The organism is Pseudomonas sp. QLc11A, assembly GCF_052112305.1.
In the GTDB taxonomy this organism is placed as follows: domain Bacteria; phylum Pseudomonadota; class Gammaproteobacteria; order Pseudomonadales; family Pseudomonadaceae; genus Aquipseudomonas; species Aquipseudomonas laurylsulfatiphila.
The window spans coordinates 1-99,944 of record NZ_JAVAJJ010000024.1; the positions used below are offsets into that span (position 1 = coordinate 1).

General features: G+C 61.0%; 88 protein-coding genes and 2 pseudogenes. 58 read left to right on the plus strand and 32 right to left on the minus strand.

Annotation, left to right across the window (positions count from 1 at the left end):
* Window positions 1–195 (minus strand): annotated as a pseudogene (locus tag Q8X48_RS26805) (hypothetical protein); the annotation flags it as partial.
* 738 nt (window positions 196–933) lie between these two features.
* Between Q8X48_RS26805 and Q8X48_RS26810 the strand changes: the two are divergent.
* The 3 genes from Q8X48_RS26810 to Q8X48_RS26820 all read left to right on the plus strand — a co-directional run bounded on the left by Q8X48_RS26810 (window position 934) and on the right by Q8X48_RS26820 (window position 6,806).
* On the plus strand, window positions 934–2,727 hold the full coding sequence (locus tag Q8X48_RS26810; RefSeq protein ID WP_407802201.1) for a DUF1302 domain-containing protein: 1,794 nt from the start codon (window positions 934–936) through the stop codon (window positions 2,725–2,727).
* Between the two features lie 23 nt (window positions 2,728–2,750).
* On the plus strand, window positions 2,751–4,118 hold the full coding sequence (locus tag Q8X48_RS26815; RefSeq protein ID WP_407802202.1) for a DUF1329 domain-containing protein: 1,368 nt from the start codon (window positions 2,751–2,753) through the stop codon (window positions 4,116–4,118).
* Between the two features lie 141 nt (window positions 4,119–4,259).
* Window positions 4,260–6,806 carry a helix-turn-helix transcriptional regulator gene (locus tag Q8X48_RS26820; RefSeq protein ID WP_407802203.1) on the plus strand — a complete coding sequence of 849 codons (2,547 nt, stop codon included), beginning with the start codon at window positions 4,260–4,262 and terminating at the stop codon, window positions 6,804–6,806.
* A 69-nt stretch (window positions 6,807–6,875) separates the two neighbouring features.
* Here Q8X48_RS26820 and Q8X48_RS26825 read toward each other — a convergent pair whose 3' ends face one another.
* Complete coding sequence (locus Q8X48_RS26825) at window positions 6,876–7,676, minus strand: IclR family transcriptional regulator (protein WP_407802204.1); 801 nt, start codon at window positions 7,674–7,676, stop codon at window positions 6,876–6,878.
* Between the two features lie 165 nt (window positions 7,677–7,841).
* Here Q8X48_RS26825 and hmgA point away from each other — a divergent pair, with 165 nt between their 5' ends.
* The 3 genes from hmgA to maiA are packed head-to-tail and all read left to right on the plus strand — an operon-like array spanning window position 7,842 to window position 11,102.
* Window positions 7,842–9,146, plus strand: coding sequence for a homogentisate 1,2-dioxygenase (gene hmgA / locus Q8X48_RS26830; protein WP_407802205.1), 1,305 nt, complete (start codon window positions 7,842–7,844; stop codon window positions 9,144–9,146).
* Between the two features lie 3 nt (window positions 9,147–9,149).
* The gene (gene fahA, locus Q8X48_RS26835; RefSeq protein WP_102701458.1) at window positions 9,150–10,454 is read left to right on the plus strand and encodes a fumarylacetoacetase; all 1,305 of its coding nucleotides are present in this window, start codon (window positions 9,150–9,152) and stop codon (window positions 10,452–10,454) included.
* 12 nt (window positions 10,455–10,466) lie between these two features.
* Complete coding sequence (gene maiA, locus Q8X48_RS26840; RefSeq protein WP_407802207.1) at window positions 10,467–11,102, plus strand: maleylacetoacetate isomerase; 636 nt, start codon at window positions 10,467–10,469, stop codon at window positions 11,100–11,102.
* Between the two features lie 117 nt (window positions 11,103–11,219).
* On the opposite strand, the gene Q8X48_RS26845 is transcribed toward maiA, so the two are convergent.
* Window positions 11,220–12,023, minus strand: a complete 804-nt coding sequence (locus Q8X48_RS26845; RefSeq protein ID WP_126049341.1) for a SirB1 family protein — start codon at window positions 12,021–12,023, stop codon at window positions 11,220–11,222.
* A gap of 183 nt (window positions 12,024–12,206) precedes the next feature.
* Here Q8X48_RS26845 and Q8X48_RS26850 point away from each other — a divergent pair, with 183 nt between their 5' ends.
* Complete coding sequence (locus Q8X48_RS26850; protein WP_007970336.1) at window positions 12,207–13,226, plus strand: Glu/Leu/Phe/Val dehydrogenase family protein; 1,020 nt, start codon at window positions 12,207–12,209, stop codon at window positions 13,224–13,226.
* Window positions 13,227–13,408: 182 nt separating this feature from the next.
* On the opposite strand, the pseudogene Q8X48_RS26855 reads toward Q8X48_RS26850, so the two are convergent.
* A pseudogene (locus Q8X48_RS26855) lies at window positions 13,409–13,648 on the minus strand (YebG family protein); the annotation flags it as partial.
* Between the two features lie 276 nt (window positions 13,649–13,924).
* Here Q8X48_RS26855 and Q8X48_RS26860 point away from each other — a divergent pair.
* The gene (locus Q8X48_RS26860) at window positions 13,925–14,425 is read left to right on the plus strand and encodes a phosphate-starvation-inducible protein PsiE (RefSeq protein WP_015093539.1); all 501 of its coding nucleotides are present in this window, start codon (window positions 13,925–13,927) and stop codon (window positions 14,423–14,425) included.
* On the opposite strand, the gene Q8X48_RS26865 is transcribed toward Q8X48_RS26860, so the two are convergent.
* A complete protein-coding gene (locus Q8X48_RS26865) occupies window positions 14,422–14,739 on the minus strand; it encodes a DUF3509 domain-containing protein (protein ID WP_102674856.1) in 318 nt (105 codons plus the stop codon). The two genes, Q8X48_RS26860 and Q8X48_RS26865, sit on opposite strands and share 4 nt — an antisense overlap.
* Here Q8X48_RS26865 and Q8X48_RS26870 point away from each other — a divergent pair.
* Window positions 14,738–14,938: a hypothetical protein gene (locus Q8X48_RS26870; RefSeq protein ID WP_407802208.1), complete on the plus strand. Its 201-nt coding sequence runs from the start codon at window positions 14,738–14,740 to the stop codon at window positions 14,936–14,938. The genes Q8X48_RS26865 and Q8X48_RS26870 overlap by 2 nt on opposite strands.
* A gap of 112 nt (window positions 14,939–15,050) precedes the next feature.
* Here the strand turns inward: Q8X48_RS26870 and Q8X48_RS26875 are convergent, their stop codons facing one another.
* On the minus strand, window positions 15,051–16,427 hold the full coding sequence (locus Q8X48_RS26875) for an L-serine ammonia-lyase (RefSeq protein WP_407802209.1): 1,377 nt from the start codon (window positions 16,425–16,427) through the stop codon (window positions 15,051–15,053).
* A gap of 135 nt (window positions 16,428–16,562) precedes the next feature.
* On the opposite strand from Q8X48_RS26875, the gene Q8X48_RS26880 reads away from it, so the two are divergent.
* The 5 genes from Q8X48_RS26880 (at window position 16,563) to Q8X48_RS26900 (ending at window position 22,594) form a co-directional block, all read left to right on the plus strand.
* Window positions 16,563–17,510 carry a LysR substrate-binding domain-containing protein gene (locus Q8X48_RS26880; protein WP_007970343.1) on the plus strand — a complete coding sequence of 316 codons (948 nt, stop codon included), beginning with the start codon at window positions 16,563–16,565 and terminating at the stop codon, window positions 17,508–17,510.
* Window positions 17,511–17,724: 214 nt separating this feature from the next.
* Window positions 17,725–18,132, plus strand: a complete 408-nt coding sequence (locus Q8X48_RS26885; protein WP_007970346.1) for an HPF/RaiA family ribosome-associated protein — start codon at window positions 17,725–17,727, stop codon at window positions 18,130–18,132.
* A 234-nt stretch (window positions 18,133–18,366) separates the two neighbouring features.
* Entirely contained in the window at window positions 18,367–18,939 is a 573-nt protein-coding gene (locus Q8X48_RS26890; protein ID WP_407802210.1) for an RNA polymerase sigma factor, read from the plus strand.
* The gene (locus tag Q8X48_RS26895) at window positions 18,936–19,925 is read left to right on the plus strand and encodes a FecR family protein (protein WP_407802211.1); all 990 of its coding nucleotides are present in this window, start codon (window positions 18,936–18,938) and stop codon (window positions 19,923–19,925) included. Before Q8X48_RS26890 ends, Q8X48_RS26895 begins: the two co-directional genes overlap by 4 nt.
* Before the next feature lie 239 nt (window positions 19,926–20,164).
* Window positions 20,165–22,594 carry a TonB-dependent siderophore receptor gene (locus Q8X48_RS26900; RefSeq protein WP_407802212.1) on the plus strand — a complete coding sequence of 810 codons (2,430 nt, stop codon included), beginning with the start codon at window positions 20,165–20,167 and terminating at the stop codon, window positions 22,592–22,594.
* A gap of 156 nt (window positions 22,595–22,750) precedes the next feature.
* On the opposite strand, the gene Q8X48_RS26905 is transcribed toward Q8X48_RS26900, so the two are convergent.
* Window positions 22,751–23,626, minus strand: a complete 876-nt coding sequence (locus Q8X48_RS26905) for a helix-turn-helix domain-containing protein (protein WP_407802213.1) — start codon at window positions 23,624–23,626, stop codon at window positions 22,751–22,753.
* Between the two features lie 150 nt (window positions 23,627–23,776).
* On the opposite strand from Q8X48_RS26905, the gene Q8X48_RS26910 reads away from it, so the two are divergent.
* On the plus strand, window positions 23,777–24,679 hold the full coding sequence (locus Q8X48_RS26910; RefSeq protein WP_407802214.1) for a DMT family transporter: 903 nt from the start codon (window positions 23,777–23,779) through the stop codon (window positions 24,677–24,679).
* Here the strand turns inward: Q8X48_RS26910 and Q8X48_RS26915 are convergent.
* Window positions 24,671–25,219 (minus strand): DUF2165 domain-containing protein, encoded by a 549-nt coding sequence (locus tag Q8X48_RS26915; RefSeq protein WP_015093548.1) that lies wholly within the window; start codon window positions 25,217–25,219, stop codon window positions 24,671–24,673. The genes Q8X48_RS26910 and Q8X48_RS26915 overlap by 9 nt on opposite strands.
* 175 nt (window positions 25,220–25,394) lie before the next feature.
* Window positions 25,395–26,369, minus strand: a complete 975-nt coding sequence (locus Q8X48_RS26920; RefSeq protein WP_407802215.1) for a 2-hydroxyacid dehydrogenase — start codon at window positions 26,367–26,369, stop codon at window positions 25,395–25,397.
* Between the two features lie 213 nt (window positions 26,370–26,582).
* On the opposite strand from Q8X48_RS26920, the gene Q8X48_RS26925 reads away from it, so the two are divergent.
* A complete protein-coding gene (locus Q8X48_RS26925) occupies window positions 26,583–26,840 on the plus strand; it encodes a hypothetical protein (RefSeq protein ID WP_126049361.1) in 258 nt (85 codons plus the stop codon).
* Between the two features lie 93 nt (window positions 26,841–26,933).
* On the opposite strand, the gene Q8X48_RS26930 is transcribed toward Q8X48_RS26925, so the two are convergent.
* The 4 genes from Q8X48_RS26930 to norR form a co-directional block, all read right to left on the minus strand.
* Complete coding sequence (locus Q8X48_RS26930) at window positions 26,934–27,260, minus strand: hypothetical protein (protein ID WP_407802216.1); 327 nt, start codon at window positions 27,258–27,260, stop codon at window positions 26,934–26,936.
* 159 nt (window positions 27,261–27,419) lie between these two features.
* On the minus strand, window positions 27,420–27,878 hold the full coding sequence (locus tag Q8X48_RS26935) for a GNAT family N-acetyltransferase (protein WP_193601746.1): 459 nt from the start codon (window positions 27,876–27,878) through the stop codon (window positions 27,420–27,422).
* Between the two features lie 27 nt (window positions 27,879–27,905).
* Window positions 27,906–28,808: a chemotaxis protein CheV gene (locus Q8X48_RS26940; protein ID WP_407802217.1), complete on the minus strand. Its 903-nt coding sequence runs from the start codon at window positions 28,806–28,808 to the stop codon at window positions 27,906–27,908.
* Between the two features lie 272 nt (window positions 28,809–29,080).
* Window positions 29,081–30,631: a nitric oxide reductase transcriptional regulator NorR gene (gene norR, locus Q8X48_RS26945; RefSeq protein ID WP_407802218.1), complete on the minus strand. Its 1,551-nt coding sequence runs from the start codon at window positions 30,629–30,631 to the stop codon at window positions 29,081–29,083.
* A 156-nt stretch (window positions 30,632–30,787) separates the two neighbouring features.
* Between norR and hmpA the strand changes: the two genes are divergently transcribed.
* Window positions 30,788–31,969 carry an NO-inducible flavohemoprotein gene (hmpA, locus tag Q8X48_RS26950; protein ID WP_407802219.1) on the plus strand — a complete coding sequence of 394 codons (1,182 nt, stop codon included), beginning with the start codon at window positions 30,788–30,790 and terminating at the stop codon, window positions 31,967–31,969.
* Window positions 31,970–32,245: 276 nt separating this feature from the next.
* Window positions 32,246–32,755: a disulfide bond formation protein B gene (locus Q8X48_RS26955; RefSeq protein ID WP_007970367.1), complete on the plus strand. Its 510-nt coding sequence runs from the start codon at window positions 32,246–32,248 to the stop codon at window positions 32,753–32,755.
* Between the two features lie 550 nt (window positions 32,756–33,305).
* On the opposite strand, the gene Q8X48_RS26960 is transcribed toward Q8X48_RS26955, so the two are convergent.
* On the minus strand, window positions 33,306–33,566 hold the full coding sequence (locus Q8X48_RS26960; RefSeq protein WP_041474780.1) for a hypothetical protein: 261 nt from the start codon (window positions 33,564–33,566) through the stop codon (window positions 33,306–33,308).
* A gap of 27 nt (window positions 33,567–33,593) precedes the next feature.
* Between Q8X48_RS26960 and cyoA the strand changes: the two genes are divergently transcribed.
* From cyoA to Q8X48_RS26990, 6 genes are all read left to right on the plus strand, one after another.
* Window positions 33,594–34,538 carry a ubiquinol oxidase subunit II gene (gene cyoA / locus Q8X48_RS26965; RefSeq protein WP_015093556.1) on the plus strand — a complete coding sequence of 315 codons (945 nt, stop codon included), beginning with the start codon at window positions 33,594–33,596 and terminating at the stop codon, window positions 34,536–34,538.
* 3 nt (window positions 34,539–34,541) lie between these two features.
* Window positions 34,542–36,572: a cytochrome o ubiquinol oxidase subunit I gene (cyoB, locus tag Q8X48_RS26970; protein ID WP_015093557.1), complete on the plus strand. Its 2,031-nt coding sequence runs from the start codon at window positions 34,542–34,544 to the stop codon at window positions 36,570–36,572.
* A 3-nt stretch (window positions 36,573–36,575) separates the two neighbouring features.
* The gene (locus tag Q8X48_RS26975) at window positions 36,576–37,202 is read left to right on the plus strand and encodes a cytochrome o ubiquinol oxidase subunit III (RefSeq protein WP_015093558.1); all 627 of its coding nucleotides are present in this window, start codon (window positions 36,576–36,578) and stop codon (window positions 37,200–37,202) included.
* Window positions 37,203–37,538 (plus strand): cytochrome o ubiquinol oxidase subunit IV, encoded by a 336-nt coding sequence (gene cyoD / locus Q8X48_RS26980; RefSeq protein ID WP_015093559.1) that lies wholly within the window; start codon window positions 37,203–37,205, stop codon window positions 37,536–37,538.
* 11 nt (window positions 37,539–37,549) lie between these two features.
* On the plus strand, window positions 37,550–38,437 hold the full coding sequence (gene cyoE / locus Q8X48_RS26985) for a heme o synthase (protein WP_407802220.1): 888 nt from the start codon (window positions 37,550–37,552) through the stop codon (window positions 38,435–38,437).
* Window positions 38,438–38,597: 160 nt separating this feature from the next.
* Window positions 38,598–38,807 carry a hypothetical protein gene (locus Q8X48_RS26990; protein WP_407802221.1) on the plus strand — a complete coding sequence of 70 codons (210 nt, stop codon included), beginning with the start codon at window positions 38,598–38,600 and terminating at the stop codon, window positions 38,805–38,807.
* A gap of 329 nt (window positions 38,808–39,136) precedes the next feature.
* On the opposite strand, the gene Q8X48_RS26995 is transcribed toward Q8X48_RS26990, so the two are convergent.
* Window positions 39,137–40,555, minus strand: a complete 1,419-nt coding sequence (locus Q8X48_RS26995) for an aminotransferase-like domain-containing protein (RefSeq protein ID WP_407802222.1) — start codon at window positions 40,553–40,555, stop codon at window positions 39,137–39,139.
* Window positions 40,556–40,703: 148 nt separating this feature from the next.
* On the opposite strand from Q8X48_RS26995, the gene Q8X48_RS27000 reads away from it, so the two are divergent.
* The 10 genes from Q8X48_RS27000 (at window position 40,704) to Q8X48_RS27045 (ending at window position 50,016) form a co-directional block, all read left to right on the plus strand.
* A complete protein-coding gene (locus tag Q8X48_RS27000) occupies window positions 40,704–41,804 on the plus strand; it encodes a hypothetical protein (protein WP_407802223.1) in 1,101 nt (366 codons plus the stop codon).
* Window positions 41,805–41,846: 42 nt separating this feature from the next.
* Window positions 41,847–43,127 carry an ATP-grasp domain-containing protein gene (locus tag Q8X48_RS27005; RefSeq protein ID WP_407802224.1) on the plus strand — a complete coding sequence of 427 codons (1,281 nt, stop codon included), beginning with the start codon at window positions 41,847–41,849 and terminating at the stop codon, window positions 43,125–43,127.
* Window positions 43,128–43,175: 48 nt separating this feature from the next.
* The gene (locus Q8X48_RS27010; RefSeq protein ID WP_046040191.1) at window positions 43,176–43,670 is read left to right on the plus strand and encodes a RidA family protein; all 495 of its coding nucleotides are present in this window, start codon (window positions 43,176–43,178) and stop codon (window positions 43,668–43,670) included.
* Window positions 43,671–43,754: 84 nt separating this feature from the next.
* Window positions 43,755–44,240: a cupin domain-containing protein gene (locus Q8X48_RS27015; RefSeq protein WP_407802225.1), complete on the plus strand. Its 486-nt coding sequence runs from the start codon at window positions 43,755–43,757 to the stop codon at window positions 44,238–44,240.
* A 232-nt stretch (window positions 44,241–44,472) separates the two neighbouring features.
* Entirely contained in the window at window positions 44,473–45,117 is a 645-nt protein-coding gene (yfcF, locus tag Q8X48_RS27020) for a glutathione transferase (RefSeq protein ID WP_116581025.1), read from the plus strand.
* Between the two features lie 32 nt (window positions 45,118–45,149).
* Window positions 45,150–46,490 carry a KamA family radical SAM protein gene (locus Q8X48_RS27025; protein WP_407802227.1) on the plus strand — a complete coding sequence of 447 codons (1,341 nt, stop codon included), beginning with the start codon at window positions 45,150–45,152 and terminating at the stop codon, window positions 46,488–46,490.
* A 31-nt stretch (window positions 46,491–46,521) separates the two neighbouring features.
* Window positions 46,522–47,394 (plus strand): branched-chain amino acid aminotransferase, encoded by an 873-nt coding sequence (locus Q8X48_RS27030; protein WP_407802228.1) that lies wholly within the window; start codon window positions 46,522–46,524, stop codon window positions 47,392–47,394.
* Between the two features lie 21 nt (window positions 47,395–47,415).
* A complete protein-coding gene (locus tag Q8X48_RS27035; protein WP_407802229.1) occupies window positions 47,416–48,174 on the plus strand; it encodes a TauD/TfdA family dioxygenase in 759 nt (252 codons plus the stop codon).
* 67 nt (window positions 48,175–48,241) lie between these two features.
* A complete protein-coding gene (locus tag Q8X48_RS27040) occupies window positions 48,242–49,201 on the plus strand; it encodes a diiron oxygenase (RefSeq protein ID WP_407802230.1) in 960 nt (319 codons plus the stop codon).
* 14 nt (window positions 49,202–49,215) lie between these two features.
* Window positions 49,216–50,016 (plus strand): N-acyl homoserine lactonase family protein, encoded by an 801-nt coding sequence (locus tag Q8X48_RS27045; protein WP_407802231.1) that lies wholly within the window; start codon window positions 49,216–49,218, stop codon window positions 50,014–50,016.
* A gap of 116 nt (window positions 50,017–50,132) precedes the next feature.
* On the opposite strand, the gene Q8X48_RS27050 is transcribed toward Q8X48_RS27045, so the two are convergent.
* The 7 genes from Q8X48_RS27050 to Q8X48_RS27080 all read right to left on the minus strand — a co-directional run bounded on the left by Q8X48_RS27050 (window position 50,133) and on the right by Q8X48_RS27080 (window position 58,147).
* Window positions 50,133–51,563: an aminotransferase-like domain-containing protein gene (locus Q8X48_RS27050; protein WP_407802232.1), complete on the minus strand. Its 1,431-nt coding sequence runs from the start codon at window positions 51,561–51,563 to the stop codon at window positions 50,133–50,135.
* 362 nt (window positions 51,564–51,925) lie between these two features.
* Window positions 51,926–52,630 carry a hypothetical protein gene (locus Q8X48_RS27055; RefSeq protein ID WP_007970398.1) on the minus strand — a complete coding sequence of 235 codons (705 nt, stop codon included), beginning with the start codon at window positions 52,628–52,630 and terminating at the stop codon, window positions 51,926–51,928.
* Window positions 52,631–52,929: 299 nt separating this feature from the next.
* Window positions 52,930–53,757, minus strand: coding sequence for an ABC transporter permease (locus Q8X48_RS27060; protein WP_015093575.1), 828 nt, complete (start codon window positions 53,755–53,757; stop codon window positions 52,930–52,932).
* A 7-nt stretch (window positions 53,758–53,764) separates the two neighbouring features.
* Window positions 53,765–54,637 (minus strand): ABC transporter permease, encoded by an 873-nt coding sequence (locus Q8X48_RS27065; protein ID WP_407802233.1) that lies wholly within the window; start codon window positions 54,635–54,637, stop codon window positions 53,765–53,767.
* 10 nt (window positions 54,638–54,647) lie between these two features.
* Window positions 54,648–55,760 (minus strand): ABC transporter substrate-binding protein, encoded by a 1,113-nt coding sequence (locus Q8X48_RS27070; protein ID WP_007972055.1) that lies wholly within the window; start codon window positions 55,758–55,760, stop codon window positions 54,648–54,650.
* 89 nt (window positions 55,761–55,849) lie between these two features.
* Complete coding sequence (locus tag Q8X48_RS27075; RefSeq protein WP_095965819.1) at window positions 55,850–56,941, minus strand: ABC transporter ATP-binding protein; 1,092 nt, start codon at window positions 56,939–56,941, stop codon at window positions 55,850–55,852.
* Between the two features lie 300 nt (window positions 56,942–57,241).
* Entirely contained in the window at window positions 57,242–58,147 is a 906-nt protein-coding gene (locus tag Q8X48_RS27080; RefSeq protein ID WP_407802234.1) for a LysR substrate-binding domain-containing protein, read from the minus strand.
* A gap of 150 nt (window positions 58,148–58,297) precedes the next feature.
* Here Q8X48_RS27080 and Q8X48_RS27085 point away from each other — a divergent pair, with 150 nt between their 5' ends.
* The 4 genes from Q8X48_RS27085 to Q8X48_RS27100 all read left to right on the plus strand — a co-directional run bounded on the left by Q8X48_RS27085 (window position 58,298) and on the right by Q8X48_RS27100 (window position 63,431).
* The gene (locus Q8X48_RS27085; protein WP_407802235.1) at window positions 58,298–59,902 is read left to right on the plus strand and encodes a 5-guanidino-2-oxopentanoate decarboxylase; all 1,605 of its coding nucleotides are present in this window, start codon (window positions 58,298–58,300) and stop codon (window positions 59,900–59,902) included.
* Window positions 59,903–59,983: 81 nt separating this feature from the next.
* Window positions 59,984–61,732, plus strand: a complete 1,749-nt coding sequence (locus Q8X48_RS27090; protein ID WP_126049409.1) for an amidohydrolase — start codon at window positions 59,984–59,986, stop codon at window positions 61,730–61,732.
* Window positions 61,729–62,679 carry a CobW family GTP-binding protein gene (locus Q8X48_RS27095; RefSeq protein ID WP_407802236.1) on the plus strand — a complete coding sequence of 317 codons (951 nt, stop codon included), beginning with the start codon at window positions 61,729–61,731 and terminating at the stop codon, window positions 62,677–62,679. Before Q8X48_RS27090 ends, Q8X48_RS27095 begins: the two co-directional genes overlap by 4 nt.
* Window positions 62,676–63,431, plus strand: coding sequence for a class II aldolase/adducin family protein (locus Q8X48_RS27100; RefSeq protein WP_407802237.1), 756 nt, complete (start codon window positions 62,676–62,678; stop codon window positions 63,429–63,431). The genes Q8X48_RS27095 and Q8X48_RS27100 overlap by 4 nt, the downstream gene beginning before the upstream one ends.
* 147 nt (window positions 63,432–63,578) lie before the next feature.
* On the opposite strand, the gene Q8X48_RS27105 is transcribed toward Q8X48_RS27100, so the two are convergent.
* Window positions 63,579–65,099: a sensor histidine kinase gene (locus Q8X48_RS27105; RefSeq protein ID WP_407802238.1), complete on the minus strand. Its 1,521-nt coding sequence runs from the start codon at window positions 65,097–65,099 to the stop codon at window positions 63,579–63,581.
* Complete coding sequence (locus Q8X48_RS27110; protein ID WP_407802239.1) at window positions 65,096–65,815, minus strand: response regulator transcription factor; 720 nt, start codon at window positions 65,813–65,815, stop codon at window positions 65,096–65,098. Before Q8X48_RS27110 ends, Q8X48_RS27105 begins: the two co-directional genes overlap by 4 nt.
* A gap of 284 nt (window positions 65,816–66,099) precedes the next feature.
* Here Q8X48_RS27110 and msrB point away from each other — a divergent pair, with 284 nt between their 5' ends.
* Window positions 66,100–66,618: a peptide-methionine (R)-S-oxide reductase MsrB gene (gene msrB / locus Q8X48_RS27115; protein ID WP_407802240.1), complete on the plus strand. Its 519-nt coding sequence runs from the start codon at window positions 66,100–66,102 to the stop codon at window positions 66,616–66,618.
* 43 nt (window positions 66,619–66,661) lie between these two features.
* A complete protein-coding gene (gene msrA, locus Q8X48_RS27120) occupies window positions 66,662–67,369 on the plus strand; it encodes a peptide-methionine (S)-S-oxide reductase MsrA (protein ID WP_407802241.1) in 708 nt (235 codons plus the stop codon).
* Window positions 67,370–67,401: 32 nt separating this feature from the next.
* Here the strand turns inward: msrA and Q8X48_RS27125 are convergent, their stop codons facing one another.
* The gene (locus Q8X48_RS27125) at window positions 67,402–68,307 is read right to left on the minus strand and encodes a LysR family transcriptional regulator (RefSeq protein WP_007979198.1); all 906 of its coding nucleotides are present in this window, start codon (window positions 68,305–68,307) and stop codon (window positions 67,402–67,404) included.
* Window positions 68,308–68,409: 102 nt separating this feature from the next.
* On the opposite strand from Q8X48_RS27125, the gene Q8X48_RS27130 reads away from it, so the two are divergent.
* Window positions 68,410–69,585: an aspartate aminotransferase family protein gene (locus Q8X48_RS27130; RefSeq protein WP_407802242.1), complete on the plus strand. Its 1,176-nt coding sequence runs from the start codon at window positions 68,410–68,412 to the stop codon at window positions 69,583–69,585.
* A 156-nt stretch (window positions 69,586–69,741) separates the two neighbouring features.
* Here the strand turns inward: Q8X48_RS27130 and Q8X48_RS27135 are convergent, their stop codons facing one another.
* Both Q8X48_RS27135 and Q8X48_RS27140 read right to left on the minus strand, forming a co-directional pair.
* Window positions 69,742–70,242: an adenylate kinase gene (locus tag Q8X48_RS27135; RefSeq protein ID WP_407802243.1), complete on the minus strand. Its 501-nt coding sequence runs from the start codon at window positions 70,240–70,242 to the stop codon at window positions 69,742–69,744.
* Between the two features lie 140 nt (window positions 70,243–70,382).
* On the minus strand, window positions 70,383–72,305 hold the full coding sequence (locus tag Q8X48_RS27140; protein WP_407802244.1) for an alkaline phosphatase D family protein: 1,923 nt from the start codon (window positions 72,303–72,305) through the stop codon (window positions 70,383–70,385).
* 117 nt (window positions 72,306–72,422) lie between these two features.
* Between Q8X48_RS27140 and Q8X48_RS27145 the strand changes: the two genes are divergently transcribed.
* From Q8X48_RS27145 to Q8X48_RS27185, 9 genes are all read left to right on the plus strand, one after another.
* Window positions 72,423–72,686 (plus strand): hypothetical protein, encoded by a 264-nt coding sequence (locus Q8X48_RS27145; RefSeq protein ID WP_407802245.1) that lies wholly within the window; start codon window positions 72,423–72,425, stop codon window positions 72,684–72,686.
* A 107-nt stretch (window positions 72,687–72,793) separates the two neighbouring features.
* Entirely contained in the window at window positions 72,794–73,774 is a 981-nt protein-coding gene (locus Q8X48_RS27150) for a quinone oxidoreductase family protein (protein WP_015093595.1), read from the plus strand.
* A 13-nt stretch (window positions 73,775–73,787) separates the two neighbouring features.
* Window positions 73,788–74,636, plus strand: a complete 849-nt coding sequence (locus tag Q8X48_RS27155; RefSeq protein WP_007979208.1) for a TauD/TfdA dioxygenase family protein — start codon at window positions 73,788–73,790, stop codon at window positions 74,634–74,636.
* Between the two features lie 88 nt (window positions 74,637–74,724).
* Entirely contained in the window at window positions 74,725–75,777 is a 1,053-nt protein-coding gene (locus tag Q8X48_RS27160; protein WP_095965801.1) for a 3-keto-5-aminohexanoate cleavage protein, read from the plus strand.
* 92 nt (window positions 75,778–75,869) lie between these two features.
* Complete coding sequence (locus Q8X48_RS27165; protein WP_407802246.1) at window positions 75,870–77,201, plus strand: MFS transporter; 1,332 nt, start codon at window positions 75,870–75,872, stop codon at window positions 77,199–77,201.
* Complete coding sequence (locus Q8X48_RS27170; protein WP_407802247.1) at window positions 77,198–77,860, plus strand: DsbA family oxidoreductase; 663 nt, start codon at window positions 77,198–77,200, stop codon at window positions 77,858–77,860. The genes Q8X48_RS27165 and Q8X48_RS27170 overlap by 4 nt, the downstream gene beginning before the upstream one ends.
* On the plus strand, window positions 77,857–78,183 hold the full coding sequence (locus tag Q8X48_RS27175) for a Rieske (2Fe-2S) protein (protein ID WP_095965798.1): 327 nt from the start codon (window positions 77,857–77,859) through the stop codon (window positions 78,181–78,183). The genes Q8X48_RS27170 and Q8X48_RS27175 overlap by 4 nt, the downstream gene beginning before the upstream one ends.
* Window positions 78,180–79,190, plus strand: a complete 1,011-nt coding sequence (locus Q8X48_RS27180; RefSeq protein WP_126049435.1) for a YeiH family protein — start codon at window positions 78,180–78,182, stop codon at window positions 79,188–79,190. Before Q8X48_RS27175 ends, Q8X48_RS27180 begins: the two co-directional genes overlap by 4 nt.
* 183 nt (window positions 79,191–79,373) lie before the next feature.
* On the plus strand, window positions 79,374–79,946 hold the full coding sequence (locus tag Q8X48_RS27185) for a hypothetical protein (RefSeq protein ID WP_407802248.1): 573 nt from the start codon (window positions 79,374–79,376) through the stop codon (window positions 79,944–79,946).
* A gap of 23 nt (window positions 79,947–79,969) precedes the next feature.
* On the opposite strand, the gene Q8X48_RS27190 is transcribed toward Q8X48_RS27185, so the two are convergent.
* Complete coding sequence (locus Q8X48_RS27190) at window positions 79,970–81,004, minus strand: AraC family transcriptional regulator (protein ID WP_407802249.1); 1,035 nt, start codon at window positions 81,002–81,004, stop codon at window positions 79,970–79,972.
* A 356-nt stretch (window positions 81,005–81,360) separates the two neighbouring features.
* On the opposite strand from Q8X48_RS27190, the gene Q8X48_RS27195 reads away from it, so the two are divergent.
* From Q8X48_RS27195 to Q8X48_RS27230, 8 genes are all read left to right on the plus strand, one after another.
* The gene (locus Q8X48_RS27195; protein WP_407802250.1) at window positions 81,361–81,927 is read left to right on the plus strand and encodes an RBBP9/YdeN family alpha/beta hydrolase; all 567 of its coding nucleotides are present in this window, start codon (window positions 81,361–81,363) and stop codon (window positions 81,925–81,927) included.
* Between the two features lie 123 nt (window positions 81,928–82,050).
* A complete protein-coding gene (locus Q8X48_RS27200) occupies window positions 82,051–84,054 on the plus strand; it encodes a DUF1302 domain-containing protein (RefSeq protein ID WP_407802251.1) in 2,004 nt (667 codons plus the stop codon).
* A gap of 41 nt (window positions 84,055–84,095) precedes the next feature.
* Window positions 84,096–85,454: a DUF1329 domain-containing protein gene (locus tag Q8X48_RS27205; protein WP_015093604.1), complete on the plus strand. Its 1,359-nt coding sequence runs from the start codon at window positions 84,096–84,098 to the stop codon at window positions 85,452–85,454.
* Window positions 85,455–85,603: 149 nt separating this feature from the next.
* Window positions 85,604–86,695: a WD40/YVTN/BNR-like repeat-containing protein gene (locus Q8X48_RS27210; protein WP_407802252.1), complete on the plus strand. Its 1,092-nt coding sequence runs from the start codon at window positions 85,604–85,606 to the stop codon at window positions 86,693–86,695.
* A 16-nt stretch (window positions 86,696–86,711) separates the two neighbouring features.
* Window positions 86,712–89,231: an efflux RND transporter permease subunit gene (locus Q8X48_RS27215; RefSeq protein WP_407802253.1), complete on the plus strand. Its 2,520-nt coding sequence runs from the start codon at window positions 86,712–86,714 to the stop codon at window positions 89,229–89,231.
* A gap of 6 nt (window positions 89,232–89,237) precedes the next feature.
* Window positions 89,238–91,016: an acyl-CoA dehydrogenase C-terminal domain-containing protein gene (locus tag Q8X48_RS27220; protein ID WP_407802254.1), complete on the plus strand. Its 1,779-nt coding sequence runs from the start codon at window positions 89,238–89,240 to the stop codon at window positions 91,014–91,016.
* Window positions 91,017–91,039: 23 nt separating this feature from the next.
* Window positions 91,040–92,683 (plus strand): fatty acid--CoA ligase, encoded by a 1,644-nt coding sequence (locus Q8X48_RS27225; protein ID WP_407802255.1) that lies wholly within the window; start codon window positions 91,040–91,042, stop codon window positions 92,681–92,683.
* A 284-nt stretch (window positions 92,684–92,967) separates the two neighbouring features.
* On the plus strand, window positions 92,968–93,312 hold the full coding sequence (locus Q8X48_RS27230) for a potassium channel family protein (protein WP_126049455.1): 345 nt from the start codon (window positions 92,968–92,970) through the stop codon (window positions 93,310–93,312).
* A gap of 156 nt (window positions 93,313–93,468) precedes the next feature.
* On the opposite strand, the gene Q8X48_RS27235 is transcribed toward Q8X48_RS27230, so the two are convergent.
* Genes Q8X48_RS27235 through Q8X48_RS27250 form a run of 4 tightly spaced genes read right to left on the minus strand, consistent with a single transcriptional unit; the run spans window position 93,469 to window position 98,601 of the window.
* Complete coding sequence (locus Q8X48_RS27235) at window positions 93,469–93,690, minus strand: formate dehydrogenase subunit delta (protein ID WP_007971952.1); 222 nt, start codon at window positions 93,688–93,690, stop codon at window positions 93,469–93,471.
* Window positions 93,687–96,569, minus strand: a complete 2,883-nt coding sequence (fdhF, locus tag Q8X48_RS27240; RefSeq protein ID WP_407802256.1) for a formate dehydrogenase subunit alpha — start codon at window positions 96,567–96,569, stop codon at window positions 93,687–93,689. The genes Q8X48_RS27235 and fdhF overlap by 4 nt, the downstream gene beginning before the upstream one ends.
* Complete coding sequence (locus Q8X48_RS27245) at window positions 96,566–98,125, minus strand: formate dehydrogenase beta subunit (protein ID WP_095965787.1); 1,560 nt, start codon at window positions 98,123–98,125, stop codon at window positions 96,566–96,568. The genes fdhF and Q8X48_RS27245 overlap by 4 nt, the downstream gene beginning before the upstream one ends.
* Entirely contained in the window at window positions 98,125–98,601 is a 477-nt protein-coding gene (locus tag Q8X48_RS27250) for a formate dehydrogenase subunit gamma (protein WP_056855147.1), read from the minus strand. The genes Q8X48_RS27245 and Q8X48_RS27250 overlap by 1 nt, the downstream gene beginning before the upstream one ends.
* Between the last annotated feature and the right edge of the window lie 1,343 nt (window positions 98,602–99,944).

Sequence of the window (99,944 nt, forward strand, 5' to 3'; positions counted from 1 at the left end):
AAGTGCGCCGCGTTTATCCAGACCACATGCGTCATCGTTAACGACCATCGCCGGCAAGCCAGCTCCCACAAAGGACTGCGCCCACGCTGAAACTGTAGGAGCCAGCTTGCTGGCGATGGACTCAAGTTCGCCGCGTTTATCCAGATCACACACGTAATCGTTAACGACCATCGCTGCGATGCGGCGACCCGACAAGCCAGCTCCTGCAGGTGGCCGTGCCCACGTTGAAAATGAGCCCCATAAAAAAGGTTGTTCACGCAATTCCGGGGAACACCGATACGTGTAGGAGCGAGCTCGCGATGGAGGTCAAGGATGCTGCGGGGAGCCTGACACCCCGCGGTGCTCTCAGGTTTTTCGTCGGAACGCCGCCCGCCGCCATCCATGGCCGTACGCGGCTAACCCGGCATCCATGCCGGGTTGCCCAATGCTTAGAACCTGCGCTCGACCTCGTTGTTTGGTGGTGCACGCATTCCCCTGTAGGAGCAGCCTTCGGCAGCTCCAGATATTCTGTTATCTGTGTTCCCCCAGGATTCCGTGAAGAACCATAAAAAAGGCCGCTGCAAACGCAGCGGCCAAAGTAAGACGTTGGATCAGGAGCTACAAATCAACGTCAGTGAACACGGGGCGATGAACCGAATCCTCAACTCATCTGAAATCGTTCAGTCACGGCGCAGGCCGGTACAGGGTGCTTGCGTTGGTTTACTGTGACAGCGAGGTAAGAATAAGCCCTCGGCGCCGTAGGAAAAATACCAATTCCCGACATGCACTGTTGCAGCACGGGCAACAGTCAGGATTCGGCTGCTCGATGTCCGGGTAGTGACCCTGTGCCAGTCATCCTTTAGAGGTACACCACGAATACCTCTTTGGTGCGCTTATCGATCCCGGTGCCCCGGCAGTAGGGTGAGGCCTTCTGTCACTCACCGGGGAAGACGCATGACAAAAACAACAATGCGCGCCATCTTCACACCGCAGGCGCTGGCGGCCGCGGTCGCATTGGGCTGCTGTGCCCAGGCTCAGGCCATTTCGTTCAGCATCGGGGAAATCGAGGGGACGTTCGACTCCTCATTGTCGGTCGGCGCGAGTTGGGGCATGCGTGATGCGGATGATGCCCTGGTAGGCACCGTCAATGGCGGTTCCGGCCAGTCTTCGACTGGTGACGACGGGCGCCTGAACTTCAAGAAAGGCGAAACCTTCTCGAAGATCTTCAAGGGCATTCATGACCTCGAACTGAAGTACGGCGACACCGGCGCGTTTGTGCGTGGCAAGTACTGGTACGACTTCGAGCTGAAGGATGAAAGCCGCCCATTCAAGGACATCAGCGATCACAATCGCAAAGAAGGCGCCAAGTCTTCAGGCGGACAAATCCTCGACGCATTCGTTTATCACAACTACTCCCTCGCCGATTTGCCGGGCACGGTGCGTGCCGGCAAGCAGGTGGTCAGTTGGGGGGAGAGCACCTTCATCGGCAACTCGATCAACAGCATCAACCCGGTCGACGTGTCCGCGTTCCGTCGTCCTGGAGCCGAGATCAAGGAGGGCCTGATCCCGGTCAACATGCTCTTCGCCTCCCAGGGCCTGACGGAGAAGTTGACCGTGGAAGGCTTCTATCAACTGGAATGGGATCAGACGGTCGTCGATAACTGCGGCACCTTCTTTGGTGTCGATGTGGTGGCCGATGGCTGCAACAAGGGCTACACCGTCGCCAGCCCGGCCATTGCACCCTTGCAGCCGATTGCGGCTGCCTTTGGCCAGGGCTTCGAGGTCAGCAAAGAGGGCGTGATCGTTCCCCGTGGTGGCGACCGTGATGCCCGGGATTCCGGACAGTGGGGTACGGCGTTGCGCTGGCTGGGGGACGACACCGAGTACGGCCTGTACTTCATGAACTACCACAGCCGCGGCCCCAACGTCGGGACCACCACCGCCGGGCTCAGCACGCTGGCAAGCCTTCCGGGAATCGTAGCCGCCGCCAACCGAATCGCCCCCGGCAGCGGTTCAGGCCTGGCCCAGAGTGTGATGCTCGGTCGCGGCCAGTATTACCTCGAATATCCGGAGGACATCCGCCTCTACGGCGCCAGCTTCGCCACCACCTTATCGACCGGCACTGCGTGGAGCGGGGAAATCAGCTACCGCCCCAACCTCCCGGTACAGGTCAACACCAATGACCTGACCCTGGCCATGCTCAATCCGATTGCAGGCGGTGCGGCGTCGCCCATCGCCACGTCACCGGGGGCTGACAACACAGGTTACCGCCGCAAGGAGGTGACGCAGATCCAGAGCACCTTGACGCACTTCATCGATCAGGTCGCCGGCGCCGATCGCCTGACGCTGGTGGGTGAGGCGGCGGTGGTTCGGGTCGGTGGCCTGGAAGCACGTACGAAGTTGCGCTACGGCCGCGACTCGGTGTATGGCCAGTATGGTTTCGGCGGCGATACCGACGGCTTCGTGACCTCGACTTCATGGGGTTATCGCGCTCGGGCCATCCTCGACTACAACAACCTCATCGCCGGGATCAACGTCAGGCCCAATCTCTCGTGGTCCCACGACGTCTCCGGCTATGGCCCCAACGGCCTGTTCAACGAAGGCGCCAAGGCCATCAGCCTCGGTGTCGATGCGGACTATCGCAACACCTATACCGCAAGCCTCAGTTACACCGATTTTTTCGGCGGGGACTACAACGTCCTCACCGACCGTGACTTCGTGGCGTTGAGCTTTGGTGTGAACTTCTGACCCGGCTGATAAGGATGATTTCGATGCGCAAGATGATGTTGCAATTGGGCGTGCTGACCCTCGGGTTGCTGGCCGCCAACGTGATGGCCGCGGTGTCGCCAGAGGAAGCCAACAAGCTTGGCACCAGCCTGACCCCGCTCGGAGCCGAGAAGGCCGGCAATGCCGATGGTTCGATTCCGGCCTGGACCGGTGGCATCCCGAAAAACGCTGGCGCGGTGGACAGCAAAGGTTTCCTGGCCGACCCGTTCGCCAACGAAAAGCCATTGTTCGTGATCACCGCAGCGACCGTCGACCAGTACAAGGACAAGCTTTCCGACGGCCAGATCGCGATGTTCAAGCGCTACCCCGAGACTTACAAGATTCCGGTCTATCCCAGCCATCGCACCGTGGCGTTACCGGCAGAAATCTATGAGTCGGCCAAGCGCAGTGCACTGAACGTAACACCGATCAATGACGGTAACGGTCTGGCCAACTTCACCGGCAATCGCTACTACGCGTTCCCGATTCCGAAGAATGGCGTGGAAGTGATCTGGAACCACATCACCCGTTACCACGGCGGCAATCTGCGTCGCACCATCACCCAGGCGACGCCGCAATCCAATGGCGATTTCACGGTGATCCGCTTCAAGGACGAAGTTGCCGTGCCGTCGTTGCTCAGCGATCTGAAACCGGGCAGCGACGATAACGTGCTCAACTACTTCAAACAGGAGGTGACCGCACCGGCGCGGCTGGCGGGCAACGTGCTGCTGGTTCACGAGACGCTCGATCAGGTCAAGGAACCGCGCAAGGCCTGGATCTACAACGCCGGCCAGCGTCGGGTACGGCGTGCGCCACAGGTCGCCTATGACGGTGTCGGCACCTCATCCGATGGCCTGCGCACCACCGACAACTTCGACATGTTTTCCGGCGCGCCGGATCGCTACGACTGGAAGCTGATTGGCAAGAAGGAAATGTACATCCCCTACAACAGCTACAAGCTCGATTCGCCAGACCTCAAGTACACCGATGTGATCAAGGCCGGGCACATCAACCAGGACCTGACCCGCTATGAGTTGCACCGGGTCTGGGAAGTCGTCGCCACGGTCAAGCCGAACGAGCGGCACGTGTACGCCAAGCGCCACATGTACATCGACGAAGACAGCTGGCAAGTGGCGCTGGCCGACCACTACGACGGGCGTGGACAGCTCTGGCGCGTCGCCGAAGGGCATGCCCAGTTCTACTACGATCACCAGGTGCCGGCCTACACCGTCGAAGCGCTGTATGACCTGATTGCCGGTCGCTATATCGCACTGGGAATGAAGAACGAAGAAAAGCGCAGCTTCGAATTCAACATCGATGCAAAAGCGGGGGACTACACGCCGGCGGCCTTGCGTAGCACGGGGGTCAGGTAGGTTTCCTACAGGCCCCTACACAAAAGGGTGACTTTGCGGTCACCTTTTTTATAGGGGACGATCAGTGTGTTGAATACTTCTTCAACAAGCGCTCGGGAGAGGTCTAGGGTGGCGCCAGAATTATAAAAAAGGCGCATCACAATGACTGCAATGACGCACTGTCTGGACCGCCCAGGCCTTGTGCCCCGACTGTCGTCTCATCATCTGTCCCGCGAGCGGCTGATCGAGCCCATGCTGGTGTCGACCGCGAGGGTGAAGTTGCTTTGCGCACCGCCCGGCAGTGGCAAGAGCGCGTTGCTCAGCGAATGCCTGCTGCGGGCGCCGAAGCACTGTCGGGTCTGTTGGCTGCCGCTGGCGGGGGAGTCGTTGAGTGCTGCCGATTTTCTGTTGCGACTGACGCAAGCGCTGGATCTGCCCTCGGCGGATGAGCCTGGGCTGCTGGCGCATCTGGCCCGATTACAGACCCCGACCTGGCTGTTTCTGGATGATTACTGCCGTGCACCCAACCCGGAACTCGATCGGATGCTCGATCGCCTGCTGGCCGTCGCCAGCCCGGCGCTGACCTGGTGGCTCGGTTCCCGTCGTCGACCCTCCTGCAACTGGCCGCGGCTGCTGCTCGATGATGAGTTGTACGAGTGCGAAGGCCGGGCGCTGGCGTTTACCGAGGCCGAGGTCGGGCAGTTGCTCGGTCATGTCGAGCCGACCCTGGCGGCCCAGACCGCCAAGAGGGTGGTTGAGCGCAGCGGTGGCTGGTGCGCTGGCGTGCGGATTGCGTTGCTCAATGGTTGCCCGTGGTCGGTTGAGCAGGGGCGTTCGGCAACGTTGCTCGATTATCTGCAGCACGAGTTGTTCAACACCTTGCCACCGGAGTTGGTTGAGGTCTGGCAGGTGTTGGTTCATCTGCCACGCTTCAACGCCAGCCTGTGCGAGCATCTTTTCGGTACGGGGGAGGGCGCGCAGTGGCTGCACGCGTTGCAGGACATGGGCTGCTTCATTGAGCCTTGGGAAGACTCCGTCGAGTGGTTGCGGATCTTCGAGCCACTGGCCCGGGCAATGGCGGAAGAGCCGACCCCGGCCGGGCGATCCTGGCATCGCCGCGCGTGCCAATGGTTCAGCGCCGAAGAGGACTGGCAAGGTGCGTTCGAGCAGGCGCTGTTGGCGCAGGAGTTCGAAGTGGCGGTCAGTCTGTTGCAGCACTTCAGCCTCGAACATTTGTTCCGGCGCGAAAATGTCTGCCTGTTGTTGAAACTCCACGAGCGTCAACAGGCTGAGCTGACCCTTGTTACGCCGCAATTGGTCGGGCTGGTCAGCGCGGCGTTGTTGTTTGCCGGACGTTTCGATCCTGCCGCCGCGTGCATCGGGCAACTGGCACGATTTACCCCGCAGCCTACGCAGACGCTGCAACGGCAACTGCTGGCACGCTGGCAGGCGCAACAGGGCTGGCTCCTGCATTTGCAAGGCCGTATGGAGGCGGCTCGCGGGCACTTTCTCGAAGCGCTGGCCGAGTTGAGTGTCGATGCCTGGCCGGCGCGACTATTGTGCCTGTCAGGACTGACCCAGCAGGCGTTGCTCAACGCCGAACTCGATGTGGCGCAGACGTTCAATCGCGAGGCACTGTGCCTGGCGCGCGCCCAAGGCTCGCTATTGTTCGAAGGGCTGCTTGAACTCGATCACGCGCAGTTGCTGGAGATGCGCGGAGCGCCCCGACGCGCCGAGAGCTTGTTGGCTGATACTGTTGCGCTGTTGTCTCGAGAGGCTGATCGACCGACGCCGCTATTGGGGCGAATTGCCCTGCGCCGAGGACGGTTGGCCCTCTGTCAGGGACAAGATGAACTGGCCGCCGGTTTCTTCCAGTCCGGTCTGGAGGACTGCCTGCAAAGCCAGGACAAGCACGCGCTGTATGGCTTTCTCGGGCAAGCGCAGATGGCCGCCAACCAGCGCGATTATGCCCATGCGTTTGATCGTCTGCGCGAAGCCGAACGGTTGATGCAGCAACGACAGATCCCCGACACGGTTTATCGCAGCGTACTGCTGCAAATCAGCAGTCATTTCTGGCTGCAGCAAGGGCGCCCGGAGTTGGCCCGGGAAGCGCTGACCCGAGTCTTGCGTCATTATCGCGGGACTCATGCACGCCAGGCGCCACCGGCCACGCTGCAACTGATTGCGCGTATCGAATACCAGTTGGTGTTGGCCGAGACTCAACTTCAACTGGCGCAAAGTCCAATAGATCGTCTCAAGGCGTTACTCAAGCAGGCGCAACAACAGGCCATGCTGGCGCTGGAAACGGAGTTGCAATTGGCAATCTGTGAAGTGGCGGACCTGACGGATGAGCCGGACATGGCTCATCCAGCGCTGGAGGCCGGCCTGGCCTTGGTGAAGCGTTGTCATGGGCAGCAGACATTGCGTGATTTGAATTTGCGCCAGCCGGGACTGATCTGTCGTCTACAGGGAACGGCGTCAATGGTCGATAGGGACACCGATGTCTGTTTGCTGAGCGGGCGAGAGCTTGAAGTGCTGGACCTGATTGCCCAAGGCAACTCCAATCAGCAAATCGCCGAACAACTGTTCATTTCGTTGCATACGGTGAAAACCCATGCCCGGCGCATTCACAGCAAGTTGGGTGTGGAGCGACGCACACAGGCAGTTGCCATGGCGAAGAAGCTGGGATTGATAATGCAGGTTTGGTAAGTGTTGGTTTTTGGTTTTGGAATGAATTAAAGGCATGCCAACCCTGCCTGGTTGGCACAGCTGTGGCAGTCAGGTCGCGGATGCGGCGGGTTCATAACCCATGCGCCAGCTGACCGCACGGCTGGCGGATAACAGGCGCTTCGCCGCCGGTCCGCTTTCATCGGCATGGAACAAGGATGTCGGCCCCACCACCGTCAGCACGGCAACCACTCTGCCCATCGCGTTGAACACCGGTGCCGACAAGGCATCCACCCCAGGCAGCAGCAAACCATGTACATGGTGCAAACCGCGTGCGCGGATTTGTTCGCACTGGGTCGCGTAGGCCTGATCGTCTGCCAGCACATGGGCTGCGTGGGACTGCAATTCCTGTACACGCAGATCCTCGGTCTCGCGCTTCGGCAGGTAGGCGCCAAATACCAGTCCCGTCGAAGAGCTGAGCAGCGGCAGCACCGAGCCCAGTTGTGTCACCACTGTCACCGCACGCACTGCCGGCTCGATGTGCACCACGGTCGCGCCTTGATTCCCCCATACCGCCAGAAAGCAGGTTTCGTTCAAGTCGTCGCGCAGCTCGGCCAGGGGCAGGGCGGCGACTTTCAGCACGTCCATACTGTTGAGTGCTGCCAACCCCACGCGCAAGGCTTCACGACCCAGGCCGTAATGGTTGGTCGCTGCGTTCTGTTCGGCAAATCCGCTGGCGATCAGCGCCTGCAAATAGCGATGGACCTTGCTCGCCGGCATCTGCACGTGTTCGGCCAGGCGCGACAGCGAAGTCGAAGGCGACAACTCAGCCAGAGCCTTGAGGATGTCAGTGCCCACCTCGGCCGAGCGGACTTTCTGTTTACCGTTGTTGTCGCTGGTGGGCTTTTGCATGGAGGCAGTTTGATCCTGTTACGAATGGGCGTCTTTATAGCTTGACGGTCAATACCAATCAAATTACGTTATGCGTAATCAGATTACGATAAAAATAACCCAGGCGTGCCTCGACCTCTGCAACAGAGTGAGCGGCCACTGCCGACTCCCTGTTCAGGAGGCTCCATGAACCCCGATTCAACGATGCCAGCGCTGGCCTACCTGTCAGGCTTCGGCAACGAATTCAGCAGCGAAGCCTTGCCCGGCGCACTGCCTGTTGGCCAGAACTCCCCGCAAAAAGCCCCGTACGGTCTCTACACCGAACTGTTCTCCGGCACGGCGTTCACCATGCCGCGCAGCGAGGGGCGGCGGACGTGGATGTACCGCATTCAGCCGTCGGCCAATCACCCGGCATTCGTCAAGCTGGACCGGCAACTGGCTGGCGGCCCACTGGGTGAGGTGACCCCAAACCGCCTGCGCTGGAACCCGCTGGACATTCCCGCCGAGCCGACCGACTTCATCGACGGCCTGGTGAGCATGGCCGCCAACTCGGGCGCGGAAAAGCCGGCCGGTATCAGCATCTACAACTACCGTGCGAACCGTTCCATGGAGCGGGTGTTCTTCAACGCCGACGGCGAGATGTTGCTTGTGCCTGAACTGGGGCGCCTGCGCATTGCCACCGAACTGGGCGCGCTTGAACTGGAACCGCTGGAAATTGCCGTGCTGCCACGCGGTCTTAAATTCCGCATCGAGCTGCTCGATCCGCAGGCCCGTGGTTATGTCGCCGAAAACCATGGCGCGCCGTTGCGTCTGCCGGACCTGGGGCCGATTGGCAGCAATGGTCTGGCCAATCCGCGGGACTTCCTGACCCCGGTGGCGGCCTACGAGAACCTGCAACAACCCACCACGTTGGTACAGAAATTCCTCGGCCAGCTGTGGGCGTGCGAGCTCAATCATTCGCCGCTCAACGTGGTTGCCTGGCACGGTAATAACGTGCCATACAAATATGACCTGCGCCGTTTCAACACCATCGGCACCGTCAGTTTCGATCACCCCGATCCGTCGATCTTCACCGTGCTGACCTCGCCGACCAGCGTTCATGGCCTGGCCAACCTCGACTTCGTGATCTTCCCGCCGCGCTGGATGGTGGCCGAGAAAACCTTCCGTCCGCCGTGGTTCCACCGCAACCTGATGAACGAATTCATGGGGTTGATCCGGGGCGAATACGACGCCAAGGCCGAAGGCTTTGTGCCCGGCGGTGCGTCCTTGCACAGCTGCATGAGCGCCCATGGTCCCGACGGAGAGACTTGCACCAAAGCGATCAACGCTGACCTCAAACCGGCGAAAATCGACAACACCATGGCATTCATGTTCGAGACCAGCCAGGTATTGCGTCCGAGCCGTTTCGCCCTCGATTGCCCGCAACTGCAAAACACTTACGATGCCTGCTGGGCTACGTTGCCCGCCACTTTCGACCCGACCCGGAGATAACCCATGACGCAGACTTCCATCACTCGCAGCTGGGTTGCATCCGCCAACGACCATGCGGATTTCCCCCTGCAAAACCTGCCGCTGGGCGTGTTCAGCCTCAACGGCTCGGCACCGCGCAGTGGCGTGGCCATCGGCGAACACATCTTTGACCTGCAAGCGGCCCTTGAGGCCGGGTTGTTCGATGGCGCTGCGAAAGCCGCGGTCGAAGCGACCCTTGGCGGTCAGTTGAATGCCTTCTTCGAACTGGGGCGCGAGGCTCGCGTCGCGTTGCGCGAGCGTTTGCTGGAACTGTTCGCCGAGGGCAGCACCCTGCACGGCAAGATCGAAGCCCAGGGCGCAAAACTGCTGCCTCTGGCTGCGGATTGCGAAATGCACCTGCCGGCGAAAATCAATGATTACACCGACTTCTATGTTGGCATCGAGCACGCGCAGAACGTCGGCAAATTGTTTCGTCCCGACAACCCGTTGCTGCCGAACTACAAGTACGTGCCAATCGGCTACCACGGTCGTGCGTCGACCATTCGCCCGTCCGGTACCGACGTCCGCCGCCCGAAAGGCCAGACGTTGCCGGCCGGTCAGAGCGAACCGACGTTCGGCCCTTGTGCGCGCCTGGACTACGAACTGGAGCTGGGCATCTGGATCGGCCAGGGCAACGACATGGGCGACTCGATTGCCATCGGCGACGCCGCCGATCACATCGCCGGTTTCTGCCTGCTCAACGACTGGTCGGCACGGGACATTCAGGCCTGGGAATACCAGCCTTTGGGGCCGTTCCTGTCGAAAAGCTTCATCACCAGCATCTCGCCGTGGGTCGTCACCGCCGAAGCACTGGAGCCATTCCGCCGTGCCCAGCCTGCACGTCCGCAAGGTGATCCGCAGCCGCTGCCGTACCTGCTCGACAAGCGCGATCAGGCCGCTGGCGGGTTCGACATCGAACTGGAAGTGCTGCTGCTCACCGAGGCCATGCGCGAGCAGAACCTGCCGGCCCATCGCCTGACCCTGAGCAACACACAGCACATGTACTGGACCGTGGCGCAAATGGTGGCGCACCACAGCGTCAACGGCTGCCAATTGCAGGCCGGTGACCTGTTCGGTTCGGGCACCTTGTCGGGGCCGGAGAACGGTCAGTTCGGCAGCCTGCTGGAAATTACCGAAGGCGGTAAAAAGCCGATCGAACTGGCCTCGGGCGAGGTGCGCAAGTTCCTTGAGGACGGTGACGAAATCATCCTGCGCGGCCGTTGCCGCCGCGACGGTTTCGCGTCCATCGGTTTCGGTGAGTGCCGCGGCAAAGTGCTGCCGGCGCGCTGAGAGGAGCGGGGCATGGAACTCTATACTTACTACCGTTCGACGTCGTCGTACCGGGTGCGTATCGCGTTGGCGCTCAAGGGCCTGGATTATCAATCCCTGCCCGTCAACCTGATCGCACCCCAGGGCGGCGAGCATCGACAGCCGCCTTATCTGGGCATCAACCCACAGGGCCGCGTGCCGGCCTTGCGTACCGATGAAGGCGAGTTGCTGATCCAGTCTCCCGCGATCATCGAATACCTGGAGGAACGTTATCCACAGGTGCCGCTGCTGTCCAATGACCTCGCCACCCGCGCACATGAGCGTGGCGTGGCGGCAGTGATCGGCTGCGATGTGCACCCGCTGCACAACGTCAGCGTGCTCAACCGGCTGCGCCAGTCGGGCCACGACGAACCGCAGGTGGTGGAGTGGATCGGCCACTGGGTCGGCCAGGGGTTGGCCACGGTAGAGCAGTTGATTGGTGATGACGGTTACTGCTTCGGCCCCGAGCCGGGGCTGGCGGACGTCTACTTGATTCCGCAGCTGTACGCGGCCGAGCGCTTCAATGTTTCTCTTGAGGCTTATCCACGCATCCGGCGAGTGGCGGCATTGGCGGCGACGCACCCGGCGTTCATCCAGGCGCATCCGGCGAATCAGCCAGATACGCCATAACGGTTCACACAGACCCAATGTGGGAGCGAGCTTGCTCGCGATAGCGGTGTGTCAGTCATATTGATTTGACTGACACACCGCTATCGCGAGCAAGCTCGCTCCCACAATGATTTTTGATCAGTGAACGATGGCATTCGGCGGTAAATGCCCCAGCCGGTCCGTGAGGCGAATCCGCTGGATGGGATCGTCGCTGAGCAGCAGTGCGTGCTCCAGGTCAAAACGCTCGGCGTTCGGGCAGTCCAGCCGTTGGTACAGGCTGGCCCGGGCCAGATAGTCGGCGCTACTGGCATTGCCCAGTTCCAGGACGCGCCCGGCGTCGATCAGGGCATTGATGAAGTCGTCGTGGGAGAGGTACAACTGGCGCAGGTTGCGCGACAGCCGTTGCAGCATCTGCACCGGCTCGGCGGTGACCAGATGGTCGGCGCTGAGCTTCATGTCCGGGCCATACTGGCGGTGCAACAACTCTCGGCAATCGTTCGGATAAAGGCGACGGCCGCCGCAGGGATCGAGCAAATGATCGGAGCCCGGCACCCGCAGCAGGAAATGCCCGGGAAAGTTGACCCCGACCATGGGGATCTCCAGGCCCCTGGCCAACTCCAGCGCAATCAACCCCAGCGTCAAGGGTTGCCCTCGTCGGCGCTCCAGCACTTTGTCGAGCAGTGCCACTTGCGGGCGCAAGGGTGTGAAGTCGTCCTGGGCGAAGCCCAGGTCGTTCATGCGCCGCAATAGCGGTTGCGCCAGTTCACTGACCGGCAGCATCGGCAAGCCACCGCTGACCCGTTGCTGCAACTCCTGGAAGTGGGCCAGTACCGCCTGGGGCTTTACTTCACCGTCATGCTCGACCGCAATCCATAGCGCCGCCTCGAACAGCGCGGGCGGTGAACGTTGCAGACAGGCGAAGAACGATTGGCGCGGGGTCATCAAAATCTCCGGGCAATGCCTCGTTTTAGTCCCCTCTCCGGCATTCGTCCAGTGCTGCGCAAGAGCGAATTCCGGTTATTTCCGAAAGCCTGCATCGCAGCCGTGCTTATTCCGGTGCGCTTCTGCAATTTTCGGGCGCAAGCCTATACTGGCGTCTACAAGAAGTGATTCGGGAGCCTGACGATGTTCGCTCTCATGCAAAGTACTCGCCTTGAATCGCTGCATCTGAGCGTTGACCCGGTCACCGGGTTAAAGGCGGTCATTGCCATTCATAACAGCCGACTGGGGCCTGCCCTGGGTGGTTGTCGTTATCTTGCCTATCCCAGCGACGAATCTGCGGTCGAGGATGCGGTGCGCCTTGCCCAAGGCATGAGTTACAAGGCGGCACTGGCCGGCCTGGCCCAGGGCGGCGGCGTGGCGGTGATCATTCGCCCCGTTCATGTGGCCAACCGCGCCGCGCTGTTCGAAGCCTTCGGGCGCTGTATCAATCAGCTGGACGGGCGCTACATCACAGCCATCGACAGCGGCACCTCAGTGGCGGACATGGATTGCATCGCCCAACAGACCCAGCACGTCACCAGCACCACCTCGGCGGGTGACCCCGCGCCGCACGCGGCGATGGGCGTATTCACCGGCATTCGCGCCACTGCGATGGCGCGACTGGGCAGCGATAACCTCGAAGGTCTGCGCGTCGCCATTCAGGGCCTGGGCAACGTCGGATATGCCCTGGCAGAACAGTTGCACGCCGCCGGTGCCGAACTGCTGGTCAGCGATATCGATCACGGCAAGGTGCAACTGGCGATGGAGCAACTCGGGGCTCACCCCATCGCCAACGACGCACTGCTCAGCACACCTTGCGATATTCTTGCGCCATGCGGTCTGGGCGGGGTGCTGAACAGCCACAGCGTGACGCAACTGCGCTGCTCGGCAGTGGCCGGTTCGGCGAACAACCAGCTGACACATCTGGATGTCGCCGACCAACTGGAACGTCGCGGCATCCTGTATGCGCCGGACTACGTGATCAACGCCGGCGGTCTGATCTATGTGTCGCTCAAGCACCGCGGCGAAGAACTGTCGACCATCACCGCACACCTCTCGAAAATCAGCTCGCGCCTGACCGAGGTGTTTGCCCACGCCCAGGCGGAAAAACGTTCGCCGGCCCGGGTGGCGGACGAGTTGGCGGAAAAGGTGCTGTATCGATAAAAAGATCGGACATGAAAAAGGCCCTGACTCCATCGGACTCAGGGCCTATTCAATTCGGGTGTCGCTTATTTTGCTGTTTTCGCAGCCTTGGCTGGCTTGGCCGGGGCAACCGGCTCAGCGTTTGCCTCTTCCACAGGAGCGGGCACTGCAACCGGCTCGGCGACTTCAACAGGTGCCGCAAGCAGTTCGGACAGGGCGTCCGGCTGGCTCTTGAACGCCTTGGCGAACACATCGCGATTCTTCGCCATGTAGATCCCGGCTTCTTCCACTTGCTGCTCGGTCAGGGACGGAACGGCTTTTTGCAACACTTCAGCCAGCAATTCGGCCAGTTCGAGCATTTTGTCATGACGGTCAGCTTCGGCTTTATCCATGAACAAGCGCTCCAGATCTCGGCTGCTGCGGTATACCACTTCGACGGCCATTCACCACCTCACATGCCTTCACATTGGTTGTCGGTTTCGACTACTGTATCTATATACAGCGAAAGGATAAGCGAAACCCTGTCGTTTGGGTAGTGGCTTTTTAATGTAGACCGGTTTCGGCATTTGTCAGGCGAGGCCCTGCACAGGTGCGACCAAACGCCACGGCGCGCAATCCGGAACGCCTCGCCATCATGGGCTGGCCTTTTTTCTGCATGCAGAAAAACCGTCACGTCCAACCCGCATCATCCGGTCGAACCGACCTAAGGAAGCATCATCGTGAAAATCAACTGGGCCGAGAAACTGCGGCAGAGCGTGCATGAACTGGCCGAGTCCCTGGGCAATCTGTTCGTCGAGACCTTTCATTACCTGGCGCTGTTCGCCATCGGTGCGGTGACCGCGTGGGCGGCGGTGATGGAATTTCTCGGGATGATCGAAGAGGGGCACATCAAGATCGATGACATCCTGCTGCTGTTCATCTACCTGGAACTGGGGGCGATGGTCGGGATTTACTTCAAGACCAACCACATGCCCGTGCGCTTCCTGATCTACGTGGCGATCACCGCGCTGACACGGCTGCTGATTTCCAACGTTTCGCACCACAACCCGCCGGACCTGGGGATCATTTACCTGTGCGGCGGGATCCTGCTGTTGGCGTTTGCGATTCTGGTGGTGCGTTACGCTTCGTCGCAATTTCCCTCGGTGAAGATTGAAAATCCGCATCGCAAGACCGGCGCGGGTTCCAGTGAACATCCAGAGGTCGAGAAGGGCGAAATCTAGAGTCCGAGAGTGGGGCGCAGCCGCCCTTTGACGGCAGGGGGCGGCAAGTTCCGTCCGCTGCCGGTGGTCATGGCTTCGAGGATGGCCACGGCGCTGTGGCCCTGTTCGATGGCAATGCCGAATTGAATGCTTTGAACCAGTCGCTTGAGGCGTTGGGGGTCATTGCGTTGTTCGGCGCTGATCATGCGTTTGGCCACTACGCGCCCACTGTTGGAAAGGGTCAGCATGATGCTGCCGTCCAGGCCCTGAATGCTCAGGTTGATCTGGTAATCCGCTGCAAAGGCATCGGTAATGAGCTGGAAAGGGTTGTCCATGATGCGTCACCGCCTGATTGAACGTGCAGTTGTTGACCGGCCGATATCGGGATTAGTTCGCAATGCCAGACCATCGGCCATCTCGTCATCATTGTTCCAGCAGGGAAGTAGCAAGGCCCATGCCGGAAAAATTGTCGGACAAAAAACAGGTTCTGTAGGAGCGAGCCTGCTCGCGATGGTCGTCAACGGTAACGCGTAAACCCGGACACCCCACGGCGCCTTTTGGTTTTTCGCGAGCAAGCTCGCTCCTACAGCGGGCCGCGTTTCCTGCACGTTTCAGGGCAATAACGGCGGGCGTGCAACCAAAACGGTCAACACTCCACCCAATTCACCGCCAGTCCGCCCCGTGACGTCTCTTTGTACTTGTCGTGCATGTCGGCTCCGGTATCGCGCATGGTGCGGATCACCCGGTCCAGGGAAATGAAGTGCTTGCCGTCACCGCGCAGGGCCATTTGTGTGGCGTTGATGGCTTTCACGGCGGCGATTGCGTTGCGTTCGATGCACGGCACTTGCACCAGACCGCCAACCGGGTCGCAGGTGAGGCCGAGGTTGTGTTCCAGGCCGATTTCGGCGGCGTTTTCCAACTGTTCGGGGCTGGCGCCCAGTACCTCTGCCAGGCCAGCGGCGGCCATGGCGCAAGCAGAGCCGACTTCGCCCTGGCAGCCGACTTCGGCCCCGGAGATCGATGCGTTTTTCTTGCACAGGATACCAACGGCGGCTGCACCCAGGAAGAACGCGACCACGTCGTCGTCAGACGCATCGGCATTGAATTTCATGTAGTAATGCAGCACTGCCGGGATGATTCCCGCTGCGCCGTTGGTCGGTGCCGTGACCATGCGCCCGCCTGCAGCGTTTTCTTCGTTCACGGCAAGGGCGTACAGGTTGACCCATTCCATCGCTGACAAGGTGGAGGTGATGACATTCGGCTTGCCGATTTCCTGCAGGCTGCGATGCAGTTTTGCCGCTCGGCGTGGAACATTCAGACCGCCGGGCAGGATGCCTTCGTGACGCAAGCCCTGCTCGACGCATTCGCGCATCACCGACCAGATATGCAACAGGCCCTCGCGGATCTCGGTATCACCACGCCACGCCCGCTCGTTGGCCATCATCAGTTCACTGACCCGCAGCCCGTGCTCGTTGCACAGCTTGAGCAGTTCGGCGGCGCTGGAGAAATCGTAAGGCAGCACCACATCGCCGGCCGGTGCGATCCCGGACTCGGCTTCGGCGGCTTCGATGATGAAACCGCCGCCCACCGAGTAATAGGTTTGCTCGAACAGTTCGCCGGTTTCACCGAAAGCCGTCATGGACATGGCATTGGGGTGGTAGGGCAGGCTTTCGTCACGCAGCAGGAGATCGTGTTGCCAGTCGAAGGCAATGTCCGCAACGCCTGCCAGACGCAATTTGCCGGTTTCACGCAGGGTGTGAATGCGGCTGTCGATGGTGGTGGGGTCGATGCTGTCGGGCCATTCGCCCATCAGGCCCATGACGCAGGCGCGGTCTGTCGCGTGACCGACGCCGGTCGCCGACAGGGAACCGTAAAGGCGAATCTCCACGCGTCGCACGTCCGTCAGAAAACCCTGTTCGAGCAGTTGTTGAGCGAAGGTCGCGGCGGCGCGCATCGGACCGACGGTATGGGAACTGGACGGGCCGATGCCAACTTTGAAGAGATCGAAAACACTGATAGCCATGCTAAAGCCTGTACAAGCAATGGAAGAGGAATCGCCGCCATTTTTGTAGGACAAGCGCTATGTCGGCGATACTGCCCGCCAAGGTCCTACGTGACCAACGAAATTTCCTAAGACATCCTTTAGCAGGACTAAACGATGAGCCGTCAATTACATGCCCAGACCTATGTCTGGCTGAACGTGTTTGCCTGTGCCGCGCGGCACCTGTCGTTCACCCGTTGCGCCGAAGAACTGCACATCACACCGGGAGCCGTCAGCCAGCAGATCCGCCAGCTGGAAGAACGCCTGGGCTTTCGCCTGTTTCACCGCCGCGCCCGTGGCGTGGAGCTGAGCGCCGAGGGCCAGCGCCTGGCCATTACCGTCAACGAAGCCTTTGGTAGCATCGACGCGGAATTGCGGCGACTGGATGCGGGCATGATCAGCGGGATTCTGCGGGTGCGTTCGATTCCGTCGTTCCTGAGCAAATGGCTGACGCCGCGCCTGCCGCGTTTGCAGCAGCGTTTTCCGGACATTCAGTTGCGCCTGGTGGCCGAGGACAGCAGCGTGCCGTTGCATGAGGGTGACTTCGACCTGGCGATCGACCTGAACGACGGCAGCTACCCGGGTCTGTTATCCACAGCCTTGCTCGATGAGCAGATTTTTCCGGTGTGCGCGCCGAGCCTGTTGCGGGGGCGTCCGCCGCTGCACGGTCCGGCAGACCTGATGCACTTTCCGTTGTTGCACGACATCACCGCCTGGCGCGGCAGCTACGAATATGCGGAATGGGAGTTTTACCTCAACGCCATCGGCTTCGAAGGGGCGGATGTTCGACGCGGGCATACCTTCAATCGCAATCACCTGACCATCGAAGCGGCCATCGCCGGGATGGGCGTGGCAATTGCCCGACGAACGCTGCTCAACGATGAGCTGGAACGCGGGGCGTTGATCGTGCCGTTTGGCCTGGCGGTGCCCAATCACAAGCGCTACATGCTGCTTTACGCACCGGGCGCATTGAGCCATCCGGGTGTACGCGCGGTGCACGATTGGTTGGTGGAGGAGGCGGGGGTTTTTCGCAGTCTGCATCCGTTGGGGGAGCAGCAAATGTGAGCAATTGTTACGCAAGAGCAGGGCGACCCAACTCCCGACCTTAACAGCGCTTTTACCGGTTGTCCGGCTTTTTTTGCGATTGAAAATTTATCTTTTTTTAGGGGTTGAATTGTTCAGCGTACAGACCGATTGTGTAACCAAGAGGTCACGGTGATGACGCCCAAGGGCTTAGCTGACCGGCCTCTCGCGAGCTAGCTGAAATAAGGGATGAACTATGCAAATCCAAGTCAATAGCGATAACCATATTCAAGGCAGTAAACGACTGGAGGAGTGGGTACGTACGACCATTGAGAGCACGCTCGAACGCTACGAAGAGGACCTGACACGCGTCGAGGTTCACCTGCGGGACGAGAACGGCGACAAGCCGGGTCCCCACGACATGCGCTGCCAGCTGGAGGCGCGGCCAAAAGGCCATCAACCGGTTTCCGTTACCCATAAAGCCTCCACCATGGAGCAGGCGATCGACGGAGCAGCCACCAAACTTGAACATGCGCTGGAGCATATGTTCGGCAAACTACGCGGCAAACGAGCAAATGTGGTGCCCATCGAGAGTGGCGCCCATGCCGACCAGCTGCTGGAAGAAGAGTTTCTGGAAAACGAACAGGCGGCGCTTAACGGCTGACACCTGATTCACTTTTTACCTTCCCATGAGAACGGGCCTGCATTGCAGGCCCGTTCTCGTTTCGGTGGCTTTTGGATTCCATGGTCATTGGCATGGGCTGTGGTGAATCAACGGGCGAGATAGAGGGCTGCACCCGATCTTTTTGCGTATGAGAATATTTATCATTAATATTGCGGCCTTGCCGGCCCCCTGACGCTGTCGTGGCCCCCCGGTTTCCAGGTCGAAACATGAACGATGATGACTCTCCCACCCGACCCCCACGATATCGAGCGTGATCAACAGCGCGGCGACCGTGCACATTTTCTCCAGGTGTTTCTCTCCCAGCGTTCGCAAATGGAAGCGCTGGTGAGTCGGCGTGTCGGTTGCAAGGCGACGGCAGCGGACCTGGTTCAGGACTTGTTCCTGCGGTTCTGGCGGCGGCCGCTGGTGCAAGTCGAGGAACTCAGTACCTACCTGTTGCGCTGCGCCGGCAACATCGCCATCGATCATTTGCGCAGTGAAGGCACGCGGGTGCGGGCCAGCGAAGGCATGCTGGTGGAATCACCGGACAGCCATGGCAGCGGACCGCAAGCGGCGCTGGAGGCGGGCAACGATCTGCGTCACGTCGAAGCCGCATTGCGCGCGTTACCGCAGCGCACGCGGCAGATCTTTTTGCTCAATCGCATTCACGGCCGTAAATACGCCGAGATCGCCAAGGCCATGGGCTTGTCCCAAAGTGCCGTGGAAAAACATATGATGCGCGCCCTCGAAGCCTGCAAGGCCAGCCTTCGGGAACCCGAACCGCGTACGCCAGGGAAAGCACCGTGAACCACTTCGAACGCGTCACCCCGACGCCCGCTCAGGAACAGCAAGCGCTGGCCTGGCTGAGTCTGTTGCATGACCAGCCCGGCAGTGGTGATCAGGCGACTTTCAGTCATTGGTTGCAGGTCGATCCCGCCCATGCCGAGGCCTATGCCCGGGCGCAGGTCTTGTGGGAGCTGAGCGAAGGACCGGCGCGCATGCTCGCCAATGAAGATGCTCTTGCCTTGCAGAGGTATCTCAACGCCATGGACAAGCCTCGGCGCAGCACGGTCGGGCGTTGGTCCGGTGCGCTGGCGATGGCGGCGTGTCTGCTGTTGATGGTCAGTCTCGGTACAGGCTGGCAGCCCTCGCGCTGGATCGATGACCTGGGCGCGGACTTCGTCTCGGCACCGGGGGAAATCCGCACCGTCACCCTGGCCGATCAGTCGCAGGTGACACTGGATGCCGACAGTGCCATCGCCGTGGATTTCAGTCGCGGCGAGCGGCATGTGCAACTGCGTCGCGGCGCCGGGTTTTTCAGTGTTACTCACACCGGTGAGCCGTTTGTGGTGGACGCCGAGAAAGGCCAGGCACGGGTGCTGGGCACGCAGTTCGAAGTCCGTTTGCAACCTCGGGGGGCGCAGGTCACGGTGCTGTCCGGGCGAGTCGGGGTGACGGCGGACCAGGATGCCGAACAGCAAATCCTCACCGCCGACCAGCAAGTCGCCTACGGCGAAGGTTCGGCGCAAAATTTCCACGCGGTGGACAGCGAGGCGCAGTTGGCATGGCGCCAGGGCTGGCTCAATTACTACAAGGCGACGCTGGCCGATGTGGTGCGGGATCTGGGGCGCTATTACCCGGGACGGATCGTAATACTCAATAGTGAACTGGCGGCACGCCGGGTCAGTGGCAGCTTTCCGAGCAGGAATCCGCAGGCGGTGTTGAGTTCTTTGCAGGGAGTGTTGGGGTTTGAGCAGCATCAGGTGTTGGGGCATCTGATTATTTTGCGTTGAACCGAATGTCCTCTTCGCGAGCAAGCCCGCTCCCACAAGTTTTGAGTCGGTCACCAAATTGGGGACAACATAGAACCTTGTGGGAGCGGGCTTGCCCGCGAAGGGGCCAGTTCAAACACTGCATCACCCTGAGTAAAAATATTTTCAAATTGTGATGAGGTAAACCCGATCGCCATCCGTGTAGTGACTGAAACTGCGAGTCATTCGCATCCGTTGCGGTTCTACACAGGTCATGAGTCATGAAGTCCAGGGCAAAATCGGGTTCGGTCAAACAATGGTTGGGTGTGTCTGCGTTGAGCTTTTCGGCATTGGCGTTGTTGCCGCTTGGCCTGGCGCTGGCCGCAGAGACGGGCAGCAGTCAGCCGCGTGCGCAGTTCAGTTTCTCGCTGGCCGCCAAACCGCTGCCCCAGGCCCTGAGTGATTTCAGCCGGGTAACCGGCATCAGCGTCGTCTATACCGATGAAGCGCCGTACGGCCTCAATGCACCGGCGGTCAATGGACAGATGAGTGCCGAACAGGCCCTGCAACGTCTGCTCACCGGTTCGGGATTGACGTTCCGCCGCACCGACGGCCATACCATGGCCCTGGAGCCGCAGCCGACTGAGGGTGCGTTGACACTGGGTGCGACCACCATCACCTCGGTGATGGATGAGTCCATGAGTTACCAGCCGCCACCGACCTCTTCGGTGATGCGCTCTTCGGCCCCGATTCAGGACATCCCGCAGACCATCAATGTCGTCCCGGCCCAGGTGATCCGCGATCAGGCACCGCGCTATCTCGATGACGCGCTGGCCAACGTCAGCGGAATCACCCAGGCCAACACCCTGGGCAGCACCCAGGACTCGGTGATGGTTCGCGGTTTTGGGGACAACCGTAACGGCTCGATCATGCGCGACGGCATGCCGATCGTGCAGGGCCGCGGTCTCAACGCCAGCGTGGACCGGGTCGAAGTGCTCAAGGGCCCGGCCTCGTTGCTCTACGGCATCCAGGATCCGGGCGGCGTGGTCAACATGGTCAGCAAGAAGCCCGAACTTGAGCAGTACAACGCGCTGACTGCGCGCGGTTCGAGCTACGACGACGGCAAGAACGGCAGCGGCGGCACTTTCGACAGCACCGGTGCCCTCGGCGATTCCGGGCTGGCCTACCGCATGGTGCTGGACTACGAAGACGAAGATTACTGGCGCAACTTCGGCGTGCATCGCGAAAGCCTGATTGCGCCGTCGCTGGCCTGGTACGGTGAAAGCACCCAGCTGCTGTTCGCCTATGAGCACCGCGAATTCCTCACGCCGTTCGACCGCGGTACGCTGATCGACCCACGGACCAACCACCCGCTGGATATCTCGCGCAACGAGCGTCTCGATGAGCCGTTCAACAACATGGAAGGGCGTTCGGACCTCTATCACTTCGAGGCCGATCACGAACTCAACGACAACTGGAAAGCCCATTTCGGCTATAGCTGGAACCGCGAAACCTACGACGCCAGCCAGGTGCGAGTGACCGCCATCGACACAAAAAAGGGCACCCTGACCCGCAGCATGGACGGCACGCAGAACGCGATCAGCACCGACCGATTCACCACCGCCAGCCTCGAAGGCAATGTGAATGTGCTCGGCATGCAGCACGACCTGCTGTTCGGCATCGATGACGAGTACCGCAAGATCTACCGCGAAGACCTGATCCGCCAGAAAAGCCTGACCACGTTCAGTTACGTCAATCCGGTCTATGGTCGGGAAGTGGCGGGCACTACCGTCAGTGCGCCCGACAGCGCGCAGACCGATGAACTGCGCAGCGATTCGGCCTTCCTGCAGGACTCCATCCACCTCAACGAGCAATGGATTCTGGTGGCTGGCGCGCGCTTCCAGGTTTATGACCAGTACGCCGGCAAAGGTGTGCCGTTCCACGCCAACACCGACAGCAACGGGCAGAAATGGGTGCCGCGCGCGGGCCTTGTGTACAAGTACACCGATGCCTTGTCGTTCTACGGCAGCTACACCGAATCGTTCAAACCCAACTCGACCATCGCGCCGTTGAGCGGCAGCAGTACCGTGCTTGACGGTGGCTTCGCGCCGGAAGAAGCCAAGTCCTGGGAGTTGGGTGCCAAGCTTGATCTGCCGGGCCGCGTCACCGGCAACATCGCGCTGTTCGACATCGAGAAGCGTAATGTGCTGGTGGCCAACGCCGAAGGCCCGACCACGATCTACAGCGCCGCTGGCAAAGTGCGCTCCCGTGGCCTGGAAGTGGACTTGAGCGGTCAACTCACCGATCGCTGGAGCATGATCGGCAGCTACGCCTATACCGATGCCGAAGTCACCGAAGACCCGGTTTACAAGGGTAATCAACTGCAAAACGTGGCGAAGAACAGCGGTTCTTTGTCGGCGGTCTATGACTTCGGCAGCGTCATTGGCGCTGATCAACTGCGGGTCGGCGCCGGGGCGCGTTATGTGGGTGAGCGCGCGGGCAACGCGGTGAACGATTTCGACCTGCCGAGCTACACCGTGGCCGATGCGTTCGCCACCTACGACACCCGGCTCGACGGGCAGAAGGTCAAGTTTCAGCTCAACGTGAAGAACCTGTTCGACCGCACCTACTACACCTCGGCGGCGAGCCGGTTCTTTGTCTCCATGGGGGATTCGCGGCAGGTGACGTTGTCCAGCACCCTGGAGTTCTGACGATAGACCGTGTCATCGTTCATCGTCGGAACGCCGCCCGGAGCAAGCTCGCTCCCACAGGTTCAGAGGTTGCCTCAAAATCTGAGAGCAGCGCCAATTCCTGTGGGAGCGGGCTTGCCCGCGAAGACGGTAATTGAGGCGCCGAAAATCCCGGGACTAGCGCAAAAACGCCTGTCGATACTCGCCGGGCGTTGCGCCCAATGCCTGGCGAAAGCGGTTGGTGAAGTGGCTGGCACTGGAGAAGCCGCAAGCCAGCGCAATCTCCCCCAGTGGCTGCGCCGTCGTGCGCAGCAATTCCCGCGCCCGGTTCAGGCGCCGCGCCAGCAGGTACTGGTGGGGTGGCAAGCCGAAGCTTTCGCGGAACATCCGCGCGAAGTGGTACTCCGACAACGCGCACAACGCCGCCAACTGACCGAGGCTGATGGCCTCGTCCAGATGGCTGTCGATGTACTCCACCAGATGTCGGCGCTGATGCGCGGCCAATCCACCTTTAAGGCGCAGGCCTTGTCGGGCGTTGACCTGGCTGAGCAGGGCATGGCTGAGCAGTTCGTGGGCCAGACTGCTGGTCAGCAGGCGCTCGCCCGGCTCGTCCCAGTTCAAACTGATCAATTGCCGAAAGCGCAGCGCCTGCTGCGGGTCATCGAGAAAGGTCTGCTCGCGCAGCTGCAGTTCCCGTGGCTCGCGATCAAGCAGGGTGACGCAGCCGAGGGCAAATTGTTCGGGGCTGAAGTACAGGTGTGCCAGGCGGATGTCGCCGTTGATCACCCAGCCTGACTGGTGGTCGGCGGGCAGGATGCACAGTTTGTCCGGGCCGCCCTTGTTGCCGGGCTGGTCGCGACGGAAGGTGCCGGTGCCGCCGGCTATGTAACAGGACAACGTGTGGTGGCTGGGCGCTTCGTATTCCTGGGCGTCGTGGTGATTGCTCCACAAGGCTGCAGACAAGCCGTCACCCAGCTCGGCGCTGTGCTCCAGACGAGCATTTGGCGAGCGGTTGAGGGCTTGAAAGACCTGTAGGGTATCCAGTGCAGCCATGATCGTTGCTCTCTAACACCTGTATCCAACGCCCTGCATCCTACTCCGTAGACGTGCGCCTGCCAGCCTGTCGCCAGACAAAAGCGCAAGTTTATGCAAGTGCGTCCAGGCGTGGCGCCGGACACTGGGCACCTATCGAGGAGCCTTGTCATGAACCTTTCTTTGTACCTGCTGACCGTGCTGATCTGGGGCACCACCTGGATTGCCTTGAAATGGCAGCTGGGCGTGGTGGCGATTCCCGTGTCGATCGTCTATCGCTTCGGCCTCGCCGCGCTGGTGCTGTTCGTGATCCTGTTGCTCAGTCGGCGCCTGCAAGTGATGAACCGTCGCGGACACCTGATTTGCCTGGCTCAGGGCTTGTGCCTGTTCTGCGTCAACTTCATGTGCTTCCTCACCGCGAGCCAGTGGATCCCCAGCGGTCTGGTGGCCGTCGTGTTTTCCACCGCCACCTTGTGGAATGCCCTCAACGCGCGGGTGTTCTTCGGTCAGAGAATCGCCCGCAACGTGCTGATGGGCGGTGCGCTGGGCCTGCTTGGGCTGGGCCTTCTGTTCTGGCCGGAACTGGCCGGGCATACCGCCAGTCCGGAAACCTTGCTCGGCCTCGGTCTGGCCCTGTGCGGCACCTTGTGTTTCTCGGCGGGCAACATGCTCTCAAGCCTGCAACAGAAGGCCGGTCTCAAGCCGCTGACCACCAATGCCTGGGGCATGGCCTACGGGGCGGCGATGCTCTCGGTGTGGTGCCTGGTCAAAGGCATTCCCTTCGACCTGGAAATGAGCGCGCGTTATATCGGCTCACTGTTGTACCTGGTGATTCCCGGGTCGGTGATCGGTTTCACCGCCTACCTGACGCTGGTCGGCCGCATGGGGCCTGAGCGGGCGGCGTACTGCACAGTGTTGTTTCCGGTGGTGGCGCTCAACGTGTCGGCGTTCGCCGAGGGTTATCAGTGGACGATGCCGGCACTGTTGGGGCTGGTGTTGGTGATGTCGGGCAACGTACTGGTGTTTCGCAAACCCAAAGTGCCGTTGATGCAGGGAGCTGGCAAGTTAGCGTGATTCAGCAGAGGCGGGCGAGAGTGGCGGCTCTTCGCTCTCGATCGGCAAAACAATATAGATCAGGGATAACAGTATGAAGTCAACGGCTTGCCGACCCCAGTCCGTGTAGTTCCATTTTTTTGATTCGTCCATATTGAACCATTCGATACCAATGGCCTGAAAACAAACGTAATATATAAAAATAGCAATCACTAGTCCGACGACTGCAAATTTCTTTGCTTCGTGGAACGCTTCCTTGCTGGTGTTTATGTTTTTATAAAGATAGTAGGCTCCTATTGTGCAGAGGAGTGTAAACATGATTTCAAGTGTAATGATCAGCCAAAAGATCCGATGATGAAGCAGGGGCGATGTGATGGCTCTATTACTGTACTTGAGTTGATTCAGGGTCGTGTCCATGCTCAGTATATGGCCGAGATACTCGTAGTTTGTGGAGTAGTCGGCGAAATTGTTGTAAGTCGTCAATAACCCGAAAAAGCTGATAAATAGCAGGATCGAGGCTTTGCTGATTCTAATGATCTGGTTGGTGTTGAGTGAGTTCAAGATTTTCTCCGTTATTATTAAGGAAGGTTTCCTTTTAAGTAACGGATTTTAGCGGATGGTTCTATTGCTGGGTGATGTGCTGAATTGCAAAGTGTGTATGAGTTGAATTCAAGTTTGTTTTAATCGAACTTCTGAAGGCAAAGGGCAGGCGCTTGTAACACCTGCCCGTTTTGCGTCAGCCCTTCCAGACTTGCGGGTTTACCAGATCCTGTGGCCGTTCGCCCAGCAGGGCGCTGCGCAAGTTGGCCAAGGCACGGTTGGCCATGGCATCGCGGGTCTCATGGGTGGCCGAGCCGATGTGCGGCAAGGTTACGGCGTTGTTCAGCTGGAACAGCGGTGACTCGGCCAGTGGTTCTTTTTCGTACACGTCCAGCCCGGCACCACGAATGCGTTTGTTTTGCAGCGCTTCGATCAGCGCCGGTTCATCCACCACCGGGCCACGGGCGATGTTCACCAATATCGCGCTCGGCTTCATCAGCGCCAGTTCGCGATGACTGATCAAGTGCCTGGTTTTCTCGCTGAGCGGCACCACCAGGCAGACGAAATCAGCTTCGGCCAGCAACTGATCGAGGCTGCGAAACTGCGCGCCGAGTTCCTGCTCCAGCCGGGTCTTGCGACTGTTGCCGCTGTAGATGACCGGCATGTTGAACCCCAGGCGACCACGTCGGGCGATGGCAGCACCGATATTGCCCATGCCGACGATCCCCAGGGTCTTGCCATGCACATCGCAACCGAACAGCTGCGCACCGACAGTGGCCTGCCATTGCCCGGCTTTGGTCCAGGCATCCAGTTCGGCGACGCGGCGTGCGCTGCTCATCAACAGCGCGAACGCCAGGTCGGCGGTGCTTTCGGTGAGCACATCCGGCGTGTTGGTCAGCATGATTCCGCGTTCGTTGAAGTAGGCCAGGTCATAGTTGTCGTAGCCCACCGAGACGCTGGACACCACTTCCAGCCTGGCGGCGTTTTCCAGTTGAGCGCGGCCGAGTTTGCGCCCAACGCCGATCAGGCCGTGGGCGTGGGGCAGGGCTTCGTTGAACTGGGCGTTGATGTCGCCGTTTTTCGGATTCGGCACGATGACGTCGAAATCCTGTTGCAGGCGTTCGACCATTACCGGGGTGACGCGGCTGAAGGCCAGGACAGTCTTTTTCATGAGAGGCGGGCTCGTCGGGCGGTGAAGAATGCTTAGCAAGCTACAAGTTTCAAGCGGCAAGCTGCAAGTTTAAAAGTCGCCCCCATCGTTTTTAACTTGAAGCTTGCCGCTTGAAGCTTGTCGCTGCCGTTCCGGTATACTGCCGCACTTCTTATACTGTGGCATGCGGCTCGCTCACCGGGCCCGACATTTCATGCATCACCCGGAGCTTTCATGACTTCCCCGAATCAACCGCCGGTCGCCGACGCCCAGAGCGACGTGCAGGCCGAGCTGCCAGTCAGCGTTGACTCCAGCACCGACAGCGAAGCCAAAGCCGGGATCCCGGCATTCAAGTTCCCGTTCAAGCCGGGCGAACTGGCGGCAGCCAAAGGCTCGAACCAGCCGTGGTACAAGAACGGCGCCAAGAACGGCCACACCAAGACGCCGGGCATGGCGCCGCCGGGGACTCGTCGGTCGATGGGTAAACGCTGAAATTTCCAGTGCCTGGCCTGCCGTCTTCGCGAGCAGGCCAATACCGGTAGCACAAGTTATTGATCAAACTGCCCGTAACGAAATGTGCGCCACTCAATTGACCTTGGCGGCCGGACGGATGGAGTCCCATTCGGTAACGTACGCGGTTTTGCTCTTTTTGTTGTAGAGGCACAGCTCGGCGCCTTGTGCACCTTTCATGTGCTTTTGCGGGTACTGGCCCTGGAGCAGGAGCGCGGTATAGCCAACCCGGTCATCGAACTGCGCGGCGTTGCCCACGGGTTTGGCGTCTTTCAGGCCGCTGGCCTTGGTGCAACTGGCGAGTACGGCCTTGTCGTAGGCGGCCCAGGCGTCGGGGCTGGAGGCGTAGGTCTGAGAGGTGAGGGCGGTGAGGCAGAGAAAAGTCAGGGTGGCTGCTTTCATGGTCCAGGCGTCCTTGGGGCTGTGGCCGAAAGGTGAGTATGCCTGAAGACTTGGCGCCTTATCGCGAGCAGACTCGCTCTTAAAGTAACCGAGTGTGGCCACAGATTCTGTGTACGACGGGTAACCTGTGGGAGCGAGCCCGCTCGCGATTGCGGCGTATCAGTCTGGAACCGGCTCCCGGCGAACGGCACGCATCCCGACACTTTCATACAATCGCCGCGCCCGGTGGTTGTCTTCCAGCACCTTCAAATCCACATATCCTTCGCGCCGTTGCTGGAACACCTTGAACGCCTGCAACAACAAGGCACGTCCCAATCCTCGGCCCTGAAACCGTGGATGCACCACCAGGTTCTTGATGTAGGCGCTGGTCCAGCACTGGCACACGCCAACAATGCCTTCGGCATCCCGGGCGATAAAGCACAGCGCCGGGTCATATTCCGGGTCGCTTTCGAACTGCCATTGCCACATGTCCAGCGCTGCCACGCGACCGCCACCTTCGAGGTAACCGAACTCCATCAACCGGTGCACGGCTGCGCCGATTTCGGGATGGTATTCGCTCAGTTGCAGGCCAGCTGGCCAATCGGGTGACGGCACGACTTCAGTGAGGTCGCGCCGCATCAGCCAGCAAAAATCCTCGGCCAAGACTCAATAACCCTGTTCAGCGACAGCCTTGGCCGCAGTGATCAGGCACTGGGTCAATTCCGGCGAAGAGAACTTGGTCAGCACCGCGTTCGCCCCCGCCAGCCGTGCTTTCTCGGCGTTCATCGCACTGTCCAGCGACGTGTGCAGTAATACATAAAGATGCGCGAAGTCCGGCGTTTCCCGCAGGGTGCGGGTGAAGGCGTAGCCGTCCATCTCGGACATTTCGATGTCCGAGACGATCAGGTTGATCTGCTGCGCGGTGCCTTGCAGATCCAGCAGGCAGTCAATGGCTTCCTTGGCGCTGCGGGCGGTATGGCATTGCAGGCCAAGGTTACGCAAGGTGTGCACTGATTGCTGCAGGGCGACCTGGCTGTCGTCGACCACCAGGATGCGCGCGTTGCCGAGCAGTTCGGCGTCTTCCATGCTCAGTTCGGTCGGCGCCATTTCTATTTGTGTCGGGGCGATGCCGTGGATGACCTTTTCGATGTCCAGTACCTGCACCAGGGTGCCATCGACCGACGTCACGCCGGTGATGTAGGCGCGCAAACCACCGGAGCCGAAGGGCGGCGGGCGGATGTCGGTGGTCAGGCAATGGACGATCTTGCTCACGGCCTGAACGTGCAGGCCCTGCTTGGAGCGGCTGACATCCGTGACGATCAGGCAGCCGCCGTTCGGGTCTTCCAGCGGGCGCTCGCCAATGGCGCGGCTGAGGTCGATCACCGACAGCGATGCACCGCGCAGGGTGGCGATGCCTTTGACATGGGGGTGTGACTCCGGCAGCCGGGTCAGCGGCGGGCAGGGAATGATCTCACTGACCTTGAGCAGGTTGATCGCCATCAGCTTGCCGCTGCGCAGGGTAAACAGCAGAAGCGAAAGTGAGTCTGCGCGGGCTTTGGTGGAGGACATATGAACCTTCTCTGGAAAAGGTGACGGGCAATCCCGGGATTGCCATGACTTCGATGCCGGGTTATCGACTTGTCGGGGGCAGGCTTTAGGGCACATGCCCTCATCTCGGATCAAATGGCAGACGATTGTGGCGAGGGGGCTTGCCCCCGTTGGGTCGCGAAGCGGCCCTCAGCTTTGTATCAGTTAAACCGCGTAACAGGATTTGCGACCGCTGCGCGGCCGAACGGGGGCAAGCCCCCTCGCCACAAGATTTCACTCGACACTGAAAAACACTATTTCATCCCCAACCGCTTGGCCATCCGCCCCAGGTTCGCCCGATCCAAGCCTAGCTCACGGGCCGCGCTTGCCCAGTTGTTGTTGTGCCGTTCCAGGCAGGCACCGATCATTTGACGCTGATAACGCTCGGTGGCCTCACGCAAATCGCCGGTCGGCGCTTGGGCGACGGTGGCGACAGGTTGCTCTGCAGCGGTTTCAACGCTGGCGTTGGGCAAGTCCAGGTCGGCGGCGCTCAGGCTGAGAATCTTCGGCCGTTCCTTGCAGTTGCCCAGGGCTTTCAAGGCGCTGCGGCCGATCAAATGTTCAAGCTCGCGCACATTGCCGGGCCAGTCGTAGGCCAAAAGCGCGGTCTGGGCGTCACTGTTCAGGCGCAGGCTGTTGAGGCCCATGCGCGAGCGGTTCTGCTCGAGGAAGTAACCGCTGAGCAGCAGCACGTCGCGCCCGCGATCGCGCAGGGCCGGCACCAGCAGCGGATAAACGCTGAGGCGATGGTAGAAGTCGGCACGGTAACGACCGCTGCGCACTTCCTCGGCGAGGTCGCGGTTGGTCGCCGCGATCAGGCGCACGTCGACCTGATGCTCCTGGTCCGAACCCAGTCGCTGCAATTGACCGCTCTGCAACACGCGCAACAGCTTGGCCTGCACGGTCAGCGACAACTCACCGACTTCATCGAGAAACAGCGTGCCGCCATTGGCCAGTTCGAACTTGCCACGACGGTCGTTCATCGCCCCGGTAAAGGCGCCGCGGACATGGCCGAACAACTCGCTTTCCACCAAGGTATCGGGCAATGCGGCGCAGTTGAGGCTGATGATCGGCTTGTCGGCGCGGGGCGAGGCGGCATGGATGGCCTGGGCCACCAACTCCTTGCCGACCCCGGTTTCGCCGGTGATCAGCACGGTCAGGTCGCTGCCGCCGACCAGGTTGATTTCTTCCACCAATCTTTTATGGGTTTTGCTCTGGCCAATCATCTCGCGATTCTGCTGGCCACTGGCCTGACGGTAGACCTCGGCGCGTTGATGCTCATCTTCGACCCGGTTATTCAATCGCTCGATGCGCTCGGCGGCGTTGACCGTGGCGGCCGCGAGGCTGGCGAAGGCTTGCAGGGCATCCAGTTCGATCGGTTCGAAGCGCTCCGGATCGAGGGCGTCGAGGGTCAACAGACCCCATGGGCGCTCGTCGATGAACAAGGGGCAACCCATGCAGTCGTGGACTTCCAGATGATCATCCAGGCCATCGACCAGGCCGTCATAAGGATCAGGCAAGTCGCTGTCGGCAGCGAAACGGGTCGGGCCGGGGCTGCCGAGCAGCGCTGCGAAACGCGGGTGCTCACTGACCTTGAAACGCCGACCGAGGGTGTCGGTACTCAAGCCGTCGACGGCCAGTGGCACCAGCCATTCACCATCAAGGCGCAGCAGGGCGGCGGCATCGCACGGGAGCAAGGCGCGCATGGCTTCCAGCAGGCGGCGATAGCGCTCGCCCTCGGGCAGTTCGCGGGACAGGTCGGAGACCAGGGGCAGCAAAGCGGTGAGCAGTGGTTTTGCAGTCATAGTGACTCCGTGTAGTCGGTATGACTATAAATCAGGCAGTGTCGAAATGACTATAGCGTTATTAACTTATTGAATTTTAACGATTAAATAGTTGGCACGAAAGCTGATATGCATAGGGTAATCCGTTAGCAACCCAAGAATACCGGGAGTCACCTTATGCTGAGCGCTCAAGACCGTGCCATCGTCAAATCCACCGTACCGCTGCTCGAAAGCGGTGGTGAGGCGCTGATCACGCACTTCTACCGCATGATGCTTTCCGAATACCCGCAAGTCCGCCCGCTGTTCAACCAGGCCCACCAGGCCAGCGGTGACCAGCCGCGTGCCTTGGCCAACGGCGTATTGATGTATGCGCGCCATATCGATCAGCTCGACCAGTTGGGCGACCTGGTGGCCAAGATCATCAACAAGCACGTGGCCCTGCAGATCCTGCCTGAGCACTATCCGATTGTCGGCAGCTGCCTGCTGCGGGCCATCGCCGAAGTACTGGGCGAAGAGATCGCCACCCCTGAAGTGATCGCGGCCTGGGGCGCGGCCTACGGCCAACTGGCGGACATCCTGATCGGTGCCGAAGCCAGCGTTTACGACCAAAAAGAACAGGCCCACGGCGGCTGGCGCGGGGCGCGGGAATTCATCGTGGTGGACAAGGTCAAGGAGAGCGCCGAGATCACTTCGTTCTACTTCGAACCTGCGGACAAAGGTCCGATCCTCGCGGCAGAACCCGGCCAGTACATCGGCATGAAACTGATCCTCGACGGTGAAGAGATCCGTCGTAACTACTCGCTGTCGGCGCTGGCGAACAAAGGCCAGTACCGCATCAGCGTCAAGCGTGAAGCCGGTGGTCGCGCCTCCAACTACCTGCATGACCAGATGCATGTCGGCGACAGCGTCCAGTTGTTCCCGCCATCGGGCGAGTTCACCCTGACCGCCAGCGACAAACCATTGGTACTGATCAGCGGCGGCGTTGGCATCACCCCGACCCTGGCGATGCTCGAAGCGGCGCTGGAGACTCAGCGGCCGGTGCATTTCATCCACTGCGCGCGCAACGGCAGCGTGCATGCCTTCCGCGACTGGATCGATGGCCTGGCCGAGCGTCACCCGCAACTCAAGCGCTTCTACTGCTATTCCGAGGACGATGGCGTGAGCCCGGCGGCGCACAAGGTCGGTTTGTTGAGTCAGCAGCAGTTGAATGCATGGCTGCCGGAGCAGCGTGACCTGGATGTTTACTTCCTGGGGCCGAAAGGTTTCATGGCGTCCATCAAGCGCCATCTCAAGGCACTGGGTGTGCCGGAGAAGCAAAGCCGCTATGAGTTCTTCGGGCCGGCAGCGGCGCTGGAATAAATAGTACCGGAGACCGCGTCGCCTTCATCGCGGGCAAGCCCGCTCCCACAGGGATTTGTGTCGAACCAGAATGATGTGAACGACACAAAACCTGTGGAAGCGTGGCTTGCCCGCGATGAGGGCCACGCGGTCTTGAATGGAAAAAAGCTGAAAAGTTAATCCCTCCTTAACCGCCTTATCGTCTATTCCCTCGAATCCCCCTCACATGCTCCAGACTCTCAAAGGTCCGGGCCAGCGTGTAGACTGGCGGGCACTCGAATCTTGAAGGGAAACGCGATGAGCGATGAATCCATGCGGTTGGGGCGTGAACGGCGCTACCTGGTGTTGTTGGGCATCATTTGCCTGGCGTTGATCGGCGGCGCGCTGTACATGCAAATTGTCCTGGGCGAGGCGCCTTGCCCGCTGTGCATCCTGCAACGTTATGCGTTGCTGCTGATCGCGATCTTCGCCTTCATCGGCGCGGCCATGCGCAACCGTCGCAGCATCACGGTGTTCGAAACCCTGGTGGTGATCTGCGCGTTGGCAGGTGCAGGCGTTGCCGGGCATCACGTCTATACGCAGTTCTATCCGGCGGTCAGCTGCGGCATCGATGTGTTGCAACCGATTGTCGATGACTTGCCGCTGGCGAAGATCTTCCCGCTGGGTTTCCAGGTCGATGGTTTCTGCTCCACGCCATACCCGCCGATCCTCGGTTTGTCGCTGGCGCAGTGGGCGCTGGTGGCGTTCGTACTGATCGTGGTGCTGGTGCCGCTGCTGACGTCGCGTAACCGCAAAGCGCTGCGCTGAGGTCATCTGCCGCTACGTATTGTCGGACAAAAAGCCCCGTTCCTTGCACAGAGGAGCGGGGCTTTTTTTTTGTTGAGCAGCGCATTCCAGAGACCAGGTAAAAAGACCCTGATGTGGGGCAGCCAAGGGTGCGACACATGTGCGACATGTTGTCACAGAGTCGGTGTCGCAGGGCGTTCATGGAAGCCGGATTGGCACATGGATTCGTAACGAAATTGGGCTGTTTTGCAGGTTCCCGTTTTTTTCCGTTCCGAACCCGAACAGGCAGTTTTAACAGGGGCTTGCGAATGGCCGGAGTCCCCGTCATATCGGGCCTCTGGCAGGGTCAATGGCAGCAGGGAGGCACCCGATACTGTCTGAACTGTGGGCGGAAGACCTACTTATTTTGGTGTTTTTGTTGAGAATCAATTTCGATAAGATGCGCCACTTTTGCGAAAACGGTGAATGATTGTTGCCGGTTCGGATAAAAATTATTTCGGGATGAGACATGGTTTATAAAACGCTACATATCTACAATCGCCCGCACTGAATTCCCGACGCTGCTCAAATCTTAACCAGGTATGTGCAGGAACAGGGTGTCGAGAGGTCTGGTGGCTTCATGCGATGCCCAGGTGTCGGAGCCTCCAACTACCCGCACCAAATGGAATTGGTCTGTAACAAGGCCTTTGACCACGAATTCGAATAAGAACTCACCGCAGGCCCGGGATTTGTCGTACAGCGTCTGACGCACGACGGGCATGCCCTTATTCAATCCAAGAAAAATGCCAACCCTTGGCAGGGTGAAGTGTTGGCGATCAAAACCCAACTGCATTGCGCAAGCTGCTTTAGAGGTCGTGAGATGAGTAAAAACAGGTACCCCAGACTACTAGGCTTATTGCCGCTGATCGGCACGTTGTTGCTGTCAGGCTGCAACATGACCTTGCTCAATCCCAAGGGCCAGGTCGGTCTGGACGAGCGAAACCTGATCATCACCGCAACGCTGCTGATGCTGTTGGTCGTGGTTCCGGTCATCGTCATGACCTTCCTGTTCGCCTGGAAATACCGCGCGTCCAACACCAACGCCACCTACACCCCGAAATGGAACCACTCCACCAAGATCGAGATCGCGGTGTGGGCCGTTCCAGTGCTGATCATCATTGCCCTGGGTTACGTCACCTACAAGTCGACCCACGCTCTGGACCCGTACAAGCCACTGGAATCGGACGTGAAGCCTGTGACCATCGAAGTGGTCGCTCTGGACTGGAAGTGGCTGTTCATCTACCCGGAACAAGGCATCGCCACGGTCAACAAGATCGTGTTCCCGGCGCACACCCCGATCAACTTCCGCATTACCTCTGACGCCGTGATGAACTCGTTCTTCATCCCTGCGCTGGGTGGCCAGATCTACGCGATGGCGGGCATGCAGACCAAGCTGCACCTGATCGCCAACGAAAACGCTGAGATGGACGGTATCTCCGCCAACTACAGCGGCGCTGGTTTCACCGGCATGAAATTCAAAGCGATCGCCACTTCCCAGGAAGAATTCGACGCCTGGGTAAGTGAAGTCAAAAAGGCACCTAAACAGCTTGAACAAGCTGAATACGCCGCCCTTGCCAAGCAGAGCCAGAACAACCCAGTCGAGCTCTACTCCTCGGTGACGCCGAACCTGTTCCAGACCATCGTCGACAAGTACGAAGGCATGAAACCGGGTCCGAAAGTGAAGCACGAGAAAGAAGAGAAAGAAGTGGCCGCTACGCAAGGAATGGACATGAACGCGCATTCAGCTGCCGGGGCAGAGGAGTAAACGATGTTTGGTAAATTAAGTTGGGAAGCGGTCCCGTTCCACGAGCCGATCGTGATGGTGACCATCGCCATGATCGCGCTCGGTGGTCTGGCGCTGTTCGCTGCAATCACCTACTTCAAGAAGTGGACCTACCTGTGGACCGAGTGGCTGACGTCCGTCGACCACAAGAAAATCGGCGTGATGTACATCATCGTCGCCATGGTCATGCTGCTGCGCGGTTTTGCCGACGCCATCATGATGCGTACCCAACTGGCCATGGCCACCGAGGGTTCGCCTGGCTACCTGCCACCTGAACACTATGACCAGATCTTCACCGCCCACGGTGTGATCATGATCATCTTCATGGCGATGCCATTCTTCACCGGCCTGATGAACCTTGCAGTGCCGCTGCAGATCGGCGCGCGTGACGTTGCCTATCCGTTCCTGAACTCCCTGAGCTTCTGGCTGCTGGTTTCCGGCGTGGTGCTGATCAACCTGTCCCTGGGCGTCGGCGAGTTCGCCAAGACCGGTTGGGTTGCCTATCCGCCGCTGTCGGGCCTGCAATACAGCCCTGGCGTGGGGATGGACTACTACATCTGGGCGCTACAGCTATCGGGTCTGGGGACAACGCTGACGGGGGTCAACTTCCTGGCCACCGTGCTGAAAATGCGTACCCCTGGCATGAAGCTGATGGACATGCCGATCTTCACCTGGACCTGCACCTGGGCCAACGTCCTGATCGTGGCTTCGTTCCCGATCCTGACCGCTACCTTGGCACTGCTGACGCTTGACCGTTACATGGATTTCCACATTTTCACCAACGAACTTGGTGGCAATCCGATGATGTACGTGAACCTGTTCTGGGCATGGGGTCACCCTGAGGTGTACATCCTGATCCTGCCAGCGTTCGGTATCTTCTCCGAAGTCATCTCGACCTTCACCGGCAAGAAACTGTTCGGCCACCACTCGATGGTCTACGCATCGGGTGCGATCTCGATCCTGGGCTTCATGGTTTGGCTGCACCACTTCTTCACCATGGGTTCGGGTGCCAGCGTCAACGCTTTCTTCGGTCTGGCGACGATGCTGATTTCCATCCCGACGGGTGTGAAACTGTTCAACTGGCTGTTCACCATCTACCAGGGCCGTCTGCGTTTCACCAGCCAGGTGCTGTGGACCCTGGGCTTCATGGTGACCTTCGCCATCGGTGGCATGACCGGCGTACTGCTGGCCATCCCGGGTGCCGACTTCGTTCTGCACAACAGCCTGTTCGTGATCGCGCACTTCCACAACGTGATCATCGGCGGTGCGGTATTCGGTTACATCGCAGGTTTCGCGTTCTACTTCCCTAAAGCGTTCGGCTTCAAGCTGCACGAAGGCTGGGGCAAGGCAGCGTTCTGGTTCTGGATCTCGGGCTTCTTCGTCGCATTCATGCCGCTCTACGCTCTGGGCTTCATGGGTATGACCCGTCGCCTGAATGCCACCACCAACCCTGAGTGGGTGCCGTACCTGTACGTCGCCATGTTCGGTGCGGTGATGATCGCCGTGGGTATCGCTTGCCAGTTGATCCAGCTGTACGTCAGCGTGCGTGACCGCAACAAGCCGGAAAACATGTGCGAACACGGTGACCCGTGGAATGCCCACACCCTGGAATGGTCGACTTCGTCGCCACCACCGTTCTACAACTTCGCCGTGCTGCCGAAAGCCGACTGCATCGACCCGTTCACCGAAGCCAAGGAAAACGGCACCGCTTACAAGGCTCCGGCCAAGTACCAGCCGATCCACATGCCTAACAACACCGCCACCGGTGTGGTCATGGGTGCACTGTTGACCGTGTTCGGTTTCGCGATGATCTGGCACATCTGGTGGCTGGCAATCGCTAGCCTGGCCGGCACCGTGATCTACTTCGTGATCCACGCGGCCCGTGATGATCAAGGCTATATGGTGCCGGTCGATGTGATCGAGCGCATCGAAGCCGAGCAGCACAAGCGTCTGGTAGCGGCAGGGAAAATCCCGGCCACCGCCACCCGTGTTGAAACCTCGTTGGAACAGGCTTAAACCATGTCGAATTTAGTGACCAATGCTGGACACACCCATGTCGATGGACATGGGCATGATGACCACCACCACGACTCGGGCGAGATGACCGTATACGGTTTCTGGCTCTACCTGATGACCGACTGCATTCTGTTTGCGTCGATCTTCGCGGTGTACGCGGTACTGGTTAACAACGTAGCGGGTGGCCCGTCGGGTCACGACATCTTCGAACTGCCATACGTACTGGGCGAAACCGCTCTTCTGTTGTTCAGTTCGATCACCTACGGCTTCGCCATGCTGGCGTTGTACAAGGGTAACAAGAAGGCGGTGCTGGGCTGGCTGGGCATGACCTTCCTGTTAGGTGCAGGCTTTATCGCCATGGAGATCAATGAATTCCACATTTTGATCTCCGAAGGCTACGGCCCTAGCCGCTCAGGCTTCCTGTCTGCGTTCTTCACCCTGGTTGGTACCCACGGTCTGCACGTGACCGCCGGTCTGATCTGGATGGGCATCATGATGTACCAGGTGCAGAAAAACGGCCTGACGGCGACCAACAAGACCCGTCTGAGCTGCCTGAGCCTGTTCTGGCACTTCCTGGACGTTGTCTGGATCTGCGTATTCACCGTTGTTTATCTGATGGGGACTATGTAAATGGCTAACCCAGCTCATTCCCACCACGACGACGCCGGTCACGGCAGCTACAAGTCGTACGCCATCGGCTTCATCCTGTCGGTGATCCTGACCGTCATTCCATTCGGTCTGGTGATGTACCCGACGCTGCCTAAGTCGATCACCCTGTTGATCGTCCTGGCGTTCGCGATCGTCCAGGTGCTGGTGCACCTGGTGTACTTCCTGCACCTGGACCGTTCGGCCGCGCAGCGTAACAACGTGATTGCGTTTGTCTTCGCCGCGATCGTGATTGTCCTGCTGGTTGGCTTGTCGCTGTGGATCATGTTCAGCATCCACACGTTCATGATGGCGAAGTGAGGTAGATCCGCATGTCCCTTAAGCACTTTATCCAAATCACCAAACCGGGGATCATTTTCGGTAACGTGCTTTCTGTGGCAGGCGGATTTTTCCTGGCCTCCAAAGGGCATGTCGATCTGGCCATCTTCCTGGCCGCCATGATCGGCACGTCCCTGGTGGTTGCCTCCGGTTGCGTGTTCAACAACTGCATCGACCGCGACATCGACATCAAGATGGAGCGCACCAAGAACCGCGTGCTGGTCCAGGGCTTGATCTCCCTGAAACTGGCCCTGATCTATGCGACCGTCCTGGGTGTCGCCGGCGTTACCCTGTTGTACAAGGTGGCCAACCCGTTGGCCGCACTGTTCGCCGTCATCGGCTTCGTGATCTACGTCGGCTTCTACAGCCTGTACCTCAAGCGCAAGTCGATTCACGGCACGCTGGTGGGCAGCCTGTCGGGCGCCATGCCGCCGGTCATCGGCTACGTCGCGGTGAGCAACACCTTCGACATGGCCGCGCTGACCCTGCTGGTGATGTTCAGCCTGTGGCAGATGCCGCATTCCTACGCCATCGCGATCTTCCGCTTCAATGATTACCTGGCCGCATCGATTCCGGTGCTGCCAGTGAAGCGCGGGATCGAAGTGGCCAAGAAGCACATCCTGATCTACATCCTGGCCTTCCTCGTGGCGACCTTGATGCTGACCTTCAGTGGCTACGCCGGCATGAGCTACCTCGCCGTCGCCGCGGCCATGGGCATGTACTGGCTGTACATGGCCTGGACCGGCTACAAGGCAGTGGATGACACGGTCTGGGCACGCAAGCTGTTCGTGTTCTCGATCTTCACCATTACCGCGTTGAGCGTGATGATGTCCCTGGACTTCAAAGTGCCGAGCGAGTTGCTGCTGACGTACGCGCCTTAAGCGTCGGATGCTGTAAAAAACCGTCCTTCGAGAGAAGGGCGGTTTTTTTTGCTTTTTGGAAAAGCGATAAACATGTACCGCACTAAATTGTTTGGGTGGTCGATAGTGGAGTGGCGCATTGAGGAACAACGCGCATAACCCATAGATGCCAGGAGGCACCATGTTAAATCTCGAACAAACCAAAACCATCTTGAATGCCGCTATCGGTAAACCATACAGCGAGTCACTGCGTGAGGCATTGTCGCAGCTCACTGGGCGCCCTGTTCGCCCAATGGGTTTTGGTTTCGCCGGTACGGCGGATTTACGGACAGAACGTGTGAGTCTGAACTTCAATGAAGATTTGGTGATCCATTCGTACAATTTTGGTTAAGCAAGAATCCCGCCCTTTGAGAGAAGGGCGGGATTTTTTGTCGGGGGTAATTCAGGTGCTACCGCCAATTTTGAGTTCTACGCCCCCCCTGTAAGAGCAGCTTGCCCGCGAAGGCGGTGTGTCAGGCAACATTGATGCTGGATGTGACGGCCTCATCGCGAGCAGGCTCGCTCCCACAATGGTTAGTGGTCATCGCGGATACCGGGCACGACGCTGGTCCCCTGTGGGAGCGAGCCTGCTCGCGAAGGCGGTGGATCAGGCGACATGGATATTGGCTGTGACGGCCTTTTCGCGAGCAGGCTCGTTCCCACAACATCGGTGACTGTTAGTTATTTACTTTGTGTGTCAAGCAACCGGAAAAACCGCTCACGCACCTGCAAGCTGTCACTGTGCGCCACGTTGAAGCGCAGGAACTGACTGGCATTCGGCCCTTTGCTCAGCAAGGTGCCCGGTGCCAATACCATATTGTTCTCCAGCCCCTGGCGAGCCAGGTTCTCGGCATGCAATCCATCCGGCAATCGCACCCAGATAAACACGCCTTCGCCGGGCAGCGAGGAAAGCGAACACCCGGCCTGCGCCAACCAGCCGGCCACTCGGCTGTTGGATTCATACAGCCGGTCCACCGTGCGCCGCGCATGCTTGGCGTAGCTGCCGTCGCTGAGCATGGTGCAGGTGATCTGCTCCGCCAGTTCCGAGGTCACGCCACCGCAGGCCATTTTCAGGGCGACCATCCGCGCCGCCAGTTGCGGTGACAGTACGGTGTAGCTGACGCGGCTGTTGGCGGTCAGGGTCTTGGAGAAGCCGGACACATAACTCACATTGTCCAATCCGCTGGCCGCCAGGCGCGGGGTGCGGCGTTGCTGGATGTCGCAGTACAGATCGTCTTCGACGATGTGGAAGCCATGGCGGTGGCTCAATTCCAGCAAGCGGTAGACCTGGGCCGGGGTGAACGAGTGGCCGGTGGGGTTATGCAGTGTGCTGTTGGTCATGTACAGCACGGGTTTGTGGGCGATCAGCAGTTGCTCGAGCGCGTCGAGGTCCATGCCGTCGCAATCCCGGGCGATGGTGATGACTTTGGCGCCGTGCAGCGCCAGGTTGGCGTGCATGTTGAAGTAGCACGGATCATCGAGCAGTACGGTGTCGCCGGGTTTGACCAGCAGGCGCATCAGCAGATCGATGGCCTGCATGGTGTTGGCGGTGGTGATGATCTGGTCCACCGGCGCTTCGATGCCGAAGGTCGCCAGTTTGACCCGCAAAGCCTGGCGCAATGGCAAGTAACCCCCGGCCACGCCGTACTCGCCCATGCGCAACGATGTCGCTCGCAGCGTACTGCGCACGGCTTTCTGCAATTCTTCGGCGGGTAGCCACGAGGTCGGCAGGAAACCGCAGCCGGGGCGCAGCGCACCGTTGTCCAACAGCAGTGCGCGGCGAATTACGCTGAGGGTGTCCTGGGGTTGCAGGTCCGGGCCGGTACCACTTTTCAGCGCCGCTTCGGAGCGATGCACGTAATGCCCCGAGCCCTGGCGCGACACCACCAGCCCCTTGGCCCGCATCCGGTCCAGGGCATCGACCACCGTGGACTTGCCCACGTTCATCAAGTCGGAGAGTTCGCGAATCGGCGGCAGCTTGGCGCCGTGGGGCAGGCCTCCGGTGCTGATGGCTTGCGTCAGCTGATCGACGATCTGCTGCACCAACGGCGCGCCGGGTTGGAATTCAATGGCGGCAATGACTGCACGTTGAACCTGCATTTTACTGGTCTCTCCGGCAGTAAAGTTCGTTGGATTCTATACGAACTTGCCCTGATCAGGACAAGCCTCTCTCTCTACCATGCCCTTACAGACTTTTCTGAATGTCGGCCTTGGTTGGCGGGCGTTCATCCGGTTCCTGAGGTGCTGCATGAGTGTCGAAACAACGGTCGCGGTGGCCAAGCCGGTCATTAACCTGCGGTTATTCACGATCCGGATCATCACGGCTGTTTCGCTGTTCGCGGTGCTGGGCAAGGCCAACGTCTGGCTCGACACGGCCACCAACAGCATCCTGGCCCTTGGATATCGTGCCTTGTTGCTGTTGTTGCCCCTGACTTTACTGGTGCTTGGCCGCCGCTCCCTGAGCGTCACGCTGCTGTGTGCCGGCCTGGGCCTGGTGCTGCTGGCGCTGACCAGCAATCAAGGCATGGTGATGTTTGCCGCCGCACTTTTTGCCTATGGCATTGCCATTGCCGGTTACCTGATCAAGAGCGAAGCGGCCCAGACCAAGGAAGGCGCGGCCTACAACCGCGTGGCCATGAACATGGGTAGCCTGGTGGCCGGTTTGATCCTGCTGTCGCCGCTGCTCACCCCAACGATGTTTTTCCTCGGTGCGGCGGCCTTTGTGTTGCTGTGCCTGCCGATCGCCCTCGGCGCAACCTTCACCAGCGAGCCGGTGCTGGCCCGTCCGGCCAGTCAGGTCGGCAGCAGTTGGGGCAACAAACTGCCGTGGGTGATCGCCGGGATCATCATGGGCATCAAGCTGTTCGGGGTGTTCTCGATCCTGCCACAGGCGATCCTGCTCAAGACCGGCGAGCTGCCGGCCTGGTACGGCCTGATGCTGATCCTCAACAGCGCCGTGGTGGTGTTCGCCCAGGTGCCGGTGATGAAGCTGATCGAGCGCACCGGGCGCTTCAAGGTCGTGGCGGTGATCGGGATCATCGTCGGCGGTTTTGCCGTGCTGTCTTCGCCAGCTGTGTTCCACGTCGAAACCCTTGCCGGGGCGCTGATCTGGGTGGCGTTGCTGTCGATCGCCGAATGCGCCTTCAGCTACCTCGATTACTTCTCGGTCAAGCAAAACAACATGTTCGTCAAGGAAGTGTCCCTGGGTGTGGGGGCCGGGCTGACCGTGTTGATCATGCGAGTGGTGCCGGCGCCGTACAACGCGCTGGTCCTCGCCGCCATCGGCGCCGGCGGGATCCTGGCCTGGTACTGGCTCAACCGTCAATCCAATGCGTCGCTGCATGACTGAGTCATCGCCGTTGCGGTTTTCACTTTGCAGGTCGGGGGCATTATGAATACGACTTCATGCGTGGTAGTGGTCGGTTACAACGGCAATCGGGTTCACGACATCCAGAAATTGCGCGAGCTGTGCAAGTCGCTCTACAACGCCAGGCTCATCCTGCTGGTCGAGAAGATTCAGCCCCATGACGACCAGGTGGCCGATCACGTCTGCAGCACTTCACTGGCCGAGAAAGACGTGGCGGCGTCCCTTGAACTGGTGGTGGGGTGCCTGAATGCCGACAACTGGAAGCTGATCGGCGTACTGCCGTTCTCCGATCGCGGCGTGCTGCTCGGTGCAGCACTGGCCACTCACTTCGGCCTGCCGGGCATTACCCCGGACGAAGCACGGGCGGGCTTGGACAAGCAGATCTTTCGCCGGCTTGAAGCCACGGCCAGCCGTTCCCCCGAAGAATACCGGCCGGTGTTTTCCGTGCGGATCGAAAGCCTGCCGGAACTGCGCCAGAGCGTCGTCGAACTGGGTGGCAAGGCCTTCATCAAGCCAGCCTGCGAAGGGGCGAGCCGAGGCTGTCGCGTGATCCATCACCCTTCGGAATGCGATGACGCCTGGCTCGCACTCAAGCCCTACCGCGAAGGCGGCATCGTCCTTGAAGAACTGGTGCAGAACGCCCGCGAATACAGCTGGGACTATGTGGCCGGCAGCACCTGGGTGACTGAAAAAACCACCACCGAAGGCGCCTACCGCGCCGAGATCCAGCAAGTCGTCCCTGCACCGCTTGCGGCGCAGGTTCAGGCACGCTTGATGGCTGCCGGTCGGCATATGGCGGGTCTGGTGTCCGGGGACAACGGTGCCTGGCACAACGAAGTGTTCCTGCGCCGCGACAACCTGACCAGCGCCGTGGAAACCAACATGCGCCCTGGCGGCATGCACATCTGGGACCTGGCCAAGCACGCCTTCGTCAATTTCGATCCGTGGGAACGCTGGGTGCGCTGGGCGGTGGAAGGCAAGACCGAGCAGCATGAGCCAGTGGCTCGCGGCTACTGCGGCATTCGCCTGCTAAGAGCGCCGGCCGGCGGCATCCTGCGGGCAACACCAGACATCGAGGCCCTGGCCCGCGTACTGCGCATCGACCTGGTGGAAGGGCAGTACGCCAAGCGTATCGGCGACTCGGTCAGCGCGCTGGTCAAAGACAACTTCTCATTCATCGGCCACATCGTGTTGTTCAACGAACACTACGGGCAACTGAGCAACGATCTGTTGCGCCTGGCCGAGTCGATTGAGTCACGCATCGAGGTCACTTGCCTGGCACCGGCCACCCGCGCCGTGTGTTGAGCCTGCAAGCACCCGTTTTTTGCATTACCGATCAAGAGGGTTCGATCAATGATCCAGCACATGACCTGCGATGAACGCTTCATCGCCCTGGCCAAAGAGTTTGGCTATGACATTTACGGCGAGAACACCGCAGGCGGGCATTACGCGCCGCTGATCCGTCATCACGATGAGCTGTACATCAGCGGCCTGGTGCCACGCATGAACGGCAAGATCCATTACCCCGGCCGCGTCGGGCTGGACCTCAGCATGGCCGATGCGCAAGCGGCCGCCAGCATCAGTGCGATGCGCGGGCTGGCGTTGATCGTCGATGCCATCGGTTCGCTGGACAAGATCAAGTCATTGATCCGGGTAACGGTCTATGTGAAGTCCACGGCGGATTTTGTCGACTTGAGCGAAGTGGCCAACGGCGCCTCGGATGTGTTCAGCCACGTGTTGGGCGATGCCGGTAAACATACGCGCACTACAGTCGGTGTTTATCAATTACCCAAGAATGCCGCGATAGAAGTGGATATGATCGCCGCCTTGCGCCCATCGGTTTTGTAAATTAATTTCAGACTTTACAGCGCTGAACCCTATAACTTAAGGTTTAGCGCTAAAGTGTGGGAAATAAAAAGAAAGGACGTGCGAATGGATAACTTTCAAGGTGCGTTTTTTTCATATAAGGACTTTCGTCAGAGCCTGCATCATCGACAGCAAAGTGCCAAGGTGTGGAAAGGCACCGAACTGGCGGGTATGCGTCAGACCCTTGAGGCCAGCGACGTGGATATTGTCGCCTTAGCTCATGACAAGAGCATTGACGGTTGTGCAGTGACGCCGGGGATGGCGATCGCCATGCAATGGCTGAACCCCGGTGTGACGCTCAACGGTCACGCCCATTCCTGGTGGCATCTGTTCGTTATCCAGTGTGGCAGTGGCGTGCTGACCCTCGGCGATGCCGATGGGGTCGACGTCAGCAGCGGCGACGTGCTGCTGGTGCCGGCCTGGACCCGGCATGGCTTCGTCAACACCAGCAAACACGAGCCTCTGGCGATGCTGAACATGAGCAACATGCCACAAATGGCACTGCTCTCGAACTTTGCCGACAGCCATGGCCTGATCACCACCCAGGCGTAAATTCCCAACGCATCAACCCAGGGAGCCAACCTTCGTTGGCTCCCTTTTTTTGTTTTAGAGACCTGCCCCTGTATTTCCATTTGCAGCGCTTTTGGCTGCGTGTCTGCCGGTAGGAAACAACTTTCTGTATCGATTGAAACGGACAAATTCTGTATCTATTCAGCCTTCATTCAACTAACTACGATCACTTCCAATGCACGTTAATCCCTGCAGTCAGTCAATGGAGTGCTCTATGGAAAACAGGAAGCTAAAACTGTATGTCGGCGCCGATCATGTCAGCGCTTTTGCGATGTCGGCTTTTGTCGCGCTCAAGGAAAAGCAACTTTCATTTGAACTTGTCACGGTTGATCTGAAATCACGCGAAAACTATAGGGCGAGTTATCGCGATCTTTCGCTGACCTGCAAAATTCCAACGTTAGTTCACGACGATTTTGCCTTGTCGGAATCCTCGGCGATTGCCGAGTACCTCGATGAACTCTGCCCGGGGCATAAAAAACTCTATCCGCAAGGCCTCCAGCAGCGTGCTCGCGCCCGTCAATTGCAGGCCTGGCTGCGCAGTGACTTGCTGGTGGTGCGCAAGGAGCGCCCGTTTGACCTGGTGTACTTCGGCAAGAAAAACACCGCGCTGTCCGACGAGGCCCAAGCCGCCGTCGAACGCCTGTTGTTCGTCGCCGACCATTTGCTGGAGGAGGGCGCCGAGCATCTGTTCGGTGACTGGAGCATTGCCGACACCGACCTGGCAATCATGCTCAACCGCCTGGTTGCCAACGGCGATCCGGTGCCGGCACGGCTCCAAGCCTATGTGCGTCGCCAGTGGGACCGCGACAGCGTTCGGGCGTGGATGGACATAGAGCGCAAAGCGCCGGCCATCGCCTAACAACACTCAGGGCAACCACCAGGAGCGCGGCCATGCAAGGACTGTCGGAGCACGAACGCTACAAACCCTATAACTCACGCACCATCCGCGACACACCTTACTGGCACAAGCTGACGCCGGCGTTGCAGGAGGCCATGACCGTCGTGGCCCGGGTCATGCCGTTTCGCACCAACGACTATGTGCTGGGCACGCTGATCGACTGGGACAACATTCCGGACGATCCGGTTTTCCGCATGACCTTCCCCCACAAGGACATGTTGCTGCCAGAGGAATACGCCTCGCTCAAACAACTGATCGAGCTGGATGACAGCGCGGCGATCAAGCGCCGGATCGAGGCGATCTGGCTGCGCATGAACCCGCATCCGGCCGGACAGTTGACCCACAACGGCGTCACGCTCAACGGCAAAGTCCTACCGGGCATCCAGCACAAGTACCGCGAGACCGTGCTGTTTTTCCCCGGTGCCGGTCAGACCTGTCACGCGTACTGCACCTTCTGTTTCCGCTGGGCGCAGTTCATCGGCGAGGAAGAACTCAAGTTCAACGCTCGCGAGTCCCAGGAGCTGGTCAGTTACCTGCGGGTGCATACCGAAGTCACGGACGTGCTGATTACCGGCGGCGACCCGATGATCATGAACACCCGTTCGCTGGCCGGATACATCGAGCCGTTGCTGCAATTGCCACACCTCAAGAGCATCCGCATCGGCACCAAATCGGTGGCGTACTGGCCGCAGCGTTTTGTCAGCGACAAGGATGCTCCCGAGTTGCTGGCGCTGTTCCAGCGCATCGTCGCGGCGGGTAAAAACCTGTCGATCATGGGCCACTACAACCACCCGGTGGAGATCCGCCAGGCCATTGCCCGCCAGGCCATCGAGCGCATCCGCTCGACGGGCGCGACACTGCGCATGCAGGCGCCGGTGATCCGCCACATCAACGAAAACCCCGCCGATTGGGCCGCGCTGTGGACCGAAGGCGTGCGGCTCGGGGCCGTGCCTTATTACATGTTCGTCGAGCGTGACACCGGCCCCAGCCACTACTTCGCGATGCCGCTGGCCCGGGCCTTCGAGATCTTCCAGGCGGCGTACCGCACGGTGTCTGGGCTTGCGCGAACGGTGCGCGGGCCGTCCATGAGCACCTTCTACGGCAAGGTGTTGATCAACGGCATCGAGACCGTCGCCGGGGAAAAAGTCTTCGTCTTGCAGTTCCTCCAGGCACGCAATCCGCAATGGGTGTTGCGCACGTTCTACGCGCGCTTCGATCCGCAAGTGACCTGGTTCGACGACTTGCAACCGGCCTTCGGCGAGCGTTCGTTCTTCTTTCAGGCCGAGCTCGCCGCCGTGCCGGAATTGATACCGGTGTTGCTGGAAACGGCGTAGGAAAATTCATGAGCAATGGGGAGATATGGAAATGAGCAGTATCCCGTTTGATCAGCGCGAGGGTGTTATCTGGCTCGACGGCGAGTTCGTCGAGTGGTCCCGGGCGCAGTTGCATGTGCTGACCCATGGCCTGCATTACGCGAGCACCGTGTATGAAGGCGAGCGGGTCTACAACGGCAGGATCTTCAAGCTGCGCGAGCACAGCGAGCGGCTGTACCGCTCGGCGCACCTGATGGACTTTGCCATCCCCTATGAGCTGGCCGAACTGGAGGCAGCGAGCCATGAACTGCTGCAACGCAACAAGGTGGTCGACGGTTATCTGCGCCCGGTGGCCTGGCGCGGCAGTGAAATGATCTCCACCTCGGCGCGCTTCAACCGTGTGCACCTGGCCATCGCCTGCTGGCAGTGGCCGAGCTATTTCGACCCGGCGGCGCGCATGGTTGGCATCCGCTTGAAAACCGCGAGCTGGTGCCGCCCGCCACCCTGCAGCAGCCCGTTCGAGGCCAAGGCTTCCGGGCATTACCAGATCGCCACGCTGAGCAAGCACGACGCCGAGAACACGGGGTACCACGATGCGTTGATGCTCGACTGGCGCGGCCACGTCGCCGAAGCCACCAGCGCCAATGTGTTTTTCGTCAAGGGCCGGACGCTGCACACCCCGCTGCCGGATTGTTTTCTCAACGGCATCACCCGGCAAACCGTGATCGAACTGGCCAGGGCGTTGGATTATCAGGTGGTCGAGCGAACGATTCTGCCTACGGAACTCGGCGACTTCGATGAATGTTTTCTCACGGGCACCGCCGCCGAAATCACCCCGGTGCAGAGCATCGATGAGTGGCGCTATCGACCGGGCGGCGCCTGCCGCGACTTCATTGCCGCTTACTCCTCAACCGTAAACGCCTGATCACCTGCCAGGAAACTCACCATGTCAGATCAAGGGATTGTTGCGTCTCAACCTTACATTTCGCTCGGCCATCGCCATGAAGAACTGTCGACGCTGGGCTGGACTGTGCTGACTGCGGACGAATTTGCCGATGATGTCACCGGCACCTTGCAGGCGTTCGGTCGGATCATTCCGCAGTTCAACGGCCAGACGGCCTTTGCCATTACCCGCAAGCCAGGTTACGAAGACTTGCCCTATTCCCAAAGCATGAACGGCATTGGCCCGCACACTGAGGCGCCGGTGTACGGACCGCCGCCCCGTTACCTGGCGTTGCATTGCCATAAGCAGGCCACGTGCGGGGGCGGGCACACCGGGCTGGTGGACGGCTATGAATTTCTCCGCGCCCTCGAACGCAGCGAGCCGCAACTGCGCGCATGGCTCGATGACACGCCGGTCGAATTTGTCGCCACCGCCAAACCGGGGGAACCGGGCCAACGGCGGGTCAAGGAGTACATCCTCACGCCTACGGAGGACGGGGATATTTTCCGTTTCAGTTACAACCAGTTTCACTACGGCGATGTAAACCCGTCCAGGGAAGCTCTACAACAATCCCTGGTCGCCAACAGCACCTCGCCGCTGGCCAGGTTTGCCGCGCTCGGCGAGGCGTACTTCGTCGAGCACAACATTCCTGTGCTCATTCCCGACGGATGCCTGCTGATTTGGGACAACTGGCGAATGATTCACGCCCGCAGTCGTTACACTGATCCGGCGCGCAACCTGACCCGCTATTGGCTGGCCTGATTTTTCCGTCGCCCTTTATTCTTTTGGCGTACCCCTTGGCGGGTACGCGCCTTACAGGTATCGCGTCATGCAAACAGCAATCGAGATCGCCCAGGTCGATCATCAACTGATCGTGCGGCTCAACCAGGCCTGGACCAAGCGCGCCTCCGTTTGTGCGCCGGACAGGGCCCGGATCACTGAAGAATTCGACCCGCTGCGCCCGGATTACCCGGAGTGCATGGTGCCGTTTTTCCATCACCCAAAATTCCAGGCCTTGAGTGACGAGCTCAAAAGCAGCGTGGTGACCTGGGGCTGGATCGGCTACAACCTGCGCACCGTCACCGCCGAAGAACACATTGTCAATCCGGCCCTCAGCGTCATTGCCAATCAGTACCTGGGCAAGGACGACTGGCATTTTCGCGAGGCCATGCAACAGACCCTGATCGACGAGCACTACCACACGCTGATGCACCTGCGCGCCATCGAACGGACCAGGCTGGAGCGGGCGCTGGATCAGAATCTGGATCTGCCACCGTCCGTCACTTACCTGCGCCTGAAGGCCTTGCAGGCAGAGCTGACCGAGCAATGGCAGCGGGATCTGGCGGCGATCACTTTTGCGGTGGTGGCCGAGATCAGCGTCAACGCCTATCTGGATTTGCTGGCGGATGACCAGACCATTCAGCCGCAGAACCGCCGGGTGGCCGAGCTGCACAACCGCGACGAATACGCTCACAGCAAGGTGCTGGCTGAAGTGGCGAAGGTCATGTACGCCAATATGCAGCCGACCCAGCGGGAATTTTTCGCACGTAACCTGTCGGTGGCGCTGAGTGCCTTTATCGCTCAGGACTACTCGATGTGGGAGGCGATTCTGACGCAGCTCGGGGTCGAGGAGGCGGCACTGATCATTGCCGACACCCGCGAAAGCAACAGGAACGCGACCATCATGCGCGACTACAGCGGCCTGCATAAACTGGCACAGGACCTGGGCATCAGCGAGCAGATCGATTTCGACTTCCGTCCGACCCTCAAAACCACGGCGGCCGCCTGAGCCCGGAGGTGTCTATGTCCATGCCTGTGTACGAAGTGTTCGCCATCCGTGTCGGCGCAAACGCCCAGCGCACCGCCAGGGAGAATTTTCTCTACGACGCCTGTTGCGGTGATCCGAATGCGCCGATGCCGCTGGATTACTACTTCTGGGTCATCCGCAACGAGCAGCAGGTGATCGTGGTCGACACCTGTTTCCAACCGGCCACGGCGGACCGGCGCAATCGCCAGATGTACCGCCTGCCGGAAGAATCCCTGCGGCAACTGGACATCGATCCGGCCCGGGTCGAACACCTGATCCTGACCCATTTGCACTGGGACCATGCCGGCAACCTCGGGCTGTTCCCGAAGGCGACCGTGCATTTGCAGGAAGCGGAACTGCGTTTCTGCACCGGGCCGAAAATGGCCCATCGCACGGTGAACAAAACCTACGAAGTCGAGGACGTGATGTCGGCGCTGCCGCCGCTGTTCGAAGGGCGGATGCGTTTGCACAGCGGCACGGTCGAAGTGTTGCCAGGTGTGACCCTGCACCCCGTGGGCGGGCACACGCCGGGCAGCCAGGTGGTGCGCGTGAACACTGAGCGCGGCTGGATTGTGCTGGCCTCGGATGCCGCGCACCTGTGGGTGAACATTCGTGAGCGCAGTCCGTTCCCGATCCTCGATGACCTGGCGCAAACCCTCGAAGCCTTCACCGAGATCGACCGCCTGGCCGATGGTAAAGACCACGTCATCCCCGGTCACGACCCGCTGATCGCCGAGCGCTTTCCGCACTGGAATGACGACCCGCATATCGTTTGTCTGCACCAACCCCCGAGCTGAAACCCACCCAAAAAACCTGTGGGAGCGGGCTTGCCCGCGATGGCGGAGTGTCAGACACATCTATGCTTAATGTGCCGCCGTCATCGCGGGCAAGCCCGCTCCCACAGGGGGGAGTGTTATCCCTGAGCTTTCAGGATACGTCCCAACGTCTGCAGTGCCTCATCGATCCGTGGCGAATACGGCGCGCCGCAGCCAATGCGCACAAAGTGATTGAAGCGCTCGGTGTTGGAAAAGATATCCCCAGGGGAAATCTGGATGCCGACCTTCAGCGCTTCGTGAAAAAACGCCATGGATGAATGCCGGCGAGGCAATTCCACCCATAACAGCGTGCCGCCTTGCGGATGAGTGACGCTGGTGCCGATGGGAAAATAGCGGGCGATCGCCGTGCTCATCTGCTCGCGTTGTACGGTCAGGGTTTTCCTCAACCGTCGCAGGTAACGTTCATAAGAGGGTGTGCGCATGAATTCGCTGACCGCCAGTTGCGATAACAGCTCGCACCCCCGCGACTGCGTGTGCTTGAGCATCTCCACACGGTCGTGCCATTTGCCAGCGCTGATCCAGCCCAGGCGCATGCCCGGTGCCAGGGTTTTGTTCAGCGAGGCGCAATAGATCACGTTGTCGGTGCGGTCCCAATGTTTGAGCGTGGACAGCGGCTGCTCGGTGTCCACCAGGTCGCCGTAGGTGTCGTCCTCGATCAGCACGGTGTTGTGCTCGGCGCACAGTTTAACCAGGCGTGCCTTGTTGGCGGCGGGCATGATGCTGCCCAGCGGGTTTTGCAGGTTGGGAATGACGATCAACGCCGTGACCCGTTCAGGGCCTTGCAGCAGCAGTTCCAGGGCCGCCAGATTGAGCCCGGTGTGGGCCGAGGCCGGGACTTCCAGTACTCGCAGGCTCAGGCTTTCGAGAATTTGCAGCAGACCGTAGAAGGTCGGCGACTCCACGGCCACGGTGTCTCCGGGGCGGGTGATTGCACGCAAGGCCAGGTTGATTGCTTCGGTGGCGCCGTTGGTGATCACGATCCGCTCGGGGGCCAGGTGGGTCTTGCTGGCCAGCGCCCGCCGCGCCAGGAGGTGGCGCAATGCGCTGTTGCCGCAGGTCGAGCCCGCGGCGCCGAGCAGGCGGGTGTCGTAGCGCAGCGACTTGATCATGTTGTCTTGCAAGGTCTTCAGCGGATAAAGCTCCGGCGCGCAGTAGGCGCTGGCGAAATTGACCTTGATCGTTGCGCGCTGACTGGCCTTGAGCACCGTTGAGACCTGTTGATGAATGCCGACATAGGCGCTGGTATCCAGCGCTGGCGCCGAGGCTACCGGGGTGGGCCTGGGTGAGGCGTCGGGCAGGCGAATGTAGTTGCCGGAACGCGGTCGGGCTTCCAGGACGCCGCAATCTTCCAGTTCCCGGCACACCTGCACTGCGGTCGACAGGCTGACGGCGTGTTTTTCCATCATCAAGCGGATCGAGGGCAAACGTTCACCGGTTTTCAAGGTGCCGCTGCGGATAGCGTCCAGATAGTGATTGGCCAGTTGGCGATACAAAGGGGTCGTGTTCATGATGACCTCAGCAGTTGCACCACCAAGGTCTGGGCTGGAAAGTGAGTTGACGCTCCCCGCAGGCGGACCCGTGGTGCTCATGGGTGAAGGGAAGTGTTGTTCAGCGTCGATACTGGAAGAGTAATCGCGGTTTTGCCTGAATCACGGGCAATAAAAAGCCCTGCGCTAGGGCAGGGCTCTTATTTGAGTCAGTGAGTGACCTGTGGCGAGGGGGCTTGCCCCCGTTGGGTGGCGCAGCCACCCCAATCAAGCTATTTGAGTCTTTCAGGAAAACCGCATTCACCGAGTTTACGACGGCTTCGCCGCCGAACGGGGGCAAGCCCCCTCGCCACAGACAAGCTCGCTAGCCACAACATCAGGTATTACTGCGCAGCGATGCTATAACCGTCGAATGCGGTCTGCTGCTGCAGGGCGGTGATGATGTTCTTGCGGTTGACCGCTTGCTCGGCGCCGCTGTTGTCCAGGAACGTCTCGCTTTCCAGTTCCGCCTCATCGCCTTCGCCAACGAAGGTGAAACCGAGGAACTCCAGGGCTTCACGGTCGACGTTCAGGCGCGAGCGTGGGGTGCGCAGCGGCAGGGTGACGCTGATGCCGTCCTTGCTGATGGTGAACACTTCGACTTCTTTCTTGGCCTTGGCGGCCTTGCTCTTGCCGCCGCTCGGGTTGCTGATGGCCTGGTGCGTCTGGTTCAGCACCTTCAGGGCCAGGCCGTAGACGATTTCTTGGAACGCCGGGTCGTCCTTGAAGCTGGAGAGGATGCGGCTGATCGGGAACTTGCTGCTCAGGTCTTCCAGCGCGGCGATGTCGGCGGCTTCGGCGTCCTTGAGTTGCTTGAGCTGGCCCATCAGTTCATAGGCCTTGTCGTCGTCGAAGCTGTCGTGGGCCTGCCGAATGGCGGCGCGCAGTTCGCGGATCTGATCACTTTCGCGGGTGGACTGGAAAGCGTCCAGCACCATCTCGCTGATGGTTTTCGCCTGGGGTACGTGTTGTGAAAGATTGATGGAGTTTTCGTATTCCGCTTTGGACGACAAGGTGACTACGGATTCAGCGGTGTTGGAATCGGACATTGAAATTTCACTACTTCTTTGAACTTGAATAGGGGCGAGAAAGCCCGGGGGCTTTTTCAGGCCGCCTAATCTATTGGACCGAGACGGCGTTGTCACGGATCAACAGGCGGCTGGTCATGATTTCGCTTTCTGTAGGAGCGAGCCTGCTCGCGATGGACGTTAACGATAACGCGTTCATTCTGGATGAGCGCGGTGCCCTTGAGACCATCGCGAGCAGGCTCGCTCCTACAGGAATGGCGGCGGTTGAACGAAAAAAGCCCCGCGCTTGTATGGCAAGCGCAGGGCTTTTTTTGAAGTGCTTACGGATGCAGGAGTTTCTGCGCCCGTTTATCCGCCAGATGCTGAACCACCAGTCGTCCGATCAGCACCAGCAACGTCAGCGAGATCAGCAACACCGAAATCGCCGCGACGCTCGGATCGACGTTATCGCGCAAGCCGCTCCAGATGCGCTTGGGCAGAGTGTCGACGTTGACGCTGGTGATGAACAGCGTCACCGCCACTTCTTCCCAGGACAGGGCAAACCCCAACAGCGCGGTGGAGGCCAGACCCAGTTTCAGGTTCGGCAGGATCACCATGAACGTGGTCTGCATCAGGCTGGCACCAAGGTTGCGCGAGGCCAGTTCGATGCGCCGGTCGATCTGGCTGAGGGCCACCAGCATGGTCACCACGCCGTACGGCACCACCATGATTACGTGGGCAATCACCACGCCGGTCAGGGTGTCGTAGCCCATACCCGGCGCGAAGCGACCGAGCTTGGTCTCCATGAAGTACAGCACCAGCGCGGAAATCACCGGCGGGATCGCCATCGGCAACAGCACCAGGCCGATCAGGGCCGTGGCCCATTTGGAGCGCATGTACCAGATGCCGAGGCTGAAACTCGCGGCCAGCAGGGTGGCGATGACGCTGGTAGCGAAGGCGATGGTCAGGCTCTGGCTGATGGCGTGGAACCAGTCCGGGTTGCTCACCAGCGCTTCATAGTGGCGCAGCGACCAGTTGCCTTCGGGCATCGACAGGAAGCGCTTGCTGGTGAACGACACCGGAATGACCGTCAGCAACGGGAACAGCATGAAGGCCATGGCGACCACGGCCAACAGCCGCGTACTCAGGCTTGTGCGATGGGTATTCATAGTGATCTCAGCCTACCAGTCGGTTGACGCGGGTCATTTTCAACAGCACCCAGATCAGCGCGCTGACCAGGGCCAGCAACACCACGCTCAGTGCCGCACCCAGGCCCCAGTTGCTGGTCTGGAACATTTGCAGGAACACATACTCGGCGATCATCACCGTTTGCCCGCCACCCAACAGTACCGGGGTGATGAAGAAGCCCAGGCAGAACACGAAAACCATGATGAACGCGCCCAGAATGCCCGGCAGGGTCTGCGGCAGCAGCACTTGCCAGAAGGTGCGCAAGGCACCGGCCCCCAGGCCGCGCGAGGCCATGAGCACACGCTGGTCGAGTTGACGCATGGTCGACAGCAGCGGGAACACCGCGTACGGGATCATCACGTGGAGCATGCCGATGACCACGCCTATCTCATTGCGGCTCAGTTGCAGCGGCTGGTCGATCAACCCCATGCCCATCAGGCCGTTGTTGAGCACGCCGTTGCTGCGCAGGGCGATCAACCAGCCGAAGGCCCGCACCAGCACGGAAATCCAGAACGGAATGAAGATGCAGATCTCCACCACGCGCTGCCAGAACGGCGGGCTGAACACCCAGCAGTAGGCCAGCAGGTAACCGATCATCAAGGCCAGGCCACTGACGGTCAGGCACAGGCGCAACGTGCGCCAGAGCATTTCGTGGATCGCCGGGTCCGTGGCGATGCGCTGGTACTGCTCGATGCCCGGCGTCGGCAGCGAGAAGCTCCAGCCGACCACGCCGAGGAACGGCAGCACGTAGAAGACCAGCAGCAACACCGGCAACGGAAACAGCAGCAGGCCGCGCTCCAGGCCCGGCGAGCTGAAGCGGGGCTTGGGGGCGGTCAGGGTCGAGGTCAGGGTGTTGGTCATGGTCACAGGCTCACTTGGACAACCGCGTCAGGTACTCTTCCAGGGCTTTGGAGTAGTTGTCGGCGTACCACTGGGCGTTGAGAGCGATCTGCTTTTTCAGGTTTTCTTCGGAGGCGCAGTTGGCTTCCAGTTGCTTGGCCGACATCAGCTTTTCCGTGGCGCTGTTGGACGGCCCGTTGCCCAGCAGTTCGAACAGCTTGAGCTGGCCTTCGGGTTGCAAGGCTTGCTGGATGAACTGCATGGTCGGTTGAGTGCCGCCGGGGTTGCCGTTCAATACCGCCCAACTGCTGGAGTTGATGAAGCCGTTGTCGAAGCTCCAGCGCACGCGGTTGTCGGTGTCTTCGCTGAGCAGCTTGGCGCGGGTGTGCCAGATCGCACCCACCGACACCTCGCCGTCGACCATCAGTTGCTGGCTCTCGGCACCCGAACTCCAGAACGACAAGACGTGCGGCTTGATCTCGTCGATCTTCTTCAGGGCCCGTGGCACGTCCAGCGGGTACAACTGATCAGCTGGAACGCCGTCGGCCAGCAACGCCGCTTCGAGCATGCCGTTCATCCACTTGTACAGCGTGCGCTTGCCGGGGAATTTCTTCACATCCCAGAAATCGGCCCAGGTCTTGGGCCCGTTTTCACCGAATTTTTCGCTGTCCCAGGCCATCACGTAGCTGAACTGGTAGCTGGCGATGCCGTAATCGGAGGAGAGCGCCGGGGCCACCTGATCGCGCTTGATGGTGTTGTAGTCCAGAGGCTGCAGGATTTTTTCCCGGCCCAGCACGATGGCACTGTAGCTCTCGACGTCGACCACGTCCCAGCTCGGTTGGCCACTGGCCAGCTGCGAGCGGATGGCCCCTTCGGTCGGGCCGGCACCGTCGATGCGCACCTGGATGCCGGTGTTTTTGGTGAAGGTGTCGGTCCACGCCGAACGGAATGCGTTCAGGGCGTCGCCGCCCCAGTTGACCACCACCAGCGGCTTGTCCGCCGACCAGCTGATGCCGCTGCGCAGCGCCAGGGGCACCGCTGCCAGCAGGCCCATGGCCTGGATGAAGGTGCGACGGTTGATCTGACCGTCGCGGGCCTTGTCGATAAGCACTTCGATGCAGTCTTGTTGGTGATCCTGGCGCATGGGCAAGTCCTCAGTTGGCGGGTGTCTGCGTGGACACCGGCCTTTTTGTTGTCATTGGAAGAGAGCTTTGTGACGCAGTTTTTTGCGGTTCAGGCCTGTAGCAGGAAGCTTTGCTGCACCGGCCAGCTCAGCCACACCGGCGCACCGCCGGGCATCGACGCGCCCGGGTGATTGCCCGGTACGGACAGGTTGATCGGCAGCGTGTCGCCGCCGACCTTGAGCGCCAGATGGGTGCTGGAGCCTTGATAAACCTTGTCGGTGAGTTGCGCGGGCATCACGTTGTAGCCCTCCCGGGTCGGGCACTCGCTGTGCAGCTCCATGTGCTCTGGGCGCACGGCCAGCACGATCGGTGCCGCACTCAGTGCGTTCGGCGCCTGGGCATGCAATACGCTGGTGCCGCAGCGGCCGCTGGCGGTCTGGCCGTTGCGGGTCAGGTTGTCCAGCGGGAACAGGTTCATCTTGCCCAGGAACTCGGCGACGAAACGGCTCTCGGGGCGGTTGTAGATGTTTTCCGGGGTGTCGACCTGGGTCAGTTTGCCGTGGTTGAAGATCGCGATGCGCGAGGACAGCGCCAACGCTTCGTTCTGGTCGTGGGTGACGAAGACGAAACTGGTACCGACCTGACGGTGGATGCGTTGCAGCTCGGTTTGCAGTTGTTCGCGCAGGTTCTTGTCCAGCGCCGACAGTGGCTCGTCGAGCAGCAGCAGTTCCGGCTCGAACACCAGCGCCCGGGCAATCGCCACGCGCTGCTGCTGGCCGCCGGACATCTCGGCGGGTTTCTTGTGCATGTGTGCACCGAGGCCGACCACTTCAAGGATGTGCTTGACCCGGCGATTGCGTTCTTCAACGGGGACTTTGCGGATGCGCAGCGGGTAGGCCACGTTGTCGGCCACGCTCATGTGCGGGAACAGCGCATAACCCTGGAACACCATGCCGTAGTTCCGCTTCTCGGCGGAACGCCGGATGATATCGACGCCTTGCTCCATCAGCTTGCCCGAGGTCGGGCTGAGGAAACCGGCCAGAATCATCAGCAAGGTGGTTTTGCCCGAGCCGGACGGACCCAGCAGGGTAAGAAATTCGCCTTGGCGAACGTCGAGATCGACGTTATCCAGCGCCGCGAAACGGCCGTAATACTGGCTGATACCTTGAGCGCTGAGCTGGATCGCTGAACGGCTGGACACAATGAGGTTCCTCTTTTTATTGCCCATAAGACGTACGAGGACGGATGCGAATCCGAAATGGGCTTTGGGCTTATTATTGTTAAAAATATCGCTACATCAATGGAATTATTTTGCTCGTATTGGTTAGTTTTATTGAACAAATAAGCTGTGTATTTCGCCTCGGCCAGAGGCCCCGAAATAGAGCTTCTACCCTGTGGGAGCGAGCTTGCTCGCGATAGCGATTTATCAGGCGACATCAATGGTGACTGTGGTGGCCTCATCGCGAGCAAGCTCGCTCCCACAGGGGAATGTGATGTGCTTTTACAGGGTGTCCTGCCAGGTCTGGTGGGACGATTGCAGCTGCGTCTTGACCCAGTTGCTGAAGGCCTGGACCACGGCACGCTCGGCTTTTTGCGGGTCGGCGACCAAGTAATAGCCACGGTGCAGGTCGATGCTGATGTCGAACGGGCGCACCAGCAAACCCTTGGACAAGGCATCGCCGCTGATCAGGTTGTCGCCAATCGCAATGCCCTGGCCGGCAATGCAGGCGGACTGTGCGCAGTGCGCATCGGAAAACAGAATGCCGCTCATTGCGTTGACCCCTGAAGCACCGGCAGCAGTCAGCCACACGCGCCAGTCCGAATAGTCGGTCATGTGCAGCAGCGGGTAGGCACTGAGTTCCTGCGGGTTTTTCAACCCGCTCAATGCGTTGATCAGACGCGGGCTGCACACCGGGAAAAAGCGCAGCGCCACAATCTCTTCGACGACCATTTCCGGCCAGTCGCCGATGCCGTAGGCAATGAACAGATCGGTGTTGGGGTTGTGGGTGTCGTCCGGCGTCCGCGGCGAGATCAGCTGCAACTGCACTTGCGGGTACTGCCGCAAAAAAGCACCGATGTGGTGACACAACCAATAGGTGGCGAACCCAGGCGCGCAACTGACGCATAGCCGCCCGGAGATTTCCTGGTCGTCGACCAACTGTCCGGCGTCGAGCAGGTTCAACAGAATCCCGTGCACTTCCCGCGCATAGCGTTCGCCCTGATACGTCAGGCCGATGCCTCGGCCAATGCGCTCGGTCAGGGCGAAACCGACACACTCCTCCAGCTTGCTGATCTGGTGGCTGATGGCGCTGCGGGTCAGGTTCAGTTCACGGGCCGCGACCGACACGCTGCCCAGACGGGCAACCGCATCCAGCGCACGAAGGGCTGTCATCGAAGGAAAACGCATAAATCATCCCGTTATGGTTTAGAGCGGTAGATATGGTGACGTAAATCGAACAGTCAGGCCAAAAAAAATCGATTGTTGTATCGGTTGATTCAACAATACTAGCCCCATTCGTCGTTGGGCCGAGCTGGCCCCTTATCCAAGAGGTGCTGCATGACCCGTTGTGCCGAGGCGCTCGTTCAGTTGCTGGAAGGCTATGGTGTTGAAACCGTCTTCGGCATTCCCGGCGTGCACACCGTCGAGTTGTATCGTGGCCTGCACGGCAGTCGCCTGAAGCACATCAGCCCGCGCCACGAGCAGGGCGCCGGGTTCATGGCGGACGGTTATGCCCGTGCCAGCGGCAAGCCCGGAGTGTGCTTCATCATCACCGGACCGGGCATGACCAACATCATCACCGCCATGGGCCAGGCCTATGCCGACTCGGTGCCGATGCTGGTGATTTCCACCTGCAACCGTCGCGAACACCTGCGCCTGGGCCATGGCCACCTGCATGAAATGCCGGATCAGCGCGCGCTGGTCGCCGGGGTCTGTGCCTTCAGCCATACGCTGCAACACCCGTCGCAATTGCCGGAAGTGCTGGCACGGGCCTTTGCCTTGTTCGGCTGTACGCGGCCGCGGCCGGTGCACATCGAGATTCCGCTGGATGTGCTGGAGATGTCTGCCGACGGGCTGGACTTGCGTGCGCGTTCATTGCCTGCCGCGCCGGCCCCTGCGCCGCAAGCCATTGATGACGCCGTGGCCCTGATCAACAACGCCAAGCGTCCGTTGATTCTCGCCGGTGGCGGTGCGCGCCGGGCCAGTGAGGCCCTGACCGCACTCGCCGAACGCCTGCAGGCCCCCGTGGCGCTGACCACCAACGCCCGCGGCTTGCTGGCCCCCGAACATCCTTTATTGCTCGACGGCGTGCAGTCCTCGGCCCATGGTCGCGAGCTGTTTGCCGAGGCCGACCTGGTGCTGGCCGTCGGCACCGAACTCGGGGAGACCGACTACGACTTTTTTGGTCTTGGCCCTGTGCAGTTCAAGGCACCGCTGATTCGCCTGGACATCGATCCCATGCAAATACTCGGCGTACAAGCGGCCACGGTCGGCTTGCTGGGAGATGCCGGGCAAGGCTTGCTGTTGTTGCTCGATCGACTGCCGCAGCGCCAGTCCGATCCAGCCTGGGCGGCTGAGCGAGTGACCCAGGTCAACGCCCTCGAGCACGCCGGCTGGAGCGCCAGACAATCACGTATGCAAGCGCTGCTCGATACCCTGCGCGATCACTTGCCGCAGCCACTGATCGTCGGCGATTCGACCCAACCGGTGTACCAGGGCGCGCTCGGCTATAGGGCGCCAACCCCCAATAGCTGGTTCAACGCCGGTAGCGGCTACGGCACCCTCGGCTACGGTTTGCCCGCCGCCATCGGCGCCAAGCTGGCCCAACCTTTGCGCCCGGTGGTGGCGTTGGTCGGCGACGGGGGCTTGCAGTTTTCCAGTGCCGAACTGATCGCCGCCAAAGAGGCCGGCGTCGGCGTGATCCTGCTGCTGTGGAACAACAGCAGCTACGCCGAAATCCGCGACTACATGAACGCCAAGGCGGTGCCATTGCTGGGGGTGGACATCCTCACGCCGGACTTCGCTGCGCTGGCGCAAAGCTGCCACGTCAGCCATCACCGGGCACGTGATTTGGACGGCTTGCGCGAGCTGCTGGGGCAACTCGGCAGTAGCGATGAGCCGGTGATGATCGAGGTCGATGCCGCAACCTTTCTGGCGGACTAAAACAACAACAATTTTTTCAGGTCGCCGAAACGTAGATCGTCCGGCAGACCTTTCAATCTCCTGAACTCAAAGGTGGCTTACATGGCTGAGTCCGATAACTTTTCCTCTACCCATTCCGTGCAGGGGACCTACGCCGACCTGATCCTGGCCAACGGTCGTATCTACACCCAGGACCCGGCCAACCCGTGGGCCGAGGCCGTGGCCATCCGCGACGGCAAGTTGATCGCAGTCGCCAGCCTCGGCCAGATCGAGATGTTCAAGGGCCCGAACACCCGCGTGCACGACCTGCAAGGCGCATTCTGCATGCCGGGCCTGCACGACATGCACACACACCCCGACCTCGCGCTGGCGCCGCGCTACGCCGATGACCTCGACGTCGGCATCGAAGACCCGACCCCGGAGCAGCTGCGCGAAAGCATCCTCGCCTATGCCGACAGTCATCCCGGCGACGGCTGGATCTACGGCCAGTACTGGGTGCGCTACACCTTCCGCGAGGCCGGCCTGACCCCGGGTCGCGAGTGGCTCGACAGCGTCATGCCGGACCGCCCGGTGGCACTGCTCGACCGCATGTGGGGCACCATGATGGTCAACTCCAAGGCCCTGGAACTGGCCGGCATCGACCGCCACACGTCCGACCCGCGCAACGGTTATTTCGAGCGTGACGAGCTGAGCGGCGAACCCACCGGCCTGATGATCGACGGTGCCTACGCGATGATCCATGCCGCCATGCCACCGACGCCGGTCAGCGTGCTGCGTCGCGCCTACCGCGATGGCGTGCACTTCCAGAGCTCGCGTGGCGTCACGGCGAGCAAATACGTGCACGTCTGCGAACAGCGTTTGCAGGCCCTCAAGGAACTCGACGACAGCGGCGAACTGACGGTGCGCATCGAAGCGGCGATCAGTTGGCAGGACGACATCTTCCCGGTGCGTCGTCGCTGGGAGCTGCTGGCCGGCGAGCGTCACTACTACCGCAGCGCGCGCCTGAGCGCCAATGCGGTGAAGTTCCACTTCGACGGCACCGTGGAGCCGAAGTCTTCGTACCTGCTGACCCCGTGGCCGCAGGAATCGAGCTGGCGCGGCAAGCTCAACCTGACCCCGGAACACATCACCGACATGGTGGTGGACATGGACCGCAAGGGCATCCGCGTGATCGCCCACTGCACCGGTGACGGCGCCTCCGACGTGTTCCTCGATGCCGTGGCCGAGGCCCGTCGTCGCAACGGTTTCAGCGGTGTGCGTCACCAGTGCGCCCACAGCACCTTGCTGCACCCCGGCAACCTGCCGCGCTTCAAGGAGCTGAATGTCATCGCCGAATTTTCCCCGGCCGCCTGGTACCCGACGCCGTTCGCCAGCGGTGCGCGTTCCGGTTACGGCCAGGAACGCCTCAAGCGCATCTACGATTTCAAAGGCGTGCTCGCCGCCGGCGGCACTGCGGTGATGGGCACCGACTGGCCGGTGGCGTCCATCGACCCGTGGCTGGCGCTGGAAACCATGATCACCCGGCAGAACCCATGGAACGACGACCCGGCGTGCTTCGGCGACCCGATCAGCCTCGAACAGGCGCTGACCGTGATCACCAGCAACGGCGCCGTGGCCATGGGCCTGGAACACAGCACCGGCAGCCTGCAAGTGGGCAAGTCGGCGGACCTGATCGTCATCGACCGCGACCTGTTCGCTGCACCGGCACGCAACTACATCCACAAGACCCAGGTGCTGCTGACCTTCGTTGAAGGGCAACTGGTCTACGACCGCCACTCAACGCTGGAAACGGTCGGCCTCAAAGCCGTCTGGCAGGGCGAACCACCGGTGCTGGAGGGCAAGGCAGAATGACTTCCCCACGTATCGCCGTGACCGTGGTGTCGGGTTTTCTCGGCGCCGGTAAAACCACCTTGCTCAACCGTATGGTGCGCCGTGCCGAAGGCAGTCGGCTGGCGGTGATCGTCAACGATTTCGGCGAGCTGAACATCGATGCGGCCATCGTTTCCGAAGTCACCGACGCGGTGTACAGCCTGCAGAACGGCTGCATCTGTTGCACGGTGCAGGAAGACCTGCTGGCGCAACTCGCCAGCCTGGCGCAGCTTGAACCAAGGTTGGAGCGTATCGTCATCGAGTGCAGCGGTGTGTCCGATCCGCAGCGCATCGTGCAGACCCTGGCTTATCCACAGCTGCGCAGCCAGATGCAACTGGATATGGTGATCACGGTGGTCGACGCCACCCGCCATCTGCAACTCGACGGTGAATACGCGCGCCTGGCTCGGGCGCAGGTGGCCGCTGCCGACTTGCTGTTGCTGAACAAGACCGATCTGGTCGACGCGGCGCAGTTGCAGGCCTTGCGCGATGCACTGGGCGCCAGGACGCGTGTGCATGAAAGTGTGCAAGCCGAGTTGCCCGATGCGTTGTGGCTGGATACCGATCTGGACCTTGAGCCTCGGGCACAGAAACCGCTGACCCGGGTGTCCGATAGCGATCACGGCGAGATGTTCAGCAGCTGGTTGTGGCAGAGCAACGCGGCCCTCGATGTCGAGTGCTTGCGTGGCTGGTTGAGGGCGCTGCCCAGCGATGTATTCCGGGTCAAAGGCCTGGTGTTGCTGACGCCGGGCAGCACGGCGCACTGGCTGCAACATGTCGGCACCCGCAGTCAGTTTCTGCCGGCACTGGATGACGTTCGGGCCGATGCCACACGCCTGGTGTTCATCGCTCGCCGGGGCTTCGATGGCTGGGAGGCCTTGGGGCAAGGGCTGGAAGATTGCACTGTGAAAGAGGTAGCCGGGGTATGACATCGACAGAGCAACGTCTGCGTGAAGAGTTGGCGGCCTGCTACCGCTTGATTGCGCACTTTCGCATGACCGATTTGATCTTCACCCACATCTCGGTGCGCATTCCGGGGCCGGAGCATCACTTTCTGATCAACCCCTACGGGCTGATGTTCGACGAAATCACCGCGTCCAACCTGGTGAAGATCGACCTCGATGGCCACGCTGTGGAGCCCTCGCCGTACCCGGTCAACCCGGCGGGTTTCGTGATTCACAGTGCGATCCATGGCGCTCGAGAAGACGCGCAGTGCGTGCTGCACACCCACACCAAATCCGGGTGTGCGGTGGCGGCGTTGAAGTGCGGGTTGTTGCCGGTGAACCAGATTTCCATGGAGTTCTACGGTCGCGTCGCTTATCACGATTACGAAGGCGTAGCGCTGGACTTGAGTGAGCAACGACGGCTGGTGGCGGACATGGGCGACAAGCCGGTGATGATGCTGCGCAACCATGGCTTGCTGACGGTGGGCGAGACGGTAGGGCAGGCGTTCATGCGCATGTATTACCTGGAAAAGGCCTGTGACATCCAGTTGGCCGCGCAAGCTGCCGGTGAGCTGGTGCTGCCGTCGGCGGAGGTTTGCGCGCACACCGAGCGGCAATTCAATGATCCGGGACGGCCGTTGGATGAAGGCGAGTTCGATGACCCGGATGCCATGCAACTGGCCTGGGCGGCCTTGTTGCGGATGCTGGATCGAGTGGCGCCGGGTTATCGCGACTAGCTCTGCCCTTGTGTTGAACGGGCCGGCCCCTTCGCTGGCAAGCCAGCTCCCACAGGGTTAGTGGGTGTACGCAAAATCTGTGAGCACCCGAAAACATTGTGGGAGCTGGCTTGCCAGCGATGGGGCCCGGTCAGGCACCACAACTTTTCAAGCCTGCCGCGGCGTATTCAGGTTCATCGACCGCACCGCCAGCGCCGACGCTGTCTCTTCATCGATCGGCAACGAAAACCGAAAGGTCGCCCCCCGCCCCGGCACATCGATCAACTGAATCTCGCACCCGTGCAATTGCAGGATGCGATGCACGATCCGCAGCCCCAACCCCCCATCACGCCGTGCGCCGCCGATATTGAACGGGCGCAGAAACAAACCTTCGCGCAGTTCCGGGGCGATGCCGGGGCCTGTATCACTGACCGTGACTTCGATGTACGACCCTTGCGGGCGCAGACCTAGTTCGATGTCTCCACCTGGCGGTGTATGGCGCAGGGCATTGTCGAACAGGTTGGTCAGCACCCGCTCGATCAGCCCGAGGTCCGCGCAGGCCGCCGAGGCGTTTGGCGCGAACCTGGCCTTGAGTTCGACCTGGCGCGCTTCGGCGGTGAGTTCGAATTTCTGGAAGATGTCCTGGGCCAGGTCGGTCAGGGAAAAACGCTCCAGCACCGGTTGCACGAAGCCGTGTTCCAGCCGCACCAATTCCAGCAACGACTGCGCCAGACCACCGACCTTGCGGCTCTGGTCCAGTGCGATGCCGAGGTAGCGACGGCGGTCGGCGGGGGACAGCGTGGCGTCCTTGAGTGACAGGGTTTCCAGATAGCCGTGCAGCGAGGCCAGCGGCGTGCGCAAGTCGTGGGAGATGTTCGCCACCAGTTCGCGGCGCTCCTGGTCCTGGCGAGTCAACGAACGCCATTGCTCGCCCAGGCGGGCCTGCATCTGCCGAAACGCGGCATCGAGCACGGCGATTTCATCGTGACTGGCGGCTTTTTCCACCGCGACGGGCAGGTCCGGCGTGACCGGTACGCCATCGATGTCGAACTGGCTGACGGTTTCGGTCAAGCGGCGCAACGGCCGGGTGATCAGGGCAAACGCGGTGAGGCCGGCAATCAGGCACAGCAATGCCACCAGGCCGATGGACAGCAGCGCTGTGTTGAGCGCCGCGCTGGTCGCACCGCGTTCGGCCAGGCGGTCGTGATCCTCACCGAGCAGCACCACGTAGAGATAGCCCACCGGCTTGCCATCCACCTTCAGCGGTGCTGCGCTGAACACCTTGCGCGCATCGACGCTGCGCGGGTCGTCGCCGGGAATCGGCAGCGGATCGCCCCGCAGCAGGCGCTGGATCGGCGCGAGGTCGACCCGCTCCCGACGGATCCGGCCCTCGGGCGCGGCACTGCCGATAATCTTGCCCTCGGTGTCGAGCAGGTACACCTCGACACTGGGGTTGACCTGCATCAGCTTGCTGAACAAATCGCGCACGGCATTGGGCATCAGGCCCTGGGTGTCCATCAACACCGTGTCGCTGGCGATGTGCTGCGCCAGGTCCCGGGACAAGCCTTGCACCACTTCCTGTTCATGCATCTGGTTGGAGCGCACCTGCAACCACGCCGAGGTGCCGCAGCACACCAGCAGCAGCACGGCGAACACCAGGGACAGGCGTTGCGTCAGGGTCAGCCTCATGGCTGCGGCTCCTCCCCGGTGGCGAATTTGTAGCCGCGGCCCCACACCGTGAGGATGCGTACAGGCTGCGCCGGGTCGGTCTCGATCTTGGCGCGCAGGCGGTTGATGTGGGTGTTGACCGTGTGCTCGTAGCCTTCGTGGCTATAGCCCCACACGGCGTTGAGCAGGTCCATGCGCGAAAACACCTTGCCGGGCTGGCGGGCGAAGAAGTACAGCAAGTCGAACTCCCGGGGCGTGAGGTCCAGGCGTCGTCCGTCGAGGGCCACCTCGCGGGTGATCGGGTCGATCGCCAGGCCGTCGGTGAGCAGGCTGCCGGCGTCCATCTTCAAGTTACGCGCCATGGCATCGACCCGGCGCAGCAGCGCCTTGACCCGGGCCACCAGCTCGAGCATGGAAAAGGGCTTGGCCAGATAGTCGTCGGCGCCCAGTTCGAGGCCGAGAATCCGGTGCACTTCGCTGGAGCGCGCGCTGGTGATGATGATCGGCGTGTAGCGCGCCATGGCCCGGGCGCGGCGGCAGATTTCCAGGCCGTCGACACCGGGCAGCATCAGGTCGAGGACCAGTGCGTCCCAGTTGCCTTGCTGCAGCAGGCGCATGCCTTCATCGCCATCGGCGCAGTGCACCACCTCGAACTGCTCATCGCGAAGATGCAGGCAGATCAGGTCGGCGATGTGCTGGTCGTCCTCGACCACGAGGACGCGCTTGGTCTGTTCCATCCAGGTCAATCCTTCGGTGCAATGAGCGCATTGTGCGAAATGCAACCACTGTAGGAGCGAGCTTGCTCGCGAAAAACTTGAGGGCACCGTGGGGTATCAGGTATCCCGCGTCATCGTTGGCCTCCATCGCGAGCAAGCTCGCTCCTACAGGTGGGGCTTAGGCATTGTGCGGGTTTTTCAGCGCCCGAGTTATCACGAATTGTTTAACTTCCCGTGAGGATTTGGCGATCACCCAAAGCCTAGGCTGTGTTCCATGAAACACCCCTGGATTTTTGGAGGCGAGCATGTTTTCACGACGGCAATTTCTTCTGGCGAGCGGCGGGTTGGGCGTTGCGGCCTTGGCAATCGGCCTGTTGCCGAAGTTTTCCACAGGCTCGGCCTTGATCAGTGAGGCCAGCGCAGCGGAAACATTCGAAGTGAGCCACAGCGACAGCGAATGGCACGCGATCCTCAGTGACGAGCAGTACGACATCCTGCGCGAGGAGGGCACCGAACGGGCCTACAGCAGCCCGCTGAACAATGAGCACCGCGACGGCACCTTCGTCTGTGCCGGGTGCGATCTGCCGCTGTTTTCCTCGGCCACCAAGTTCGACAGCCGTACCGGCTGGCCGAGTTTCTGGGCACCGCTGGACAAGGCCGTGGCGACCCGTCAGGACCGTGCGTTCGGCATGGTCCGCGAAGAGGTGCACTGCCGACGCTGTGGCGGGCATCTGGGCCATGTCTTCGATGACGGCCCGAAACCCACCGGCCTGCGCTATTGCATGAACGGCCTGGCGATGAAGTTCGAGCCCCGAGCCGTCTGATTTTTGACTGCCTGCCCCCTTGGATCATTCAGGAGTTCCTTACATGAAAAACTTGCTCACCTGGCGCCGTACGCTGTTGGCACTGGCCACCGTTGGCGTTATCGGGACATGCTCGGCGTTCTCTCTCAGAGGTGCTGAAGAAGCCGTCGTTATTCCGCCGCCGGCCCTTGACGAAACCACCCAGGCTCAAAGCGCAACGGCAGTGTTCGCCGGCGGTTGTTTCTGGGGCGTGCAAGGGGTGTTTCAGCACGTCAAAGGTGTGAAAAATGCGGTTTCCGGCTACGCCGGTGGCGCGGCCAACACGGCGCAATACGAGCGTGTCAGCAACGGCAATACCGGCCATGCGGAATCTGTCGAAGTGACTTTCGATCCGAGCCAGGTCAGCTACGGCACCTTGCTGCAAATCTACTTCTCGGTGGCGCACAACCCGACCGAACTCAATCGCCAGGGACCGGACACCGGCACCCAGTATCGTTCGGCGATCTTTACCAAAAGTGCCGAGCAGCAGCGGGTCGCACAGGCCTACATCGCCCAGCTCGACGCCGCCCATGCCTTCGACAAGTCGATCGTCACCAAACTTGAAACCTTCAACGGTTTCTACCCGGCGGAGGAGGAACATCAGGATTTCCTGACCGAGCATCCGACCTATCCGTATATCGTGATCAATGATTTGCCGAAGGTTGCGCAGTTGAAGCAGCTGTACCCGAATCGTTATCAGGAACAGCCGGTGCTGGTGAAGGCGGGGAGGTAAATGGCGATCAGCGTGCATGCCTGTTCGGCCGACTAGTGCTTGCCCCACATCTGTACGGCGAATTCGACGAAGCGTCGCAGTTTCGGCAAACGGTGGCGATCCTGGGCATAGACCAGGTGCATCGGCCGGCTGGGCGGGCAGTAATCGGGCATCAAGGCCAACAGTTTTCCGTCCTTGAGGTCCTGCTCGACCAGGGCATCGGGCATCATCACGATGCCCATGCCGGTCCGCGCCGCCTGATGCAAACCGGCCGAGCTGTTGATCAGCATCGGCCCGCTGACCCCCACGCTGACTTCGCCCTCGGGACCGGCCAGGCGCCATTCCTTTTGCACCGATTGCCAGTCATCCCCGGCTGGATAGGCAAAGGACAGGCAGTCGTGGTGTCGCAGGTCTTCAGGCGTTTGCGGTGTGCCGCGACGGGCCAGATAGTCCGGTGATGCGCACATGGTCAGGGTGTAGTCGATCAGCGGGCGTGCGATCAGGTTGGAGGGCTCCAGCGCGCCGAGGCGAAAGGCTACGTCCAGTCCGTTTTCCAGCAGATCCGGGCGCCTGTTGGTCAGTACCACGTCGAGTTTCACCCGCGGGTTTTGCCGGCTGAACTCACTCAGTGCCGGCGCCAGGCGTTCGGTGCCGAAGGTCAGGGGAGCGGTGATGCGCAGCGTCCCGCTCGGTTCGTCGAGGGCCTGCTCGGCCAGACGCTCGGAATCGGCCACCAGCCCCAGCACTTCCAGGCAACGCTGGTAATACGCGACGCCGAACTCGGTCAGCCGTTGACGCCGCGTCGTGCGGTTGAGCAGGCGCACACCCAGGCGCTGCTCCAGGGCCTTGAGGTGGTTGCCGACCATGGTCGTGGACATATCGCACTGCAAAGCGGCGGCGGTCATGCTGCCGGTCTCCACCACTTTTACATAGACGCTCATTGCCTGGAACAGATCCATTATCAAGCCCAGCTTTTAAATGATTGAAGTTTTACAGCGTTTATCCAGCTCAGGTGGCTAACCATACTGCAAAACCACCGACCCTTGCTGGAGCTTGACGTCATGACCGCCGCCTGCCTGATGAGCACTTACCAACCCCTGGCCTTGAGTTTCGACAAGGGCCTGGGCACTCGCCTGTGGGATCAGTCCGGTCGCGAATACCTGGATGCAGTCGCCGGTGTGGCGGTGACCAACGTCGGCCACTCCCATCCGAAAATCGTCGCCGCCATCGTTGAACAGGCCGGGTTGCTGCTGCACACGTCGAACCTCTACAGCATCGACTGGCAACAGCGGCTGGCGCAGAAACTGACGCGGCTGGCGGGCATGGACCGGGCGTTTTTCAACAACTCCGGGGCCGAAGCCAACGAAACCGCACTGAAAATCGCCCGGCTGCATGGCTGGCACAAAGGTATCGAACAGCCGCTGGTGGTGGTCATGGAGAACGCGTTCCATGGCCGCACCCTCGGCACCTTGTCGGCCAGCGACGGCCCGGCGGTGCGCCTGGGGTTCAACCAGCTGCCGGGGGATTTCGTCAAAGTGCCGTTCGGCGACCTCGACGCACTGGACAAGGTGCAAGAGATTTACGGCTCGCGGATCGTGGCGGTGCTGATGGAGCCGATCCAGGGCGAAAGCGGCGTGCAACTGGCGCCACCGGGGTATCTCAAGGCCGTGCGCGAACTGTGCAACCGGCGCTCCTGGCTGTTGATGCTCGATGAAATCCAGACCGGCATCGGCCGCACCGGCCAGTGGTTCGCCTTCCAGCACGAAAGCATCGTTCCGGACGTCATGACCCTGGCCAAAGGCTTGGGCAACGGCGTGCCCATCGGCGCTTGCCTGGCCCGTGGCAAGGCGGCCGACCTGTTCACGCCGGGCAGCCACGGCAGCACTTTCGGCGGTAATCCATTGGCCTGCCGGGTCGGTTGCACCGTGCTGGATATCGTTGAAGAACAAGGACTGCTGGAAAACGCCCGGCGCCAGGGTGCGCGGCTGCTCGACAGATTGCGCACCGAGTTGGTGGGCAACCCGAACGTCATTGCGATCCGTGGTCTGGGGCTGATGATCGGCATCGAACTCAAGCAACCGATCCGCGACCTGAGCCTGATCGCTGCGCGGGATCATGGCTTGCTGATCAACGTCACGCGGGGGAAAACCATTCGCCTGCTACCGCCGTTGACTCTGGATGAGCGGGAGGTGGAGATGATTGTCAGGGGGGTGAGTGGTGTGGTGAAAGAGGCTTGAAACACGGCCCTACAGCGTGATGCCGATCGGATAAGGCCGTGCGCACCGCAAATCCTGTGGGAGCGAGCTTGCTCGCGATAGCGGAGTGTCTGTCAACGACGATGTTGACTGTGCAATCGCCATCGCGAGCAAGCTCGCTCCCACAGGTTTTGTGCCTTAACTGATAGGTATTGTTCCTACTTCTGAAGCGAAGTCGGTGATTTCTTTCCAATCCATCAATTGAATTTTCGAACCGGTAAAGCCTTCGAACAACCGCTGATGCGCAGCAAATCCACTTGAATCATCACGCTTGCGATAACTGCCCGCCCACTCCAGCAAGGCCACCAACCGTTCGTCATCCTGTGTTTCCCGTCGGCGAATGTTGGCCACGCAATCCTCGTCCCCGAGGCTCAACCAGATCAGCGCAGTCGCCCGTGACAGGAGTTCGCTGGCGATCCAGCCATACACGCCTTCGATCAACCAGCGCTCTTCATCGGCCGCGATCCGTGCCATTCCCAGCGCTTCATTTCGGGGGCGAGCGATGCTGTGTTCGTCGGACAGCCAGTGAATCCTGTCAAGATCGGTCCAGGGCACACGCAATTGCTCGGCCAGTCGCTGCGCCAGCCAGCTTTTGCCGGAGCCGGAGTTGCCGATGATCAGGGTGCGGGTGAGGTTCATGCCGAGTTGCCTCTACCTATGTGCCTGACGAGGATCACTGTGGGAGCGAGCTTGCTCGCGATGACGGACTCAAAGCCAACATCGATGTCGACTGATACGCCGCCATCGCGAGCAAGCTCGCTCCCACAGGGGTTATACCTTTAGTACTCACCCTCCGGCGCAACCATTCGTGTCTTTGGCGAGCCATTGGCGTTGTGTTGAAAAATGTCCTGCGGCTGACCCTTTTCATTAAAGAACACCTGCCCGATCCCCGCCGAGTTCCACAGCCGCTCTCCGGCTTCGGCGTGTTCCGGGACATGCGGCACGATGCGCATGCGTCGACGTTTGGTCAGCCAGTTCAGTGGCGAGCGTGGTGAGTACAGCCAGCGGTTGAGGCGGTCGAACCACTCGAGCAGGGTGGGGGGGAATTCGTTCTTGATGCCGCTGCTGGTGATCTGCCAGATGCGTGGCCCGGCCTTGCGGTGGCGGATCAGCACTTCATAGACGAAGGAGTAGTGCACATCGCCCGACAGCACCACGTAGTTACCCGGCGTGCGCGAGTGGCGGAAAATGTTCAGGATCACTTGGGCCGCACCGCGATGGGCCATCCAGTTTTCCGCGTCCACCAGCAGTGGATAGCCGCACCAGCTGAAGACCCGCTGCACGGTTTCAATCAGTTTGACGCCGAAGATCGGCGCCGGCGAAACGATGATCGCGCTCGGATGGTCCAGCAGTTCCTGTTGCAGTTCGCTCAGGGCTTCCCAGTCGAGCAGGCCGGAAGGCTGCTTGAGGTTCATTTCGCTGCGCCAGCGCCGGGTGCGGGTGTCGATCACGACCATGGCCGGGGTGGTCGGCAGTACGTAATGCCAGTGCTGGAATTTCAGCAGATCATTGATCAAGTCGTCCTGGACCGCGCTATCGAGGTAGCGGTCATCGCCACTGGCGCTCAACACGGCGGCCTTCTCCAGCTCGGCAGCGAAGGCATCCGGGTTGTTGCCCCAGCCCTGGCACAGCATGTACGCCAGCAGCGCGTTGCCGATGATGCGTCGGGAGAACGGATGGCCGTAGGCCGTTTCCTCCCATTGGGCGGACAGATTCCAGTCATCGGTGATGTCGTGGTCGTCGAAAATCATCAGCGTTGGCAGATGCGCCAGTGCCCGCGCGACGTTGCCAAGGCCGGCCGTGAAGGCATCGATGCGCGTCTGTTCCAGGGCGTAGCGCTTGAGCCGTTCCGGTGTCAGCGTCGGTGCCTGGGGCGCGATCAGGGTCCAGGGCACTGGGGACCAGACCAGCAAGTACATGGCCATGACTTCGGCGAAGGTCACCAGGTGATTGTCGGCACTGCTGCTGGTGAAGATCGGCTTGCGTGCGCCACCGAAGAAACGCTCGCGCAGGGTTTCATTGCTTTGCAGCGCCGGCAGCAGGTCCGCACGGTGGTAGTAACTGGCCGGATGCTCGTAGAGCCTGGCGCTGTCGCTGACCACAGCGCCTTCGAGGTGCTCGCCGAACAGGCCCAGGCGCTCGATCAAGGCGTGAATCGCCCGCAGCATCGGTCCCGCGACATCGTCGGCGTAGACCTGATCGCCGGTCATCATCAGCAGTGCCGGGCGGTCCTTGGCTGCATGTTCCTGCGCCAGCAACCGGTCGACGCAGAGCAAGCCGTCTGCCGCCGGGTGGTGAGGCTTGCGGCAAGAGCCGTGCAGCAATTGATCGACCCGTGCGCGCAGGACGAAGTTCGGACAATGGGCATCTCCGTACAGCAGGTGCGGCGCCCAGTCGGCGATGCCTTTTTCTGCACCGTCGATCAGCAGGTCGTAGTCGATCGACTCGTCGCAGGGCAAGGCGCAATCGAGTGGCACGTCGATCAAGTGCACAAAGGCATGAGCCCCTACGGCAATCACCGTGCATTGCCCGCTATCGAGGCGGATGTCACCGACGCCCTGCAGGCGCAAGGTCAGCGCCAGCGCCCTGGAACCCACCAGCCACAGCACCAGCCGCGTGGGCTCAAGGCGTCGCAGCAGCGGGCCCGCCAGGACCGGCGGCAGGGCTGGGTGATCATCGGGCAGTGGCAGTGTTTCGGACATCCGGGGTCAAGGCTCTTGGGGCATCGAGGCGGGCGATGATAGCGCAGGTGACGATGGGACAGGCTAGAGTAAGTCTGCCGCACCCTGTGCCGGCATTTCAGTGGGAGAGAGGAACGCATGTACAAAATCATCCTGCCGGCATTGGTCATTTTGCTCGTTGCCCAATCCCCGGCCCATGCCATCAACGACAAGTACCGCAAACAGCTTGAGCAGTCCGGTTGCACCCAGGTCAGCGAGTTGGAGGGCTGCGATATCCACAAGAGCAAGGCTGAAAATGCCAAGGCCGGATTCGGCAACCCGCAAGCACCGGCCGCTGGCGAAAAAACCGGGGACCAGCCGAGCGACGGCAAGGAGGGAACGGCCCTGCCTGTCATGAAATGAAAAGCCATTGTCGCCTGATGAGAAGCGTCACAACAGGCCGCGTCCTACAGTCCAATCAGCGCAATTCGATGCAACACGCCCATATTGCAGATTGGAGAATAAGAAAAATGGCCAAAGCCGTACGCTTTTATGAAACCGGTGGTCCCGAAGTTCTACGTTACGAGGACGTCGAAGTCGGCGAACCCGGTCCAGGCCAGGTTCGTCTGCGTCATGTGGCGGTTGGCTTGAACTACGCCGACACCTATTTCCGCAACGGTACCTATCCGATTCCTATGCCTAATGGCATGGGCGTCGAGGCTTCCGGCGTGGTCCAGGCCGTTGGTGAAGGGGTCACCAACGTCGAAGTCGGTGACCGCGTCACCTACACCGGTTTTCTCAATACCCTCGGTGCCTACAGCACTGAGCGCCTGATCCCGGCCGCGCCGCTGATCAAGCTGCCGGAAACCATCAGCTTCGAAACCGCTGCCGCGATGACCATGCGCGGCCTGACGTCTTCGTACCTGATGCGCCGCATCTACGACTTCAAGGCCGGCGATAGCATCCTGCTGCACGCCGCTGCCGGCGGTGTCGGCCTGATCGTTTCGCAGTGGGCCAAGTTGCTGGGCCTGAACGTGATCGGCACGGTGTCGACCGAACAAAAGGCGGAAATCGCCCGGGCTCACGGTTGTGACCATACGATCAATTACAGCCATGAAGACGTCGCCGCTCGCGTTCGCGAACTGACCGACGGCGTGGGCGTCAACGTGGTGTTCGACAGTGTTGGCAAGAACACCTTCATGGGTTCGCTGGATTCGTTGAAACCCCGTGGCCTGATGGTCTGCGTGGGTACCGCATCCGGACCGATCCCGGCGTTCGACCCAGTGATGCTGGCGATGAAAGGTTCGCTGTACCTGACCCGTCCTGCCCTGGCCAACTACATCAGCGACCCCGCCGAAAAAGCCGCCCTGGCTGGCGAGTTGTTCGACCACGTCGGCAGCGGCCGGATCAAGATCGAGATCAACCAGCACTACGCCTTGCAGGACGCGGTGCAGGCCCATCGCGACCTTGAATCGCGCAAGACGACCGGCTCTTCGATTTTCGTCGTTTAAGGAGCGGCCAGCCATGAAAGTCGAACAATTGACCTGCAGCATTGGCGCCGAACTGATCGGCGTCAACCTGGCCGACGCGGTGCATGACGACGGTCTGTTTGCCGAGATTCGTGCCCAGTTGCTCAAGCACCGCGTGGTGTTCCTGCGCGATCAGGACATCACCCGTGCCGAGCACGTGGCCTTCGCCCGACGCTTCGGCGAGCTGGAAGATCATCCGGTGGCCGGCAGTGATCCGGATCATCCTGGGCTGGTGCGGATCTACAAGAATCCGGACCAGCCGATGGACCGCTATGAAAACGCCTGGCACACCGACGCCACCTGGCGCGAAGCACCGCCGATGGGCTGCGTGCTGCGTTGCGTGGAATGCCCGCCAGTGGGCGGCGACACCATGTGGACCAACATGGTCCAGGCCTATGCGAACTTGCCGGAAGACGTAAAGGTCAAGATCGCCGACCTGCGTGCCCGCCACAGCATCGAAGCGAGCTTCGGTGCGGCGATGCCGATTGAAAAACGCCTGGCGCTCAAGGCGATGTACCCGGACGCCGAGCACCCGGTGGTGCGCACCCATCCGGAAACCGGCGAGAAGGTGCTGTTCGTCAACGCGTTCACCACCCACTTCAGCAACTACCACACCCCTGAGCGGGTGCGCTTCGGCCAGGACGCCAACCCCGGCGCTGGCGAGTTGCTGCGCTACCTGATCAGTCAGGCGTACATCCCTGAGTATCAGGTGCGCTGGCGCTGGAAGCCGAACAGCATCGCCATCTGGGACAACCGCAGTACCCAGCATTACGCCGTCATGGATTACCCGCCCTGCCATCGCAAGATGGAACGTGCCGGGATCATCGGCGACAAGACGTTCTGATCGAACGCCACCTGCATCCGCACTCGTAAACACGCCTGCCCGGCACGATCCCGGGTGGGCGGGACAATCATAAGAACTGGAGTAGACCATGCAATTCTTCGACGACTCGCTGCACCCGGAAAACATGGAAAAGGTAGTCATCACCGTGGCCCCGTACGGCCCGGAGTGGATGCCGGAAGACTTCCCGGAAGACATCCCGTTGACCATGGACGAGCAAGTCCAGAAAGCGGTCGAATGCTATGAAGCCGGTGCCACGGTTCTGCACTTGCACGTGCGTGAACTGGACGGCAAGGGCTCCAAGCGCCTGTCGAAATTCAACGAGCTGATTGCCGGTGTGCGTGAAGCCGTGCCGGACATGATCATCCAGGTCGGCGGTTCGATTTCCTTCGCCCCGGAAAGCGATGGCGAAGCGGCCAAGTGGCTGTCCGACGACACCCGCCACATGCTGGCCGAGCTGACCCCCAAGCCGGATCAGGTCACCGTGGCGATCAACACCACCCAGATGAACATCATGGAGCTGCTGTATCCGGAATACCTGGAAGGCACTTCCCTGGCCAATCCGCTGACCCAGGCTGCCTACAGCGAAATGACCGTACCGGCCGGCCCTGCCTGGGTTGCCGAGCACCTCAAGCGCCTGATGGACAACGGCATCCAGCCGCACTTCCAGTTGACCGGCATGCACGCCATGGAAACCCTCGAGCGCCTGGTGCGCAGGGGCATCTACAAGGGCCCGCTGAACCTGACCTGGATCGGCATCGGCGGCGGCTTCGACGGCCCGAACCCGTTCAACTTCTTCAACTTCATCCACCGCGCGCCGGACGGTTGCACCCTGACCTCCGAATCGCTGCTCAAGAACGTCATGCCGTTCAACACCATGTCGATGGCCATGGGCATGCACCCGCGCGTGGGCAATGAAGACACTATCATTGATCACAAGGGCGATCGTTTCGGCTCGGTGGCGCAGATCCGGCAAACCGTGCGCATCGCCCACGAACTGGGCCGCGAAATCGCCACCGGCAAAGAAGCCCGCGAGATCTACCGCATCGGCGTGCAGTACGAAACCATCGAAGAAACCCTGTTGGCCAACGGCATGGCCCCCAACCGCAAGGCTGGGCAAAAAGGTGTACCGCAACGCGGTTGACCGAGGGTCGGGACGAGAGGCCGTGACCTCTCGTCCGCCTGACCGTTACACGCTTGATAACAAAAATAAAACAAAGCTCTTGAGGAGGCTGCATGGCCTTTCACCCAATAGCCGCTGACGATGACGACTCCAGCGGAGTCGGCGTTGCGCGCCAATATGCCTGGATCGTCTTTGCCTTGACGTTCGGCCTGTTGATTTCCGATTACATGTCGCGTCAGGTACTGAACGCGGTATTCCCACTGCTCAAGACTGAGTGGGCGTTGAGCGACGGACAGCTGGGTCTGCTCAGCGGCATCGTCGCCCTGATGGTCGGCCTGCTGACGTTTCCCCTGTCGTTGATGGCGGACCGTTTCGGCCGGGTCAAGAGCCTGGCGCTGATGGCGTTCCTGTGGAGCGTGGCAACCCTGGGTTGCGCGCTGGCGCAGGACTACCAGCAGATGTTCATCGCACGGTTCATGGTCGGTGTCGGCGAAGCCGCCTACGGCAGCGTGGGCATTGCGGTGGTGATTTCGGTGTTCCCCAAACACATGCGGGCCACCCTGGCCAGTGCCTTCATGGCAGGCGGCATGTTCGGTTCGGTGTTGGGCATGGCGTTGGGTGGTGCGATTGCCGCCAAGCTGGGCTGGCGCTGGTCGTTCGCCGGCATGTCGTTGTTTGGCCTGGTGCTGGCGATGATTTATCCGCTCATCGTCAAGGAAGCGCGCATTGCGCCACAGCGTGCCGCGCAGATTGCGAACAAGACGGCTGCGGCGGTCAAGCGTCCGCTGCGTACGCTGTGGTCCAGCCGTTCGGTGGTGTCGACCTATATCGCCAGCGGCTTGCAGTTGTTCGTCGGCGGTACGGTGATGGTGTGGATTCCCAGCTACCTCAACCGCTACTACGACATGCCCACCGACAAGGCCGGCGGCATGGCGGCGATCATCGTGTTGTGCAGCGGTGCGGGCATGATCCTGTGCGGCATGCTCAGCGATCGCCTGTGTCGCAACTCGCCGGAGCGCAAGGTCAGCCTGGCCATCGGCTTCTGCCTGGGCAGTTGCCTGCTGTTGTCGGCGGCGTTTGCCTTGCAGGCAGGGCCAGTGCAACTGCTGCTGATCTGCCTGGGCATGGCGATTGCCACAGGCACCACCGGCCCCGCCGGTGCGATGGTTGCCAACCTGACCCATTACTCGGTGCACGGTACGGCGTTCGCCACACTGACCCTGGCCAACAACATGCTGGGGCTGGCACCGGGGCCGTTCATCACCGGCCGGGTGTCCGACCTCATCGGTCTGCATGCCGCGTTTCAACTGGTGCCACTGGTCAGCCTCGCGGCGGCAGCGGTGTTCTTTTATGCCAAGTGTCACTACCACAAAGATATTGCCCGGCTTCAGGGTCAGAGCGTGCCTGACCCTGTTGGTGAAGCGGGTTTAGAGGTGAAGTTGTGAGTCGTCGTTTACGTATTGATGTGTTTTTCGATTTTATCTGCCCCTGGTGCCTGATCGGCAAACGCCAACTGGAGCATGCGCAGGTGCAGTTTCGCAGTCGTCACCCGGATGTGCAGATCACCACGGTGTGGCATGGCGTGCAGTTGTTGCCTCAGATACCGGTAGAGGGTGAACCCTTCGCCGATTTCTACCGCAAACGCCTGGGCAATGCCGACGCCATGACCATGCGCCAGAAGCAGGTACAGCAGGCGGCCAGTGCGGTCGGCCTGGCCATCGACCTCAGCCGTATCGAGACGATGCCCAACACCGCAGACGCCCATCGTTTGTTCGAGCGTGTCAGCGAACTGGGCAATGCCAGTCAGCGTGAAATGTTGCTCGAACGACTGTTTTCCGCTTACTTCCTGAGACGCGAAAACCTCGGTTGCCGCGAGACCTTGCTGGCCATTGCCCGCTCCTGCGGCGTCGCTCCGGAAGGGCTGCTCGAATGCCTGAAGGGCGATGCCACGCCGTTCGAAGGATCTCCCGGCGCGACCAGTGGCGTGCCGAGCTTCAAGTTCGACAACCGCATGACGGTGATCGGTGCACAACCCGCTCAGGCGCTGCTCGGTGCCATGAACGAGGCCCTCAAGGAAAGTGATCGCGAGCGGCAGCCAGCATGACCCGGCGCATTCCCGTGCCGGCCGGCAAACACCCGCAGGCCGGTGGCCGGGCGCTGTTCGAATTCGAGGACAAAAGCCTGGCGTTGTTCAACGTCGACGGGCAGCTGTTTGCCATCGACGACAGCTGCCCGCACCAGGGCGCTTCGCTGTGTGGCGGGCGCCTTGAGGGCCGGGTGATTCAATGCTGCGCCCATGGCCTGCGCTTCGATTTGCACAGCGGCTACATGCTCAACTCCAGGCAAGTCAAAGTCACCAACTACCCGGTCGAGATCATCGACGGCCAGGCGTTTATCGTCATCGTTTCCGAGGAGGCCGCGCCATGAGCGCCATTGCTCTCACCCGCATCCACAGTCGCACGCGCGAACTGGCACCGGGGTTTATCGTCAGCCTGATCGTGGCGGCCGCCGCGTCGTTCCTGTCCGAGCATTACGGTGCGCCGGTCATGCTGTTCGCCTTGCTGTTGGGCATGGCCTTGAATTTTCTCGCCGATGACGGTCCGTGCAAGGCCGGTATCGAGTTCACCGCCCGCACGGTGCTGCGCATTGGCGTGGCGTTGCTGGGCATGCGCATCACCCTGGAGCAAATGGCGGCGCTGGGCTGGAAGCCGATTGCGCTGGTGGTGATCCTGGTGGTAGTGACCATCAGCGTCTCTGTGATCGCCGCCAAGGCCCTGGGTTTCCAGCGCCTGTTCGGCATGCTCACCGGTGGCGCGACTGCCATTTGCGGCGCCTCGGCGGCCCTGGCACTGGCAGCAGCGCTGCCGAACCATCCGCAGAAAGAGCGGGCCACACTGTTTACCGTCATCGGCGTCTCGGCGCTGTCGACCCTGGCGATGATCGTCTACCCGATGATCGCCAACTGGCTAGAGTTATCGCCGCAGGTGGCGGGCGTGTTCCTCGGCGCCACGATCCACGACGTAGCCCAGGTGGTCGGCGCCGGCTACAGCATGTCGACCGAGACCGGCGACACGGCCACGGTGGTCAAGCTGATGCGTGTTGCCATGCTGCTGCCGGTGATCGTCACCGCCGCCATGATCACCCGCATGCAAGGCGCCGACCCGACCGGCAAGCGCCCGCCGTTGTTGCCGTGGTTCGCCGTCGGCTTTCTGATCCTGGCCTGCATCAACAGCACTGGATGGATCGCGCCTGCGGTGCAAGGCACGGTCAACGAACTGTCGCGCTGGTGCCTGGTGATTTCCATCAGTGCCCTGGGCATGAAGACCCGCTTGCGTGAGCTGGCGGCGGTCGGGATCAAGCCGATCCTGCTGATGGTCGGGGAGACGGTGTTCCTCGTCGTGCTGGTGCTGTTGCTGCTGCGCTGGGGGCTCTGAACGCCTCATCACGCACAGGTTTTATGGCAGGGCCACACGGCGTTGACTCCTCATGCCGTGGGGCTCTCGACCGGTGTCACAAACACCGGTCTTTCGCGGCGACTGTACCAGCAGTCGCCGTTTTTTTTGCTTTCACTGGTTTGGACTCGGACGTGGTCGCTTGCAGGCGCTGGCTTGCCAGCGATGGTCGTTAACGATGACGCGTGTGAGCTGGATAAACGCGGCGTGCTGGAGTCCATCGCCAGCAGGCTGGCTCCTACAGTTTCAGCGTGGGCACGGTCCTTTGTGGGAGCTGGCTTGCCAGCGATGGTCGTTAACGATGACGCGGGTGAACTGGATGAACGCGGCGCACTTGAGTTCATCGCCAGCAGGCTGGCTCCTACAGGTTCAGCATGGGCACGGTCCTTTGTGGGAGCTGGCTTGCCAGCGATGGTCGTTAACGATAACGCGGGTGAACCGGATAAACGCGGCGCTTTTGAGTCCATCGCCAGCAAGCTGGCTCCTACAGTTTCAGCGTGGGCACGGTCCTTTGTGGGAGCTGGCTTGCCAGCGATGGTCGTTAACGATAACGCGGGTGAACCGGATGAACGCGGCGTACTTGAGTCCATCGCCAGCAGGCTGGCTCCTACAGTTTCAGCGTGGGCGCGGTTCTTTGTGGGAGCTGGCTTGCCTGCGATGGTCGTTAACGATAACGCGGGTGAACTGGATGAACGCGGCCCACTGGAGTCCATCGCCAGCAAGCTGGCTCCTGCATGAAGAACCTTTTTTGTGCGCTCGACTCAGGACTCTTTCGGGCCTGCGCCAGGTTTTGCTGTGGATTGTTTTTGCGCCCGCCACGTCGCCGGCGGCATCCCGAACTGGCTGATAAACCACCGCGTAAACGAGCTCGCCATCGAATACCCAAGCATGTCGGCAATCCGACTCAGCGAGTAGTTCGGGTTGTCCAGGTAACGCAGCACCAGGTCTCGACGCACATCGTTGATCACGTCGTTGAAGGCGCAGCCGTCGTCCTTGAGGCGGCGTTGCAGGGTGCGCACGTTCATGCCCTGGCTTTGGGAGACCTGTTCGATGGTGGCGCGCCCCATGGGCAGCAACAGGTAGATCGCCTTGCGTACTTCGAACAGCATCGAGGTGCCTTCGTGGCCCTGCAGCGAGTCGAGGTAGCTCTGGGCGTAGCGGGCCATGGCCGGGTCGGCGTTGGGGTTGGTCATGTCGAGGCTGATGTCGGGGCAGACGATGCCGTTGAACTCGCTGCCGAACTCCAGTTTGCAACCAAACAGCCGGCGGTGCAGGTGCAGGTTGTCCGGTGCCTGGTGCATGAAGTTGACGCTGTAGGGGTGCCAGTGACTGCCCAGCAGGGCCGAGCACAGCCGGAACATCACGCCGATGGCCAGCTCCGTGGCCTGGCGGCTTGGCATGGGCGTTTCGGTGACCACCTCTTCGCGAATGATCACCATCTTGCCGGCCTCTTCGATGAAGATGGCCAGCGAGTCGTTCATCAGGTGTCGGTAGTCCACCACGACCTGCAAGGCATCGCGCAGGGTGCGCTGGTGGCTGAGCAGCAGGCTGACCACGCCGAAGTCCGAGAGCTGGCGCGACTCGGCCATGCTCAGGCCGAAGGTCTGGCAACCGCTGGCGGTGGCGGAGTCTTCCAGCAGGCGTACGGCGGCATCGATCTGGATGCGATGTTCAGGGGCTTGCAGTTGGGCCCTGCTCAGGCCGACAGCGGCCAGCACGTCGCGCGGGTTGAAACCCAGGTACTGGGTGACCTCAAGGTAGTTGGTCAAGACGGCGGCGCGAACAAGCTTGGTCATGCGAGGGGCTTCCCTGTGCCGATGGCGATTGGCGTGAGCGTGGCGACTATATCCAGCGTATCAACAGTTGAACAGTTGTCATGTCGTCGATGGTTTTCATGCTGTGCGCTCACCCATCTTCTACGCTGCAGGGAGCCATCAGCGCTCATCCGTTGATTACAGTGACCTTGCGCCAACCTGCTGGGTTTTTTAGACCGACGGTCACGCGTCTGAGTGTCGGACAATTTGTCATCAAAAGAAAAGTGCCTGACGTCCAATGTAAAGCGCTTCGGGTGGGCGCTCTTTAATGTCGAGCCTACAAAAAGCCCCTGGCGCAAACAGCCAGTCGAGTTATCGAGAAAGCGAAGGTGTTCACCGTGGACAAACTGCAAACTGCCGCCACCGTTCTGATCGTTCCAGGTCTGCGCGAGCACGTGGCCGAACATTGGCAAACGTTGCTGCAAGCCAGGCTGAGCAAGGTGCGTAGCGTCCCGCCGCTGGAGACCGACAAGCTCGATTGCATGGCTCGCGTGCGGGCCATCCAGCACGAACTCGAGCAGATCGACGGGCCGGTGATTCTGGTGGCCCACAGTGCCGGCGTACTGATGGTCGCGCACTGGGCTGCGCATTACAGCCGTCCGATCAAGGGCGCTTTGCTGGCCGCACCACCGGACCTCGATGCGGTCTGGCCGGCAAACTATCCATCTTCCGAAACCCTGCGTAGCCAGGGCTGGAATCCTCTGCCACAAGGCCCGCTGCCATTTCGCAGCATCGTCGCCGGCAGCACCAACGATCACCTTGCCACGCTGCCTGCGGTCACCCGCATGGCAGAAGGCTGGGGCGCCGAATTGCTCAACCTGGGCGATGTCGGTCACCTCAATCCGGCCGCAGGATTTGGCCACTGGCCGCAAGCCGAAGCACTCATCCTGGAGCTGGACCGCTAGTACAAGGAGCTGGACTGGCAGTACGCCACCGGCATTTGCCCTCATTCCTTAAACGCAAACACGAAGAGGTTTGCGTGAGGGCGGCTGCGCTAAAAACAAATACAAAAAGGCGGAGACAACGCAATGCACAACAACAAGAGTCACGGCTTCACCGCTCCACGCTACACCTTGCTGGCCTCGGCCATTCTCGCGGCAACCGTACCGGTGGCCCATGCGGCCGAAATCGAGACGGGGAATCCGGACTGGAACGTACGGGTGGATAACACCATCAAGTACAACTATGGCGTGCGCACCGAAAGCGCCGACAAACGCATGTTGGGAACGCCGAACAACAACGACGGCGACTATAACTTCCGCAAGGCCGGCACCAACATCACCAACCGTATCGACCTGTTGACCGAAATGGATGTGGTCTACAAGAACGCCATGGGCTTTCGCGTCAGCGCCGCCAGCTGGTACGACAAGGCCTATGACAACACCGGCTCCAATTCCAACCCGTTCGTCAACGGCAACGATGCGCGTTCGGGCCTGATTGCCAACGACCCGCGCCTGGCCGGGGTCACCCGTGACAACGTCGGCAACGGCAGCCCGCACCTGAGCAACTATGCCCAGCGCTACTACAGCGGTCCTTCGGGCGAAATCCTCGATGCCTTCGTGTTCTACAGCACCGAAGTGGGCGAGGAGTCGATGTTCAGCGCCAAGGCCGGTCAACACAACGTGTTCTGGGGCGAGACCATTCTCAACCCGGTGCACTCGGTCAGCTATGGCCAGTCCGGCCTCGACCTGGCCAAGCTTGCCGCGTCGCCGGGTACCGAAGCCAAGGAACTGTTCGTTCCGCGTAACCAGCTGTCGATGACGTTCACCGTCAATCCCGAGCTGACCGTGGGTGCCCAGTACTTCCTCAATTGGGATGCCGCGCGCCTGCCGGAAGCGGGCACCTATTACGGCGGTTCCGACCTGGTCGGCTTCGGCGCGCAATCGTTCCTGTTGGGCAACACCAACGCCGTGGTACCGGGCAGCCCGCTGGGTTGTGGCCTGGCACCGTGCAACGCCTTGACCAATGTGCGTCGCGGCAAGGACCTGACACCGCATGACAGCGGCGACTGGGGCGTCATGGCCAAGTGGTCGCCGGCGTGGCTGGATGGCACCCTCGGCGTTTACTACCGCGAAACCTCGGAAATCCTGCCGCAAGCCTATCTGGACGCCAGGGGCATTACCTCGGCCAACCCGAACGGCACCCGCCCGGCAGGGCAGGTCCCGGCGGTGATCAACACCCTCAATTCGCTGGACACCGCCACCTATCAACTGGCCTATGCCGACAACATCAAGATCCTAGGCCTGAGCCTGTCCAAGGATGTCGGCGGGATCAGCGTCGGTTCGGACCTGAACGTTCGCCACAATATGCCGCTGGCCAGTATCCCGGCGATCGTCAGTACCCGCAGCCCGCTGGGCCTGGGTCAAGGTCTGGGTCTGCTGCCTGCACGTACGGACGCCACCGGTGTGGTCTACGACACCCCGAGCCGTGGCGACAGCATGAGCGCCACAGGCGACACCTTGCACTGGACGCTCAACGGTCTGATGACCCTGCCGAAAACCCCGGTGTTCGATCAGGCCACCGTGCTGGCCGAGCTGTACTACAGCAACCTGCTCAAGCTCGATAGCAAGAACGAGGCGCTCTACAAGGGCAAGGACAGCTATCGCGGCATCGACGCGCCGACCCGTGACAACTGGGGTCTGGCAGTCAATTTCACACCGACCTGGTATCAGGTTTTCCCCGGTGTCGACCTCAACGCACCAATGTCCGTCAACGTCGGTCTCGACGGCGTGTCGCCGGTCTCCGGTGGCGGGGCCAAGGACACCGGCAACTATGCCGTGGGCGTGGGCGCCATTGTCTACAACAAATACTTTATCGACCTGAAGTACGTGGACTCCTTCGGCCAGACCGACAAGTGCAACGTCAGCGGCGTGAGCACCGGCTCGAAGGGCGGTGACGGCTCCACCCCGAACGCCTTCAGCGGCAACGAAAACTACGCCTGCTACGCCGGCGGCTACTCGTCCTTCTCCGGCGGTGGTGCCACGACCGAGGACCGTGGCGCCCTGTACCTGACGATGAAAACAACATTCTGATTCACCACTGATTTGCTCAATGCAAGCAGGAGAATAACAAGATGAAATTTGTACAAACCGTGTTGGCCGCTTCGCTGGCCATGGTCTTTGCCGCCCAGGCACAGGCTGCTGTTTCAACTCAGGAAGCTGCCAAGCTGGGTACCAGCCTTACACAGGTAGGGGCTGAAAAAGCCGGGAATGCCGATGGCTCCATCCCCGCCTACAACGGTGGCCTGACCACCGCGCCGGCCAGCTTCAAAGCCGGCGACAGCATGCGCCCGGATCCTTTTGCCAGTGAAAAGCCGCTGTTGGTGATCGACGGCAAGAACGTCGATCAATACAAGGGGCAGCTCACGGCAACCACGGTAGAACTGGCCAAGCGTTTCCCGACGTTCCGTGTCGACGTGTTCCCGACGCACCGCACCGTTTCGCTGCCCCAGGCCATTCTGGATAACGGCGTGAAGAACGCCAGCGGCGCCAAGTCCCTCGAAGGTGGCCTGGCCATCGACAACGTGCTACCGGGCATTCCGTTCCCGATTCCGCAGTCGGGCAATGAAGCGATGTGGAACTTCCTGTTGCGCTACCAGGGCGTCAGCATCAGCTCCAAGTACGACTCCTGGAACGTCGACTCGGCTGGCGTGGCGAGCCTGGCGACCACCGGGCAAGCGAACATCTCCTACCCGATCTATGAAAACCTCTCGCAGCCGATCAGCAGCGCCGACGTGTACTACCAGATGAAGCTGGCGTACACCGGCCCTGCGCGCCGTGCCGGCGAGGCGATCATGCTCAAGGACGCCGCCAACCCGTTGCAGCAGCCGCGTCGTGCCTGGCAGTACTTGCCGGGTCAGCGTCGGGTGAAACTGGCGCCGAGCCTGGCGTACGACACGCCTAACCCGGGTACCGCCGGCGCGGGCACCTACGATGACGTGTTCGTGTTCAACGGTGCGCTGGACCGCTACGACTGGAAACTGGTGGGCAAGCAGGAAATGATCGTGCCCTACAACACCTACAAGCTGACCTACGTCCAGGATCCGAAGTCGCTGACCACCGCCAATCACCTGTCGCCTGACTTCGTACGCTGGGAAAAACACCGCGTGTGGGTCGTCGAAGGCAACCTCAAGGCCGGTGCCCGTCACATCTACGCCAAGCGCCGCTTCTACCTCGACGAAGACAGCTGGACCGCTCTGGCCTCGGATCAATATGACGCCCGTGGTCAGCTGTATCGCGGTTCCTTCGCCTTCCTCAGCCAGAGCTATGACAAGCAGGTTCCGGATTCCACGCCCTTCATGATCTACGACCTGGTCGGTGGTTCGTACAACATCAACGGTGTGGTCGGCCCTTACGGCGGCATCAAGTACATCGAGCCGCTCTCCAAGGCCCAATGGTCTTCGGAATCCCTGGCCGGCGCCGGTATTCGCTAAGCCACGATCCATTGTGGGAGCGAGCCTGCTCGCGATGGACCAGAGGGCGACGCGGGCATCCAGAAAGCACGCGTCATCGTTAACGTCCATCGCGAGCAGGCTCGCTCCCACATGACCTGCACGACGCGGTTTTCCGAAGAGGACGCAGCATGTGTTCGTATAAAAATAATATTGTGCGTTTGGCGTTAGGCGTTGTGCTCGGCCTGTCGCAGGGCATCGCCCAGGCGGCCGATTACGTCGATGTGCTGGACCTGCCCGCCAGGGGCAGTGCCTTGGCGATCAACAGCCCGTTGTCCGGCATGACCCGCGCCGGCGGGCGTGTGATTACCGTCGGCCAGCGTGGCCATATTCTGTTTTCCGATGATTCGGGAAGCCACTGGCAGCAGGCCGCCGTACCGGCCAGTGCCGACCTCACTGCGGTGAATTTTCCGACCACCACCCAAGGCTGGGCGGTGGGCAATGACGGCGTGGTGTTGCACAGCAGCGACGCCGGCGCGACCTGGAAGAAGCAACTCGACGGTCGCCAGATCGGCGAATTGCTGATCAAGCATTACACGGCGCTGGCCAAGGCCGAGCCGGGCAACGAGCAATGGCCCCAGTTGGCTATGGAAGGCCAACGACTACTGGATCAGGGCGCGGACAAACCGCTGCTCGACGTCTGGTTCGCCAATGAAAAAACCGGCTATGTGGTCGGCGTGTTCAACCTGATCCTGCGCACCGACGACGGCGGCCAGACCTGGACGCCATTCCAGGACCGCACCGACAACCCGCAGGGCTTCCACCTCAACGCCATCGCCTCCACTGGCGATGCGTTGTACATCGCCGGCGAGCAAGGCCTGTTGCTCAAGTGGGACGACAGCGCCCAGCGCTTCAATGCCGTGCCGACGCCGTATCAGGGCAGCTTCTTCGGCGTGCTCGGCAAGCCCGGCGAAGTGCTGGTCTACGGCCTGCGCGGCAACGTGCTGCGCAGCACCGATGGCGGCCAGAGCTGGACTGCGCTGGACAGCGGCCTGCACGTCAGCATCACCGCGGGCCTGATCGATGCCCGAGGCAATTATCGCTTGTTCACCCAGGGCGGGCAGATGCTGGTCAGCCAGGGGACGGGCGCGCAGATGCATCTGGTGCGGCAACCGGCACCGACGCCGGTCGCCGGCGCTGCCCAGTCCACCGACGGCGCACTGGTGCTGGCGGGAAGCCGTGGTGCCCGGACGCTGTCCGCCGATCCAGCCCTCGAACCCTAAGAGCGAGAACCCAGACATGGGCAACATCAAACAAGACGCCATGCCGGTGATCCGCGATCTGCGTGATTTCGACCACCGCTCCGGCAACCGCCTGGAACGCCTGGTGTTCAACTTCCGTCCGCTGTTCATGCTGCTGATGGCCCTGGCCACCGTGGTGCTCGGCTACATGGCGGCGACGCGCCTGGAGCTGCGTCCCAGCTTCGAAAAGATGATTCCGCAGAGCCAGCCGTACATCCAGAACTTCCTGGAAAACCGCGCTTCCCTGCGCGGGTTGGGCAACTCGGTGCGCGTGGTGGTCGAGAACACCCAGGGCGATATTTTCGATCCCGAATACCTCGACGTACTCAAGCAGGTCAATGACCAACTGTTCCTCACCGAAGGCGTCGACCGCGCCTGGATGAAGTCGCTGTGGAGCCCGGCGGTACGCTGGACCGAAGTCACCGAGGACGGTTTCCAGGGTGGCCCGGTGATGCCCGACACCTATTCAGGGCAGCCTGAACAGATCGAACAACTGCGCCAGAACATTTCCCGCGCCGGCATTGTCGGCAGCCTGGTGGCCAGCGACTTCAAGTCGACCATGCTGATCGTGCCGCTGATGGACAAAGCCGCCGCCGGTGGCCAGCGCATCAACTACCACGCGTTCTCGCAGATGCTCGAAGAGCAGTTGCGCGACAAGATCGAATACGCCGGCGACAGCGCTGCGCGCAAATCCGGGGTAGAAGGCACCGGCCATTACAAGGTGCGGGTGATCGGCTTCGCCAAACTCATGGGCGACCTGATCGACGGCCTGATCCAGGTGATGATGTTCTTCGGTCTGGCCGTGGTCACTTCACTGGCCATCATCTACGCCTACACCCGTTGCGTGCGCAGCACTCTGCTGGTAGTTGGCTGCTCGCTGGTCGCGGTGGTCTGGCAACTGGGCATCGTCGCCTGGCTCGGTTACGCCATCGATCCGTACTCGGTGCTGGTGCCGTTTTTGATCTTCGCCATCGGCGTGTCCCATGCGGCACAGAAGATGAACGGCATCATGCAGGACATCGCCCGCGGCACCCACAAGCTGATCGCCGCGCGCTACACCTTCCGCCGTCTGTTCATTGCCGGCGTCACCGCATTGCTCGCCGATGCCGTGGGCTTTGCGGTGCTGATGCTGATCGACATTCCGGTGATCCAGGATCTGGCGATCACCGCCAGCATCGGCGTCGCGGTGCTGATCTTCACTTCGCTGTTGCTGATGCCGGTGGCACTGTCTTACGTCGGAGTTGGCGCCAAGGCCGCCGAGCGCGCGCTGAAAATCGACACCCGTGCCGAAAAGCACAAAGGCTTCGGCCGGTTGTGGGACGCGCTCGATCGTTTCACCACCGCCAAGTGGGCCACAGGCGCCGTGCTGGTCGCGGTGTTGATGGGCATTGGCGGCTACGTGGTCAGCCTCAACCTGAAGATCGGCGACCTGGAAAGCGGTGCGCCGGAGTTGCGCGCCGACTCGCGCTACAACCGCGACAACGCCTACATCACCCAGCATTACGCGCTGTCCAGCGACCTGTTCGCGGTGATGATCAAGACCGCGCCGGAAGGCTGCCTGAACTACAAGACCCTGGTGCTCGCCGACCGCCTGGCCTGGGAGCTGCAACAGTATCCGGGCGTGCAGGCCACGGCGTCCTTGGTCAACGCGGTACGGCAGATCACCGCCGGCACCTACGAAGGCAACCCCAAGCTCAACAGCATCCAGCGCAACCAGGACGTGCTCAACTACGCCGCGCAGCAAGCCTCGGTCAACTCCCCGGAGCTGTTCAACACCGAGTGTTCGCTGATGCCGGTGATCGCTTTCCTCAAGGATCACAAGGCCGAAACCCTGGATGCGGTGGTCGCCATCGCCGACAAATTCGCCAAGGAAAACAGCACCGAGGATCGCCAGTTCCTGCTCGCCGCCGGCAGCGCCGGTATCGAGGCGGCGACCAACATCGTGGTGCGCGAGGCCAATCGCACCATGCTGCTGTACGTGTACGCGGCGGTGACGCTGTTCTGCCTGATCACCTTCCGCAGCTGGCGGGCCACGCTGGTGGCGCTGTTGCCCCTGGTGCTGACCTCGATCCTCTGTGAAGCCCTGATGGTGGCCATGGGCATCGGCGTGAAAGTCGCGACCCTGCCGGTGATCGCCCTCGGCGTCGGCATCGGCGTGGACTACGCCCTGTACCTGCTCAGCGTGCAACTGCACTTCCAGCGCCAGGGCCTGCCGTTGTCCCAGGCCTACCGCAACGCCGTGTCCTTTACCGGGCGGGTGGTTGGGCTGGTGGGTATCACCCTCGCCGCCGGCGTGGTGTGCTGGGTCTGGTCGCCGATCAAGTTCCAGGCCGACATGGGCATCCTGCTGACCTTCATGTTCCTGTGGAACATGCTCGGCGCGCTGATCCTGATTCCGGCCCTGTCCTACTTCCTGCTGCGTGAACGGGCTCCTCAGCCCGGTTCTGTCTCGGCAGCCGAAAACACTGAATCCACTGAACGTCCTGGCATGCCGCATGCCGTGACCACTTCCGAGTAAGCCAAGATGTCTGATTACAAAGCTCCCCTGCGCGACATGCGCTTCGTACTCAACGAGGTTTTCCAGGTGTCCCGGCTCTGGGCACAATTGCCCGGCCTGGCCGACGTGATCGATGAAGAGACCGCCGCCGCCATCCTTGAAGAGGCCGGCAAGATCAGCGGCGAAGTGATCGCGCCACTGAACCGCGCCAGCGACGAACAGGGTTGCACCTGGAACGACGGCGCGGTCACCGCCCCGGACGGTTTCGCCCAGGCCTATCAAGCCTTCGCCGAAGGCGGTTGGGTGGGTGTCGGAGGTGATCCGCAGTACGGCGGCATGGGCATGCCCAAGGCCATTTCGGCCCAGGTCGAAGAGATGGTGAACTCGGCCAGCCTGTCGTTCGGCCTGTACCCGATGCTGACCGCCGGCGCTTGCCTGTCGATCAAGGCCCACGCCAGCGAAGAGCTGAAAGCGGCTTATCTGCCGAACATGTACGCCGGCACCTGGACCGGTTCGATGTGCCTGACCGAAGCCCATTCCGGTACCGACCTGGGCCTGATCCGCACCAAGGCCGAACCCCAGGTCGACGGCAGCTACACCATCAGCGGCAGCAAGATTTTCATCACCGGCGGCGAGCACGACCTGACCGAGAACATCATCCATCTGGTGCTGGCGCGCCTGCCGGATGCACCGGCCGGACCGAAAGGCATCTCGCTGTTCCTGGTGCCGAAAGTGCTGGTCAACGCCGACGGTTCTCTGGGTGAAAACAACGCGCTGTCCTGCGGCTCCATCGAACACAAGATGGGCATCAAGGCCTCCGCCACCTGCGTGATGAACTTCGATGGCGCCACCGGCTGGATCGTCGACGCACCGAACAAAGGCCTGGCGGCCATGTTCACCATGATGAATTACGAGCGTCTGGGTGTGGGCATCCAGGGCCTGGCCCAGGGCGAGCGTTCCTACCAGAACGCCGTCGCGTACGCCCGCGACCGTCTGCAAAGCCGTGCGCCGACCGGTGCGCAGAGCAAGGACAAGGCCGCCGACCCGATCATCGTGCACCCGGACGTGCGCCGCATGCTGTTGACCATGAAAGCCTTGAACGAAGGCGGCCGTGCGTTCTCCAGCTACGTGGCCCTGCAACTGGACATCGCCAAGTACAGCGAAGACGCACCGACACGCCAGCGCGCGCAGGACCTGGTAGCGCTGTTGACCCCGGTGGCCAAGGCCTTCCTCACCGACATGGGCTTGGAAACCACCATCCATGGCCAGCAGGTCTTCGGCGGCCACGGCTACATTCGCGAATGGGGCCAGGAGCAACTGGTGCGTGACGTGCGCATCACCCAGATCTACGAAGGCACCAACGGCATCCAGTCCCTGGACCTGGCCGGGCGCAAGATCGTCGGCAGCGGCGGGGCGCTCTACCGTTTGTTCGCCTCGGAAATCCGCGAATTCACCGCCAACACTGGCGCTGATCTCGGCGAGTTCACCCAGCCATTGAACGCCGCCGTCGACACCCTCGACGACCTGACCGCGTGGCTGCTGGACCGGGCACAAAACAACCCGAACGAAATCGGCGCGGCCTCGGTCGAGTACCTGCACGTGTTTGGCTACACCGCTTACGCCTACATGTGGGCACGCATGGCCAAGGCCGTCATCAGCGGCGATGCCGAAGACGACTTCTACACCAGCAAACTGGCCACCGCGCGTTTCTACTTCGCCCGGTTGCTGCCGCGTATCCACTCGTTGAGCGCATCGGTCAAGGCCGGTAGTGACTGCCTCTACGAGCTGAAAGCCGATCAGTTCTGATCCAAGGACAAGGAACTCCAACCATGCTGAAAACAAAAATAATTCCGCCTGCCGACGGCGCTTATGCCTATCCCTTGCTGATCAAGCAATTGCTGCTGTCCGGCGTGCGTTACGAGCCGGGCCGGGAAATCGTCTACGCCGACAAACTGCGCTACAGCTATCAGACGCTCAACCAGCGCATCCGCCGCCTGGCCAATGCGCTGACGGCGGCCGGGGTCAAGGCCGGTGACACCGTGGCCTTGCTCGACTGGGACAGCCACCGCTACCTGGAATGCTTCTTCGCCGTGCCGATGATCGGCGCGGTGCTGCACACGGTGAACATTCGCCTGTCACCGGAGCAGGTGCTGTTCACCATGAACCACGCCGAGGATGACCTGGTGCTGGTGCATGACGACTTCCTGCCCCTGGTCGAACAGATCCACGGGCGGCTGGAAACGGTAAAAGGCTACCTGCAGCTCACCGATGACGAGGCGACCGCGACCTCGCTGCCGGTGCTCGGTGAGTACGAGCAGTTGCTGTCCCTGGCCCCGGACCAGTACGACTTCCCGGATTTCGACGAGAACTCGGTCGCCACGCTGTTCTACACCACCGGCACCACCGGCGACCCGAAAGGCGTGTACTTCAGCCATCGGCAACTGGTGCTGCACACCCTGAATGCCGTCGGCACCCTGGGCGTCTATCAGGGCCAGCCGCTGCTGCGTTCCGACGATGTGTACATGCCGATCACGCCGATGTTCCACGTGCATGCGTGGGGCGTGCCGTATGTCGCGACGCTGATGGGCATCAAGCAGGTCTACCCAGGACGCTACGAACCCAACAGCCTGGTCAAGCTGTACCGCGAAGAGAAGGTGACCTTCTCCCACTGCGTGCCGACCATCCTGCAAATGATCCTCAACTGTGAGCAAGGCAAGGCGACCCGTTTCGACGGCTGGAAAATGCTCCTCGGCGGCAGTGCCCTGACGCTTGGCATCGCCAGTGAAGCCAGCGCCAAGGGCATGGTGGTGCACGCCGGCTACGGCATGTCGGAAACCTGCCCGTTGCTGTGCCTGACCTACCTGCGCGACGACGACCTTCAGCTATCCGCTGAAGCCCAGTTGCCGATCCGCATCAAGACCGGCATGCCGGTGCCGATGGTCGACCTGAAGATCATCGACGCCGAGGGCAACGACGTGGCCCATGACGGCGAGTCCCTGGGCGAGATCGTGGTGCGCGCGCCGTGGCTGACCCAGGGCTATCTGAAAGCCCCGGACAAAGGCGCGGAGCTGTGGCACAACGGCTGGCTGCACACCGGCGACATGGCCTCGATCGACAAACAGGGCGGCGTGGAAATCAAGGACCGCATCAAGGATGTGATCAAGACTGGCGGCGAGTGGATCAGCTCCCTGGAACTGGAAAGCCTGATCAGCGAACACCCCGGCGTCATGTCCGTCGCGGTAGTGGGCATCGTCGATGAGCAGTGGGGCGAGCGGCCCATGGCCATGGTGGTGTGCGAGCCGGGGCAATACCTGGACCGCAAGATCCTCGAGACGCACCTGCAAGCCTTCGTCGACGGCGGCCGCATCAACAAATGGGCGATCCCCAAGCAGTTCAAGTTCGTCGCGGAAATCCCCAAGACCAGTGTTGGCAAGATCAACAAGAAGCTGATCCGGGAAACGGAAGCGAACTGAGGGATAAACCTGGCGCTGTTGTTGTAGGAGCGAGCTTGCTCGCGATGGACTGGAGAGCGCTGCGTTTAAACAGGAAGCACGCGTTATCGTTGACGACCATCGCGAGCAAGCTCGCTCCTACAGGAATCCGGCAGCAGGCGGTTTCCGGATAGCCGGGGGGCGTCATCTTTGTCATAGTCCTGGCCAGAGATAACGCCCCGTTGGTCGCAGTTTTCAGCGCTTGTGCCAAGCTGAACGGGGTATTGAACCGCTGTGCATCAGTCAATTCCCAGGAAGCCCACGACATGAACCTCACCCGTGCATCAAACGTCCGCCACGAGTTCTACAAGGCCGTCTGGTTCTACTTCAAAGTGGTGTGGCCGATCTTCTCGATACTGCTGCTAGTGATCATTGCGTTCGGCCTCATCATCGCCCACCTGGAAGGGTGGAACCCCTATGACGGCGTCTACTTCGCCTTCGTGACCGGCCTGACCATCGGCTACGGAGAACTGGTGCCCAAACTGGGCGTGTCACGGGTACTGGCGATCCTGCTGGGTTTCAATGGGGTGCTGATGACGGCGACGTTTGCGGCGATCAGTGTCCGGGCGATTGAAGTGACGGTGACAGCCGCGAGGAAGGGTGAGGAGTAGGGTGTAGCCTGGCCAGCCCAAATCCCAACCCCAGCACAAATCCCCTGTGGGAGCGAGCTTGCTCGCGATAGCGGTGTATCAGCCAGCAAAAATGCTGAATGTTAAGCCCTCATCGCGAGCAAGCTCGCTCCCACAGTTTTTTTTGCAGCCAGCAGGCTAAGCCTCCCAACCCGCCCCACTCACCGCCGCCTGCACCAGCGGGTGCAGGTCCGCCCCTTTATGTTCCGTCTGCCAGGCCAGCAATTCCTTGCGCATGCTCGGTGCCCAGTACATCTGTAGATGATTGCGCACGCTGAGCACCGCCTGTTGCTGGTCCGGCTGGCTGGCAAAGTACTGGGCGATCTGGTTGGCCATCTTGATCAGGTTGTCAGTACTCATCGGCGTACCTCGGCTTTATCGCCACGGGCGTGGCGGCGATCCTTGAGCAAACGGTCCTGTTCTTCGCTGAATGCCTGGAAGCGTTTTTGCCACTCCGAAGGGTGATAAACGCGGCTGACTTCGACGGCCGTGACCTTGTACTCCGGACAGTTGGTAGCCCAGTCGGAGTTGTCGGTGGTGATCACGTTGGCCCCCGATTCCGGGAAGTGGAAAGTGGTGTACACCACGCCCGGGGCGACCCGTTCGGTGATCCGCGCACGCAACACAGTCTGCCCGGCGCGGCTGCCGATGCCGACCCAATCACCTTCGTTGATGCCACGGCTTTCGGCGTCGGTCGGGTGAATCTCCAGGCGGTCTTCGTCGTGCCAGGCGACGTTGTCGGTACGCCGGGTCTGGGCGCCGACGTTGTACTGGCTGAGGATGCGTCCGGTGGTCAGCAGCAGCGGGTAGCGAGTGTTGACCTTCTCCTCGGTCGGCACGTAGCCGGTGAGCATGAACCGCCCCTTGCCGCGCACGAACTCCTCGATGTGCATGGTCGGCGTACCGTCCGGTGCCTCGGCGTTGCACGGCCATTGCAGGCTGCCGTGGCGATCCAGTTCGGCGTAGCTGACGTTGGTGAAGGTCGGCGTCAGGCTGGCGATTTCATCCATGATTTCCGACGGGTGTTTGTAGTGCATCGGGTAACCCAGGGCATTGGCCAGGGCCACGGTGCCTTCCCAGTCGGCCTTGCCGCCCAGGGGATCCATGACCTTGCGCACCCGGGAGATGCGCCGTTCGGCGTTGGTGAAGGTGCCGTCTTTTTCCAGGAACGAGGCGCCCGGCAGGAACACGTGGGCGAACTTGGCGGTTTCGTTGAGGAAAATATCCTGCACCACCACGCATTCCATCGCCGACAAAGCGGCGGTGACGTGCTGGGTATTCGGATCGCTTTGGGCGATGTCCTCACCCTGGCAATACAACCCCTTGAAACTGCCGGCCAGGGCCGACTCGAACATGTTGGGAATGCGCAGGCCCGGGTCGGGTTGCAGGGTGACGTTCCACGCCTGTTCGAACTGCGCCCGTACCACCTCGTTGGAGATGTGCCGGTAACCAGGCAACTCGTGAGGGAAAGACCCCATGTCGCAGGAACCCTGCACGTTGTTCTGCCCCCGCAACGGGTTCACGCCCACGCCTTCGCGGCCGATGTTGCCCGTGGACATCGCGAGGTTGGCGATGCCCATGACTGCCGTACTGCCCTGGCTGTGCTCGGTGACGCCGAGGCCGTAGTAGATCGCCGCGTTACCACCGGTGGCATACAGGCGCGCGGCGGCGCGGATGTCGGCAGCGGGCACACCGCAGATGGCGCCCAGCACTTCCGGCGAGTTCTCCGCACGGCTGACGAACTCACGCCAGCTGGCGAAATCGCCGCCCTCGCAACGGGCGTCGATAAAGGCCTGATTGAGCAACCCTTCAGTGACGATGACATGGGCCAAGGCGTTGAGCATGGCGACGTTGGTGCCCGGGCGCAGGGCCAAATGGTATTCGGCGCGGGCGTGCACCGAGTCCACCAGATCAATGCGCCGTGGGTCGATGACGATCAGCCGCGCGCCTTCACGCAGACGCCGTTTGAGCTGGGAGGCGAACACCGGGTGGGCGTCGCTGGGGTTGGCGCCCATCACCAGGATCACGTCGGCCTGCATCACCGAGTCGAAACTCTGAGTGCCGGCGGACTCGCCCAGGGTTTGCTTCAAGCCATAACCGGTCGGCGAGTGGCAGACCCGTGCACAGGTGTCGACGTTGTTGTTGCCGAACGCGGCGCGTACCAGCTTTTGCACCAGATAGGTTTCTTCGTTGGTGCAGCGGCTGGAGGTGATGCCGCCAATGGAGTCGCGGCCATACTTCTGCTGCAACCGACGGAATTCGCTGGCGGCGTAGGTCACCGCTTCATCCCAGCTGACTTCCTGCCACGGGTCGTTGATGTGCTTGCGGATCATCGGCTTGGTGATGCGATCCGGGTGGGTGGCGTAGCCCCAGGCAAAGCGCCCCTTGACGCAGGAGTGACCGTGGTTGGCCTGGCCGTTCTTGTCCGGAACCATGCGCACCAGCTGGTCGCCTTTCATCTCGGCGCGGAACGAGCAGCCCACACCGCAATAGGCACAGGTGGTGATCACGCTGCGTTCCGGCTGCCCCAGTTCGACCACGCTTTTTTCCATCAGGGTCGCAGTCGGGCAGGCCTGCACGCAGGCGCCGCAGGACACGCATTCCGAATCGAGGAAGTTATCCCCACCGGCGGCCGCCACCCGGGATTCAAAACCGCGCCCGGTGATGGTCAGGGCAAAGGTGCCCTGGGTTTCTTCGCAGGCGCGCACGCAGCGGTTGCAGACGATGCACTTGCTCGGGTCGTAGTCGAAGTAGGGGTTGGACGTGTCCTTCACATCGGCCAGATGGTTGTCGCCTTCATAGCCGTAACGCACCTCCCGCAGGCCGACCTGACCGGCCACGGTTTGCAGTTCGCAGTTGCCGTTGGCCGAGCAGGTCAGGCAGTCCAGCGGGTGATCGGAAATGTACAACTCCATGACATTGCGCCGCAGGGTGGCGAGCTTCGGCGTCTGGGTGTGCACGGTCATGCCTTCAGTGACCGGCGTGGTGCAGGACGCCGGATAACCGCGCATGCCGTCGATCTCCACCAGGCACATGCGGCAGGAGCCGAAGGCTTCCAGGCTGTCGGTGGCACAGAGTTTGGGAATGGTGGTGCCCAGCAGCGCGGCGGCGCGCATCACCGAGGTGCCTTCGGGCACGCTGATGCTGCGGCCGTCGATGTTCAGGGTGATTTGCACCTGACTTTCGCGGGCAGGGGTGCCCAGATCGATATCGGTGTTCGGGTCGAAGAGAGTGATCATTGCTCGGCCTCCGAGGGCTGCAAGCCGAAGTCGGCGGGGAAGTGCTTGAGGGCGCTGGCGACCGGAAAGGAAACCATGCCGCCCAATGCGCACAGCGAACCGTATTGCAGGGTGTCGCACAGGTCCTTGAGGATGATCACCTGCTCATCGCGACCGTTCTGGTCAGGCGCTGCCAGCAGGCGATCGATCACCTCCACGCCCCGAGTCGAGCCGATGCGGCACGGCGTGCATTTGCCACAGGATTCCTCGGCGCAGAACTCCATCGCGAAACGCGCCATATGGGCCATGTCCAGGGTGTCGTCCGCCACCACCACACCACCGTGACCGAGCATTGCGCCGATGGCGGCGAAGGCCTCGTAATCCAGCGGCGTGTCGAACTGCGACGGCGGCACCCAGGCGCCGAGCGGGCCGCCCACCTGCGCAGCCTTCAGCGGCCGGCCACTGGCAGTCCCGCCACCGTAGTCTTCCACCAGTTCCCGCAGGGTCAGGCCAAAGGCCCGTTCCACCAGCCCGCCCTGACGAATATTGCCCGCCAATTGGAAGGGCATGGTGCCCAGGGAGCGGCCCATGCCGTAATCGCGATAGAACTGCGCACCCTTGGCCAGAATCTGCGGCACCGAGGCCAAAGTCAGCACGTTGTGCACCAGCGTCGGCTGGCCGAACAGCCCCTTCAAGGCAGGAATTGGCGGCTTGGCGCGCACGATCCCGCGTTTGCCTTCCAGAGAGTCCAGCAGCGCGGTTTCCTCTCCGCAGATGTAAGCACCAGCACCGACACGCACTTCCATATCGAAGGCCTGACCACTGCCGCCGACATTGGCGCCCAGGTAACCGTTCTTCCGAGCAATCTGCAGCGCGTTGCGCAGGATGATCACGGCATCCGGATATTCCGAGCGCACATAGATGTAGCCATAGGTGGCACCGACGCACAGGCCGGCAATGGCCATGCCTTCGATCAGCAGGAAGGGGTCGCCTTCCATCAGCATGCGGTCGGCAAAAGTGCCGGAGTCGCCTTCGTCGGCGTTGCACACGATGTACTTTTGCGCCGCTTCGGTCGCACGCACCGTGCGCCATTTGATCCCGGCGGGGAAGGCCGCGCCGCCACGGCCACGCAGGCCGGAATCGAATACTTCAGTTGCAGTCTGCTCGCCTCCGATGGCGATGGCTCTTTTCAAACCCTCGAAACCGCCGTGGGCCCGATAGTCGTCAAGCGACAGCGGCCGGGTAATGCCGGCGCGGGCGAACAGCAGGCGTTGTTGAGTCTTCAGATAAGGCAATTCTTCCACCAGGCCCAAGGCCAGTGGATGAGAAGACGGGTCGCCTTTGAGCGCTTCGAGCACAGACGGCACATCAGCATCTGTCAGCGGACCGAAGCCGAAACGGCCCTGCGGCGTATCCACTTCCAGCAGTGGTTCCAGCCAGTAAAGGCCCCGCGAGCTGGTGCGTTTTATCTCCAGCGGCACAACGCGTCCCCGGGCATGGGTGATAAGGGCTACCACAACATCTTCTGCACCCACGGCACGGGCAACCGAATCACCAGACACATAGAAAGCTGGCATCACGCGTCCTCCCGGCAAGCGTCGAGCAAGGCATCCAGACGCTCGGCACTGAGCCGCGCATGCACCCGGCCATCCAGCTCCAGAGCCGGCGAACAGGCACAGGCCCCAAGGCAATACACCGGCCGCAAACTGATGCTGCCATCGGCACTGCTGCCGTGATCATCCAGTTGCAGACGCTCACGCAACTGCGCAGCCAACTGCTCGGCGCCACGGCTCTTGCACGACTCGGCCCGGCACAGCCGCAGGATATGCCGCGCTGGCGGCGCGGTACGGAAGTCATGGTAAAAACTGATCACCCCACGAACCTCGGCCTGGCTCAGGTTCAGGGCATGGGCAATCTCGGGGACGGCGACATCGGGGACGTAACCGATACGCTCCTGAATATCATGAAGAATGGGCAACAGCGCACCCGCAGAGCCCTTGTGGCGCTCCAGCAAACTGTTGACCACAGGCAGGTGCAACATCTCATCAGGCATTCAGCAATCCTCACGGTCACGGACAAACCAGATGGCTGTCGGTCGTCCGAAAGTGTCGGCTGCGGCACTCACACCACGTCACGGTATCGTGGCAATTTGGCCGTTGGCCAGGGCACCCTGAGCGGGCATCTTGTTGTGCCCGGCACGGTCTTCGCCGCACCTCAACTGGGCATAAAAGGCAGCTTGCCACGCCGCTATTGATCGACCTGCACCAAAGCGACGTGCTCGGTTCTGCCTACGACTATCCATTAAGTCTAGATGAGTGGGGCAAGGGGCGTTTGCACGCTGGCCTAATGCCCGGAGGGCCTGTCGATGGCTGATGTATAGCAAGCATTACAGGTGAGAAGAAGCATCAGAACCCAGGGCGATTCTACGGAGCAGATGCGCTGAAGTACGCCGCTAACCCTGTGGGAGCGAGCTTGCTCGCGAAAGCGCCAGCCCAACCACCATCAATGCTGAAGGTGCACCGAAATCACAACCCACAGGGGCCAAACAACGCCTGTCAGCTCACCGCACCTCCTGTAGGAGCGAGCCCGCTCGCGAAAAACCCAAGGCATCCACATGTCCCACTGAATACCCCGTCCACCGCAACCAAGCCCGCCCTCACAACATCACGCCTGCCGCTTGAAACCAAAAGCTATTCCGGCGCGTCGCCCACTACGCTCGGACTTTTTCAACAGAATCGGTCGACAGCTGCCGCTGGCGAGTGACAGCTATGGGGCGAGACTGTGTACAAACATTTTAAGGCAGATGCGGCAATGAAAATCGGCGCGAAAAACACGCACCTACGCAAAATCCAGGTCTGCTAACTAAACGGACGCTTGCAGATTCAACGTAGAAGCGAGGACTTCAAAACGGCGTCTGCGTTTTTACACAGCCTGGGTCGTTTTCAGCCTGTCGCGACAGGCAGCAATCCACAGCCAAAAGCGGTCAGTCAGCGTCTACGAAATAAGGAGCGATTTAGTGACGACGTGGTCTGGGTACTCTGCTGCTCTGATGTTTTGTACAGACCTTGGAAGTTTTCATAGTGGCAACCTGGGCTCTTTGGTAAGGGAAAAGAATTTCTAGGTAGGGGTTGACCACGTATTTTAATGCTGTAGTATTTGCCTCCCGCTAACGAGCAGTTTGATGCTGGGTTTGGCTTAAGTGGTTGATTTTATTATTGAAATCAGAAGCTTTTAAGGTTGCTACTTAAAGGGGTTTGCTGTAGAGTGCACGCCTCGGTTGAGACGAAAGATCTTAACCAACCGCTCTTTAACAACTGAATCAAGCAATTCGTGTGGGTGCTTGTGGAGTCAGACTGCTAGTCAACAGATTATCAGCATCACAAGTTACTCCGCGAG

Coding starts and splice junctions, on each gene's coding strand:
- Q8X48_RS26810 (WP_407802201.1), top strand. CDS start 934: ATGACAAAAACAACAATGCGCGCCATCTTCACACCGCAGGCGCTGGCG.
- Q8X48_RS26815 (WP_407802202.1), top strand. CDS start 2,751: ATGCGCAAGATGATGTTGCAATTGGGCGTGCTGACCCTCGGGTTGCTG.
- Q8X48_RS26820 (WP_407802203.1), top strand. CDS start 4,260: ATGACTGCAATGACGCACTGTCTGGACCGCCCAGGCCTTGTGCCCCGA.
- Q8X48_RS26825 (WP_407802204.1), bottom strand. CDS start 7,676: ATGCAAAAGCCCACCAGCGACAACAACGGTAAACAGAAAGTCCGCTCG.
- hmgA (WP_407802205.1), top strand. CDS start 7,842: ATGAACCCCGATTCAACGATGCCAGCGCTGGCCTACCTGTCAGGCTTC.
- fahA (WP_102701458.1), top strand. CDS start 9,150: ATGACGCAGACTTCCATCACTCGCAGCTGGGTTGCATCCGCCAACGAC.
- maiA (WP_407802207.1), top strand. CDS start 10,467: ATGGAACTCTATACTTACTACCGTTCGACGTCGTCGTACCGGGTGCGT.
- Q8X48_RS26845 (WP_126049341.1), bottom strand. CDS start 12,023: ATGACCCCGCGCCAATCGTTCTTCGCCTGTCTGCAACGTTCACCGCCC.
- Q8X48_RS26850 (WP_007970336.1), top strand. CDS start 12,207: ATGTTCGCTCTCATGCAAAGTACTCGCCTTGAATCGCTGCATCTGAGC.
- Q8X48_RS26870 (WP_407802208.1), top strand. CDS start 14,738: ATGATGCGTCACCGCCTGATTGAACGTGCAGTTGTTGACCGGCCGATA.
- Q8X48_RS26865 (WP_102674856.1), bottom strand. CDS start 14,739: ATGGACAACCCTTTCCAGCTCATTACCGATGCCTTTGCAGCGGATTAC.
- Q8X48_RS26875 (WP_407802209.1), bottom strand. CDS start 16,427: ATGGCTATCAGTGTTTTCGATCTCTTCAAAGTTGGCATCGGCCCGTCC.
- Q8X48_RS26880 (WP_007970343.1), top strand. CDS start 16,563: ATGAGCCGTCAATTACATGCCCAGACCTATGTCTGGCTGAACGTGTTT.
- Q8X48_RS26885 (WP_007970346.1), top strand. CDS start 17,725: ATGCAAATCCAAGTCAATAGCGATAACCATATTCAAGGCAGTAAACGA.
- Q8X48_RS26890 (WP_407802210.1), top strand. CDS start 18,367: ATGATGACTCTCCCACCCGACCCCCACGATATCGAGCGTGATCAACAG.
- Q8X48_RS26900 (WP_407802212.1), top strand. CDS start 20,165: ATGAAGTCCAGGGCAAAATCGGGTTCGGTCAAACAATGGTTGGGTGTG.
- Q8X48_RS26905 (WP_407802213.1), bottom strand. CDS start 23,626: ATGGCTGCACTGGATACCCTACAGGTCTTTCAAGCCCTCAACCGCTCG.
- Q8X48_RS26910 (WP_407802214.1), top strand. CDS start 23,777: ATGAACCTTTCTTTGTACCTGCTGACCGTGCTGATCTGGGGCACCACC.
- Q8X48_RS26920 (WP_407802215.1), bottom strand. CDS start 26,369: ATGAAAAAGACTGTCCTGGCCTTCAGCCGCGTCACCCCGGTAATGGTC.
- Q8X48_RS26925 (WP_126049361.1), top strand. CDS start 26,583: ATGACTTCCCCGAATCAACCGCCGGTCGCCGACGCCCAGAGCGACGTG.
- Q8X48_RS26930 (WP_407802216.1), bottom strand. CDS start 27,260: ATGAAAGCAGCCACCCTGACTTTTCTCTGCCTCACCGCCCTCACCTCT.
- Q8X48_RS26935 (WP_193601746.1), bottom strand. CDS start 27,878: ATGCGGCGCGACCTCACTGAAGTCGTGCCGTCACCCGATTGGCCAGCT.
- Q8X48_RS26940 (WP_407802217.1), bottom strand. CDS start 28,808: ATGTCCTCCACCAAAGCCCGCGCAGACTCACTTTCGCTTCTGCTGTTT.
- norR (WP_407802218.1), bottom strand. CDS start 30,631: ATGACTGCAAAACCACTGCTCACCGCTTTGCTGCCCCTGGTCTCCGAC.
- hmpA (WP_407802219.1), top strand. CDS start 30,788: ATGCTGAGCGCTCAAGACCGTGCCATCGTCAAATCCACCGTACCGCTG.
- Q8X48_RS26955 (WP_007970367.1), top strand. CDS start 32,246: ATGAGCGATGAATCCATGCGGTTGGGGCGTGAACGGCGCTACCTGGTG.
- Q8X48_RS26960 (WP_041474780.1), bottom strand. CDS start 33,566: ATGCAGTTGGGTTTTGATCGCCAACACTTCACCCTGCCAAGGGTTGGC.
- cyoA (WP_015093556.1), top strand. CDS start 33,594: ATGAGTAAAAACAGGTACCCCAGACTACTAGGCTTATTGCCGCTGATC.
- cyoB (WP_015093557.1), top strand. CDS start 34,542: ATGTTTGGTAAATTAAGTTGGGAAGCGGTCCCGTTCCACGAGCCGATC.
- Q8X48_RS26975 (WP_015093558.1), top strand. CDS start 36,576: ATGTCGAATTTAGTGACCAATGCTGGACACACCCATGTCGATGGACAT.
- cyoD (WP_015093559.1), top strand. CDS start 37,203: ATGGCTAACCCAGCTCATTCCCACCACGACGACGCCGGTCACGGCAGC.
- cyoE (WP_407802220.1), top strand. CDS start 37,550: ATGTCCCTTAAGCACTTTATCCAAATCACCAAACCGGGGATCATTTTC.
- Q8X48_RS26990 (WP_407802221.1), top strand. CDS start 38,598: ATGTTAAATCTCGAACAAACCAAAACCATCTTGAATGCCGCTATCGGT.
- Q8X48_RS26995 (WP_407802222.1), bottom strand. CDS start 40,555: ATGCAGGTTCAACGTGCAGTCATTGCCGCCATTGAATTCCAACCCGGC.
- Q8X48_RS27000 (WP_407802223.1), top strand. CDS start 40,704: ATGAGTGTCGAAACAACGGTCGCGGTGGCCAAGCCGGTCATTAACCTG.
- Q8X48_RS27005 (WP_407802224.1), top strand. CDS start 41,847: ATGAATACGACTTCATGCGTGGTAGTGGTCGGTTACAACGGCAATCGG.
- Q8X48_RS27010 (WP_046040191.1), top strand. CDS start 43,176: ATGATCCAGCACATGACCTGCGATGAACGCTTCATCGCCCTGGCCAAA.
- Q8X48_RS27015 (WP_407802225.1), top strand. CDS start 43,755: ATGGATAACTTTCAAGGTGCGTTTTTTTCATATAAGGACTTTCGTCAG.
- yfcF (WP_116581025.1), top strand. CDS start 44,473: ATGGAAAACAGGAAGCTAAAACTGTATGTCGGCGCCGATCATGTCAGC.
- Q8X48_RS27025 (WP_407802227.1), top strand. CDS start 45,150: ATGCAAGGACTGTCGGAGCACGAACGCTACAAACCCTATAACTCACGC.
- Q8X48_RS27030 (WP_407802228.1), top strand. CDS start 46,522: ATGAGCAGTATCCCGTTTGATCAGCGCGAGGGTGTTATCTGGCTCGAC.
- Q8X48_RS27035 (WP_407802229.1), top strand. CDS start 47,416: ATGTCAGATCAAGGGATTGTTGCGTCTCAACCTTACATTTCGCTCGGC.
- Q8X48_RS27040 (WP_407802230.1), top strand. CDS start 48,242: ATGCAAACAGCAATCGAGATCGCCCAGGTCGATCATCAACTGATCGTG.
- Q8X48_RS27045 (WP_407802231.1), top strand. CDS start 49,216: ATGTCCATGCCTGTGTACGAAGTGTTCGCCATCCGTGTCGGCGCAAAC.
- Q8X48_RS27050 (WP_407802232.1), bottom strand. CDS start 51,563: ATGAACACGACCCCTTTGTATCGCCAACTGGCCAATCACTATCTGGAC.
- Q8X48_RS27055 (WP_007970398.1), bottom strand. CDS start 52,630: ATGTCCGATTCCAACACCGCTGAATCCGTAGTCACCTTGTCGTCCAAA.
- Q8X48_RS27060 (WP_015093575.1), bottom strand. CDS start 53,757: ATGAATACCCATCGCACAAGCCTGAGTACGCGGCTGTTGGCCGTGGTC.
- Q8X48_RS27065 (WP_407802233.1), bottom strand. CDS start 54,637: ATGACCAACACCCTGACCTCGACCCTGACCGCCCCCAAGCCCCGCTTC.
- Q8X48_RS27070 (WP_007972055.1), bottom strand. CDS start 55,760: ATGCGCCAGGATCACCAACAAGACTGCATCGAAGTGCTTATCGACAAG.
- Q8X48_RS27080 (WP_407802234.1), bottom strand. CDS start 58,147: ATGCGTTTTCCTTCGATGACAGCCCTTCGTGCGCTGGATGCGGTTGCC.
- Q8X48_RS27085 (WP_407802235.1), top strand. CDS start 58,298: ATGACCCGTTGTGCCGAGGCGCTCGTTCAGTTGCTGGAAGGCTATGGT.
- Q8X48_RS27090 (WP_126049409.1), top strand. CDS start 59,984: ATGGCTGAGTCCGATAACTTTTCCTCTACCCATTCCGTGCAGGGGACC.
- Q8X48_RS27095 (WP_407802236.1), top strand. CDS start 61,729: ATGACTTCCCCACGTATCGCCGTGACCGTGGTGTCGGGTTTTCTCGGC.
- Q8X48_RS27100 (WP_407802237.1), top strand. CDS start 62,676: ATGACATCGACAGAGCAACGTCTGCGTGAAGAGTTGGCGGCCTGCTAC.
- Q8X48_RS27105 (WP_407802238.1), bottom strand. CDS start 65,099: ATGAGGCTGACCCTGACGCAACGCCTGTCCCTGGTGTTCGCCGTGCTG.
- Q8X48_RS27110 (WP_407802239.1), bottom strand. CDS start 65,815: ATGGAACAGACCAAGCGCGTCCTCGTGGTCGAGGACGACCAGCACATC.
- msrB (WP_407802240.1), top strand. CDS start 66,100: ATGTTTTCACGACGGCAATTTCTTCTGGCGAGCGGCGGGTTGGGCGTT.
- msrA (WP_407802241.1), top strand. CDS start 66,662: ATGAAAAACTTGCTCACCTGGCGCCGTACGCTGTTGGCACTGGCCACC.
- Q8X48_RS27125 (WP_007979198.1), bottom strand. CDS start 68,307: ATGGATCTGTTCCAGGCAATGAGCGTCTATGTAAAAGTGGTGGAGACC.
- Q8X48_RS27130 (WP_407802242.1), top strand. CDS start 68,410: ATGACCGCCGCCTGCCTGATGAGCACTTACCAACCCCTGGCCTTGAGT.
- Q8X48_RS27135 (WP_407802243.1), bottom strand. CDS start 70,242: ATGAACCTCACCCGCACCCTGATCATCGGCAACTCCGGCTCCGGCAAA.
- Q8X48_RS27140 (WP_407802244.1), bottom strand. CDS start 72,305: ATGTCCGAAACACTGCCACTGCCCGATGATCACCCAGCCCTGCCGCCG.
- Q8X48_RS27145 (WP_407802245.1), top strand. CDS start 72,423: ATGTACAAAATCATCCTGCCGGCATTGGTCATTTTGCTCGTTGCCCAA.
- Q8X48_RS27150 (WP_015093595.1), top strand. CDS start 72,794: ATGGCCAAAGCCGTACGCTTTTATGAAACCGGTGGTCCCGAAGTTCTA.
- Q8X48_RS27155 (WP_007979208.1), top strand. CDS start 73,788: ATGAAAGTCGAACAATTGACCTGCAGCATTGGCGCCGAACTGATCGGC.
- Q8X48_RS27160 (WP_095965801.1), top strand. CDS start 74,725: ATGCAATTCTTCGACGACTCGCTGCACCCGGAAAACATGGAAAAGGTA.
- Q8X48_RS27165 (WP_407802246.1), top strand. CDS start 75,870: ATGGCCTTTCACCCAATAGCCGCTGACGATGACGACTCCAGCGGAGTC.
- Q8X48_RS27175 (WP_095965798.1), top strand. CDS start 77,857: ATGACCCGGCGCATTCCCGTGCCGGCCGGCAAACACCCGCAGGCCGGT.
- Q8X48_RS27180 (WP_126049435.1), top strand. CDS start 78,180: ATGAGCGCCATTGCTCTCACCCGCATCCACAGTCGCACGCGCGAACTG.
- Q8X48_RS27185 (WP_407802248.1), top strand. CDS start 79,374: ATGGTCGTTAACGATGACGCGTGTGAGCTGGATAAACGCGGCGTGCTG.
- Q8X48_RS27190 (WP_407802249.1), bottom strand. CDS start 81,004: ATGACCAAGCTTGTTCGCGCCGCCGTCTTGACCAACTACCTTGAGGTC.
- Q8X48_RS27200 (WP_407802251.1), top strand. CDS start 82,051: ATGCACAACAACAAGAGTCACGGCTTCACCGCTCCACGCTACACCTTG.
- Q8X48_RS27205 (WP_015093604.1), top strand. CDS start 84,096: ATGAAATTTGTACAAACCGTGTTGGCCGCTTCGCTGGCCATGGTCTTT.
- Q8X48_RS27210 (WP_407802252.1), top strand. CDS start 85,604: ATGTGTTCGTATAAAAATAATATTGTGCGTTTGGCGTTAGGCGTTGTG.
- Q8X48_RS27215 (WP_407802253.1), top strand. CDS start 86,712: ATGGGCAACATCAAACAAGACGCCATGCCGGTGATCCGCGATCTGCGT.
- Q8X48_RS27220 (WP_407802254.1), top strand. CDS start 89,238: ATGTCTGATTACAAAGCTCCCCTGCGCGACATGCGCTTCGTACTCAAC.
- Q8X48_RS27225 (WP_407802255.1), top strand. CDS start 91,040: ATGCTGAAAACAAAAATAATTCCGCCTGCCGACGGCGCTTATGCCTAT.
- Q8X48_RS27230 (WP_126049455.1), top strand. CDS start 92,968: ATGAACCTCACCCGTGCATCAAACGTCCGCCACGAGTTCTACAAGGCC.
- Q8X48_RS27235 (WP_007971952.1), bottom strand. CDS start 93,690: ATGAGTACTGACAACCTGATCAAGATGGCCAACCAGATCGCCCAGTAC.
- fdhF (WP_407802256.1), bottom strand. CDS start 96,569: ATGATCACTCTCTTCGACCCGAACACCGATATCGATCTGGGCACCCCT.
- Q8X48_RS27245 (WP_095965787.1), bottom strand. CDS start 98,125: ATGCCAGCTTTCTATGTGTCTGGTGATTCGGTTGCCCGTGCCGTGGGT.
- Q8X48_RS27250 (WP_056855147.1), bottom strand. CDS start 98,601: ATGCCTGATGAGATGTTGCACCTGCCTGTGGTCAACAGTTTGCTGGAG.